General features: G+C 63.5%; 102 protein-coding genes, 1 tRNA gene and 2 pseudogenes (2 of these 105 running past the window's edge). 66 read left to right on the top strand and 39 right to left on the bottom strand.

The window, feature by feature from the left end:
• Positions 1–548 carry the 5' portion of an NADPH-dependent FMN reductase gene (locus EJ075_RS09380; RefSeq protein ID WP_126104152.1) on the bottom strand. Its footprint begins 49 nt before the window's first position, so only the first 548 of its 597 coding nucleotides appear in the window; the start codon lies at positions 546–548; its stop codon lies off the left edge, out of view.
• Between the two features lie 224 nt (positions 549–772).
• Here EJ075_RS09380 and EJ075_RS09375 point away from each other — a divergent pair, with 224 nt between their 5' ends.
• Positions 773–1,585: a sulfite exporter TauE/SafE family protein gene (locus tag EJ075_RS09375; protein ID WP_095484657.1), complete on the top strand. Its 813-nt coding sequence runs from the start codon at positions 773–775 to the stop codon at positions 1,583–1,585.
• Positions 1,586–1,641: 56 nt separating this feature from the next.
• On the opposite strand, the gene pmtA is transcribed toward EJ075_RS09375, so the two are convergent.
• The 3 genes from pmtA to dnaK all read right to left on the bottom strand — a co-directional run bounded on the left by pmtA (position 1,642) and on the right by dnaK (position 5,647).
• Positions 1,642–2,247, bottom strand: coding sequence for a phospholipid N-methyltransferase PmtA (gene pmtA, locus EJ075_RS09370; protein WP_126104151.1), 606 nt, complete (start codon positions 2,245–2,247; stop codon positions 1,642–1,644).
• A 142-nt stretch (positions 2,248–2,389) separates the two neighbouring features.
• Complete coding sequence (gene dnaJ, locus EJ075_RS09365; RefSeq protein WP_095484655.1) at positions 2,390–3,520, bottom strand: molecular chaperone DnaJ; 1,131 nt, start codon at positions 3,518–3,520, stop codon at positions 2,390–2,392.
• Between the two features lie 210 nt (positions 3,521–3,730).
• Positions 3,731–5,647 (bottom strand): molecular chaperone DnaK, encoded by a 1,917-nt coding sequence (gene dnaK / locus EJ075_RS09360; protein WP_126104150.1) that lies wholly within the window; start codon positions 5,645–5,647, stop codon positions 3,731–3,733.
• A 316-nt stretch (positions 5,648–5,963) separates the two neighbouring features.
• Between dnaK and EJ075_RS09355 the strand changes: the two genes are divergently transcribed.
• The 5 genes from EJ075_RS09355 (at position 5,964) to EJ075_RS09335 (ending at position 15,782) form a co-directional block, all read left to right on the top strand.
• The gene (locus tag EJ075_RS09355) at positions 5,964–8,201 is read left to right on the top strand and encodes a hypothetical protein (protein ID WP_164547068.1); all 2,238 of its coding nucleotides are present in this window, start codon (positions 5,964–5,966) and stop codon (positions 8,199–8,201) included.
• A 10-nt stretch (positions 8,202–8,211) separates the two neighbouring features.
• The gene (locus tag EJ075_RS09350; RefSeq protein WP_126104148.1) at positions 8,212–11,898 is read left to right on the top strand and encodes a DUF11 domain-containing protein; all 3,687 of its coding nucleotides are present in this window, start codon (positions 8,212–8,214) and stop codon (positions 11,896–11,898) included.
• A 167-nt stretch (positions 11,899–12,065) separates the two neighbouring features.
• Positions 12,066–12,743 carry a ribulose-phosphate 3-epimerase gene (rpe, locus tag EJ075_RS09345; protein WP_126104147.1) on the top strand — a complete coding sequence of 226 codons (678 nt, stop codon included), beginning with the start codon at positions 12,066–12,068 and terminating at the stop codon, positions 12,741–12,743.
• A 142-nt stretch (positions 12,744–12,885) separates the two neighbouring features.
• Positions 12,886–14,259 carry a malonyl-CoA decarboxylase gene (locus EJ075_RS09340; RefSeq protein WP_126104146.1) on the top strand — a complete coding sequence of 458 codons (1,374 nt, stop codon included), beginning with the start codon at positions 12,886–12,888 and terminating at the stop codon, positions 14,257–14,259.
• Positions 14,256–15,782, top strand: coding sequence for a malonyl-CoA synthase (locus EJ075_RS09335; RefSeq protein ID WP_126104145.1), 1,527 nt, complete (start codon positions 14,256–14,258; stop codon positions 15,780–15,782). The genes EJ075_RS09340 and EJ075_RS09335 overlap by 4 nt, the downstream gene beginning before the upstream one ends.
• Before the next feature lie 16 nt (positions 15,783–15,798).
• Here EJ075_RS09335 and nagA read toward each other — a convergent pair whose 3' ends face one another.
• The 4 genes from nagA to EJ075_RS09315 are packed head-to-tail and all read right to left on the bottom strand — an operon-like array spanning position 15,799 to position 19,650.
• Positions 15,799–16,968, bottom strand: a complete 1,170-nt coding sequence (gene nagA, locus EJ075_RS09330; RefSeq protein ID WP_126104144.1) for an N-acetylglucosamine-6-phosphate deacetylase — start codon at positions 16,966–16,968, stop codon at positions 15,799–15,801.
• Positions 16,965–17,996, bottom strand: a complete 1,032-nt coding sequence (locus EJ075_RS09325; protein ID WP_126104143.1) for an SIS domain-containing protein — start codon at positions 17,994–17,996, stop codon at positions 16,965–16,967. Before EJ075_RS09325 ends, nagA begins: the two co-directional genes overlap by 4 nt.
• On the bottom strand, positions 17,993–18,775 hold the full coding sequence (locus tag EJ075_RS09320) for a GntR family transcriptional regulator (protein WP_126104142.1): 783 nt from the start codon (positions 18,773–18,775) through the stop codon (positions 17,993–17,995). The genes EJ075_RS09325 and EJ075_RS09320 overlap by 4 nt, the downstream gene beginning before the upstream one ends.
• A complete protein-coding gene (locus EJ075_RS09315) occupies positions 18,772–19,650 on the bottom strand; it encodes an N-acetylglucosamine kinase (protein WP_126104141.1) in 879 nt (292 codons plus the stop codon). The genes EJ075_RS09320 and EJ075_RS09315 overlap by 4 nt, the downstream gene beginning before the upstream one ends.
• A gap of 200 nt (positions 19,651–19,850) precedes the next feature.
• Here EJ075_RS09315 and EJ075_RS09310 point away from each other — a divergent pair, with 200 nt between their 5' ends.
• The 6 genes from EJ075_RS09310 (at position 19,851) to EJ075_RS09275 (ending at position 26,561) form a co-directional block, all read left to right on the top strand.
• Positions 19,851–20,807, top strand: a complete 957-nt coding sequence (locus EJ075_RS09310; protein WP_126104140.1) for an N-acetylmuramic acid 6-phosphate etherase — start codon at positions 19,851–19,853, stop codon at positions 20,805–20,807.
• A gap of 2 nt (positions 20,808–20,809) precedes the next feature.
• On the top strand, positions 20,810–22,069 hold the full coding sequence (locus tag EJ075_RS09305) for an ABC transporter substrate-binding protein (RefSeq protein WP_095484644.1): 1,260 nt from the start codon (positions 20,810–20,812) through the stop codon (positions 22,067–22,069).
• Between the two features lie 237 nt (positions 22,070–22,306).
• Positions 22,307–23,230 (top strand): sugar ABC transporter permease, encoded by a 924-nt coding sequence (locus EJ075_RS09300; protein WP_126104139.1) that lies wholly within the window; start codon positions 22,307–22,309, stop codon positions 23,228–23,230.
• Between the two features lie 208 nt (positions 23,231–23,438).
• A complete protein-coding gene (locus EJ075_RS09290) occupies positions 23,439–24,278 on the top strand; it encodes a carbohydrate ABC transporter permease (protein ID WP_126104138.1) in 840 nt (279 codons plus the stop codon).
• Positions 24,275–25,336: a Gfo/Idh/MocA family oxidoreductase gene (locus EJ075_RS09285; RefSeq protein WP_126104137.1), complete on the top strand. Its 1,062-nt coding sequence runs from the start codon at positions 24,275–24,277 to the stop codon at positions 25,334–25,336. Before EJ075_RS09290 ends, EJ075_RS09285 begins: the two co-directional genes overlap by 4 nt.
• 226 nt (positions 25,337–25,562) lie before the next feature.
• Positions 25,563–26,561 (top strand): ABC transporter ATP-binding protein, encoded by a 999-nt coding sequence (locus EJ075_RS09275; protein ID WP_095484638.1) that lies wholly within the window; start codon positions 25,563–25,565, stop codon positions 26,559–26,561.
• Positions 26,562–26,726: 165 nt separating this feature from the next.
• Here the strand turns inward: EJ075_RS09275 and EJ075_RS09270 are convergent, their stop codons facing one another.
• The 5 genes from EJ075_RS09270 to EJ075_RS09250 form a co-directional block, all read right to left on the bottom strand.
• On the bottom strand, positions 26,727–27,572 hold the full coding sequence (locus EJ075_RS09270; protein WP_095484637.1) for a fumarylacetoacetate hydrolase family protein: 846 nt from the start codon (positions 27,570–27,572) through the stop codon (positions 26,727–26,729).
• A gap of 166 nt (positions 27,573–27,738) precedes the next feature.
• Entirely contained in the window at positions 27,739–28,470 is a 732-nt protein-coding gene (locus EJ075_RS09265; protein WP_126104136.1) for an SDR family oxidoreductase, read from the bottom strand.
• Between the two features lie 180 nt (positions 28,471–28,650).
• Entirely contained in the window at positions 28,651–31,023 is a 2,373-nt protein-coding gene (locus EJ075_RS09260; RefSeq protein ID WP_126104135.1) for an aldehyde dehydrogenase family protein, read from the bottom strand.
• Between the two features lie 14 nt (positions 31,024–31,037).
• Positions 31,038–32,087 carry a deoxyribose-phosphate aldolase gene (gene deoC, locus EJ075_RS09255; RefSeq protein WP_095484634.1) on the bottom strand — a complete coding sequence of 350 codons (1,050 nt, stop codon included), beginning with the start codon at positions 32,085–32,087 and terminating at the stop codon, positions 31,038–31,040.
• Between the two features lie 161 nt (positions 32,088–32,248).
• Entirely contained in the window at positions 32,249–33,076 is an 828-nt protein-coding gene (locus EJ075_RS09250; protein WP_126104134.1) for a ferredoxin--NADP reductase, read from the bottom strand.
• A gap of 232 nt (positions 33,077–33,308) precedes the next feature.
• Between EJ075_RS09250 and EJ075_RS09245 the strand changes: the two genes are divergently transcribed.
• The 4 genes from EJ075_RS09245 to EJ075_RS09225 all read left to right on the top strand — a co-directional run bounded on the left by EJ075_RS09245 (position 33,309) and on the right by EJ075_RS09225 (position 39,495).
• Positions 33,309–35,393 carry a hydantoinase/oxoprolinase family protein gene (locus EJ075_RS09245; protein WP_126104133.1) on the top strand — a complete coding sequence of 695 codons (2,085 nt, stop codon included), beginning with the start codon at positions 33,309–33,311 and terminating at the stop codon, positions 35,391–35,393.
• 1 nt (position 35,394) lies between these two features.
• Positions 35,395–37,140 (top strand): hydantoinase B/oxoprolinase family protein, encoded by a 1,746-nt coding sequence (locus tag EJ075_RS09240; protein ID WP_126104132.1) that lies wholly within the window; start codon positions 35,395–35,397, stop codon positions 37,138–37,140.
• 124 nt (positions 37,141–37,264) lie between these two features.
• A complete protein-coding gene (locus EJ075_RS09235) occupies positions 37,265–38,041 on the top strand; it encodes an ABC transporter substrate-binding protein (protein ID WP_126104131.1) in 777 nt (258 codons plus the stop codon).
• A gap of 338 nt (positions 38,042–38,379) precedes the next feature.
• On the top strand, positions 38,380–39,495 hold the full coding sequence (locus tag EJ075_RS09225; RefSeq protein WP_126104130.1) for an aminomethyltransferase family protein: 1,116 nt from the start codon (positions 38,380–38,382) through the stop codon (positions 39,493–39,495).
• Between the two features lie 2 nt (positions 39,496–39,497).
• Here EJ075_RS09225 and EJ075_RS09220 read toward each other — a convergent pair whose 3' ends face one another.
• The 4 genes from EJ075_RS09220 to EJ075_RS09205 form a co-directional block, all read right to left on the bottom strand.
• A complete protein-coding gene (locus EJ075_RS09220; RefSeq protein ID WP_126104129.1) occupies positions 39,498–40,154 on the bottom strand; it encodes a methionine ABC transporter permease in 657 nt (218 codons plus the stop codon).
• Positions 40,135–41,223, bottom strand: a complete 1,089-nt coding sequence (locus EJ075_RS09215; RefSeq protein ID WP_126104128.1) for a methionine ABC transporter ATP-binding protein — start codon at positions 41,221–41,223, stop codon at positions 40,135–40,137. The genes EJ075_RS09220 and EJ075_RS09215 overlap by 20 nt, the downstream gene beginning before the upstream one ends.
• 100 nt (positions 41,224–41,323) lie before the next feature.
• On the bottom strand, positions 41,324–42,178 hold the full coding sequence (locus EJ075_RS09210; RefSeq protein ID WP_126104127.1) for a MetQ/NlpA family lipoprotein: 855 nt from the start codon (positions 42,176–42,178) through the stop codon (positions 41,324–41,326).
• Between the two features lie 265 nt (positions 42,179–42,443).
• Positions 42,444–42,926 (bottom strand): isoprenylcysteine carboxylmethyltransferase family protein, encoded by a 483-nt coding sequence (locus tag EJ075_RS09205; protein ID WP_164547067.1) that lies wholly within the window; start codon positions 42,924–42,926, stop codon positions 42,444–42,446.
• Between the two features lie 130 nt (positions 42,927–43,056).
• Here EJ075_RS09205 and EJ075_RS09200 point away from each other — a divergent pair, with 130 nt between their 5' ends.
• Complete coding sequence (locus tag EJ075_RS09200) at positions 43,057–43,560, top strand: MarR family transcriptional regulator (protein WP_126104125.1); 504 nt, start codon at positions 43,057–43,059, stop codon at positions 43,558–43,560.
• Between the two features lie 200 nt (positions 43,561–43,760).
• Positions 43,761–44,060, top strand: a complete 300-nt coding sequence (locus EJ075_RS09195; RefSeq protein ID WP_126104124.1) for a hypothetical protein — start codon at positions 43,761–43,763, stop codon at positions 44,058–44,060.
• A gap of 78 nt (positions 44,061–44,138) precedes the next feature.
• Here EJ075_RS09195 and EJ075_RS09190 read toward each other — a convergent pair whose 3' ends face one another.
• Positions 44,139–44,372 carry a hypothetical protein gene (locus EJ075_RS09190; RefSeq protein WP_126104123.1) on the bottom strand — a complete coding sequence of 78 codons (234 nt, stop codon included), beginning with the start codon at positions 44,370–44,372 and terminating at the stop codon, positions 44,139–44,141.
• Between the two features lie 196 nt (positions 44,373–44,568).
• Positions 44,569–44,645, bottom strand: a tRNA-Arg gene (locus EJ075_RS09185).
• A gap of 229 nt (positions 44,646–44,874) precedes the next feature.
• Here EJ075_RS09185 and EJ075_RS09180 point away from each other — a divergent pair.
• From EJ075_RS09180 to EJ075_RS09155, 6 genes are read left to right on the top strand one after another with little or no spacing between them, the layout of a single operon-like run.
• Positions 44,875–45,603 (top strand): hypothetical protein, encoded by a 729-nt coding sequence (locus tag EJ075_RS09180; RefSeq protein WP_126104122.1) that lies wholly within the window; start codon positions 44,875–44,877, stop codon positions 45,601–45,603.
• A 29-nt stretch (positions 45,604–45,632) separates the two neighbouring features.
• Positions 45,633–47,207, top strand: a complete 1,575-nt coding sequence (locus EJ075_RS09175; RefSeq protein WP_126104121.1) for a class I SAM-dependent DNA methyltransferase — start codon at positions 45,633–45,635, stop codon at positions 47,205–47,207.
• Positions 47,204–48,376, top strand: coding sequence for a restriction endonuclease subunit S (locus EJ075_RS09170; protein ID WP_126104120.1), 1,173 nt, complete (start codon positions 47,204–47,206; stop codon positions 48,374–48,376). Before EJ075_RS09175 ends, EJ075_RS09170 begins: the two co-directional genes overlap by 4 nt.
• Before the next feature lie 2 nt (positions 48,377–48,378).
• Positions 48,379–49,212, top strand: a complete 834-nt coding sequence (locus EJ075_RS09165) for a DUF3883 domain-containing protein (RefSeq protein ID WP_126104119.1) — start codon at positions 48,379–48,381, stop codon at positions 49,210–49,212.
• A gap of 15 nt (positions 49,213–49,227) precedes the next feature.
• Positions 49,228–49,761: a hypothetical protein gene (locus EJ075_RS09160; protein ID WP_126104118.1), complete on the top strand. Its 534-nt coding sequence runs from the start codon at positions 49,228–49,230 to the stop codon at positions 49,759–49,761.
• A complete protein-coding gene (locus EJ075_RS09155) occupies positions 49,761–53,186 on the top strand; it encodes a DEAD/DEAH box helicase family protein (RefSeq protein WP_126104117.1) in 3,426 nt (1,141 codons plus the stop codon). The genes EJ075_RS09160 and EJ075_RS09155 overlap by 1 nt, the downstream gene beginning before the upstream one ends.
• 150 nt (positions 53,187–53,336) lie before the next feature.
• On the opposite strand, the gene EJ075_RS09150 is transcribed toward EJ075_RS09155, so the two are convergent.
• Entirely contained in the window at positions 53,337–54,221 is an 885-nt protein-coding gene (locus EJ075_RS09150) for a D-alanyl-D-alanine carboxypeptidase family protein (RefSeq protein ID WP_126104116.1), read from the bottom strand.
• 235 nt (positions 54,222–54,456) lie between these two features.
• Here EJ075_RS09150 and EJ075_RS09145 point away from each other — a divergent pair, with 235 nt between their 5' ends.
• The 3 genes from EJ075_RS09145 (at position 54,457) to EJ075_RS09135 (ending at position 58,262) form a co-directional block, all read left to right on the top strand.
• Positions 54,457–56,286 (top strand): methyl-accepting chemotaxis protein, encoded by a 1,830-nt coding sequence (locus EJ075_RS09145; RefSeq protein ID WP_126104115.1) that lies wholly within the window; start codon positions 54,457–54,459, stop codon positions 56,284–56,286.
• A 112-nt stretch (positions 56,287–56,398) separates the two neighbouring features.
• On the top strand, positions 56,399–57,508 hold the full coding sequence (locus tag EJ075_RS09140; RefSeq protein WP_126104114.1) for a hypothetical protein: 1,110 nt from the start codon (positions 56,399–56,401) through the stop codon (positions 57,506–57,508).
• Between the two features lie 133 nt (positions 57,509–57,641).
• A complete protein-coding gene (locus EJ075_RS09135) occupies positions 57,642–58,262 on the top strand; it encodes a nucleoside triphosphate hydrolase (RefSeq protein ID WP_126104113.1) in 621 nt (206 codons plus the stop codon).
• A gap of 46 nt (positions 58,263–58,308) precedes the next feature.
• Here the strand turns inward: EJ075_RS09135 and EJ075_RS33085 are convergent, their stop codons facing one another.
• The 4 genes from EJ075_RS33085 to EJ075_RS09115 all read right to left on the bottom strand — a co-directional run bounded on the left by EJ075_RS33085 (position 58,309) and on the right by EJ075_RS09115 (position 61,073).
• Positions 58,309–58,617, bottom strand: coding sequence for a hypothetical protein (locus tag EJ075_RS33085; protein WP_164547066.1), 309 nt, complete (start codon positions 58,615–58,617; stop codon positions 58,309–58,311).
• Positions 58,618–58,760: 143 nt separating this feature from the next.
• Complete coding sequence (locus EJ075_RS09125; protein WP_126104111.1) at positions 58,761–59,465, bottom strand: glutathione S-transferase N-terminal domain-containing protein; 705 nt, start codon at positions 59,463–59,465, stop codon at positions 58,761–58,763.
• 140 nt (positions 59,466–59,605) lie between these two features.
• Positions 59,606–60,814 carry a beta-ketoacyl-[acyl-carrier-protein] synthase family protein gene (locus EJ075_RS09120; RefSeq protein WP_126104110.1) on the bottom strand — a complete coding sequence of 403 codons (1,209 nt, stop codon included), beginning with the start codon at positions 60,812–60,814 and terminating at the stop codon, positions 59,606–59,608.
• 4 nt (positions 60,815–60,818) lie between these two features.
• Positions 60,819–61,073, bottom strand: coding sequence for an acyl carrier protein (locus EJ075_RS09115; RefSeq protein WP_126104109.1), 255 nt, complete (start codon positions 61,071–61,073; stop codon positions 60,819–60,821).
• A gap of 203 nt (positions 61,074–61,276) precedes the next feature.
• Here EJ075_RS09115 and EJ075_RS09110 point away from each other — a divergent pair, with 203 nt between their 5' ends.
• Genes EJ075_RS09110 through EJ075_RS09090 form a run of 5 tightly spaced genes read left to right on the top strand, consistent with a single transcriptional unit; the run spans position 61,277 to position 63,686 of the window.
• Positions 61,277–62,119, top strand: coding sequence for an urease accessory protein UreD (locus tag EJ075_RS09110; protein WP_164547270.1), 843 nt, complete (start codon positions 61,277–61,279; stop codon positions 62,117–62,119).
• Positions 62,120–62,162: 43 nt separating this feature from the next.
• The gene (locus tag EJ075_RS09105; protein ID WP_095484607.1) at positions 62,163–62,465 is read left to right on the top strand and encodes an urease subunit gamma; all 303 of its coding nucleotides are present in this window, start codon (positions 62,163–62,165) and stop codon (positions 62,463–62,465) included.
• Positions 62,466–62,489: 24 nt separating this feature from the next.
• A complete protein-coding gene (locus EJ075_RS09100) occupies positions 62,490–62,747 on the top strand; it encodes a DUF1272 domain-containing protein (protein WP_126104108.1) in 258 nt (85 codons plus the stop codon).
• A gap of 31 nt (positions 62,748–62,778) precedes the next feature.
• Positions 62,779–63,372, top strand: coding sequence for a HupE/UreJ family protein (locus tag EJ075_RS09095; RefSeq protein WP_126104107.1), 594 nt, complete (start codon positions 62,779–62,781; stop codon positions 63,370–63,372).
• 8 nt (positions 63,373–63,380) lie between these two features.
• Entirely contained in the window at positions 63,381–63,686 is a 306-nt protein-coding gene (locus EJ075_RS09090) for an urease subunit beta (protein ID WP_077374464.1), read from the top strand.
• Positions 63,687–63,712: 26 nt separating this feature from the next.
• On the opposite strand, the gene EJ075_RS09085 is transcribed toward EJ075_RS09090, so the two are convergent.
• Together EJ075_RS09085 and EJ075_RS09080 are read right to left on the bottom strand one after the other, a co-directional pair.
• Positions 63,713–64,207, bottom strand: coding sequence for a hypothetical protein (locus tag EJ075_RS09085; RefSeq protein WP_126104106.1), 495 nt, complete (start codon positions 64,205–64,207; stop codon positions 63,713–63,715).
• Positions 64,208–64,333: 126 nt separating this feature from the next.
• On the bottom strand, positions 64,334–64,717 hold the full coding sequence (locus EJ075_RS09080; RefSeq protein ID WP_095484604.1) for a hypothetical protein: 384 nt from the start codon (positions 64,715–64,717) through the stop codon (positions 64,334–64,336).
• A gap of 178 nt (positions 64,718–64,895) precedes the next feature.
• On the opposite strand from EJ075_RS09080, the gene ureC reads away from it, so the two are divergent.
• From ureC to EJ075_RS09040, 8 genes are all read left to right on the top strand, one after another.
• Complete coding sequence (gene ureC / locus EJ075_RS09075) at positions 64,896–66,608, top strand: urease subunit alpha (protein ID WP_126104105.1); 1,713 nt, start codon at positions 64,896–64,898, stop codon at positions 66,606–66,608.
• A 197-nt stretch (positions 66,609–66,805) separates the two neighbouring features.
• On the top strand, positions 66,806–67,294 hold the full coding sequence (locus tag EJ075_RS09070) for a DUF29 domain-containing protein (RefSeq protein ID WP_095484602.1): 489 nt from the start codon (positions 66,806–66,808) through the stop codon (positions 67,292–67,294).
• Positions 67,295–67,352: 58 nt separating this feature from the next.
• Positions 67,353–67,946, top strand: coding sequence for a hypothetical protein (locus EJ075_RS09065; protein ID WP_095484601.1), 594 nt, complete (start codon positions 67,353–67,355; stop codon positions 67,944–67,946).
• Between the two features lie 156 nt (positions 67,947–68,102).
• Positions 68,103–68,672 carry an urease accessory protein UreE gene (locus EJ075_RS09060; RefSeq protein ID WP_126107288.1) on the top strand — a complete coding sequence of 190 codons (570 nt, stop codon included), beginning with the start codon at positions 68,103–68,105 and terminating at the stop codon, positions 68,670–68,672.
• Positions 68,665–69,336, top strand: a complete 672-nt coding sequence (locus tag EJ075_RS09055; RefSeq protein WP_126104104.1) for an urease accessory protein UreF — start codon at positions 68,665–68,667, stop codon at positions 69,334–69,336. The genes EJ075_RS09060 and EJ075_RS09055 overlap by 8 nt, the downstream gene beginning before the upstream one ends.
• Complete coding sequence (locus EJ075_RS09050) at positions 69,333–69,773, top strand: DUF3995 domain-containing protein (protein ID WP_126104103.1); 441 nt, start codon at positions 69,333–69,335, stop codon at positions 69,771–69,773. Before EJ075_RS09055 ends, EJ075_RS09050 begins: the two co-directional genes overlap by 4 nt.
• Positions 69,770–70,411, top strand: coding sequence for an urease accessory protein UreG (gene ureG / locus EJ075_RS09045; protein WP_126104102.1), 642 nt, complete (start codon positions 69,770–69,772; stop codon positions 70,409–70,411). Before EJ075_RS09050 ends, ureG begins: the two co-directional genes overlap by 4 nt.
• Before the next feature lie 85 nt (positions 70,412–70,496).
• The gene (locus EJ075_RS09040; protein WP_126104101.1) at positions 70,497–71,264 is read left to right on the top strand and encodes a class II aldolase and adducin N-terminal domain-containing protein; all 768 of its coding nucleotides are present in this window, start codon (positions 70,497–70,499) and stop codon (positions 71,262–71,264) included.
• A gap of 3 nt (positions 71,265–71,267) precedes the next feature.
• Here EJ075_RS09040 and EJ075_RS09035 read toward each other — a convergent pair whose 3' ends face one another.
• Positions 71,268–71,900, bottom strand: a complete 633-nt coding sequence (locus EJ075_RS09035) for an HAD family phosphatase (protein WP_126104100.1) — start codon at positions 71,898–71,900, stop codon at positions 71,268–71,270.
• A gap of 245 nt (positions 71,901–72,145) precedes the next feature.
• On the opposite strand from EJ075_RS09035, the gene EJ075_RS09030 reads away from it, so the two are divergent.
• The gene (locus EJ075_RS09030) at positions 72,146–73,105 is read left to right on the top strand and encodes a sugar-binding transcriptional regulator (RefSeq protein WP_095484595.1); all 960 of its coding nucleotides are present in this window, start codon (positions 72,146–72,148) and stop codon (positions 73,103–73,105) included.
• Positions 73,106–73,126: 21 nt separating this feature from the next.
• Here the strand turns inward: EJ075_RS09030 and EJ075_RS09025 are convergent, their stop codons facing one another.
• Positions 73,127–73,312, bottom strand: a complete 186-nt coding sequence (locus EJ075_RS09025; protein ID WP_095484594.1) for a hypothetical protein — start codon at positions 73,310–73,312, stop codon at positions 73,127–73,129.
• A 110-nt stretch (positions 73,313–73,422) separates the two neighbouring features.
• On the opposite strand from EJ075_RS09025, the gene gcvA (EJ075_RS09020) reads away from it, so the two are divergent.
• The 9 genes from gcvA (EJ075_RS09020) (at position 73,423) to EJ075_RS08980 (ending at position 83,543) form a co-directional block, all read left to right on the top strand.
• Entirely contained in the window at positions 73,423–74,331 is a 909-nt protein-coding gene (gene gcvA, locus EJ075_RS09020) for a transcriptional regulator GcvA (protein ID WP_126104099.1), read from the top strand.
• A gap of 189 nt (positions 74,332–74,520) precedes the next feature.
• Complete coding sequence (locus tag EJ075_RS09015; RefSeq protein WP_095484592.1) at positions 74,521–75,831, top strand: sugar ABC transporter substrate-binding protein; 1,311 nt, start codon at positions 74,521–74,523, stop codon at positions 75,829–75,831.
• A 123-nt stretch (positions 75,832–75,954) separates the two neighbouring features.
• The gene (locus EJ075_RS09010; RefSeq protein ID WP_126104098.1) at positions 75,955–76,827 is read left to right on the top strand and encodes a sugar ABC transporter permease; all 873 of its coding nucleotides are present in this window, start codon (positions 75,955–75,957) and stop codon (positions 76,825–76,827) included.
• A gap of 209 nt (positions 76,828–77,036) precedes the next feature.
• A complete protein-coding gene (locus EJ075_RS09005) occupies positions 77,037–77,861 on the top strand; it encodes a carbohydrate ABC transporter permease (protein WP_095484590.1) in 825 nt (274 codons plus the stop codon).
• 51 nt (positions 77,862–77,912) lie between these two features.
• A complete protein-coding gene (locus tag EJ075_RS09000) occupies positions 77,913–78,917 on the top strand; it encodes an ABC transporter ATP-binding protein (RefSeq protein WP_126104097.1) in 1,005 nt (334 codons plus the stop codon).
• A complete protein-coding gene (locus EJ075_RS08995; RefSeq protein WP_126104096.1) occupies positions 78,914–79,684 on the top strand; it encodes an L-iditol 2-dehydrogenase in 771 nt (256 codons plus the stop codon). The genes EJ075_RS09000 and EJ075_RS08995 overlap by 4 nt, the downstream gene beginning before the upstream one ends.
• A 73-nt stretch (positions 79,685–79,757) precedes the next feature.
• Complete coding sequence (locus tag EJ075_RS08990) at positions 79,758–81,236, top strand: mannitol dehydrogenase family protein (RefSeq protein ID WP_126104095.1); 1,479 nt, start codon at positions 79,758–79,760, stop codon at positions 81,234–81,236.
• 40 nt (positions 81,237–81,276) lie between these two features.
• Entirely contained in the window at positions 81,277–81,960 is a 684-nt protein-coding gene (locus EJ075_RS08985) for an HAD family hydrolase (RefSeq protein WP_126104094.1), read from the top strand.
• Positions 81,957–83,543 carry an FGGY-family carbohydrate kinase gene (locus tag EJ075_RS08980; protein WP_126104093.1) on the top strand — a complete coding sequence of 529 codons (1,587 nt, stop codon included), beginning with the start codon at positions 81,957–81,959 and terminating at the stop codon, positions 83,541–83,543. Before EJ075_RS08985 ends, EJ075_RS08980 begins: the two co-directional genes overlap by 4 nt.
• A gap of 20 nt (positions 83,544–83,563) precedes the next feature.
• Here the strand turns inward: EJ075_RS08980 and EJ075_RS08975 are convergent, their stop codons facing one another.
• Positions 83,564–84,142, bottom strand: a complete 579-nt coding sequence (locus tag EJ075_RS08975) for a histidine phosphatase family protein (protein ID WP_126107287.1) — start codon at positions 84,140–84,142, stop codon at positions 83,564–83,566.
• Between the two features lie 289 nt (positions 84,143–84,431).
• Here EJ075_RS08975 and EJ075_RS08970 point away from each other — a divergent pair.
• Positions 84,432–85,836 (top strand): annotated as a pseudogene (locus tag EJ075_RS08970) (MATE family efflux transporter).
• A 40-nt stretch (positions 85,837–85,876) separates the two neighbouring features.
• Here the strand turns inward: EJ075_RS08970 and EJ075_RS08965 are convergent.
• From EJ075_RS08965 to speB, 5 genes are all read right to left on the bottom strand, one after another.
• Entirely contained in the window at positions 85,877–86,242 is a 366-nt protein-coding gene (locus tag EJ075_RS08965) for a hypothetical protein (RefSeq protein WP_126104092.1), read from the bottom strand.
• A 127-nt stretch (positions 86,243–86,369) separates the two neighbouring features.
• Positions 86,370–87,017, bottom strand: coding sequence for an amino acid ABC transporter permease (locus EJ075_RS08960; protein ID WP_126104091.1), 648 nt, complete (start codon positions 87,015–87,017; stop codon positions 86,370–86,372).
• Positions 87,014–87,682, bottom strand: a complete 669-nt coding sequence (locus EJ075_RS08955; protein ID WP_126104090.1) for an amino acid ABC transporter permease — start codon at positions 87,680–87,682, stop codon at positions 87,014–87,016. The genes EJ075_RS08960 and EJ075_RS08955 overlap by 4 nt, the downstream gene beginning before the upstream one ends.
• Positions 87,683–87,688: 6 nt before the next feature.
• Positions 87,689–88,492: a transporter substrate-binding domain-containing protein gene (locus tag EJ075_RS08950; RefSeq protein WP_126104089.1), complete on the bottom strand. Its 804-nt coding sequence runs from the start codon at positions 88,490–88,492 to the stop codon at positions 87,689–87,691.
• Between the two features lie 87 nt (positions 88,493–88,579).
• Entirely contained in the window at positions 88,580–89,641 is a 1,062-nt protein-coding gene (speB, locus tag EJ075_RS08945; RefSeq protein WP_126104088.1) for an agmatinase, read from the bottom strand.
• 235 nt (positions 89,642–89,876) lie between these two features.
• Here speB and gcvA (EJ075_RS08940) point away from each other — a divergent pair, with 235 nt between their 5' ends.
• From gcvA (EJ075_RS08940) to EJ075_RS08895, 8 genes are all read left to right on the top strand, one after another.
• Entirely contained in the window at positions 89,877–90,851 is a 975-nt protein-coding gene (gene gcvA / locus EJ075_RS08940) for a transcriptional regulator GcvA (protein WP_126104087.1), read from the top strand.
• Positions 90,852–90,987: 136 nt separating this feature from the next.
• Entirely contained in the window at positions 90,988–92,292 is a 1,305-nt protein-coding gene (gene pncB, locus EJ075_RS08935) for a nicotinate phosphoribosyltransferase (protein ID WP_126104086.1), read from the top strand.
• Positions 92,293–92,529: 237 nt separating this feature from the next.
• Entirely contained in the window at positions 92,530–93,927 is a 1,398-nt protein-coding gene (locus tag EJ075_RS08925; protein WP_245458129.1) for a hypothetical protein, read from the top strand.
• A 168-nt stretch (positions 93,928–94,095) separates the two neighbouring features.
• Complete coding sequence (locus EJ075_RS08920) at positions 94,096–95,400, top strand: ABC transporter substrate-binding protein (protein WP_126104084.1); 1,305 nt, start codon at positions 94,096–94,098, stop codon at positions 95,398–95,400.
• 221 nt (positions 95,401–95,621) lie between these two features.
• Entirely contained in the window at positions 95,622–96,503 is an 882-nt protein-coding gene (locus EJ075_RS08910) for a branched-chain amino acid ABC transporter permease (protein ID WP_126104083.1), read from the top strand.
• Positions 96,500–97,462 carry a branched-chain amino acid ABC transporter permease gene (locus tag EJ075_RS08905; protein WP_126104082.1) on the top strand — a complete coding sequence of 321 codons (963 nt, stop codon included), beginning with the start codon at positions 96,500–96,502 and terminating at the stop codon, positions 97,460–97,462. The genes EJ075_RS08910 and EJ075_RS08905 overlap by 4 nt, the downstream gene beginning before the upstream one ends.
• A complete protein-coding gene (locus EJ075_RS08900) occupies positions 97,459–98,184 on the top strand; it encodes an ABC transporter ATP-binding protein (RefSeq protein ID WP_126104081.1) in 726 nt (241 codons plus the stop codon). Before EJ075_RS08905 ends, EJ075_RS08900 begins: the two co-directional genes overlap by 4 nt.
• The gene (locus EJ075_RS08895) at positions 98,181–98,900 is read left to right on the top strand and encodes an ABC transporter ATP-binding protein (protein WP_126104080.1); all 720 of its coding nucleotides are present in this window, start codon (positions 98,181–98,183) and stop codon (positions 98,898–98,900) included. Before EJ075_RS08900 ends, EJ075_RS08895 begins: the two co-directional genes overlap by 4 nt.
• On the opposite strand, the gene EJ075_RS08890 is transcribed toward EJ075_RS08895, so the two are convergent.
• Positions 98,901–100,331, bottom strand: a complete 1,431-nt coding sequence (locus tag EJ075_RS08890; protein WP_126104079.1) for a sodium:proton antiporter — start codon at positions 100,329–100,331, stop codon at positions 98,901–98,903. It abuts the gene before it with no gap.
• A 35-nt stretch (positions 100,332–100,366) separates the two neighbouring features.
• The gene (gene pncA, locus EJ075_RS08885; protein WP_126104078.1) at positions 100,367–100,966 is read right to left on the bottom strand and encodes a bifunctional nicotinamidase/pyrazinamidase; all 600 of its coding nucleotides are present in this window, start codon (positions 100,964–100,966) and stop codon (positions 100,367–100,369) included.
• Between the two features lie 303 nt (positions 100,967–101,269).
• On the opposite strand from pncA, the gene EJ075_RS08880 reads away from it, so the two are divergent.
• The 6 genes from EJ075_RS08880 to EJ075_RS08855 are packed head-to-tail and all read left to right on the top strand — an operon-like array spanning position 101,270 to position 108,559.
• Positions 101,270–102,133, top strand: a complete 864-nt coding sequence (locus tag EJ075_RS08880; protein ID WP_126104077.1) for a xanthine dehydrogenase family protein subunit M — start codon at positions 101,270–101,272, stop codon at positions 102,131–102,133.
• Positions 102,130–105,105, top strand: a complete 2,976-nt coding sequence (locus EJ075_RS08875; protein ID WP_126104076.1) for a molybdopterin-dependent oxidoreductase — start codon at positions 102,130–102,132, stop codon at positions 105,103–105,105. Before EJ075_RS08880 ends, EJ075_RS08875 begins: the two co-directional genes overlap by 4 nt.
• The gene (locus EJ075_RS08870; protein ID WP_126104075.1) at positions 105,102–106,643 is read left to right on the top strand and encodes a 6-hydroxynicotinate reductase; all 1,542 of its coding nucleotides are present in this window, start codon (positions 105,102–105,104) and stop codon (positions 106,641–106,643) included. Before EJ075_RS08875 ends, EJ075_RS08870 begins: the two co-directional genes overlap by 4 nt.
• A complete protein-coding gene (locus EJ075_RS08865; protein WP_126104074.1) occupies positions 106,643–107,524 on the top strand; it encodes a UPF0280 family protein in 882 nt (293 codons plus the stop codon). Before EJ075_RS08870 ends, EJ075_RS08865 begins: the two co-directional genes overlap by 1 nt.
• The gene (locus EJ075_RS08860) at positions 107,517–108,101 is read left to right on the top strand and encodes an amino acid synthesis family protein (RefSeq protein WP_126104073.1); all 585 of its coding nucleotides are present in this window, start codon (positions 107,517–107,519) and stop codon (positions 108,099–108,101) included. Before EJ075_RS08865 ends, EJ075_RS08860 begins: the two co-directional genes overlap by 8 nt.
• Positions 108,098–108,559 carry a MarR family transcriptional regulator gene (locus EJ075_RS08855; protein WP_126107286.1) on the top strand — a complete coding sequence of 154 codons (462 nt, stop codon included), beginning with the start codon at positions 108,098–108,100 and terminating at the stop codon, positions 108,557–108,559. Before EJ075_RS08860 ends, EJ075_RS08855 begins: the two co-directional genes overlap by 4 nt.
• Before the next feature lie 74 nt (positions 108,560–108,633).
• On the opposite strand, the gene EJ075_RS08850 is transcribed toward EJ075_RS08855, so the two are convergent.
• From EJ075_RS08850 to EJ075_RS33490, 3 genes and pseudogenes are all read right to left on the bottom strand, one after another.
• Entirely contained in the window at positions 108,634–109,602 is a 969-nt protein-coding gene (locus tag EJ075_RS08850) for a substrate-binding domain-containing protein (protein ID WP_126104072.1), read from the bottom strand.
• On the bottom strand, positions 109,599–110,915 hold the full coding sequence (locus EJ075_RS08845; protein WP_126104071.1) for an ABC transporter permease: 1,317 nt from the start codon (positions 110,913–110,915) through the stop codon (positions 109,599–109,601). Before EJ075_RS08845 ends, EJ075_RS08850 begins: the two co-directional genes overlap by 4 nt.
• Positions 110,912–112,469, bottom strand: a pseudogene (locus EJ075_RS33490) (sugar ABC transporter ATP-binding protein). Before EJ075_RS33490 ends, EJ075_RS08845 begins: the two are co-directional and overlap by 4 nt.
• Before the next feature lie 217 nt (positions 112,470–112,686).
• Between EJ075_RS33490 and EJ075_RS08835 the strand changes: the two are divergent.
• Positions 112,687–113,348: the 5' portion of a LacI family DNA-binding transcriptional regulator gene (locus EJ075_RS08835; protein ID WP_126104070.1), read on the top strand. The gene runs 370 nt beyond the window's last position; 662 of the gene's 1,032 nt are visible here — the first part of the coding sequence; its start codon is at positions 112,687–112,689; its stop codon lies beyond the right edge, outside the window.

Below are 113,348 nucleotides of genomic sequence, written 5' to 3'. Positions count from 1 at the left end.
CGGCATAGGTGCTCCATCGATCTGTGCAGTCTCTCGTCCCTGAAATTTCCGTCGTCGTCGAAGGCGTTGCCGCCCTCCGGCACGGAACACTCCGGCGTCACCACCTCCATCTGGCAGCGCACCAGCACGGCGCGCAGATGGTTGATGCAGCGTACCCCGGCGAAGTGTCCTTTGGAAGACGAACAAAGGCCGGCGGGCTTGCCGGTGAACGACCTGAACGACCGCCCGCCATCCGTGCGCACCCGGCTCACCCAGTCGATAGTGTTCTTGAGCAGCGGCGGGATGGAGCCGTTATATTCGGGCGTCGCGATCAGCAGCCCGTCATGGGCAGCAATCTGCCTGGCAAGCTTGAAGACGTTTTCTGGAACGCCTTTCTCCTTTTCCAGATCCTCGTCGAGGATCGGCAGCGGATAGTCGGCAAGCGAGATCCGGGTCACCTCGGCGCCCTGCATGGCGAGTTCCTTCTGCGCCACGTCGGCGGTCCTGCCGCTGTAGGCGCCAGCGCGAATCGAGCCAGCGAAGACGAGAATTTTCGGGATCACTGCCATTGGCCACCTTTGTTCCCGGACAGGTACAGCCAAGGATCGCTCAGATCAACGCATCGGCCCAAAAATCGAAATCGATTCCGGAAAGCACGATGCTTGGGGACGCACGTCGCTCAAGGGATCAAACCTCGCTCACTCTGAGCGACCGAGTTCGACGCGGAGCGGACGCTTAATGACGGGCCAAGGATCGCCTGTTCCAGGCGTCGTTTCCGTGTAGATATAGCGCTATGACTCAAGGATTGACCTCGACAAATCCTCCGCAAAAACTTCCGCTTGCATTCGGCGGTGGCGCAATCATTGGCGCTCTCGGCGGCCTGATCGGCCTCGGCGGTGCTGAATTTCGTTTGCCGCTGCTGATCGGGGTCTTCCGCTTCACCGCGCTGGAAGCCGTCATCCTCAACAAGGCCATGAGCTTGGTGGTCGTCGCCACGGCGCTACCCTTTCGCATGGGCACGGTGCCTTTTGGCCAGATTGCGGCGCATTGGCCGATCATCGTGAATTTGCTTGCCGGAAGCCTTCTCGGCGCATGGTTCGGAGCGGGATGGGCAACGCGCCTGAAATCGGAAACACTCTACAGGGTGATCGCAGCGCTGCTCATCGTCATCGCGGCTGTGCTTGTGTTCGGACATGATGCCAGTGTGGGGCGAGCACTGTTGACGGGTACGGCCCAAATGGCGGTGGGTGCTGTCGCAGGGTTCGCAATAGGCGTCGTCGCGTCGTTTCTCGGCGTTGCCGGCGGCGAGCTCCTGATACCCACGCTGGTTCTGCTCTTCGGTGCGGACATCAAGCTTGCTGGAAGCCTGTCGCTCGCCGTGAGCCTTCCGACGGTGCTGGTCGGCTTCTCACGCTACAGCCGCGATCAGAGCTTCGCCACCATCGGACGAAATCGGTCGCTCTTGCTTGTAATGGCAGCTGGATCAATCATGGGGACCTTGATCGGCGGTTTTCTGCTCGGCATCGTTCCTAGCGCCCTGCTATTGCCAGCGCTAGCCGCGATCCTCGTAATCTCCGCGTGGAAAGTCTGGCACCAGGCGAGGTAGAGATGTCCGCTTCCACCCATTTTAGGCCATTTGCGGCGGCTGGCTAAGTTTCGACCCTAGTGTGCCGCGCGCCGGTAGATCCACAGCTGCGTTGGCGGGATGTTGCGGATGACGAAATGGAAATGCTCAACCGTGTAGTCGCCGCGGCCAGGCGGGATCGGCGACATTGGGCCGTAGGTCAGCTGCACGATCGGACGGCCTGTCGGGATGCGGTCGAGAAGGCTTTCGACATAGGCGATGCGCTGGGCGACCGGGAAATTGAGCAGTGGGACGCCGGAGACGACCGAATCGAAGGTCAGGCTGCTCTTGTCGCCAAGCGTCGCATCGAGATTGAAGGCGTCGCCCTCGATAACGTTGACGCCGGGATAGAGCCGGCGCAGATGGCGCACGAAATCGGGGGAATATTCGACCGCATAGAGATTTTCAGGCTTTACGCCCTGGGCGAGGATGGCTCTGGTGATGACGCCGGTGCCGGGTCCGACTTCGAGCACCGGCAGGCCCGACTTCGGGTTGACGACGGATGCCATCTTGCGGGCCGTGATGGAACTGGTCGGCACGATCGAACCGACTGCCTTCGGCTTGTCGATCCAGCCCTTGAAGAACTTCAGCTCGTCGTCGAACTTTTCCGCCAGCGCTTTTCGCAGTCCGGGACCATGTGCCATGCAAGTTCTCCTGAACGCTCCCCCGAGAGGCTACTTAGCAGCTACGGGGTTCTAGGCAAGGCGGATGCCGGTATAAGATGTTGATGACGCTAGGGAAGCTTCGCCTTAATTGCACTCTACACCCGATTGACGAGAATAGGCATCAGCGCTCGCTGAAGGTTTCGAAAAAGTCCTTCATGCGGGCAAAAAAGCCGCTCGACTGGGGCGAATTGTCCTTCGAGGAAAGCTGCTCGAATTCCTCCAGCAACTCGCGCTGGCGGCGGGAAAGGTTCTGCGGCGTCTCGACCGCGGTCTGAATATAGAGATCGCCGACATTGTGTTGGCGTAGCACCGGCATGCCCTTGCCCTTGAGGCGGAACTGACGGCCGTTCTGGGTGCCTTCCGGCACCTTCACTTTCGTCTGGGTGCCGTCCAGCGTCGCCACCTCGAAGGAGCCGCCAAGGGCGGCCGTCGTCATCGAGATCGGCACCTTGCAATAGAGATCGGCGCCGTCGCGCTGGAAGAATTCATGCGGCTTGACCGCAAGGAAAATGTAGAGATCGCCCGACGGGCCGCCGCGCAGGCCGGCCTCGCCCTCATTGGCAAGGCGGATGCGGGTGCCGTCCTCGATGCCGGCCGGGATGTTGACCGACAGCGACCGCTCCTCGGTGACGCGACCCTGACCAGCACATTTCGGGCACGGCTCCTTGATGGTCTGGCCTCGCCCCTGGCATTGCGGGCAGGTGCGCTCGATCGAGAAGAAGCCTTGCGTGGCGCGCACCTTGCCGTGGCCATTGCACATCGAGCAGGTGACGGGCTGGGTGCCGGGCTTGGCGCCGGTGCCGGAGCATTCCGTGCAGGAGATCGACGCTGGCACGTGAATCTGCGCTGTCTTGCCGGCGAATGCCTCCTCCAGCGTGATTTCCATATTGTAGCGCAGGTCGGCGCCGCGCTCGCGGCCGCCTGAGGAGCGGCGCTGGCGCCCGCCCATCATGTCGCCGAAAATATCCTCGAAGATGTCGGCGAAGCCGCCGGCGCCGAAGCCTTGCGCGCCGCCATTCATGCCGCCCTGCTCGAAGGCGGCGTGGCCGAAGCGGTCGTAGGCCGCGCGCTTCTGCGGGTCCTTCAGCGTCTCGTAGGCCTCGTTGATTTCCTTGAACTTGTGCTCGCAGGAATGGTCGCCGGGATTGCGATCGGGATGGAACTGCATGGCGAGCTTGCGGAAAGCGCTCTTGAGCTCCTTCTCGTCTGCCCCCTTTTGCACGCCCAGCGTTTCGTAGAAATCAGCTTTCATCTTTTCCTGCAGTCCGGATATTCAACGTCTTGAAGCCTTGTTGCGTCGTTTGCCGGCACGCTGTTCCGATTTAGGTGCGATGGGGCCGGGATGCCAGTGTCGACGCGGGCTTGCCCGCATTTTTTCGATCAAGCCCGTATTTTTTCGACCAGAGTTGCAAAAAAGCCCGGCTTTGCGCCGGGCTTTCCGCTTTATCTGCCGTCAGGCGGCTCAGGCCGACTTCTTCTTGTCGTCGTCCTCGTCGATTTCCTCGAAATCGGCATCGACCACGTCGCTGTCCTTGGCGGCATCCGCCTTGGCGTCGGCCTCCGCGGCTTCCTTCTGCGAAGCCTCGTACATGGCTTGGCCGAGCTTCATCGAGGTTTCGGCGAGTGCCTGGGTCTTGGCTTCGATCTCGGCCGCGTCGTCGCCTTCGGCGGCGGTCTTCAGCGCTGCGATCGCATCGGCGATCGCCGTGCGGTCGGCCTCGGAAACCTTCTCGCCATATTCCTTCAGCGACTTCTCCGAGGAATGCACCAGCGCCTCGGCCTGGTTGCGGGCCTCAACCAGCGCGCGCCGCTTCTTGTCGGCCTCGGCATTGGCTTCGGCGTCCTTCACCATCTTCTCGATGTCGGCGTCCGAAAGGCCGCCAGATGCCTGGATGCGGATCTGGTGCTCTTTGCCGGTGCCCTTGTCCTTGGCCGAGACGTTGACGATGCCGTTGGCATCGATGTCGAAAGTGACCTCGATCTGCGGCACGCCACGCGGCGCCGGCGGAATGCCGACCAGGTCGAACTGGCCGAGCGCCTTGTTGTCGGCGGCCATTTCACGCTCGCCCTGGAAGACGCGGATGGTCACGGCCGACTGTGAATCCTCGGCCGTCGAGAACACCTGGCTCTTCTTGGTCGGGATCGTCGTGTTGCGCTCGATCAGCCGTGTGAACACGCCACCCAGCGTCTCAATGCCGAGCGACAGCGGCGTCACGTCGAGCAGCAGCACGTCCTTGACGTCGCCCTGCAGCACGCCGGCCTGGATAGCGGCGCCCAATGCGACGACCTCATCCGGATTGACGCCCTTGTGCGGCTCCTTGCCGAAGAACTGCTTCACGATCTCCTGGATCTTGGGCATGCGGGTCATGCCGCCAACCAGGACGACCTCGTCGATTTCGCCAGCTTTCAGGCTGGCATCCTTCAGCGCTGCCTTGCAGGGCTCGATCGTGCGCTGGACGAGATCCTCGACCAAGCTCTCGAACTTCGCTCGCGTCAGCTTCAGCGTCAGGTGCTTGGGGCCGCTGGCATCGGCGGTGATAAAGGGCAGGTTGATCTCGGTCTGCGTGGTGGACGACAGCTCGATCTTGGCCTTTTCGGCCGCTTCCTTGAGGCGCTGAAGGGCGAGCTTGTCGTTGCGCAGGTCGATGCCCTGCTCCTTCTTGAACTCGGCCGCCAGATATTCGACCAGACGCATGTCGAAATCTTCGCCGCCAAGGAAGGTGTCGCCATTGGTCGACTTCACCTCGAAGACGCCGTCGCCGATTTCGAGCACGGAAATGTCGAACGTGCCGCCGCCAAGGTCATAGACGGCAATGGTCTTGCCTTCCTTCTTGTCGAGGCCGTAGGCAAGTGCGGCCGCGGTCGGCTCGTTGATGATGCGCAGCACTTCAAGGCCGGCGATCTTGCCGGCATCCTTGGTGGCCTGGCGCTGGGCGTCGTTGAAATAGGCCGGAACGGTGATGACCGCCTTCTCGACCTTCTCGCCGAGATAGGCTTCCGCCGTTTCCTTCATCTTCTGCAGGATCATTGCCGAGATCTGGCTGGGCGACTGCTTCTTGCCGCCGGCCTCGACCCAGGCATCGCCATTGTCGCCCTTGACGATCTTATAGGGGACAAGCTTCTTGTCTTTGTCCGTCACCGGATCGTCATAGCGGCGGCCGATCAGGCGTTTGACCGCGAAGATGGTGTTTTCAGGATTGGTGACCGCCTGGCGCTTGGCCGGTTGGCCGACGAGGCGCTCGCCATCGCTGTTGATGGCGACGATGGAAGGGGTCGTGCGCGCGCCTTCCGCATTCTCGATGACCTTCGACTCCTTGCCATCCATGATGGCGATGCAGGAGTTGGTGGTCCCCAGATCGATACCGATTACTTTTGCCATTTTTCTAGTCTCTCCGCTAAGCAGGCTCTCAGGACCCGTACAGGCGTTCCGACGAAAGCCCCTGTTCACAAGAAATTCCGCTTCGGCAACCGGCATTCCGGCGTCGAACGGCTTGGCGCGTATATAAGAACAGGCTGCGCGGCGCGCAAGCATTCTGCGCAAGGCCGCCCAACATCCTTTGCTCGGGCCGAGCCGGGTGTTCTCCGGCCATGGCACGGTGAGCCCAGGCCGTCCAGCGCTTCCCATGAACCTTTCCGCGTCTGTTCGCGACTGACACCTAGGTGCTGCATGGTGCGGCCCCGGAAAGGAAAGTGCCATGACTGGAAATCCAAAGGCTCCGCGGTCTCCGGGAACTCAGCGCGACCACCGCTTTCGGGATGGGGGCGATCCGCTGGGCTTTCCGCTGATTCCGTTGACCCTGCGTAAGAGCCGGCGTATCGTGACTGCGAGGAAAGCAGACAATTCGATCAGGGAAAAACGTGCCGGAACGTCGCGCCTTGCCCTGATTTGCGCGGCAAGACCGGATGTTTCTCCCGCCCGCGGGGGGAATTCCATGTCTTGCGACCACGGCGCGTTCGTGCGCTCTCGTGCTGGCCGTTTGCGCCGTGCGATCCAAGCAACCAGTGGATTCCCGGCAACCAGTAGATTCCTGGCGTTGGCGCTCGCCACCGCCGTCTGGCTTGGCGGTGCCGCCCAGGCGCAGGAAACGCAGATCATCTATCCGGGCTCGATGGCGGTGACAGGGTTTTCCGGCACCGTCATTCCCAATTTCGAAGAGGGGCCCAATTTCGAAGCAGGCTTGCCGCCCGGCGTCGATCCCGTCGACGAAACCTTCATCGACACGACGCGCGCAACCTTGCGCGTTTTCGACGTTTCACGGCTGGGCGGGCCGGCCTCCGGCCAGCCCGTCTTCACGCCGCCGCCCTTCGAAGTGACAGCCGAGCAGATCGGCCAGGTGTTCGGCATCACCTATGACGACGGCGTCCGCGACGGTGTTCCATCAGGCATTCCGAACCTCTATGCCGGCGCCAGCTCGCTGCACGGCATCCGCATCGTCACATCAGACGAAGATGCGGACGGGCGCCCTGAGCGGCAGCGTCGCGGTGCTGCCGGCGCCATCTTTATGGACGGCCAGTTCGGCACCGAGAACGGCGGCGGACCGGGCACGATCTGGAAGATCGACGGCATCACCGGCCAGGTGAGCAAATTTGCCGACATCGACACCAACAGCGGTCCCGGCGTTGGCGACATCACCTTCGACAATATCCACCGCCAGATCTTCGCCAGTGACCTCGACACCGGTCTCATACACCGTGTCGACGCCAACGGCATGTCGGTCGACACGTTCGACCACGGCGTTGCCGGGCGCCCGGCGCACGGGCTGGCCCCGCTTGCCGACGATGGCTCGGTCATGGACATCGAGGACGCTGCCTTCGACAGCGAAGACCCCGACAGCTGGGGTTATACGCAGGACGAGCGCCGCGTCTGGTCCGTCGCCTATCATGGCGGCCGGCTCTATTATTCGGTCGGTGAAAAGGCCGAGATCTGGTCGGTGGGCGTTGCCCGCGACGGCAGTTTTGCCGGTGACACGCGCTGGGAACTGACGGTCAAGGCCGACAAGGACCAAGCCGTAACCGACATCGCTTTCGACATCAGCGGCTTCATGTACCTGGCCCAGCGCGGCCCGATAGAAAACCGCTACGACTACAGCCAGTTCGCCGATTCCGGCAAGGGCGAGGTCATCCGCTACTGGCGCGATAACCCGGACGATCCGGCGACGGAATCAGTCTGGGTGGAAATGCCGCAGGAATATGCGGTCGGTTTCCCGGAGGACAACCGGCAGTCGGCCGGCGGCCTCGACCTGCAATATGGCTACGACTCCGACGGCAATCTCGATGCCGGCGTCTGCACCGAGACGCTGGTCAAGACCGGCGACAAATTACGCGACAATCCCGCACTTGCCGAACAGCTTGCCGGCGGCGGGCCGCTCGCCGTGCACGGCGTGCAGATCACGCCGACAGCACTGGTCAAGCCGGCCAACGTGCCGCCCTTCGGCTCGTGGTTCGTCGACTTCGACGGCTATTTCGAAGACCCCGAGGTTGAAGGCCATGTCGGCGATGTCGAGGTCTGGCACCCCTGCGAGGGCCGTGCCGGCTATTACGAGCAGGTACCGGGCGGCGGTTACCTGCCACCTTTCTATCCGCCCGACTTCCCGCCCCCCGGCGGCGTGCCTCCTTGCCTCGATGTCGAGGATGTCAGGTATTTCTGCACGCCCTCCGGCCTCGAGGCCGAACTCTATCTCCGTGACCATGCCGGCTTTGGCGGCGATTCGATCAAGGCTCTGTCCAGGACATCAGGCGTCGGGGTGACCTCACCCCTCTCGCATGCTCCCGGCGCGCCCTACACGATAGGTATCACCGGCCATTATCCTGGCGACACGGTCGATGTCGGGCTCTGCTTCTACAAGCAGTTCGATCGCGACAAGGGCGGCTATTTCCCTTGCTGCAAGATGACGGTGCCGCTCAGAACCCCAGCCGTCAGCTGCGAACGTTGAGGAGGGGAAGATGAGCATTTCAGCACTTTCCCCACTCGCGACGACCATGAAACCGCTGTCACTCGCCAGGCGCGGCGCGCGCTGGCTGATGGCGGCCGGTATCGCGGTCGCCATGCTGAGCCCGGTGCAAGGCTTCGCGGAAGATCTTGTTCCGGTCCAGACCAGCCAGGCCGACATCGACAAGCCTGCCGATTCCGGTCCGCTCGAAACCGCCAGTCCGGATTTCGGGCTCGACCTCGATGAGCCGCGCATCGTCAATCCGCGGCCCGGCCGGGTCGTGCCTTTCTTCACCAAGAAAGGCAGGCAACGAGGCTGCGACTATGTCGTATATTCCCTGAGCTTCGGCCTGCGCGGCAACCCGCAAGCCTTTGCCAGCCCAGGTCTCGCGACCGCGCTGGAAAAGGCCAGGATCGACTTCAAGGACCAGCTTCCGCATGGCCTGCGGATCGTCGGCGTGCATCTGTCCGGCGACGGCACGGATGCGTCCGGCGGACCGCTGCCCGGAGCCTCGATCAGCACGTCGGCAAATCCCAACGACACGGCTGATGTTTCCGACTTCCGGATATCCGCCGCCGATCTCGACGGCGTCGGCGCTCCAAACGAACGCGTCATCACCTTCCAGATCACCGCCAAGATCGACCATGCGGCGTTTGCCTCGCCGGCGATCGTCGACAATCAGGGCATGATCAAGATAACCGTCGGGCCCGGCACCGGGACCATCATCCCGTCGCAAGACCCAGGCAAGCCGGACGACGGCAACATCCTTACCGGCGAAAAGACCTCGATCAAGATCGACCTGACCAAATGCAACCCGCCGCCTCCACCTCCCGGCAAGGAATGCTTCAAGGTGGAGCGCGGCACGCTCGATTGCGTGCCCGGCGGCGGCGCCTTCATCTACCATATGCCGGTCGGCCCCGAGATGGGCGGCAAGTGGGTGCAGCTCTCGACGACGACACCCGGCATCACCATCATCCCCGACACGCAATTGGTGCCGGCGGGCGGCGGTGTGCTCAACTGGAAGATCGTCGGTGCGTCACCCGGAGACGTCATCCACCTCGTCGTCACCGGCATCGAAACCTATGCCGGCCCGGAGGAGGGCTGGGGCTTGTGCTGCACGCAGACGATCGAAATTGTCATTCCGCGTGACCAGAGGTGTCCGCCCAAGGACAGGGAACCGGATCTGAAAGTCGAAAAACGCGCCAACGTTCCGCGTTGCACGATGGGCGGCGGCTGCGACTTCACCATCAAGGTCACCAATGTCGGCGACGGGCCGTATCACGGCAAGATCGTTCTCGACGACGTGACCTTGCCGGCCGGCTCCACCCTCGATTCAGGACCGAATGCGCCCTGGGTCTGTGCGCCGGCGGCCACCCCGATGACGTGCACCCATCCGGTGACCACGCTCAACCCGGGTGCCTCTGTCGACCTCAAGCTCGGCTTCAAGCCGGCCGCAGGCTGGCAAGGTCGGAGCTTGCGCAACTGCGCCGCCTATAATTATGGCACCAGCGGCAAGCCGCTGTTCGGCAGCCAGCAAAACGACCGCGGCTGCGCCTCGATCCCGATCTGCCGGCGTGGCGACCGTGACCGCGACTGCCGGCCGCCGGTGGAAAAGAAGGTCGATCTGATCCTGAAGAAGCGTGCGCGCACCCCGGTCTGCACGGCCGATGGTGTCTGCACCTTCGTGATCGACATCATCAACAACGGCAGCGTCCCCTATGACGGGCCGCTGACGGTCACGGACACCTATCCGGGCGGCGCGCCGGTATCCTCGACCTTCGGCCCGACTCCGCCCTGGACATGCGGGCCGAACGGCCCCGGCCAGTTCCGTTGCGACAATGCCGGCATCGTGCTCTCGCCGGGCGCCTCGACGCCGATCTTCGTCGAAGCGGTGATGCCGGCCGGCTACCGGCCGGACACCGTCGAGAACTGCGCCGAAGTGAAGGCCATCCCCGGTGAGAACGACCTCACCAACAACAGGGCCTGCGCCAAGCAACGCATCCGCGATGGCGGCAAGCCGGCCATGCGCATCACCAAGGTGTGCGGCGGAGCGCTGGCCGGTGCTGCGGCCGTCACCTGCCGCATCACCGTCATCAGCACCGGCACCACGGCCCCCACCGGTCCGGTGCGGGTCAACGATGCCGCCACGCTGGTGGCCGGCGGCGCGCCCATCCAGATCCAGACCGTCATCCCTGATGGCGCGGAATGGGCGTGCGGACCGGTTCCGGCCAATACGCTGTCGTGCCAGATTCCTGGCGCCGTGATGACGCCTGGAACCAGCCGCCACTTCGACGTGACGGTTGCCGCCAATGGCGTGTTCGAGAACTGCGCGCGCGGCTCTTACGGCCCAGCGCCCGGAGACGACATCGTCTATCCGATCGGCAGGGCCTGCGCCAAGGGTGGCGGCCCTGCCACCATCCGGGTCGAGAAGACCGGCGATGCCGAGTGCCGGGTCGGCCAGCCCTGCTCGTTCGAGATCACCATCACGAATGATGGGGAAAGCACCTTCTCCGGTCCGGTTCGCATCGGGGATGCGATCGGCGTTGAAGGCCTCGGCCGGCTGGAAGGCGTTGCGATCACCTCGATCGACCCGCCCTTCGGCTGCGCGCCGGAGCCAGCGACCTTGCCTGCGTCCTGCATCGCCGACCTGACGCTCGGCGCCGGGGAAAGCCACGTTCACCAAGTGACCGTGATCATTCCCGACGACGGCCGCCTGGCCAATCTGCAGGGCACCGTCAGCGGCCAGAACTGCGTCGGCGTGCTGTCCCCCGACACGCCGGTGCGAGGCGCGGGCGACGTGCTCTCCCGCGACCCGACCAACGTGCAGGGCGATCGCGGCAAGGCCTATGCCTGCCATCCCTTCACCATCAAGCGTGAGGTGCAGAAGAAGTGCTCGGCAGGCCTCGTCATGAACGACGCCGGCCGGTGTGTCTGCCCGGAAGGCACCACTTTCCGTAACGGCCAGTGCTCGTCCGGTGGCGGCACGGTCATCATACCGAAGCCGAAGGACCCGCAGCGCTGCGTGCTGCTCAAGGGCCAGATCCGGACCTCCGACGGGCGTTGTATTTGCCCGCGCGGAACCGAGCTGGAGAACCGCAGGTGCGTGTCGACCGACGAGCCGCCGGCACGCCTGTGCAAGCTGCTGCCTGGCCAGATCCGTACCCAGGACGGCGATTGCATCTGCCCGAGAGGGACGGAGCTAAGGGGCGACGCCTGCCGGCCGATCCGGAAAAAGCCGCCGGTAGTGGAACAATGCAAGCTGCTGCCCGGTCAGATCCGCACCAAGACCGGCGACTGCGTCTGCCCGAGACGGACGGAACTGAAGGGCAGAGCCTGCGTGCCGATCGTCAAAAAGCCGACGGTGGAACAGTGCACCATCCGCGGCCAGGTCCACAACAAACGCGGCGCCTGTGTCTGCCCGCGCGGGACCGAGGTGATCAGAGGCGCATGCCGCCGGCCGCAGGTGGAGTGTGCGCCCGGCTCACGGCTGATCGAAGGCCAGTGCCAGCCGATCATCAAGCGGCGCTGCCCGGTCGGGACAACCGGACAGTATCCGGACTGCACCCCGATCCGCAGAAGGCCGGGCTTGGAGATCAATCCGAACCTCTTGAACCCGAACATCCTGCAGCAGTTTGTGCCGAGGCAAAAACAACGGATTCCCCGGCAGCAGGATCCCGCGCGCAACAGCATTTTGAACTAACCATTCGCACCCACCAAAACCCCGCCGGTGCAATCCGGCGGGGTCTTGGCGCCGACATCTGAAGCCATCGCGCCAAGGACAAACCGGCTTCCCCTTTTCCGGATCATGGTCTAGCAGTCGATCCAGACGATGCGCCCGCAACCACGGGCGCCTGGAAAGGCCGGATCATGAGCAAAAAAACCCTGATCGCGCCATCTGTGCTGGCGTCGGATTTTTCGAAGCTCGGCGACGAGGTCGAGGCGGTGGCGGCTGCCGGCGCCGACTGGATCCATCTCGACGTCATGGACGGGCATTTCGTGCCCAACATCACCTTCGGTCCGCCGGTGATCAAGGCGATCCGCAACCGCACCAAGGCCTTCTTCGACTGCCATCTGATGATCGCGCCCGCCGATCCCTATCTGGAAGCCTTCGCCGAAGCCGGCTGCGACGGCATGACGGTGCACGCCGAGGCTGGGCCGCATCTCGACCGTTCGCTGCAGACGATCAGGAATCTCGGCAAGAAGGCGGGCGTGTCGCTCAATCCGGCGACACCGGAATCGGCTATCGAATATGTGCTCGACCGGCTCGATCTGATCCTGATCATGACCGTCAATCCGGGTTTTGGCGGCCAGGCTTTCATTCCGGCGATTGTCGAGAAGGTGAAGCGGGTGAAGGCGCTGATCGGCAACCGGCCGGTCCGGATTGAGATCGACGGCGGTATCTCGCCCGAAACCGCCCCTTTGGTCACCGCCGCCGGCGCCAGCGTGCTGGTCGCCGGTGCGGCGATCTTCAAGGGCGGCAGCGTCGAAGCCTATCGGGCGAACATCGAGGCGATCCGGACAGCGGCCGACCGGGCGGCCGGCTAACGCTGATGCTGACGGCGCCACGTGCCGTCTCTCCAGCCGGTCCGACGCCGGTGCGCTTGTGCTCATCACATGCGGTCCCATATTCTCTGTCTCATCCTTATGCCCGGACCCTCCCGCAGGCGCCTCTTCGACGGTTGGATCGATGAACCGCAGCCCTTTCTTTGCTGATCTGCTGAACACCATCGCCGACCGCGGCCGGATAATGCTGAACCTCGTTCGCGGTGACGAGCCGGTCTCGGCCGACAGCCTGGCGCGTCTGTGCACGCGTCTTCTTTCCAGCCAGGGTGAGGCATCGGGCGTCGCCTATGCCCGCGAAATCCTCGATCGCTGGCGCACCCTTGATGCTGACGGCCGGCTGGCCTTCCTGCATGTGCTGCGCGATCGGTTCGGCACCGATCATGTCAGGCTTGCCGCTGCCGTGGATGCCTATCGCGACGCGCCCGACGATCGCTCGGCACTTGCCCTGCACGACGCCGCCGAGCCGGCCAGGCAGGAGCTTCTGCGCCGCCTGAACCTGGCGCCCGGCGGCATCGAGACGCTGGTGCGCATGCGCGAGGATCTGCTTGCCCGGTTGACCACGTCGCCCGATCTCGCCATCGTCGATGCCGACTTCACGCACCTCTTGTCGTCATGGTTCAACCGCGGCTTCCTGGTGCTGCGGCGGATCGACTGGTCGACGCCGGCCAACATCCTGGAAAAAATCATCCGCTACGAGGCGGTGCACGCCATCCACACCTGGGACGATCTGCGCCGCCGGATCGAGCCCGCCGACCGGCTCTGCTATGCGTTCTTCCATCCGCAGCTTGGCGACGAGCCGCTGATCTTCGTCGAGGTCGCGCTGACCCGGGCGATGCCGACGACGATCGCCGAGCTGCTTGCCGATGAGCGGCCGCTGGTGCAACCACGGCAGGCCACGACGGCGGTATTCTATTCCATCTCCAACTGCCAGGAGGGCTTGCGCGGCATCTCCTTCGGCAATTTTTTGATCAAGCAGGTAGTCGAGGATCTGCGCCGCGACCTTCCCGGCCTGACCGATTTCGTCACGCTGTCCCCGGTGCCGGGCTTTGCCCGTTGGCTAGCCGAGCAGACCGGTCCCTCCGCCACTGAGGCGCTGGACCTCGTCGCCGACGAAGGCTGGCATGCGGACGCTGCCGCGCGCGACCGCGTGGGCCAGGTCCTGCTTCCTCTCGCGGCACAGTATTTCCTCGAAGCCCGCACCGCTTCCGGCAAGGTGATCGACTCGGTCGCCCGGTTCCATCTCGGCAATGGCGCGCGGCTGGAGCGCATCGACCTTTTCGGCGACCTGTCGCCCCGAGCCTTGCGTCAGGCGCATGGGCTGATGGTCAATTATCGCTACAAGCTCGACGACATCGAGAAGAACCACGAGCTGTTCGCCGCCAGGAACGATGTGGCGGCCGCACCCGCCGTGCGCCGCCTGCTGCCGAAACCAGCGAGGCCGGCCGCGCCGCGGCTTCCGGCGCAACCTCAGGGGAATGAGGACAAGAGGGACATATGAGCAACCATTTGTTCAACGCTTTCCGCGCCCGCATGCCGACGCCCGAGCGTCTGTTGATGGAGACGGATGACGGGCGCTCGATCACCTATGGCGACATGCTGGCGCGATCCGCGCAACTGGCCCACGCGCTGCTGCAACTGGGCGTCCAAGCTGGCGACCGCGTCGCCGTCCAGGTCGAGAAGAGCCCGCAGGCAGTCCTGCTCTATCTCGCCTGCCTGCGCGCCGGTGCGGTCTTCCTGCCGCTCAACACCGCTTACACGCTGACCGAGCTCGACTACTTCTTCGGCGATGCCGAGCCGCGGCTGGTCGTCTGCGATCCGGCACGGGCAGCCGATATCGGGGCCTTGGCGGAGACATCGGGCGCTATCACAGTCACGCTCGGCGGCAATGGCGAAGGGTCGTTGATGGATCAGGCCTCGCGGCAGTCTTCGGATTTCCACGATGTGGTGCGCGGGCCGGACGATCTTGCGGCGATTCTCTACACCTCGGGAACCACCGGCCGCTCGAAAGGCGCCATGCTCAGCCATGAGAACCTCGCCTCGAATGCGCGCGTGCTGGTCGACCACTGGCGCTTCACTGCCGCAGACATTTTGATCCACGCGCTGCCGATCTTCCACACGCATGGCCTCTTCGTCGCCACCAACGTCGTCCTGATGGCCGGCGCCTCGATGCTGTTCGAAACCAAATTCGACCCGGCCCGCATCGTCTCGTTGCTGCCGCGCGCCACCGCGCTGATGGGCGTGCCGACCTTCTATGTGCGCCTGCTGCAGCAGGACGGCTTGAACCGCCAAGCGGCCAAAAACATCCGCCTGTTCGTTTCCGGCTCGGCGCCGCTGCTGGCCGAGACGCACAAGGCCTGGCGCGAGCGCACCGGCCACGCGATCCTCGAGCGCTACGGCATGACCGAGACCAACATGAACACGTCGAACCCCTATGATGGCGAGCGGCGTGCCGGCACGGTCGGCTTCCCCTTGCCCGGCGTGGCACTGCGCATCGCGGACCCCGACGGTGGCGCCACGCTTGCCCAAGGCGAGGTCGGCATGATCGAGGTGAAAGGCCCCAATGTCTTCGGCGGTTATTGGCGCATGCCGGAAAAGACCAAGGCGGAATTCCGTGACGACGGTTTCTTCATCACCGGCGATCTCGGCCTGATCGATGCCGACGGCTATGTCCACATCGTCGGGCGCGGCAAGGATCTGATCATTTCCGGCGGCTATAACATCTATCCGAAGGAGGTCGAGAGCGAGATCGACGCGCTGCCCGGCGTCAGTGAAAGCGCCGTGGTCGGCGTTGCTCATCCGGATTTCGGCGAGGGCGTCACGGCGATCGTGGTGCGGACGCCGGCCTCGACCATCACCCCCGCCGAGATCGTTGGTGCCATCGCCGGAAGGCTGGCGAAATACAAGCACCCGAAGCGGGTGATCTTCGTCGACGAGCTGCCGCGCAACACAATGGGCAAGGTGCAGAAGAACCTGCTGCGCGAAACCTACAAGGACCTCTACGCGCCGGCCAAAGCCGGCTGAAACAAGAGGTTTGCGTTCAATTGATGCCTGCTCCGAAAACCTTGTCGCCTTCTATCCAGACGCCCTTGACGTCCAATTCGTCCGACAGCGAAACAATATCGGCGGCGGTGCCGTTGGCGAAGCGCCCAAGCCGATGCGCCTGGCCGATCGCTTGTGCCGGATAGAGCGAAGCCATGCGCAGCGCCTCCGACAGGTCCAGTCCGACGACGTGGTGAACGAAGCGCACGGCGGCGATCATGTCGAGATCGGCGCCTGCCAACGTCCCGTCGGCAAGCGTCAGCCGGCCGTCCTTGCGGTAGATGGTGCGGCCGTTCAGCGTGAACGAGGTCATGTCGGTGCCGATCGTCGCCATGGCGTCGGTGACCAGAAAAATTTTTGCCGGCCCCTGCTTGGCGCGCAAGGCAATCGCCATGGTGGCGGGATCGACGTGGATGCCGTCGGCGATGATGCCGGCAAACAATGTGCCGGTATCGATGGCGGCACCCGCCAGCCCCGGCTCGCGATTGCCGATCTGGCTCATAGCGTTGAACAGATGGGTGACCACCGTTGCGCCGGCATCGGCGAACCCGCGCGCCTTGGCATAGCCGGTATCGGAATGGCCGAGGCTGACGACGATGCCGGCCTCAACGAGCGCCGAAATGCGCGCGGGGTCGACGGATTCAGGCGCGATCGTTGTCAGCAGCACCGGCAGAGTTTTTCGCGTTGCTATCAGCATCGCCTGGTCGACGTCGGTCATCGGCCGGATCAATGCCGGATCATGCGCGCCCTTGCGGGCGACCGATAGATGCGGGCCTTCGAGATGCAGGCCCAAAAAACCCGGCACCTTCTGTTGCGCGGCCAGCGCTCCGGCGGCAACCGCCGCTGCGGTGATTTCAGGCGTGTCGGTGATCAGCGTCGGCAGCAGTGCCGTCGTGCCGAACGGCGCGTGCGCCCGGCAGATGGTCTCGATCGAGGCGACATCGGGATGATCGTTGAGCATGACGCCGCGGCCGCCATTGACCTGCAGGTCGACGAAGCCCGGCGCAAGCATGCCGCCGTCGGTTTCGACACGCTCGACACCGGACGGAATGGCGCCTGCCGGAACGATGGCCTCGACAAGGCCGTCACGCACGACAAGGGCGGCGTTGTCATGCCAGTCCTCACCGTCGAATATGCGGGCGCCAGTCAGGGCAAAACGGTCGCTCATATGGTTTCCGTCACCTTGCGAAGATTGGGCGGCGTGTCCGGATCGAGGCCGCGATGGCGAGCAAAGGCCTCGACGAAGCCATAGAAGGACACGATCAGCGCCAGCGGGTCGGTCAGCGGATGGCCGGTGGCGACATGCGGCAGGTGCTGAGCGCTTTTCGCCTTGTCCGAGGTCACGAAAACGGCCGCGCCTTTGGCCGCCAGGCTGTCGGCAGCCTCGGCCACCGACGGCTCGGAAGCATCGCGGGCGGCGAGCGCCAGCACCGGGAAGTCGGGCCCGACCAGCGCCAGCGGGCCATGCATCACTTCGGCAGCACTATAGGCCTCGGCATGCATGGCGCAGGTTTCCTTGAACTTCAGCGCCGCCTCATTGGCGATCGCCGCGGACGGACCGCGACCGAGGATGAACAGCGATTTCGGCGTCTCCAAGGCACCGGCCAGCGCCATCCAGTCACAGGCGATCGCCTTGCGGAAATGCTCCGGCAGGCGGGCAAGTGCTGCCAGAAGCTTGTCGTCGCCGGTGCTGTGCGCCATCAAGGCGAGGCCGGCGACGGCGGAATTGACGAAGGTCTTGGTCGCCGCGACGCTGCGCTCCGGCCCGGCCAGTATGTCGATCGCGTAGTCGCAGGCGCGCGCCAGCGGCGAATCGGCGGTGTTGGTGATGGCGACGGTCAGCGAACCACCCGCCCTCGCGGCTTGCGCCATGGCGACGATGTCCGGGCTCTTGCCCGATTGCGAGATCGCCAGGCAAGCCGAGCCGCCGAGCTTGAGCTTGGCGCCATAGATCGAGGCGATCGAAGGACCGACCGAAGCGACCGCGAGGCCGGCGGTCAGCTCCACGGCATATTTCATGAAGGTGGCGGCATGGTCGGAGGAGCCGCGCGCCACGGTGACGATAAAATGCGGGTCGCGCTCGCGAATGCCGCGCCCGGCCTCGGTCAGCACGGCTGCCGAACCATCGAGCAGGCGCGCGGTCGCCTCCGGGATCTCCTCGATCTCGCGCCGCATATGAGTTTTGGTCGCGCTCATGGCCGGCCCTCTTCGCCCGGCCCGCTCAGCCGGAGCTCGGCGACGAAATCATAGGCGTCGCCCCTGTAGATGGAGCGGGTGAATTCGATCACCTTGCCGCTCGCCAGATAGGAAATACGCTCGATGTGCAGCCCGGCAATCCCGGGCGGCACTTCGAGCAGGCGCGCGTCACTGTCGCCGAGATTGGCGGCCGAAATGCGCTGCACCGCCCGCACCGGCCGGAGGCCGGTCGTTTCCAGCGCAGCATAGAGCGAGGACCCTATTCCTGCCGGGTCGGGCAGCACCCTGGCCGACAGTGCCGCGCGCTCGATCGCCAGCGGCGTGTCGTTGGCGATGCGCAGGCGCGCCACGCGGGCCACCAGCTCGTTCGACGACAGGCCGAGCACCATCATCTCGTCCGGCGAGGGCGCATAAAGGCCGCGGTCGAGCCAGGCCGAACGGACAGCCATGCCGCGCCGCGCCATGTCTTCGGTGAAGGATGTGAGCCGCGACAGCGACTGCTCGACGCGCTCCATGCGCGGCGCGACGAAAGTGCCGGAGCCATGGCGCTGGACGAGGATGCCGCCCTTGACCAGATCCTGCACCGCCTTGCGCACGGTGACGCGCGAAATGTCGGCCTTGGTGGCGATGTCGCGCTCGGAAGGCAGCGCGTCGCCCGGCCCGATCAGGCCGCGATTGACAGCGTCCTCGATGCTCTTCCTGAGCTGCAGATAGAGCGGCGCGCCGCTTTGCGAGGATTGCTTCAGCGTGGCGAAAATCTGGTCGGCGGCCTCGCTCATCGTGCTGCCTCCGCTTTGGCGAAGACACGGACCGCCATCTGCACCGCGCCGCCCAGCGCATCGTCGAGCGGCGGCTTCAGCAGCGCCCGGTAGCGCGACGACAGGCGCGGCGCGTAAAACGGCGCCAGCCCGCCGAGCAGGCACAGCGGATCGTCGCCGCCGAGATCGAGGACGCCAAGTGCTGCCTCGACATCGGCGACCGCCTTGTCCAGGATCCAGTTGGCGACGGCGTCGCCTTTTTCGGCATGGTCGAAGACCTTGGGCGCGAAGCCGCCGAAATCGCCGGGCTTGGCATTGGTGGTGAACTCGACCAAATCCTCGGGATTGTCACGGAAGATGGCGAGCATGGCCTGCGTCAGCGGCGACGCTTCGCGGATGCCGTCATAGGCGAGCAGCGTCTGTTCGAGCAGGTCGCGGCCGATGCGGGCGCCGCTGCCCTGGTCGCCGACCTGGAAACCCCAGCCGCCAATGGCGCGCGATTTGCCTTGTCTGCGCGCCATATAGGCGGTGCCGGTGCCGAGGATGGCCATGGCGCCGTCGCCGGAGCCGACCGCGCCTTCGAGCGCAATCTCGGCATCGGTCTCGACACGGCTTTGGCTGAACGGCAGGATGGCTTCGAGCTGCTGCCTGTAGGTGCCAACATTGGCGCCGGCGAGGCCTAGGATGGCCGGGGTCTGCGGGATCAGTTCGGGGTCTTGTCCGGCGTCGACAAAGGCCTGCCTCGCCGCCTCGACGATGTTGGTCCTGGCGCCGGTGAGATCGGTGCGGATGTTGGCGGCGCCGCTCTTGGCGCGGCCGACGACGGTGCCGTCCGCTGTCGCAAGGGCCGCCCTGCAGCTGGTGCCGCCGCCATCGATGCCAAGCACGAAATTCACGCGATTTCTCCTCCGGGCGGATAATACCAATAAAGTACCAATAGCCAAGGATTAATTTCCGTTTCAAAAAGATTAAGCGGTATTTTATTGAAAAATCAACACATTTTGCCTGTAGGCCGCTTTGGCTGCAACGATTCCGTTAATGCGTGTGGACAAGTGGTATTTTTTTGGTATTGTTTTCTGGATTGGAGGGAAAGCGGATGGCAGAAACGCGCACCGAAGCGCTTCACCAGAATGCCGAAGGGCTGGATATCCAGGCTCCGGACGCCATCCTTTCCTCTTTGGCCAATGCGCAGATCGAGGCCGCCAAGGCGGTGCGCGGCGCCATCCCCGCCATCGCCGATGCAGCCGAGATCATCGCCGCCCGGCTGAAGAGCGGCGGCAAGCTCGCCTATGCGGCGGCCGGCAGCTCGGGACTGATGGCGCTGGCCGATGCGCTGGAACTGCCGGGCACCTTCGGCATTCAGCGCGACCGCATCGCCATACTGATCGCCGGCGGCGACGATGCCTTCAAGACACTGGCCGGCGGGCCGGAAGACGATATCGACGAAGCCTCTGCCGCGGTTGCCAATGCCGGCATCGGCGAAGGCGACTGCCTGATTGCGGTCTCGGCCAGCGGCTCGACACCCTATGCCGTCAGGGCGATCGAGGACGCCAGGCGCCGGGGCGCGGCGACCATCGCCATCGCCAACAACAAGGATGCGCCGCTGCTTCGGCTGGCCGACATCGCCATCCTGCTCGAAACGCCGCCTGAGCTGATCGCCGGCTCGACGCGCATGGGCGCCGGCACTGCCCAGAAGATCGCGCTCAACATGCTTTCGACGCTGACCGCCATCCATCTTGGCCATGTGCATGACGGCTACATGGTCAACCTCATGGCCGACAACATCAAGCTGCGCGACCGCGCCGCACGCATCGTCGCCGCCATCAGCGGGCGCGACAAGGACGATGCGGCGCGCCTGCTCGAGAAGAGCGGCGGCGGCGTCAAGACCGCCATTCTGCTCGCCGCCGGCGTCGCCAGCGCCGCTGCGGCGCAGAAGATACTGGAAGGGACCGGCCAGAAGCTGCGCCCGGCCCTTTCCGTGATTGAGGGGAGCATGGGGCAAAAAGCCTCTGTTCTCAAAACCGAACCTGAAAAAGGTCAACAGGGAGACTGAGCATGACAACGAAACTACTGACGGCACTTCTTCTCGGCACCAGCATTCTCGGCTCAGCCGGAATGGCCTATGCCCAAGACGTAACGCTCAACATCGAAAGCTGGCGTGGCGACGACCTTGCCATCTGGAAGGACAAGCTGATCCCGGCTTTCGAGGCCAAGAACCCGGGCATCAAGGTGGTGTTCGCGCCGTCGGCACCGACCGAATATGACGCAGCACTCGGCGCCAAGCTCGCCGCCGGCTCGGCGGGCGACCTGATCACCTGCCGCCCGTTCGACAAGTCGCTGGAGCTGTTCAAGAAGGGCAACCTCGCCGACATCTCGACACTGCCCGGCATGGAGAATTTCTCCGACGTCGCCAAGGCCGCATGGCAGACCGACGACGGCAAGGCGAGCTTCTGTGTGCCGATGGCTTCCGTCATCCACGGCTTCATCTACAACAAGGACGCCTTCGACAAGCTCGGCATCAAGGTGCCGACGACGAACGAGGAGTTCTACGCCGCGCTCGACAAGATCAAAGCCGACGGCACCTACATCCCGATGGCGATGGGTACCAAGGACCTTTGGGAAGCCGCGACCATGGGCTACCAGAACATCGGCCCGAACTACTGGAAGGGCGAGGAAGGCCGCGCTGCCCTGATCAAGGGCGAGCAGAAGCTGACCGACAAGGACTGGGTGGCGCCATATGAAGAGCTGGCCAAGTGGAAGCCCTATCTCGGCGACGGCTTCGAGGCACAGACCTATCCGGACAGCCAGAACCTGTTCACGCTCGGCCGCGCCGCCATCTACCCGGCCGGCTCGTGGGAAATCGGCCTGTTCAACACGCAGGCGCAGTTCAAGATGGGCGCATTCCCGCCGCCGGTGCAGAAGGCCGGCGACACCTGCTACATCTCCGACCACACCGACATCGGCATGGGCCTCAATGCGGCGTCGAAGAATGCTGATGCGGCCAAGACCTTCCTGACCTGGGTGGCCTCGCCTGATTTCGCCACCATCTACGCCAACGCGCTGCCGGGCTTCTTCAGCCTGAACAACACGCCGGTGAAGATGGAAGACCCGCTGGCCCAGGAATTCGTCTCCTGGCGCGACAAGTGCAAATCGACGATCCGCTCGACCTATCAGATCCTGTCGCGCGGTACGCCGAACCTTGAGAACGAGACGTGGGTTGAATCGGCCAACGTCATCAACGGCACCGTCACGCCGGAAGCTGCCGCCAAGAAGCTGCAGGACGGCCTCGACAGCTGGTACAAGGCTGGCAAGTAAGAGCGAGCGCTATCTCCCCCCTCAGGGGGGGAGATGTCGCCGAAGGCGACAGAGGGGGTCGGTAAAGGCAGGCCGCGGCTTCATCGTTGCCGGAAGGCACGGTTGAGACCACGATGGCGCACTGCCTTGGCCGACCCCACCCGCCTCGCTTTGCGAGGCACCCTCCCCTCGAGGGGGAGGGAGGCGCCGCGCCTTTTTGCGGCAATTGCAAGAACCTGATCGGCGGGGACCGAACGCATGGCCGCAGCACCGAAACGACCGTTCCGCTGGCATATCGTCGTCTTCCTGGCGCCGGCGGTGCTGGTCTATACGGCGATCATGATCCTGCCGCTGGCCGGCACGCTGCAGCTCTCGCTGTTTCGCAACATCGAGCAGGCCCAGGTCTTCGTCGGGTTCGAAAATTTCCGCAGGCTGTTCGGCGATCCCAACTGGTCGGTCAATTTCTGGAACGCCCTGCGCAACAACGTCTGGTTCTTCATCATCCACATGGTCGTGCAGAACCCGATCGGCGTCCTGCTGGCCGCACTGCTGTCCAGCCCGAGGCTTAGGTTCTCCGCCTTCTACCGCACGGCGATCTTCGTGCCGACGATCCTGTCCTTCGTCATCGTCGGCTTCGCTTGGAAGCTGATCCTGTCGCCGCTGTGGGGCGTGGCGCCTAACCTGATGGATATTGTCGGCCTCAAAAGCCTGTTCACGCCGTGGCTCGGCAAGGAGCAATATGCGCTGACCACGCTCAGCCTGATCTCGGTGTGGCAGTTCGTCGGCATCCCGATGATGCTGATCTATGCGGCACTGCTGTCCATCCCCGACGAGGTGATCGAAGCGGCCGAATGCGACGGCATATCAGGCATGTCGCAATTCTGGAAGATCAAGCTGCCGCTGATCCTGCCGTCGATCGGTATCATCTCGATTCTCACCTTCGTCGGCAATTTCAACGCCTTCGACCTGATCTATACCGCGCAAGGCGCGCTGGCCGGGCCGAATTATTCGACCGATATCCTCGGCACCTTCCTCTATCGCGCCTTCTTCGGTTTCCAGTTGCAGGTCGGCGATCCCAACATGGGCGCGGCGATCGCCACGATGATGTTCCTGATCATCCTTGGCGGCGTCTGCGTCTATCTCTTCCTCGTCCAGACGCGCCTGCGTCGGTATCAGTTTTAGGGGGCGAGATGTTGAGCTTGAGCACCCCCCTCTGGCCTGCCGGCCATCTCCCCCTCAAGGGGGGAGATTGGACTGCCGCAGTGCTTTCGCCACTTTTCAACGTTGCAAGAGAAGCCGCCAGGCTGGAGCTGCCAATCTCCCCCCTTGAGGGGGAGATGTCCGGCAGGACAGAGGGGGGTGCCTTGGCACAAAATCGGGAGACTCTGGGATGAGCACGGCAACCCATTCCCTGCCCCGCACCATCGGCGCCCATGCGGTGCTGTTGACCTACACGGTGATTGCCCTGTTTCCGGTAATCATCGTCATCGTGAATTCGTTTAAATCCCGCGCGGCGATCTTCGGCGCGCCGCTGGCGCCGCCGACGCCAAAGACCTTCGACCTGATCGGCTACACCACGGTGATCGGCCAAGGCGATTTCATTCACTATTTCCAGAACAGCCTTGTCGTCACCGTCGCCTCGCTGTTCTTCGTGCTGTTGTTCGGCGCCATGGCCGCCTTCGCGCTGTCGGAATACCGCTTCCGCGGCAACACGATGATGGGGCTTTATCTCGCGCTCGGCATCATGATCCCGATCCGTCTCGGCACCGTCGCCATCCTGCAATTGATGGTGGCGAGCGGGCTGGTCAATACGCTGACGGCGCTGATCCTGGTCTACACCGCACAAGGCCTGCCACTGGCGGTGTTCATCCTGTCGGAGTTCATGAAACAGGTGTCCGACGATTTGAAGAATGCCGGCCGCATCGATGGCCTGTCCGAATACACGATCTTCTTCCGGCTGGTGCTGCCGCTGGTACGGCCATCGATGGCAACCGTCGCCGTCTTCACCATGATCCCGATCTGGAACGATCTGTGGTTCCCGCTGATCCTGGCGCCGTCGGAGGAGACCAAGACGGTGACGCTCGGCGCCCAGCTGTTCCTCGGCCAGTTCGTCACCAACTGGAACGCCATCCTGGCAGCGCTGTCGCTGGCGATCATGCCGGTGCTGATCCTCTATGTCATCTTCTCGCGGCAACTGATCCGCGGCATCACCTCGGGAGCGGTCAAGTGAATTCGGAAAAACCTCTTCGCGTCGTCGTTGCCGGCCTCGGCAATATGGGCCGCAGCCATGCGCTGGCCTATCACGCCAATCCGGGGTTCCAGATCGCGGCGCTGGTCAACCGTTCGGACGTGCCGCTGCCGGCCGTGCTTTCCGGCTATGATATCAGGCGCTCCTTCGACGAGGCGCTGCGCGACGAAAAACCTGATGTCGCCTGCATAGCCACCTATTCCGACAGCCACGCCGACTATGCGGTGAAGGCGTTCGAGGCAGGCTGCGATGTCTTCGTCGAAAAGCCGCTGGCGACGACGGTGGCGGACGCCAAACGCGTCGTCGCCGCGGCCAAGGCCAACGGCAAGAAACTGGTGATCGGCTACATCCTGCGGCATCATCCGTCCTGGATCAGGCTGATCGCCGAGGCGCGCAAGCTCGGCGGCCCTTACGTGTTCCGCATGAATCTCAACCAGCAATCCTCCGGCCATAGCTGGGAGACACACAAGCAATTGATGCAGACGACGTCGCCGATCGTCGATTGCGGCGTGCACTATCTCGACGTGATGCTGCAGATCACCGACGCCAGGCCGGTCGAGGTGCGCGGCATGGGGCTGAGGCTGAGCGAGGAGATCGCGCCCACGATGTACAATTACGGTCATTTGCAAGTGCTGTTCGACGACGGCTCGGTCGGCTGGTACGAGGCCGGCTGGGGGCCGATGATCTCGGAGACGGCCTTCTTCGTGAAGGACGTGATCTCGCCCAAGGGCTGCGTGTCGATCGTCATGAAGGAGGGTGTCAGATCCGACGACATCGACACCCACACCAAGACATCGACCATCCGCCTGCACAGTGCCGCGACCGGGGCGGACGGCAAGTTCGCCAAGCCGGATGAGATGCTGTCGATGGAGGGTGAGCCCGGCCATCAGGATCTCTGCGATCTCGAACAGGCCTTTCTGCTGAAGGCGATCCGCGAGGATCTCGATCTGACCCGCCACATGGACGACGCGGTGAAGTCGCTCGCCGTCTGCCTTGCCGCCGACGAGAGCGTTCGCAGCGGGAAGGCGGTGCAATTGTGACAGGAGAATTATCGTCCGGAGTTGCGCTCTACGGCGCCCCCCTCTGGCCTGCCGGCCATCTCCCCCTCAAGGGGGGAGATTTGCCGTCACGTTTTCTTTCGCCAATCACCAACATCGAGAAGAGTGCGGCGGCGTCAAAGCTGCCAATCTCCCCCCTTGAGGGGGAGATGGCCGGCAGGCCAGAGGGGGGTGCTTCTGCGCCCACATTCCAATCCGGAGGAACGCCGTGGGCTCGCTGAACATCGAGAATGTGAAAAAGGCCTTTGGGCCGGTCGAGGTGCTGAAGGGCATCAACCTTGAAGTGACCGATGGCGAGTTCGTCGTCTTCGTCGGCCCCTCCGGCTGCGGAAAGTCGACGCTGCTCAGGGTCATCGCCGGACTGGAGGATTCGACCTCGGGGCGTGTGGTGATCGACGGAGCGGACGTCTCCGCAACCCCGCCGGCCAAACGCGGCATCGCCATGGTGTTCCAGACCTACGCGCTCTACCCGCATCTGACGGTGAAGAACAATATGGGCCTCGGCCTCAAGCAGGCGGGCACGCCGGCGGCCGAGATCGACCGCCGCATCGGCATTGCCTCCTCTATGCTGTCGCTGGAACCCTATCTCGCAAGGCGCCCGGCCGAGCTTTCCGGCGGCCAGCGTCAGCGCGTCGCCATCGGCCGCGCCGTGGTGCGCGAGCCCAAGCTTTTTCTATTCGACGAGCCGCTGTCGAACCTCGATGCGGCACTGCGCGTCAACACCAGGCTGGAGATCGCGCAACTGCATCGCCGGCTGAAGGCAACGATGATCTATGTCACCCACGACCAGGTCGAGGCGATGACGCTGGCTGACAAGATCGTCGTGCTCAACGCGGGGAAAATCGAGCAGATCGGCGGACCGATGGAGCTCTACAATTCGCCGGCAAATGAATTCGTCGCCGGCTTCATCGGCTCACCGAAGATGAATTTCGTCGACGGCGCCAGGCTTGGCGAGACGGCCAAGACCATCGGCGTCCGTCCCGAGCACTTGACCGTCGATGCGAAATCCGGCGCCTGGAAAGGCACGGTCGTCCATGCCGAGCATCTCGGCGCCGACACCAACCTCTATCTCGACTGCGAGAAGGCCGGCCTGATCACCGTGCGCATCTTCGGCGTCTACAATGCCGAGCCTGGTGCCACGCTTTATGCGACGCCGGATCCGGCGAAGACCTATCGGTTCGGGGCCGATGGCAAGGTGCTGAAGTAGCGCCTCTTCCTTCTCCCCCTGTGGGAGAAGGTGGCCGAGCGAAGCTCGGTCGGATGAGGGGTGCTGGACGGAATGAGGCGTTGGAGTTTCTTCCAGCACCCCTCATCCGTCTCGGCGCTGCGCGCCGATCCACCTTCTCCCACAAGGGGAGAAGGCAGAGCGCCGCTACAAATCCGCCTTGAACGTCTGCTTCTGGATGCCCAGCCCTTCGATGCCGAGCTCGACGACGTCGCCGGCCTTCAGGAACACCGGCGGCTTCATGCCGAGGCCGACGCCGGGAGGCGTGCCGGTGGAGATGATGTCGCCCGGATGCAGCGACATGAACTGGCTGAGGTAGGAAACCAGGTAGGCGACGCCATAGACCATGGTCTTGGTCGAGCCGTTCTGCATCGTCTTGCCATTGACCTTCAGCCACATCGGGATGTTCTGCGGGTCCTTAACCTCGTCCTTGGTCACCAGCCACGGGCCGATCGGCCCGAAGGTGTCGCAGCTCTTGCCCTTGGTCCACTGGCCCTGACGCTCGGCCTGGAAGGCGCGTTCGGAAACGTCGTGCGCGACGCAATAGCCGGCGACATAATCCAGCGCCTCGGCCTCGGTGACATATTTCGCGGTTTTGCCGATGACCACGCCAAGCTCGACTTCCCAGTCGGTCTTGACCGAGCCGCGCGGGATCAGCACGTCGTCATCAGGCCCGACGATGGCCGAGCTCGCCTTCATGAAGATGATCGGCTCCGGCGGCACGGTGGCGCCGGTCTCGGCGGCGTGGTCGGAATAGTTGAGGCCGATGCAGATGAATTTGCCGGTGCCGGCGACGCAGGCGCCGATGCGCGGCTTGCCGGAAACCGCCGGCAGCGATTTTGGATCGAGCTTCGACAATGCCTCGAGGGATGCCGGGTCGAGCGCCTTGCCGGCAATGTCGGTGACATGGGCGGAGAGGTCACGGATCGTCCCATCCGCATCGAGCAGGCCGGGGCGTTCGCTCCCCGCCTCGCCATAGCGCAGCAGTTTCATAGAATTTTTCTCCCAGTTGAGACCAGAGGCCGTTTGCAAACTCGCTCCGCTGCGGCGAATGGCGTGGTCTTCGAGAACCGGAGCGGAGCGTACTTAAAGCACGTGAGCACCGGAAGCGCAGAAAACCGCGCTAGGCGCCCGGCGGAGTAGAGTTTCTAATGGCCTCTTAAATCGACCAGCCACCGTCGATATTATAAGCCTGTCCCGACGTATAGGTGGCACCGGCCAGATAGACGGCGAGATCGGCGATTTCCTCGGGTGTGCCCAAGCGGCCCATCGGCTGGCGGGCGATGAAGGCGGCGCGGGCGGCCTCGTAGTCGCCCTGCGCATGCATGCGATCCTGCAGCGACGGGCTTTCGACCGTGCCCGGGCAGATGGCATTGCAGCGTATGCCCTTGCCGACATAATCGGCGGCGACCGATTTGGTCAGGCCGATGACGGCCGCCTTGGTCAGCCCATAGACGAAGCGGTTTGGCACGCCCTTGGTCGAGCTGGCCAGCGACGCCATGTTGATGATCGAGCCATCGCCGCGCTCCAGCATGCCGGGCAGCACGGCGCGGATGGTGCGGATCATCGAGCGGACATTGAGATCATAGGCGAAGTCGAGATCGGCATCCTTCATCTCGAGGATCGAGCCCGAATGAACGAAGCCGGCGCAGTTGAATAGCACATCGACGGCGCCGATCTCGGCAAAGGCCGAGGTCACTGCCTCGTCGTTCAGCACATCGAGCTTGCGGGTCTTGATCCCGGGCGTCCTGCCGAGTTCGGCGAGCATCACCTCGTTGATGTCGGTGGCATGGACGACGGCGCCTGCCTTGGCGAAAGCCAGCGCGCTCGCCCGGCCGATGCCCTGTGCCGCCGCCGTGACGACAACGATCTTGCCTGCCAGATCCGCCATGCTTTTCTCCTCTGTGGCCGCCCGGTTTTACCGGCACGCGGCCAAGGCGCAATGTGCCAGATAGGCACTATCATGCCGCCTGTATCGCTGTTCGCCTAAATGTTTTTTCTCGGTAAAGAACATCATTTCTGCCGTCAAGCCCGAACGCTTCTCGCCCGCCGCCGCGCGCAAGGCGACCGCTCAGTCGCCGTAGGGCACCCAGACGTTCTTGACCTCGACGGCACGCCGCAGGAAGGCGTCGCCGGCGGCCTCGCTCGATGCCCAGTCGAGGCTGCGGCCGTTACCGGTCCAGACGCGCTTGAGATTGCCGACAGAGTCGGCTTCGGCCTTGGCGCAGGTCTCGGCATCGGCGAACACCCAGAGCCCGTCGACATCGTCGTGCTTGGCCAGCACGCCGGCGAGTTCGGCGGTGCGGCCGGTGACGATGTTGATGGCGCCGGCCGGGATGTCGGAATATTCGATGACTTGATAAAGATCCGTGGCAAGCAGCGGATATCGTTCCGAAGGCACCGCGACCACGGTGTTGCCCAGGGCGAGCGCCGGCGCCACCAGTGCGATCAGGCCGAGCAGGGGCGCATTGTCGGACGCCACGATGCCGACGACGCCGACCGGCTCGTGCAGTGCCAATGTGACGGCGCGGGCCGGCGGCTGGTGGACGCGGCCTTCGAACTTGTCGGCCAGGCCGGCATAGAGGAACAGCCGCTCGATCGACAACTCGACCTCTTCGCGCGCGGCCTTGGCGGTGGCGCCGACGAGCTGAGTGAGGCGCGCCGCAAACTCGTCGGCACGGCCGGACAGGTTCTCGGCCAGATAGTAGAGCACTTGGGCACGGTTGTAGGCGGTCGCCTCCGGCCAGGCCTTGCAAGCGCGGGCAGCGGAGACGGCGTCGCGGATATCCTTGCGGCTGCCGAGACCAACCTCACCGGCAAGCTTGCCCTTGGCGGTAGCCACCGCAATCGAATAATTGCCGTCCGGCCGGACCTGCTTACCGCCGATGAACAGTTTTGCCGTGCGATCGATGGCGTCGCTTTCGGCCTGCTCGACAGGCTGGGCGGAAGCCGTTGCCGGCTTGATGACGGGGCCGAGCGGCAGCTTTGCCGAGAGATATTCGAACATGCCCTCGCGCCCGCCTTCGCGGCCAAAACCGCTCTCGCGGTAGCCGCCGAAGCCGCAGGCGGCGTCGAACATGTTGGTGCCGTTGACCCAGACGACGCCGGCCTTCAATTGCGGCGCGACGTGCAGTGCGAGGTTGACGTTCTCGCTCCACACCGAGGCGGCCAGCCCGTAGCGCGTGTTGTTGGCGAGCTCGACCGCTTCCTCGGTGTTGCGGAAGGTCATGGTGGCGAGCACCGGGCCGAATACCTCCTCCTGTGCCAGGATGTTAGCCGGCGAAACGCCCGTCGCTAGCGTCGGCAAATGGTAATAGCCGGAGGACGGCAGCGCCACGTCCGGCTGCCAGCAGACAGCGCCCTGCTTGGCGCCTTCGGCAACCAGTCCCTTGACGCGATCGAGCTGGGTCAGGTCGACCAGCGGGCCGATATCGGTGTTCTTGTCGAGCGGGCTGCCGACGCGCAACCGGCTCATCCGCGTCTTGACCTTGGCGATGAAGGCGTCGGCGATGCCTTCCTGCACCAGCAGGCGCGAGCCGGCACAGCAGACCTGGCCCTGGTTGAACCAGATGCCGTCGACCAGTCCCTCGACGGCGCTGTCGAGATCGGCGTCCTCGAAGACGACGAAGGCCGACTTGCCGCCAAGTTCCAGCGACAATTTCTTGCCGGAGCCTGCGGTGGCTTTGCGGATGATCTTGCCGACCTCGGACGAACCGGTGAAGGCGATCTTCTGGACGCCGGGATGATTGACGATTGCTGCGCCCGCCTCCGGTCCGCCCTGGACGATGTTGACGACCCCCTTCGGCACGCCGGATCGTTCGCAGATCTCGGCAAACAGGATGGCGGTGAGCGGCGTGAACTCGGCCGGCTTCAGCACGATGGTGCAGCCCGCGGCGAGCGCCGGCGCGATCTTCCAGGCCAGCATCAAAAGCGGGAAGTTCCACGGGATGATCTGGCCGACGACGCCGACGCCCTTATGGCCGGGAAAATCCCTGTCCAACGCCTGCGCCCAGCCGGCATGGTGGATGAAATGGCGGATGGCCAGTGGCACGTCGATGTCGCGGCTTTCGCGGATCGGCTTGCCATTGTCGATCGATTCCAACACCGCGAACAGACGCTGGTGGCGCTGCATGGAGCGGCCGATGGCATAGAGCACTTTTGCTCGGCTGTAGCCTGAGGATGCGCTCCACTTCGGCAGCGCTTTTGCCGCGGCCGAAACCGCGGCATCGATGTCGGCGGCACCGGCATCCGATACCTTGGCCAACAATTTGCCCGAGGCAGGATCGCTGGTCTCGAAGGTCTTGCCGCCTGTGGCTGCTTTCCAGTCGCCGCCGATGAACAGTGCTTTGGAAAAATCGCGCGCGGCAAGCCAGGCATCAGCCTCGTTGCGGGCTTCCGGCGCCGGACCGTATTCCATGGCATGATAGCGTTCGAGAATGTTCATCAGGGGCTCCGAAATCACGCCATCGCGTGGCGATGATTGGCCGAGTAGTGGCCCGTGAGATGGTGCTCGAGCTGGCGCTCTATGTCGGTCAACAGGCTCGACGCGCCGAAGCGGAACAGGTCTGGCTCCAGCCATCGCCGGCCGAGTTCTTCCTTCATCAGCACCAGCCAGTCGAGCGAAGCCTTTGCCGTGGAAATGCCGCCGGCCGGCTTGAAGCCGATGAGGTAGCCGGTTTCCTCGAAATAGGCGCGGATGGCGCGCACCATGGCAAGGCCGACCGGCAGCGTCGCGTTGACGCTTTCCTTGCCGGTCGAGGTCTTGATGAAATCGGCGCCCGCCATCATCGCCACCATCGACGCCAGCATGACGTTGCGCAGTGTGGCGAGGTCGCCGGTGCCGAGAATGACCTTCAGATGCGCCTCGCCGCAGGCGGCGCGCATCGAGACGATCTCGTTATAGAGCTCCTGCCATTTCGCCCCGAATACCAGGCCGCGCGGGATGACGACGTCGATCTCGTTGGCGCCGTCGCTGACCGAGGCTTCGATCTCCTGCAGGCGCGTCGAAAGTGGGGTGAGGCCATGCGGGAAAGCGGTGGATACGGCGGCGACATGGATGCCGCTGCCGCGCAGCGCCTCGACGGCGGTGGCGACAAAGGGATGATAGACGCAGACCGCCGCCGGGCGGATCTTTTCACCAGTAATGCCGAGGCCTTCGACGATGTCGCGGCGGAACGGATTGACCGCCTTGGCGCAGAGCCGGCGCACGCGCTCTTCGGTGTCGTTCGAGTTCAGCGTGGTCAGGTCCATGCAGGCGACGGCGCGCAGCAGCCAGGCGGCCTGGTTGTCGGCCTTGATCGACCGCCGCTTGGTCAGGCTGGCGACACGCCGCTCCAGCGCCGAGCGGTTGACGCTGCGCATCGATTCCATGAAGCCGAGATCGAGCTTCATGCCGGGATTGCGGGCAATACCGTGCGCTTGCGGCGCCGGCGCATTGGCGGCGGTGCGCGCTGGCAGCGGCGTGATCTTGGACGCACCGAGATCGGCTTCGCGGATTGTGCTGCTCATCTCCTGCCCCTTTGTTCAGCGACGTCCACCGAGGATAGCCCGTGAAGCAGCGCTTCACGAGTCCTTCAAGCGGTCATAGTTGAAAAAGGCCACGAAAGCAGCAGATTTTTGACCGTACGGTCAAAACTTGCATGAGGCGGACGCCACAGCGTCCCGACGCCTCAGCCGACGAAGGCGCGCTCGACGACGAAGCTCGCCGGATGATGCAGCGAACCTTCCTGGAAGCCGAGGCTTTCGGCCAATTCCTTGACGTCCTTGAGCATATGCATCGAGCCGCAGATCATGATGCGGTCGGTCTCCGGATCAAGCTTGTCGATGCCGAGGTCGGTATAGAATTTGCCCGAGCCGATCAGCGCGGTGATGCGGCCCATGCGCTCGGAAGTTTCGCGCGTCGTCGAATTGTAGAGCGTGACGCGGCCGCCCGTCAGATCGCCGATCAGCGGATCGTTCTCCAGCGCCGCGACCAGCTCCTGGCCGTAGGTGAGCTCGGCGATGTCGCGACAGGTGTGAGTCAGGACGACTTGCTCGAACTTCTCATAGGTATCGGGGTCGCGCAGCAGGCTGGCGAAAGGCGCGATGCCGGTGCCGGTCGAGATCATGAACAGGCGCTTGGCCGGGGTCAGCGCGTCGACCACCAGCGTGCCGGTCGACTTCTGCCGCATGATGACGGTGTCGCCGATCTCAATCTTCTGCAACTCCGAGGTCAGCGGGCCATCCGGCACCTTGATCGAGAAGAATTCCAGCTCGTCGTCCCAAGCAGGGCTGGCGATCGAATAGGCGCGGTACACCGGCTTCTCGGCGTTGGGCAGGCCGATCATGACGAACTCGCCGGAACGGAAGCGCAGCGACTGCGGCCGGGTGATGCGGAACGAGAACAGCCGGTCGGTATAGTGCTTCACCGAGACGACGGTCTCGGCATAGACATTGGCCGGTATAGGGAACTGCAACGGCCGGGCGTCGGCGGTGTTGAGCGCGGATGTGGTGTTCATCAAACCTAACCTTCTGGCCCGGGCTCAAGACCCAATCTTCAGATGGGCGCCAAACCTTCTCCTGCGCGCCCGAACCGATCAGGTTCCGGCGTGCCGTTTGCACACTGCGAAGCGGTAAGCTCTTGTGTCCGGAATTTATTAGTATACAAATGATATTTGCGTCAAGACGCCAGCGTGAAACACCTTTCCAAACTGAGACATATCAGTAGTCCGGGCATTTCGGGTTTCGACAATGAAAGAGAATTTTTCGGCGCAGACGCTGGATTCCCTGGGCAGTGTCGTCGCCGGCATCGACGTCGGCGGAACTTTTACCGACCTGCTTCTGATCGACGGCCGTGGCGGCGGCCGGGTGCATATCGCCAAGACCCCGACCACTATCGACAACCAGGCCTTCGGCGTCGTCTCGGCGCTCGGCGCCACCGGCTTCCCGGTCGACGGCATCGACCTCATCGTGCACGGCACGACGACCACCACCAACGCAGTTCTGGAACGCCGGCTGGCTAAGACCGGCATGATCACCACGCGCGGCTTTCGCGACGTCATCGAGCTTGGCCGGCGGACACGGCCGCAGGCCTATGGCATGACAGGGACCTTCGTCCCGATCATTCCGCGCAATCTGCGGCTTGAAGTGTCGGAGCGCGTCGAAGCCTCGGGCGCGGTGCGCATTCCGCTCGACGAAGCCGAGATGCGCGACGCGGTGAAAAGCCTGATCGAGGCCGGCTGCGAATCCCTCGTCATCCATTTCCTGCATTCCTATGCCAATCCGGCGCATGAGCGGCGGGCGGCCGAGATCGCCGCCGAGCTTTGGCCAAACGGCTACATCACGTCAGGCCACGCATTGCTGTCGGAAGCGCGCGAATTCGAGCGCGGCGTGACCGCCTCGGTCAACGCTTCGGTGCAGCCGATTCTCGAACGCTATGTCGAGCGGCTGCGCAAGGAATTGGGATCGCAAGGCTATGCCCGCGACTTCCTGATTATGAACGGCAATGGCGGCATGATCTCGGCCCGCTTTGTCACACGTGAGTCGGCCAAGACCGTCATGTCCGGCCCGGCCTCCGGTGTTATCGCCGCCGCTTATACGGGGAAACGCGCCGGCTTCGAAAACCTGGTCACCTACGACATGGGCGGCACCTCGACCGACGTGGCACTGATCCGCAATGCCGAGCCGGCGGTGTCGAACGAGATCGAGATCGAATATGCGATGCCGATCCATGTGCCGATGGTGGCGGTGCATACCGTCGGTGCCGGCGGCGGCTCGATCGCCCGCGTCGATGCGGCAGGCCTGATCCAGATCGGCCCTGAAAGTGCCGGCGCCAATCCCGGCCCGATCTGCTACGGGCGCGGCGGCAACGAGCCGACCATCACCGATGCCAATCTGGTGCTCGGCCGGCTGGCGCCGAAGAAGCTGCTTGCGGTCGAGAATCCGGTCACCGTCGAGCATGTTACCGGTATATTCGAGGACCGGATCGGCCGTGCCACCGGCCTGTCGGGTGTCGAGGCGGCGGGTGCCGTGCTACGGCTGGGCAACATGAAGATGGCCGGCGCTATCCGCATGGTTTCGGTATCACGCGGCCACGACCCGCGTGATTTCGCGCTGTTCGCCTTCGGCGGCGCTGGGCCGCTGCATGCGACGGCACTGGCGCGCGAGCTCGGCCTGCCCAAAGTGCTGGTGCCGGCACGGCCGGGAATCACCAATGCGCTCGGCTGCGTCGTCGCCGATCTCAGGCACGACTTCGTCAACACGATCAACCAACCGGTTGCGAGCCTCGACGAGATCCATCTCCATGCTATATTGGAACGGCACCGAAACGAAGGCGAGGAGCTGATCGGCAAGGAAGCGGTGAAGCCGGAGACGATCCGGGTCACGCATTCCGCCGACATGCAGTTCGTCGGCCAGACCCACATCATCAACGTGCCGCTGCCGTCGTCCGCGGTGACGCGCGCGGTACTGCAGCAACTGTTCGAAAAGGCCTATTTCGCCCGCTTCAAGGTCGAGCTGCCGGAGATCCGCGCCAATCTGGTCAACCTCAACACTTCGGTGACCGGCGTGCGGCCGGCGATCGATCTGTCCCGGCTGATCGACCCGGCTGGCCGCGCCAGAACGCTCGACGAGGCGCGCCGCGAAATCCGGCCGGTCTGGTATGGCGGGCGCTGGCACGACACGCCGGTCTATAGCAGGGAGAAGCTGCCGCTCGACGCGGTTATCGAAGGCCCGGCGATCCTCGAACAGATGGACGCCACCACCGTGCTCGAGCCCGGCGACCGGGCGCGATCGGACGCCGACGGCAACATCATCATCGACATCGGTGAGGCCTGAGATGGAAAAGCTCGACGCTATCACGCTCTCGGTCATCCAGGCGGCGCTGCAGCAGGTCTGCGACGAGATGGACCTGACGTTTTCGCGCGCCGCCTTTTCGCCTGTTATCGCCGAGGCCAACGATCGCTCTGACGGCATCTATTCGGCTGTCGACGGTTCGCTGATCGCACAAGGCAGCCAGGGCCTGCCGGTGTTCGTCGGCGTGATGCAGTATTCGACCAAAACGGTGATCGAGATGATCGCCGACGGAAGCTGCCTGCCGCCGGAGCCCGGCGACATCTACATCGTCAACGACCCCTATCTCGGCGGCACCCATCTGATGGATGTGCGCTTCGCCATGCCGGTCTACCGGGACGGCAGGATTTTCTGCTGGCTGTCGAACACCGGCCACTGGCCTGACATCGGCGGTTCGGTGCCGGGCGGCTTTTCGGCCTCAGCAACGGCGGTCGAGCAGGAGGGCCTGCGGCTGCCACCGGTGAAACTGTTCAAGAAGGGCGTGCTCGACCCTGAGATCTACGCCATCATCTGCTCGAACATCCGGGTTGCCGACCAGCGCATCGGCGACATCCGCGCGCAGGCGGCAGCACTGCTGATCGGTCAGGACCGGCTGAACGGAATCCTAGGTCGTTACGGCGACGAAACGGTTGTCGAGGCGATCGCCGAATTGCGCCGCCGCGCCACCGAGCAGATGCGCGCCAACATCTCAGCCATTCCCGACGGCATCTATCGCTCGCAGGCCTTCGTCGATTCCGACGGGGTGGTGAACGAGCCGCTGACAATCGCGCTTGCTGTGGAGAAACAGGGCGACACGCTCAGCTTCGACTTCTCAGGCTCGTCGAAGCCTTGTGCCGGGCCGATGAACAGCGTGCTGGCGACGACCTTGTCGTCGGTCTATCTCGCCATGCGCCACATTTTCCCGGATGTGCCGATCAGCGCCGGCGCCTTCGAGCCGCTGATCGTCAAGCGGCCGGAAGGCACGTTCCTCGATGCCAAATATCCGCGACCGGTGTCCGGCTGCGCGGCCGAGGTTTCGCAACGCATCGCCGAGGCGGTGTTCGCGGCCATGGTGCAGGCGCTGCCGGACAAGGTGACGGCGGCGCCGGCGGGCTCCAGCGGCAATTTCGCGCTCGGCGGCAACGATCCGGCCCGCGGCCGCGATTACGTCATGTACCAGATTTCCGGCGGCGGTTATGGCGGCAATGCGGGTCATGACGGCCTCACCAATGGCTGCTCGACCATCGGCATTTCCAAGTCGCCGCCGGTCGAGATCATGGAGCAGGCGTTTCCGGTGCTCTATCGCCACTATGCCTTGCGCGAAGGCTCGGGCGGCGCTGGCAAGCATCGCGGTGGTTTTGGACTCGCCTATGAGGTCGAGATCCTGCGTGGCGACGCCCGGGCCTCCTTCGTCATGGACCACGGCCGCTTCGGCCCGCAGGGCGCGCTCGGCGGCAAGGACGGCGCGGTCAACACGGTGACTGTGTTCCGCGACGGCAAGGAACATGTGCCGCCGCACCTTTCCAAAGAGCAGGACATCGCGCTGAAGGCAGGCGACCGCGTGCGCGTCGGCACGCCGGGCGGTGGCGGCTATGGCGATCCCTTGCAGCGCGATCCGGAACTGGTGCTGAGGGATGTGGCCTTGGGATACTATACGCCCGAGGAAGCCGATGGAAAATTCGGTGTCGCTCTGTCGGCGGACAGGCTGGCGATCAATCGGGTTGCGACGGACAAGAAGCGCGCCGCCAGCTAGTGTCGCTGGTCCGCGCAAACGCCGATCTCCCTGTGCGCCGTGATCGCCGCAGGGCATGTCGTTTCCGTCTCCGCCGGAGGCACAAAACCCCGTAGACTTGCCCCTATCAACGGAGATCTGGATCATGCGCCTTTTCGGTCGTTTCGTGCTTGCTGCGTCCGTCGCCCTGGCTGTCGCTACCGGCGCCGCCTCTGCCCAGGACAAGAAACTCAGGCTCGGCACCGAGGGCGCCTATCCGCCTTTCAACTATGCCAATGCCGACGGCACGCTGGGTGGGTTCGACATCGATCTCGGCAAGGCGCTGTGTGCTGAGATGAAGACCGAATGCGAATTCATCGTGCAGGATTTCGACGGCTCGATCCCGGCACTGCAGGCCGGTAAGTTCGATGCCATCATCAACATCACCATCACGCCGGAACGGGCCGAGAAGGTCGACTTCACCCACAAATACTACCAGACGCCGCCGGCTATCGCGGTGCCGAAGGATTCGACTGTCACGGGCACCTCGCCCGAGGATCTGAAAGGCAAGGCGCTGGGCGTGCAGAGCGCGACGATCCATCAGAATTTCGCCGAGCAGAAATACAGCGGTTCCACCATCAAGCCCTATCCGACCGGCGACGACGCCCGCACAGACATGGTCAATGGCCGTCTCGACGCGGTGATGGACGGCTCTATCCTGCTGACCGAGTGGCTGAAGAAGCCTGAAGGCGCCTGCTGCAAATTGCTCGGCACCTTGGCCCCCGACCCGGCTATCCATGGCCCAGGCGTCGGCATCGCCCTGCAGAAGGGCAACAAGGATCTGGCCGAAAAGCTCGATGCGGCGATCGACGCGCTGCGCGCCAACGGCAAATACAAGGAAATCAACGACAAGTATTTTGCTTTCGACGTCTACGGCGAGTAGGCGGGGGCGTAGCGAGGCGCTCCGAGCGGAGTACCTTGGCCTTATTCAAACGTCAGGGCAATCGCTTCAGGCTTGTGCTGCCCCTCATCGCCCTGCCGGGCACTTCTCCCCGTGTAGTGACGGGGAGAAGGACGCCGTCACCGAGGATTTCGCCAATCAGCAACGGTGCAGGAATGGTGCCAAGGTTGCGGTCAGCCCCTTCTCCCCGTCACTATACGGGGAGAAGGTGCCGGCAGGCGGATGAGGGGCGGTGCCGACATCGGCAATTGGTCGCCTCCACACGAGGCCATTAACCTGAAGCGCGACGCCACACCTCCTTCGTCAATGAAAGAAATATCATGCCCGAACGGCGATCCCCTTTCTACAACAGCATCGTCGGGCTCGGCGCGACGATGGGCCGGGTCGGCGGCGATTTCATTTCGGCCAAATACTATTCCGGCATTGCCGACGAGCATCTGAACACCCGCAAGAATGTCGGTGTCCAGGACCTCAGCACCATGGGCAAGATGGACATCAAGGGTCCGGATGCCGAGGCCCTGGTCAACCATGTCATCGTCAACGACGCCGCAGCCATGCGGCCGGGCCAGGTGCGTTATTCGACCGTCTGCCGCGAGGATGGCGGCATCATGGATGACCTCACCGTGTTCAGGCTCGGGCCCGAGCATTTCATGCTGGTGACCGGATCGGTCAATCGACAGAAAATGCTGCCCTGGCTGCTGCATCACGCCGAGGGCCGAAAAGCCTATGTGACCGACATCACGGCGGCCATCGCCTTCCCGACGATCCAGGGGCCGCGCTCGCGCGAGCTCTTGAAGGTGCTGGTGCAGGACGCCGATCTTGACGGCCTGAAACGCTGGTCGTTTACGTCAGGTCGCATCGGCGAGACGAAGCTGCTGATCTCGCGCACCGGCGTGACCGGCGAGCTCGGTTTCGAGCTGTTCGTGCTGGCCGACGAGACCACTGCCGTCTGGGATGCACTGATGCGGGCCGGCCGCGATTTCGGCCTGAAACCCTATGGCGTGCTGGCGATGTTCACGCTTGGGCTGGAGAAGGCCTATCCGGCGCATGGCATCGACATGGACGAGACCCGCACGCCGTTCCATGTCGGCCTTAACAGCTGGATCAAGTTCGACAAGGGCGATTTCGTTGGCCGCGAGGCCTTGCTCAAAGTTCGCGACACAGGCGTCGACGAGCGCTGGACCGGGCTGACCGTCGAAGGCGGCACGCCGGCCACGGCGAATGCGCTGGTTCTGGCCGATGGCGAGGATGCCGGCGTCGTCACCTACAGCGACCACGGCTATTCCCTGGGCACGGTGCTGGCGACCGCGCATCTTCGGCTGCCATTCACACAGATCGGAACGGAACTCAGCATCGACATCGATGGCACGCCGACACGCGCGGTGGTGTCGCCGATGCCGTTCTTCGATCCGGAAGGGATCAGGCTGAGGGCCTGATCCTACCCCCTCCGATCCAGCCTTGCGACCAGCCGGTCACCGGCCCACTGGATGCCACAGACCAGGATGATCAGCACGATGACCACGGCGACCATGACTGACGTCTCGAAGCGCTGGTAGCCGTAGCGGATGGCGAGGTCGCCAAGCCCGCCGGCACCGATGGCGCCGGCCATTGCCGAGGCGCCGATCAGCGTCACCAGCGTGACCGTGAAGCCTGCGACGATGCCGGGCAGGGCTTCCGGCACCAGCACCTCGCGGATGATCGTCCAGCGGTTGCCGCCCATGGCGCGCGCCGCCTCGATCAGGCCGTGGTCGACCTCGCGCAGCGACACTTCGGCGATGCGGGCGTAGTAGGGCGTGGCCGCGATCGACAGCGGCACGATGGCAGCCCAGGTGCCGATCGAGGTGCCGACGATCAGCCGCGTCACCGGGATCAGCGCGACGAGCAGGATGATGAACGGCACCGAGCGGAAGCCGTTGATGACGGCGCCGAGGACGCGATTCACCCACAGGCTTTCGGCGATGCCGCCACGGTCGGTGGCGACCAGCGCCAGGCCGAGCGGCAGTCCGAAGAGGAGCGAAATGAATCCGGACGCGGCCGTCATCAGGATCGTCTCCCAGATCGAGCGCAGCAGGAGCTCAAACAGAATTGGAGACATGGCCAAGCACCTCCACCCGCGCCTCGCGGGCTTTCAGGAACGCGATCACCCGCGTCAGATGGTTTGCGTCGTTGCCCGGCACGGCCAGAAACAGCGTGCCGACAGGCTGCCGCTGGACATGGTCGATGCCGCCATGCACGAGGCGGAACGAGCCGGGAACCGCCGCAGCGAGGTCGGACAGCAGCGGGCCGCGCGCCGCCTCACCCGCCACGTCGATTTTCAGGATCGCCTCCGTGCCGGCGCCCTGCGTTAGCCGGCTTGCGATCTCCGCCGGCAATTGCGGCCGGATGCCGCTAAGCAGGCTCTGGGTGATCGCCGACTTTGGATCGGCAAAGACCGACCACACCGGCCCTTCCTCGACGATGCGGCCGGCGTCGATCACCGCGACGCGGTCGGCGATCGAGCGGATCACCTCCATTTCGTGGGTGATCAGCAGAATGGTCAGGCCGAGCTGCCGGTTGATGTCTTTCAGAAGCGCTAGGATGGAGCGGGTCGTCTCCGGGTCCAGCGCCGAGGTGGCTTCGTCAGAGAGCAGCAGCGCGGGACGGGCGGCAAGCGCCCTGGCAATGCCGACGCGCTGCTTCTGGCCGCCCGACAGCGATGCCGGATAGGCTTTCGCCTTCTCCGACAGGCCGACGAGCTCGAGCAGCTCGGCCGCGCGCGCCAGGCGTTCGGCCCTGGGGCGGCCTTCGATCTTGAGCGGCAGCGCGACATTGTCTTCGACGGTCTTGGCCGAAAGCAGGTTGAAGTGCTGGAAGATCATGCCGATGCGCCGCCTGAGCGGCTGCAATTCGCGCTCGCCGAGCCGGCTGATTTCGCGGCCTTCGATGAAGACCTGGCCGGAATCCGGCCGCTCCAGACCGTTGAGGCAGCGGATCAGCGTCGACTTGCCGGCGCCGCTGCGGCCGATGATGCCGAGGATCTCGCCCTTCTGCACAGCGAGCGACACGCCGTCGAGCGCCGGCGTCGCGCCGAAGCGGCGCTTCAGCGCGGTAAGCCGCACGACCTCCTCCGGCCGCCCCGGGGTGCCGACCGGTATCTTGGCAGTTGCGGGGAAATGCTGGTTCATGGCCGTTCCTGTTTCGGCGGTCCGTAGAATAGGATTGCGGCCCGCGCGCTGTGCGCGGACCGCTTTCTTCATATCCGGGACGCCCCGGACCCATGTCTCATCAATAGGCGCTGAGGCCAGTGCCCTTGTAGACCTTGTCGAACTCGGCCTTCACCGCCTCGTTCTGATAGGAAGCCACCAGCGTCTTTACCCAGGGCTCGTTCTCATTGCCGGCCTTCACCGCGATGAAGTTGCGGTACGGATTGTCGGCGATCGGCTCCTGGGCGATGCGGTTTTCGGGGGTCAGGCCGCTTTTCAGCGCCCAATCCGTGTTGACCACCGCCGCGTCGAGGTCTTCCACCGAACGCCCGACGATGCCGGCGTCGAGCTCCTTGATGACCAGTTTCTTCGGGTTGTCGGCGATGTCGGCCGTCGTCGCCAGGATACCGGTGCCGTCCTTCAGCTTGATCAGGCCCTCATTCTGCAGGACGCGCAGCGCCCGGCCCTCATTGGACGGATCGTTCGGCACGCCGATGACGGCGCCCTCCGGCAGCTCGGCAACCTTCGCGTATTTCTTGGAATAGAGGCCGATCGGCCAGACGCCGGTATAGCCGACGGGGACGATGTGATAGCCTTGCGTCTTGATCTGATTGTCGAGATAGGGCTTGTGCTGGAAAGCGTTGGCGTCGATTTCGCCGCGCTCCAGCGCCTCGTTCGGCTGAGTGTAGTCGTTGAACACCACGGTCTCGATCGTCAGCCCTTTCTCGGCCGCCTGCGCGGTGACGACGCGCCATACGTCTTCGTCCTCGCCGCTGATGATGCCGACCTTGATCGCCTTCTTGTCCTCGGCAAAGGCCGAACTGGGCGCAGCCAAGCCGGCAATTGCGACGGCCGAAGCGAAAAGTAATGCAAGACCTGTGCGGCGATTTATAGTTGCCGAGGAGGACGACAGCAAAGTGTTGGTATTCCCGATCATGATGAATCCCGTCCGTTGTTAGATCGTGGTGGCCAAGCAAAGCGCGAAGCCTTGTGCACAGCATCGGGGATGCTGGACGCCGGATCAAAGAACCGCGTTTCTCGCCAAATGCGAAGCCGGGAATATTCTCTCAAAGATTATGCGATTGCGAGCACAGGTGCGCTTACCGCGTGCATCGTGTAGGCGGGGCACGCCATTTTTCGGCGAGATCCCTTCGCGCAACCAGACGCAACGCGGTCGCTTTCCCCGTCCGCGCTTTTCCCGCTCAGAGCCACCGCCGCACGCGCTGCTTGTAGTCGCGATACGCATCGCCGAAGCGCCGCTCGAGATAGGCCTCCTCGCGGGCGACGACGCCGTAGCGGATCAGGATGGCAAGCGGCAGCGTGAGGACAAGGATCCAAATATTCTGCGCGGCCACGCCGATGCCGGTGTAGACGAGGAACATGCCGAGGTAGATCGGATTGCGCGTCCATCCGTGGATGCCGGTCGTCACCAGCACGCGCGTCGGCTCATTCGTCGGCACCGGCGTCGCAGCTAGAGAGAAGTTGCGAATGCCCGCGGCGAAAAGCGCAAAACCGATCAGGATCAGCGAGCCGCCGATGATCCAGGTGACCAGGTCATTTTCCGGAACAGGGAACGGCAAGCGCAGCAGGCGATCCAGGACGAAGCCAATCAGAAGAGCAGCGAGAAAGAGCAGGGGTGGTCTCGCGATGACGCCTGCGGTTTCGGTGTCGGTTGGCCCAGCCATTGCCATGTCTGCTCCCGCAGATGCTTGAGGCGCTACGAAGCCCATAGCCACCTAGAAACGACAACTAAGGTGTCATTCTAGAAGTTGACAACAGCGGTGTCAATCGCGGAAATCAGCACGGACAAAGGGAATGGAAGCGATGGCGGCACGACACGGGACTGACCGAGGGACAGGGGCCATCGTTGACGGCAAGGCCGAGGCGATCGCCGAGCTGATGCTCGAAGTGGCCCAGTGCTTCTTCAGAATACGGGCTCTCGGCCAGAAGACAGGGCTCATCACCAGTTGGGGCGGCGGTGCATTCGGCTTCATGCGAAGCCTCGCGCTGCTTGGTCCGCTCACCGTGCCGCAGATCGCCCAGATGCGGCCCACCAGCCGTCAGCGCATGCAGCGGCTGGCGGATGAGCTTGCAGCCGAGGGGCACGTCGAATTCATCGACAATCCGAAGCACCGGCGCTCGAAGCTTGTGCAGCTGACGCGCAAAGGCGCCGCGCGCTACGGCGAGCTGAACGCCCAGCTGATGGCGATCGCCGCGACCATGGGCGCCGCTCTCGACGAAGCGGATATCCGCAAGACGGCCGGGATCGTGCGGCAGCTGAGCGACGATGTGAAAGTGCGCACGGAGCGGCTGGGCTGACGCAAAGGCTGCAGCGGCGCCATTGAAGGGAATCCTGCTTGCGCGCCTCCCGATCTCCCGCCGTTTCAGCCTGGATGCGCTTGGCTGTTGCCACGTCCGTCCGGGCCCGCCGGCGAACGATTGCCAACCGGAACCTCTGCGGAGCTGAGGCGTTCGAACCGCAGGAGCTGAGAGCTGCGCCTCCGCGAAAGAGTACTGCAATGGCTCGGAAACTAGAGATAACGACAGGCCAGAACGACCGGCCGCGCAACGAAACCATAGGCCAATCCGGCGAAGGCCTGCCGGGCAGCACGCCGCTTGAAGTCGACGAGATCGCCGCCCGGTTGCGAGGCAAGCTACAAGGCAAACCCGAGCAATTTGCGGAAGCCAATGCCGACGCGGCAGGCATTGCTGGCGTCGGCGAGAAAATTTGTCACCGCTGCGCCGGGACAGGCATGATCGACGGCCGCACCTGCCCCGAATGCGGCGGAACCGGAAAGGTGACGACGCCGATAGGCTGAGGCGGTCAGGAGAGCGATCTCGCGGCAGCCTCGATCACTGAAGCGCCAAGGAGTCTGGGCCGGTGGAAATTGTACGGATCAGATCGCCGGCACCCACTTCCAGAACACGCCCTCCATCCGTTCGGGGTAGTGCTTGAACTCGCATTCGAAGCGCCATCCGTAAGTCTTGGCGGCCGCCAGCGCTGCCGGGCTGACCGGGTTCATGCCCGTTCCCGGCGCGAACCAGTCCTCCAGCAAGTCGTCGGGTACGTAGGCGCCGATCCTCAAGGGCAGCTTTTCGAGGACGACGTCCATTTCGTCAGGTGCGGGCAATGGTTTCTCTCCTTCAGGTCTAACCACGAACAAGTCGTTTGAGGCGGATTGGGTTCCAGACCCATGGCCGAGATCGATGGGGGCAGGATTGGATTCGACGTCCGGCTTTACGAGATAGGCCGAAGTAGGAGGATCGGCAGATCGTGCCCGTCCCGAGTGATGGGTGACCAGGTGTCCAGAATGGACCGTGCAAGTTTGGCGCACCCGACAGGATTCGAACCTGTGACCTCTGCCTTCGGAGGGCAGCGCTCTATCCAGCTGAGCTACGGGTGCCTTCAGGATCGAAATCCGGAAAACGAACCAGCCGGTAAACCGGCCGGCCACGGCTTCTTAGCGGAAGCAGGGGCGGGCTTCAACGGGCAATTGGAATTGCGCTTGCCTCCTCAGGCAGAGGTCACAAGTTCGACTCCGGTCGGGTGCGCCGGTTATGTGCCGAATGAGAGCTAGATCGAACGGGCAAACAGCCTTAGTGATCCGACGGCACGTTTAGGAGGATTGAGCCGTGGGCATTCCGCAGCACTACAGCCACATGTTGCCGGTGCGCTGTAGCGAATTGGTCAAAACTCTTTACCCGGTAGTAAAGGCGGATCAGCGAAAAGCTGATAGGCATGGCGGTCCTTTGGGCACGACATTGTTATTGGCTTTGGCGACACCGATGATCGTTTTACCAGCTGAACGTATACTGCAGGCCTTGGACGGCAATCCGGGTTACTCCGACGAGACGCGCACAGATCCTGTCCTGACCAAAGCGGTTCGCAGCGAATGTGACAAACGGCTAAAGGAAACTTCATTTTTTGAGGGTCTTGGCTGGGCCTCCGCTAGCGGCTGGGCAATGTTTGACCTCGCTAAGCGACTTCCACCTGATTTAGCCGAAGAGTTGCGTGGTGCCGCTGCCCAAAATGCGGCTGGGAACCTAGAGGTGCGCGCATTCTTCAGTCGTCTTCGGAATGGACTTTCCCACGGTGGGATCATGTATCTGGACAGCAAAGGCGAATCTTCCGAGGCCGAAGCGGAAATGCTTGCATTTGTCAGCGGCAAACGCGGCACGAAACAACCCCTTTGCCGAGACGGAACTTCGAAATGCGCCCACGCGGGGCCGCCAATCGAAAGTCTCAACATTCTGCGAATTTCGGAGGGCGGGTTTCGCGAGTTCCTTATGAGATGGGCAACCTGGCTTGAGAAATCGGGCGCTGCTAGAGGCCTAAGTGAAACAGTTATAGCCGCAGAGTGAGCGGCTGAAAGCAATCGAGAATTAGAATAATGATCACAGGTCAACTACGCTCGAAAATCGATGCTGTCTGGAACGCCTTCTGGGCGGGCGGCATCGCCAATCCGCTCGAGGTGATTGAGCAGATCACCTATCTCTTGTTTATGCGAGGCCTGGATGAGTCGCAGCAGCTTGCTGAGAACAAGGCCAATCGGACCGGAAAGCCGATCGAGCGCCGCATTTTTCCGGAAGGCAAGGACGGTATAGGCAAGGATGGCGGCGTCGCCTACGAGCAGATGCGCTGGTCACGGCTGAAAAACAGCGATGCCGCCACGATGTTCAAGATCGTCGCGGAGCACGTCTTCCCGTTCCTCCGCACCATGGCCGAGGATGGCACCGCACACACCACCCACATGAAGGGCGCGCGCTTCACCATTCCTTCACCGGCACTGCTGGTGAAGGTGGTCGACCTCATCGACAAGCTGCCGATGCAGGACCGCGATACCAAGGGCGATCTCTACGAATACATGCTGTCGAAGATCGCCAGCGCCGGCCAGAACGGCCAGTTCCGCACGCCGCGCCACATTATCGCTCTGATGGTGGAGATGACGGCGCCGACGCCGAAGGACATCGTCTGCGACCCGGCATGCGGCACCTGCGGCTTCCTGGTCGCAGCGGGTGAATACCTGCGCGACAACCACCCGAAGATGTTCCACGACCAGGGGAGCCGTGACCATTTCAACGAGGAAATGTTCCACGGCTTCGACTTCGACAACACCATGCTGCGCATCGGTTCGATGAACATGACGCTGCATGGCGTCGAGGATCCCGACATCCGCTACAAGGATTCGCTCAGCCAGGAGCATGCCGGCGACGAAGACCGTTATTCGCTGGTGCTCGCCAATCCGCCCTTCGCCGGCTCGCTCGACTACGAGACCACCGCCAAGGATCTGCTGTCGATCGTCAAGACGAAGAAGACCGAGCTTCTGTTCATGGCGCTGTTCCTGAAGCTACTAAAGCCCGGCGGGCGCGCGGCGGTGATCGTGCCAGACGGCGTGCTGTTCGGTTCCTCTACCGCGCACAAGGCAATCCGCAAGATGCTGGTCGACGATCATCGGTTGGATGGCATCGTCAAGCTGCCGTCAGGCGTTTTCCGGCCTTACGCCGGCGTATCGACCGCCATCATGCTGTTCACCAAGACCAATTCCGGTGGCACTGACCATGTCTGGTTCTACGACTGCCAGGCCGACGGGTTTTCGCTGGACGACAAGCGTAGCGCCCTGCTGCCGAGCGAAAAGATCGGGCCGACGCCGGGCCACTACGAAGCCGGCCATTTCGTCAATCTACCGCTCACCGACGAGGAACTGGCGAAGAACAACCTACCAGACATCGCTGCGCGCTGGGCCGAGCGCAATGGCACCGAGCGCGAGCGTCCGCGCACTGCACAGAGCTTTTGCGTCCCCAAGGTGGACATCGCGGCGACCGGTTACGACTTGTCCATCAACCGCTACAAGGAAGTGGTGCACCAGGCGCAGGAACACCGTCCGCCGAAGGAGATCATCGCGGAGTTGAAGTCGCTAGAGAAGGAGATTGCGGAAGGGCTAGAAGAACTGGGGGCGATGCTATGACAATGCATGTTGCTCGCCTCGACGATGTCTGTGAAATCAATCCCCGCATGCCGAAGTCGATCTCCGACGACGATATCGCCGCTTTCCTTCCCATGGCGGCAGTCTCCGAAGATGGACTGATCGACTTTGAGGAGAAGCGGCCCGTTCGGGAAGTCAAGAGAGGCTACACCTACTTCGAGCGCGGCGATGTCTTGGTGGCCAAGATCACACCGTGCTTCGAGAACGGCAAGGCGGCGCGGACGAGTGAGCTAACGAGGCCCTTTGGATTCGGCTCGACCGAGTTTCATGTCTTGCGCGCTGGTAAGGAAGTCGACCCCTCGTATCTTTTCCACCTAATTTGGAACTCGAAGTTCCGCGAAGTCGGCGCCAACAATATGACGGGCAGCGCCGGCCAGAAACGTGTCCCGACTGACTTCCTAAAGCGCCTCGAAATCCCCCTTCCGCCGCTCCCAGAGCAGCGGCGGATCGCGGCGATCCTGGACAAGGCGGACGCGCTACGCCGCAAGCGCAAGCGCGCTATTGAACTGCTCGACAGCCTCACGCAATCGATCTTTAAAGAGATGTTTGGAGGCCAATCACGGCAGATCTATGCACCGATAACGGAATTGGCAGACCTTCAGGTAGGCTTTGCGTTCAAGAGCTCTGAATACACTGACGCAAGCGATGGGGTTAAGCTGTGCCGTGGCACCAATGTGCTGCCGGGCGAGATCGATTGGTCGGATTTAGCGAAGTGGCCCAAGACGCGCGCTGGCGAATTCTCTTCCTTTGAACTTCGGGTTGGCGATGTGGTAGTCGCGATGGACCGTCCCTGGATCTCATCGGGATTTAAGGTGGCGCAACTAACCGAATCAGATGTGCCGTCCCTGCTGGTTCAACGTGTGGCAAGACTTCGCGCAAGGCAGAAAACTGATCGAGCGTATTTGCTGGCCATCGTAACCAGCACAGAATTTTCGCAGCATTTGAAGCCTACTGAAACGACCGTGCCGCACATATCTCCGATTGAGATTCGACAATATGCTGCTCCGATCCCGTCTGATCGGGAGCGAGCAAGCTTTTCTGCGGCGATTTCGAAAGTGGACGGAATGCGTCTCCGAACTCGAAATGCGATTGAGGAAGCTGTTTCCCTCTTCTCCTCCCTCCAATCCCGAGCTTTCTCAGGTCGGCTCTGACCATGCCGGAAGCGCCCGCCGGCAGTGATTGGACCAACCGGCAAATCGAGCTGATCGTTGCGGACTATTTCGATATGTTGTCGCAGGAACTGGCGGGCCGTCCGTTCGTGAAGGCGCAACGCAACGCACAACTTCAGGAGTTGACTGGCCGCAGCCGTGGCTCGATCGAATTCAAGCACCAGAATATCAGCGCGGTGCTCTATCGGCTCGGCATGCCGTGGATCGCCGGATATAAGCCGATGGCTAACTTTCAGCACGCACTGGTCGATGGCGTCGAGCGCCATATCGCTCGTAATCCGGCGCTCTTCGAGAGCCCGATCTCGGCCCTGTCTGCACCCGGTTTGCACGAGCCCCAACCACTTTTCTTCGAGGCACCGCCCGTCGCGGCGTTCGGGACTGTGCCGCCAGCGCTGGAGCGGATCGTGCGGAAATTCGATCCGGCGCTGCGGGACGCCCGCAACAGACTATTGGGCAAGAGCGGCGAGGAACGCGTTTTCTTTGCCGAGCAGTCTGGCTTGCGTACGGCCGGGCGCGACGATCTTGCCCGGAAGGTGCGCTGGGTATCAGTGGAGGATGGCGATGGCGCCGGCTATGACATCCGCTCGTTCGATCCAGCCGGCCGCGAGCGGCTGATCGAAGTGAAGACCACCACCGGCCACAAGCGGACTCCGTTCCTGCTTTCGGAGAACGAACGGGCCTTCTCGGAGGAGCGGCCGGATGCCTTCCGGCTGGTCCGGCTGTTCGACTTCGTGCGCCAACCGCGCGCCTTCGAACTTACGCCACCGCTGGACAGATCCGTGCTGCTGAAGGCCGCGACCTGGCGGGCAGAGTTCTGAGGAGACAAGCAGCTGATGACCGACATCGGCACTTTCCGTCTTACGCTACCGGGCCAGATGCTCCGGCGCGGTTTCTGGCTTTATGTTTGGAAAGTCGCAACCGCCGATAATCGCGAACTTCTCTATGTCGGGCGGACTGGAGACAACTCCAGTCCTAACGCATCGCCGCCTTACATCCGAATGGGACAGCATCTTGGTTCAATGAAAAACCAGAACGCGCTACGTCGCAATCTCGTCAGCCGAGGCATCGAACCGGAGACATGTCGTTACTTCGAGCTCGTCGCCCATGGACCCATCCACCCTGAGGTTGTGAAACCGGAAGACTTCGATCATGCTGACAAGATTACTCGCAAGTCTCTCATGGAGTTGCACACTCCGTTTCGGAATATTGTGGGCGCAATGGAAAAGCAGCTTGAGCGCGATCTTCGTGTTGCCGGCTACGTGGTCATGAATACCGTGAAATGGAAGCATGACGTTGATAGCGCTGAGTGGCTACCGATCCGACTGGCGTTCGCGGCAGATTTCCCCGGGCTCAAGGAATTGACTTGATGTCCAACTTCACCTTTCTCGCCGCCGAGTTTCCGACTGTTCACGAGGCGGCGGTGGAGGCCGAGCGGCAGGCGGCGGTCTCTCCCACGGCAGCTGCGTTCTTTGCCGGCAAGACGGTCGAGCTTGCGGTGAAATGGGCGTTTCGGAGCGACCCCGGCTTGAGGCTTCCTTATCAGGATAACATCGCGGCCCTCCTGCACGAGCCAAGCTTTCGCCGCGTAGCGGGCGAAGCCGTTTTCGCCAAGGCGAAGTTCATCAACACGCTGCGCAACCGTGCCGTGCACGAGGAGAAGACGATCCGCCCGGGCGATGCCGCCGGCGCGGTAAAGGAGCTTTTCCATGTCTGCTTCTGGCTGGCGCGCACCTATGCGCGCAAGACAAAGCCGGCGGATGGGTTAGCCTTTGACGCATCTCAGCTCACGCGTCGCGACGAGACACTGAAGAAGGCATTCGCGCACCTGAAGGCGCAGCAGGAGGAACTCGACGCCAAGAACGGCGAACTGGCAAAACTTCTTTCCGACAACAGCAATCTCGATGACGAATTGAAGCGACTGCGCGCCGAGGTTGCGGCGGCGCGGCAGGCCAGCGAGGCAACGCGCGATCACCACGATTATAACGAGGCCGAGACTCGCGACCGCTACATCGACCTCTTGTTGCGCGAGGCCGGTTGGGCTCTGGACAGGCCGGAAGATCTTGAATTCCGCGTCGAGGGAATGCCGAACAATGAAGGCGTCGGCTTCATCGACTACGTGCTGTGGGGCGCCGACGGCAAGCCGCTTGGCCTAGTCGAGGCCAAGCGCACGCGCAAGGATGCCAGGCAGGGCCAACAGCAAGCGAAGCTTTACGCCGACCGCCTGGAGGCGCGCTATGGTCAGCGGCCAGTCATCTTCTATTCGAACGGTTACGAGCACTGGATCTGGGACGATCAGAACTATCCGCCGCGCCAGGTCGGCGCGTTCTACAAGCGCGACGAGCTGGAACTGCTGATCCAGCGCCGCACCAGCCGGAAGAAGCTCAGCGAGACCCGCATCGATACCAAGATCGCCGGCCACAAAAGGCCCTATCAGCAGCGCGCCATCCGCGCCATCGCCAAGAGCTTCGAGCACGACGGCGAGCGCAAGGCGCTGCTGGTCATGGCGACCGGCTCAGGCAAAACGCGCACAGTCATCGCGCTGGTCGACCTGCTGATGCGCGCCGGCTGGGTGAAGCGCGTGCTGTTCCTTGCCGATCGCGTCGCGCTGGTCAATCAGGCGGCCGGCGCCTTCAAGGCGCATCTGCCGGACTCGGCCCCTGTCAATCTCGTCACGGAACGGACCAGCGAAGGCCGCGTCTTCTTGTCCACCTATCCGACGATGATGAATCTGATCGATGGCAGGGCCGATGAGAAGCGCAAGTTCGGTCCGGGTCATTTTGATCTGATCGTCATCGACGAGGCGCATCGCTCGGTCTACCAGCGCTACCGAGCGATCTTCGAATATTTCGACTCTTTCCTCGTCGGGCTGACGGCGACGCCCAAGGACGAGATCGACCACAACACCTATTCGCTGTTCGACCTTGAGGATGGCCTGCCGACCGATGCCTACTCGCTCGACGAAGCGGTGGCCGATGGCCATCTGGTGCCGCCCAAGGCGATTTCAGTGCCGCTGAAAATCGTGCGCTCGGGCCTGCGGTACGACGATCTCAGTGATGAGGAGAAAGACCGCTGGGACATGCTGGAATGGGGCGAGGAGGAGATCCCCGACAGCGTCGATGCCGCCGAGGTCAACAAGCGGCTCTTCAACATTGACACCGTCGATCTCGTCATCGCGCACCTGATGACCAACGGCCTCAAGGTCGAAGGCGGCGACCGCCTCGGCAAGACGATCATCTTCGCCAAGAACCAGGCGCATGCGTTGTTCATCGAGGCGCGATTCAACGCGGCCTATCCGAACCTCGCCGGCCACTTTGCCCGCGTCATCACTTATGAGAGCGGCGCCTACGCGCAAACGCTGATCGATGATTTTTCGAAGAGGACAAAGGCGCCTCACATCGCCATCTCGGTCGACATGCTCGACACCGGTATCGACGTGCCGGAGGTGGTGAACCTCGTGTTCTTCAAGCAGGTGCGCTCGAAAACGAAATTCTGGCAGATGATGGGTCGTGGCACGCGGCTCTGCCCAGACCTGTTCGGACCAGGCCAGGACAAGGAGTTCTTCCGCGTCTTCGACTATTGTCAGAATCTGGAATTCTTCGGCGCCAATCCGGAACTGAAGGAAGCAAGTACTGCGAGATCGCTCTCGGAAAGGCTGTTCGCGGCCCGGCTCGATCTGGTGCGCGCTCTTGACGAAAAGCAGCGAAAGTCCGATGGCCTGGCCGAGGATGCGACACCGTTCAAAGTCTCGGGGGACGTCGCCTTGCCACCGACCGAGAACGACATCCGGGCTGACGCGGTGAGCGTTTTACGCGACACCGTGGCAGGGCTGAACCTCGACAACTTCATTGTGCGCCAGCGTCGACGCGCAGTGGAGAAATATCAAAAGCCGGAAGCCTGGATTGCGATCGACGACGAGAAGCGCAAGGAGCTCGTTGACGAGGTTGCGCCGTTGCCATCGGCGAAGCAGTTCGGAACCGAGGAAGCGAAGCGGTTCGACTTGTTGATGTTCTCGCTGCAGCTCGCGCTGCTGAAGGGCTCCAAGCGATTCGATACGCTGAAGAAACAGCTGCTAGAAATCGCGTCGGCGCTGGAGGACCAGACCGGCATTCCAGCTATCGCCCACCATGCGGCTCTGATCGAGGAGATTCAGACAGACATCTGGTGGGAAGGCGTCAACGTTCCTTTGCTCGAACTGGTTCGGCTACGGCTGCGTGATCTCGTCCAGCATATCGAGAAGGGCCGGAAAGCGGTCGTCTATTCCGATTTCGCCGACGAGATCGGCGAGGGCGTTGAAATCGATCTGCCGCAAGTTGGTGAGGCTGACTTCGCCCGTTTCAAGCAGAAGGCACGTCACTTTCTCAGGAAGCATGAGGATCACATCGTCCTGCACAAGCTGCGGCAAGGCAAGCCACTCACGACCAGTGACCTGGCCGAGCTGGAGAAGATGCTGCTGGACGCGGGCATTGGCGATGCCGGCAACATCGAGCGTGCCCGCGAGACGAGCCGTGGCTTCGGTCGTTTCGTGCGGTCGCTAGTCGGGCTCGACCGTGCGGCCGTTTCGGAGGCCTTTGGCGAGTTCCTGTCTGCGGGAACAGCATCCGCTGCGCAGATCGAGTTCGTTAAGATGATCATCGAACATCTGATCGACCAGGGCACGATGGACCCGAGGCTGCTCTACGAGCCGCCCTTCACCGACCTTGCGCCTACCGGACCGGAACAGGTTTTTGACGAGGACCGTGTGACTAGGCTCGTCAGCCGCATCCGCGAAATCAGCGACAGCGCAGTCGCCTAAAACGAAAAACCCGCCTCGGTGGACGGGTCGTTGGCGCAAATCAGCACCATGAATAAATTCCTAGCATAACTGCCGTCACCTGTCAAGTTGAAACTGACTCGGATCGCTGACACCGATCAAAAGCTCGCCCCCGCCGAACGTCACCCCTCCCTACTCCTGCGCATACAGCAGCCGTGTCGTCGTATTCGATGCCGTCGACAGGCTGCGCTGGATCAGCGCCTCGACGTGGTCGTTGCGCTGGCGCGCGCTGTCGGCGCCCATCACCACGAGGATGAGCCGGCGGCCGTCGGCATCGTAGGAGGTGACGATGTTGAAGCCTGAGGCTCTGATATAGCCTGTCTTGATGCCGTTGACGCCGCGTACGCGGCCGAGCATGTCGTTGTGGCCGCGCACCAGCCTGCCCCGGAACATGAAGTCGTTTTCGGAGAAATAGTGGAAATGCTGCGGGAAGCGGGCGCGCAGCGCCATGCCGAGCACCGCCATGTCGCGCGCCGTCGTCTGCTGGACGCCGTCCGGCAGGCCCGAAGCGTTGCGGAAGATGGTGCTGCGCATGCCGATCTGGCGCGCTTTGGCCGTCATCATTGCGGCAAACGCGTCTTCGCTGCCGCCGAGATATTCGGCGACGGCGACCGCCACGTCATTGGCCGATTTGACGACGATCGCCCGGATCGCCGTTTCGACGTCGATCGCCTCGCCGCGCCTGAAGCGCAGCTTGGTCGGCGGCTGCCTGGCGGCGTTGTCCGAGACCGGGATCAGCGTCGTCTTGGCTAGGCGGCCCTGATCCAGCGCCTCGAACAGAAGGTAGAGCGTCATCATTTTGGTCAGCGACGCCGGATAGCGCGGCGCCGTCGAATTCACCTCGAACAGCGTCTTGCCGGTGCTGCCGTCGATGACGATAGCCGCATATTTCTGCGGCGCCGCCGGCACCGCCAGCATGGTCTCCGGCGGTGTCGTCGTGCAGCCGGCGACGAGCACCAGCAGCGCAAACGCCGCGACAAATCTTTGGATGAGCGGAAAGAGGCGCGGTTTGGACAAGATGGGTCTGTTCTGAAGGTAGACTGTTGCTGAAACGACGGGAAACTAGCCTAACCGAAAAGCGCCGTCCATTTGGTTAACACTGGCCTTGCCCAGGGTTATCCCCGGATAAACGCATTTCCGCGCCTGCGCCGTCGATCACCTGCCGCCGAAATCGCCTGTTTCCTGCCCTGATCTTCCCACGGGGTCGCGCTCCGGCTAGAAGGTACGCGGCATTGGGTATTGGGGGGATTGCATGGCGGGCGGTATCGGCATGGGCGGCGCTGCGCCGTCGCTTATCAGGGCATCTCTTGGCCGCACCGGCAGATGGGCCACCGGCGTCGCCTTTGTCGGCGGCTTCATTTCCGACATCCTCACGCCGCTGGCGCCGTTCGCCGCCTATATCGCGCTGGTCGCCGCGATCGCCGCGGTGATCATCGCCATTGCCATTGTGCTGCGGCTGGTGCTGGCGGCCAAGGCGCTGCCGGCGCTGGTCTTCGCCAGCACCGCTGCGGCGGTCGCCGGTGGCGTCTTTGCCGTTCAAAAGCAAACAAATTCCCAGAACGGGCTGGTCGCCGGCCTGGTGCCGGCCGTGGCCGAGCTGCAGCGCTCGATGGGCATCGTCTCGGCCAAGGTGGCGAAGATCGAGCAGACCGTCACCGAAACGCAAAAAACGGTCGAGACGGTCAAGCAATCGACCGACAAGGTTTTGCAAAAGACCGACGAGATCGCCTCGACCCAGCAACAGCAGACCGAGCAGGGGGCTCAGACGCAAAAGACCGTCGAAGCGGTCAAGCAGACGACCGATACGCTGGCCGACACCGTGGCTGCCGGCCAACAACAGCAGCAGGCCCAGGCGCAAAAGCTGCAGGCGACGACCGAGCAGATCGCCGTCTCGATCGACACCATCGCCAAGGGCTTTGCCGCACTTGCCGCACAGGGCGGGGTGATCGCCGAGCCCAAGCGGCCGGACGAGTTTTATCACAATGCCCGCGTCTACGAATTGTCGGGCGACATGCTCAACGCCCGGCGCTCCTACCTCGCCTTCGCCGGCTTCGATGTCGACGCCATCGACCCCTACACGCGCTTCGCCACTCTGCTCCGGGTGCAGGATGGCAAGGCCGGTGCCCGCGAGGTGTTCGGCGCACTGGCCGACAAGGGCAAGGCGCTGTCGATCAAGCTTGTCCATGCCTTGCAGTTCGATGATGCGCAGCGCCTCGAAAAGCTCAACGCCTTCGTCGCCGCCAATGCCGATTTCGCGCCGGCCTATTTCCTGCTGTCGCAGGAGTTTTCGGAAGATCGCCTCGGCTTCCAGGCGCTGTCCGACAAGCGCAGCGAGGCGACGGCGCTGACCAAATTCCTGTCCTATGAGAAGGATGGCGGGCTGCTCAAATATTTCGTCGACCAGACCCAGCTTGCCGATTGGCTGGACCGCAGCCGCAGCCGGCTGGCAGCGCTTGGCGACGTGCTCGATGCCAAGCGCTTTGCCCCGACGCTGACGCCGATGCGCTCGAACCAGGGCTGGTCGATGACCATCTCCATTCCCGAACCGGCGACCGGCATTTCATGGCGCCTGGGCGACAGCGGCCCGTTCACCGAGACCGGCTTCCTGGCGCTCAACGACCAGACCACCGGCAGGCCGATGCCCAATCCGAGCTTCGAATTGCCCGACAGCACCGCGGCCGGCAGTATCGCGATCAAATATCTCGATGTCAGCGGCCGCGAGACCGGCCCGTTCGACGTCCGCTTCGATCCCGAGGCGGCACTTCAGCAAGGCAACAAGCAGATCCTCGACCAGTTCTGGACGTCGTGGATCGCCTTCGACGCCAGCGGCAACCGTGGCCTGGTCTATTTCAGCCAGATGCTGTCGTACCGTTGCGCCATCAAGGCGGTGCACTACGGCCTGAACGGCGCGGCGCTCGACAAAGAGATCAAGATGCCGGCCTGCGACCCCAAGGACCCCTACGCCATCCCCTACGACTACCAGCCCTATTTCAAGGTCGCCGACGACGTGAGGTCGATGTCGGTCCAGGTCACCTACACCGACGGCACCCAGTCACCGGTGCGGGAATACAAGCGGCAGTAAGCCTGGCTGCTGCGCCGACGCCAGTGCTGCCTGACGTGAAATGCCGGCCACGCGGCTTGCGCAACCGGCATCGAGCGGGTTTGCTGGCGCAGGCAGAATCAGCAGGTGCGCCATGGATACGCTCACGATCAAGGCAAAGGGCATTTCGGTAACGGTCGATCTCACTGTCGGCCATCTCGCCGAGATAGCGGTCGATATCGACGGGCGCCGGCTAAAACCGCTGCATCGCGCGCCCTGGATCGACGAGCCGCGCGAGACGCTGCCGCAAGACCTGCCCGCCGGCACCGTTCGCCTGTCCGGCGATTTTCTCTGCGCGCCGTTTTCGCGCAGCGATCTCGAGGAAGCGCCGCTGCATGGCTGGCCGGCCAACAGCCCCTGGGATGTCGTCGAAAGCAAGGCGACTGCCGATGGCTGGCGCGCGGTCTTCAGGTTGCAGCACAAGGTCATGGGCGCGACGGTCGACAAGATCCTCACCTTGCGCGACGACCACCCGTTTCTCTATCAGGAACATGTCTTTTCCGGCGGTTCCGGCGCGATTTCCGTCGCCCATCATCCGATGACGGTGATGAAGGACGGCGGCAAGCTGGCTTTCTCGCCAAAGCGGTTTGCGGCAACGCCTGACGACCCGCTCGAGCCCGATCCGGCCCGCGGCCGTTTTCTCTTCGCCTATCCGGCCCGCTCAGCAGACCTGACGCATTTTCCCGCCGCCGATGGCGGCACGCTCGACCTGACCGACTATCGCATGGACCAGAGCCGAGAGGATTTCGTCACGCTGGTCGAGGCCGACCATGGCGGGCCGGGCTGGACCGCGCTGGCGCGAAAGGCGGAAGCCGATCTCGTTCTGGTGCTGAAGAACCCGGCCGAGCTGCCGGTCACCATGCTGTGGATCAGCAATGGCGGGCGCGACTACGCGCCGTGGAGCGGCCGTCATCGCGGCGTGCTCGGCATCGAGGATGGCCGCACAGCGCTCGGCCATGCCGCCTCGCTGGGCGAAAACTGGCTGAAGCGGGAAGGGGTGGCGACCGCCTTTGCTCTGGCTGAAGGCCGCAACGTCTCGTTCCGCCACGTCATCGGCGCCTTGCCACAAGAAGCCGGCGGCGAGCCGCCGCGCGACATCGCCACCGCACAGGGGCACGTGCGCCTCACGGCTGCCGACGGTTCGACGCGGGACGTCGCTTTCGACGGCGATTTCCTGAGGATCGGGCAATCTGTGCCTGCCTGATTGGGCTGTGCCCTGCGGCAATCGCTTTAGCGCCAACCTCGACAACTTGGTCGCCTTTAACACCAGTGCAGATTTGAAATTCCGGCAAACTATCGCCAAGATGCGATCGAAAACACCAGCCGGAAAGGCTCCGATGTCCGAGATCGCTCATCTCGCCGCCACCATCTTCAAGCGCGCCGGCAAGGCGCAGCGTTTTGTCGTCGCCATCGCCGGTCCTCCGGGCGCCGGCAAGTCGACGCTGTCGACCCGCCTGCATGAGCTGCTGCCGGAAGGCACGGCCGAAATCGTGCCCATGGACGGCTTCCATTACGACGATGTCGTGCTTGAGCGGCGCGGCCTGCGCGCGCGAAAGGGCGCTCCGGAAACCTTTGACTTTGCCGGCTTCGAAACCTTGCTGAAGCGCATCCGCGCGGGCGAGCCCGACATCGCCATTCCGGTGTTCGACCGCAGCATGGAATTGTCGCGCGCCGCCGCCTCGATCATCGCTGCCGACACCAAGTTCATCCTGGTCGAAGGCAATTATCTCTTGCTTGACGAAGAACCCTGGTCGCGACTGGCCCCGCTGTTCGATTTCTCTATTTTCGTCGATGTGCCGCGTGCCGAGCTCGAGCGCCGTCTGCTTGAGCGATGGCACGAGCATGGCCGCTCCGACGAGGATGCCCGCGCCTGGATCGCCTCCAACGACATGCCCAACATCGACCGCGTGCTTGCCCGCCGCCGCCCTGCCGATCTGGTGATTGGCGATCACGCTTGATGCGCAGCACGGCCCGCCGGAACCTTAGGACTTTCCGACCGTTATGTCAGATACGGCAATGATGCTGACATAAGGGAAACTGTCCGATGGCAACCAAGGCAAGAAAGCCTGCGCCCGGCAAGGGCAGGGCGACTCGATCAAAGGCAACTGAATCAAAGACAGGCGCCGGCCCGGCGGTCGCCGCCCGCTCCAAGGATGCAAAGCCTACTTTCGGCAAGGCGGCGCCGAGGAAAGTGATGCCGGGCGCTGCCAAGGCCACGGCAAAACACGCCAAGCCCAGGAAATCGGAGCCCAGGAAATCGGCAAATGGCGGCTTGGCAGACAGCGCAATGCGCACCGTGAAGGCGACGGCCAATGTTGCGGCCGGTGCGGTTGTCGCCGCGGCCCGGGGCGCTGCGTCCCTTGCCGCTTCCGTCATGGGCAAAGGCAGCCATGGGCAAGGGCGGCGCTAAAACCAAATAGGCCGAGCCGTCCTTTCTGCGCTACCGGCCGGTTCGGTCAGCCCCGAGCGGGGATGTTGAGGCCCTTTTGCACGGCCGGTCGCGCAAGGCCGCGTTCCAGCCATGCCGCAACAGTGGGAAAGTCGTCGAAGCCGACAAGTTCCCGCGCTTCATAGAAGCCGATCAAATTGCGCACCCAGCCCAGCATAGAGATATCGGCGATTGTGTAATCGTCGTCCATGATCCAACTGCGGTCCTTCAGCCTCGTCTCGAGCACGCCGATCAGCCGCCGCGACTCGTCGCGATAGCGCTCCAGCGGGCGCTTATCGGCGATCTCGCGTCCGGCGAATTTGTGGAAGAAGCCGACTTGGCCGAACATCGGCCCGATCGAGGCCATTTGGAAGAACACCCACTGGATCGTTTCGTAACGCCGCACCGGGTCGGCCGGGATCAGCTGGCCGGTCTTGTCGGTGAGATAGAGCAGGATGGCGCCGGATTCGAAAAGCCCGATCGGCTTGCCGCCCGGGCCGTTCGGATCGATCATCGCCGGTATCTTGCCGTTGGGGTTCAGCGACAGGAATTCCGGCGTCCAGCTTTCGTCCTTGCCGATGTTCACCGCATGCGCCTCGTATGGCAGGCCGAGTTCCTCCAGCGCGATCGACACCTTCACCCCGTTCGGCGTCGGGAACGAATAGAGCTGGATGCGTTCGGGATGTTTGGCCGGCCAGCGCGTGGCGATCGGAAAGGCGGACAGGTCGGTCATCGAAAACTCCTGGGCGGGGATTTTTGCGCGCACGCGGGAGGGGCGGGTCGCAGAGAAATAAGCGTGACGGGCGGCCCGAATCAATATGACGGGTGAAAAGTTTCGCCGTGCCCGGACAACCAGCCGTGAACCGCCTGCGGTCAGACCGCTTTGACCGCCAGCACCGCATTGGTGCCGCCGAAGGCGAAGCTGTTGCTCATCGCAACGCGCACCTTGCGCTCGCGCGCCACATTCGGCGTGATGTCGAGATCGCAATCGGCGTCGGTCTCGCGAAAATTGGCCGTCGGCGGCACGACGCCGTCCCGGATCGCCATGATGCAAGCGATCAGCTCCAGGGCGCCCGACGCGCCGAGACAATGGGCATGCATCGATTTGGTCGACGAGATGGAAAGCCTGTGGGCATGGTCGCCGAAGACGCGCTTGATCGCCGCCGTCTCGATCTGGTCGTTGGCCTTGGTGCCGGTGCCATGCGCATTGAGATAGTCGATGTCTTCCGGATTGAGCTCCGCGTCGACGAGGCAGAAGCGCATCGCCGCTTCCGGCCCTTCGATGGTCGGCGCAACGATGTCGGAGGCATCGCCGGAAAGGCCGACCCCGGCAATTTCGGCGAGAATTGTGGCGCCGCGCGCCACCGCATGCTCATAGGTTTCCAGAACCGCCATGCCGGCGCCTTCGCCGAGCACCAGGCCCTGGCGATCGGCCGAAAATGGCCGGCACGTGTCGGGCGCCAGCACCCGCAGCGCCTCCCAGCCTTTCAGGATGCCCCAGACCAGCGGCGCATCGGTGCCGCCCGCGACCATGATATCGGCGCGGCCGAGCCTGATCTGGTCGACCGCCGAGGCAATGGCGTGGTTGGACGAGGAGCAGGCCGAGGTGATGCCGAAGACCGGTCCACGCAGGCCGAGATCCATGCTGACATGGCCGGCCGCAGCGCCCGGCATCACTTTCGGCACGGTGAAGATCCCGGTGCGATTCTTGCCTTCGAGCAGGATGGCGCGATAGCTCTCTTCGATCGCCTCCCAGCCGCAGACGCCGACGCCGACGATGGCGCCCATCCTGTAGGTGTTGGCTGCGTGCGAGGTCAGCCCGGCTTGTTGCGCGGCCTCCCGCGCGGCGATCGTCGCCAAAAGGCTGAAGCGGTCCATCGACACGACCTGCTTGCGGTCGATACCGTGATCGGGAAGCGTCTTGATTTCGCAGCCGACCCTGACTTTCAGGTCATGCAGCTCCGAATTGACGATTGGACCGATGGCCGAACGGCCTGCGCGCATCTCGCCCCAGATCGCGGGTGCATTGGTGCCGAGCCCGCATAGGCCGCCGATGCCGGTAATGACGACGCGCTTGTGCATTCAGTCAGGCTTTTTTCGCGATCAGCGCGCGAACCGCCTCGACCATGTCGCCGACGTTCTTCAGGTTGCTCCAGGCATCGACCGTGTTCATCTCGATCTCGATGCCATACTGTTCCTCGAGGTCGAAGATGATCTCCGTCAGTTCCAGCGAATGGATGCCAAGTGAGGTCAGTTCGGTAGTGGTGGTGATTTCTTCGCCACCGGGCTCGGCATGAGCCTTGATCTTCGCGATGATGTCCGTTGCCAGCTGGTCAGCCATTCGGTTCCTTCCCCAACCTTGTCGTTTCTCGACGCCAACGGATCAGCGCCCCTTTTTTCCGGATTCAAAATCGTCATCGTCGCCTTTTACCCCGTCAGGCGCTGCATGACAGTACCAAGGTGGCTCCCTCTATAGAAACCGAAACGTTGTCAAGCAACAAGCTATATATCGACAAAGGCGCCGCTGTGCTTAACGTTGGCGCCGTGGATACGATCGAACATGGCCTGACCTCGGTGCTGCCGGCCCAGCGCGTCGCCGGAATGGCGCAGCTTGGCTGCGACAGGAATGGCGACCGCACGCGTCTTCGGCGCCTCTATCAGGATGGGTCCGCCAAGATCCGCATGCCGGCCGTCTCGGCCGATCCGCTCGAGGCCGTCTTGATCAACACCGCCGGCGGGTTGACCGGCGGCGACCGCCTTGGCTGGGAGGTCGATGTCGGCGCCGGCGCCTCCACCACCATAACGACCCAGGCCTGCGAGAAGATCTACCGTGCCGCATCCGATCGCGCCGAGGTGCGGGTGAAGCTGACGGTCGGCGCTGGCGGTCGCATCGCCTGGCTGCCGCAGGAAACCATCGTCTTCGATCGATCGGCCTTTGCCCGCAGGCTCGACCTGGAGCTTGCCGCCGGTGCCGAGGCGCTGGTGCTCGAGGCGACCGTCTTCGGCCGCCTCGCCATGGGCGAACGCGCGGCGCACGGCAGTTTCCACGACCGCTGGCGCGTCAGTCAGGACGGAGCGCTTGTTCATGCCGAGGATTTCCGCATCGGGCCCGGCATTGCGGCCATTCTGGGCCGTTCCGCGGTGGCCGGCGGCGCCATAGCAATGGCGACGGTGCTGATGATCTCGCCGCGGGTGGAGGCTTTGCTCGATCCGGCCCGGCACATTATCGGCGGCCAGGGCGACGCCAGTGTCTGGAGCGTGAAGAAATCTGGCAAGCTTCTTGCGAGGCTGTTTGCCGAGGACGGCTACCAGCTCCGCAAGCGGCTGGTTCCGCTCGTCGAATTGCTCAACGGGCGGGCGGGTCTGCCCAAATTATGGTCACTCTGATTCCGATTACGCCACTCCTGATTAAGCCATCCTAGGGAAACGCATGAACCTGACGCCAAGGGAAAAGGACAAGCTGCTCATCGCCATGGCGGCGATCGTGGCGCGCAAGCGGCTCGAACGCGGCGTCAAGCTCAATCACCCGGAGGCGATCGCGCTGATCACCGACTTCGTCGTCGAGGGCGCCCGCGACGGCCGCCAGGTCGCCGAGCTGATGGAGGCCGGCGCCCATGTCGTCAGCCGCGCGCAGGTTATGGAGGGCATCGCCGAGATGATCCACGACGTCCAGGTCGAGGCGACGTTTCCCGACGGCACCAAGCTGGTCACCGTGCACGAGCCGATAAGGTGAGGCCGATAAGGTGAGGAGAGGAAAATGCTTGAGCTACGACCCAACTGTGAATGCTGCGACAAGGACCTGCCGCCTGAGGCAATGGACGCGCTGATCTGCACCTTCGAATGCACCTTCTGCGCCGATTGCGTGGCAAATGTGCTGGCCGGCGCCTGCCCGAATTGCGGCGGCAATTTCTCCATGCGCCCGATTCGGCCGGCGGCGATGCTGGTGAAATATCCCGCTTCGACAAAGCGCGTCTTCAAGGCCGAGGGCTGCGGTCCGGCCCGCAATGCCGCGTGACGGCACGATCCTGACAACGGAAGGCATATCGATGGTTCCCGCAACGATCAAACGCACGTCCCTCTCGGCGGTCCTGCTTCTCGCCGCTGCAATGCCCGCTTATGCCCATGTCGGCATCGGCACGACCTCGTCCTGGTCAGCCGGCTTCATGCATCCGCTCTCCGGCCTCGACCACCTGACGGCGATGATCGCGGTCGGGCTGTGGGCGGCCCTCAAGGGCGGCAAGGCGGTTGTCGCATGGCCGCTCGCATTCGTCGGCGTCATGCTGGCGGGCGGCGCGCTCGGCATGCTGCAGGTGCCGTTGCCGTTCATCGAACCGGGCATACTGGCGTCGGTCGTGGCGCTGGGACTGCTGGTCGCGCTTGCGGTCGATCTTCCCGTCTCGACCGGCGTCGCCATCATCGGCCTGTTTGCGCTGTTCCACGGTCACGCCCATGGCACCGAAGTGCCTGAAAACGCCAGCGGGCTCGGTTATATGGCCGGCTTTGCCGTCGCCACTGCGCTGCTCCATGCCACCGGCCTCATTGCCGGTCTTGGCCTCGGCATCAGGTTCCCAGGCCTTGCGCGCGCCGCCGGCGGCGCCTGTGCGGCCGTCGGTGCCGGCCTCGCCTTCGGCGTCTTGTGAGGCTGGCGATGATCCCGGGCGAAATCATCACGGCAGGCGGCGAGATCGAACTGAACAAGGGCCAGCCGACCATCACGATGAAAGTGGCCAACAGCGGCGACCGGCCGATCCAGGTCGGCAGCCACTATCACTTCTTCGAGACCAATGAGGGGTTGAAATTCGATCGCGACAAGGCGCGAGGCATGCGCCTCGACATCGCAGCCGGCACGGCCATGCGATTCGAGCCCGGTCAGGAGCGCGACGTCACGCTAGTGCCGCTCGGCGGCAAGCGCGAGGTCTACGGGTTTCAGCAGAAGATCATGGGCGCGCTGTGATATCCAAGGCGTCGAGCAGTTCCGGCTCAGCTGGGTGGCTTGGCCGCCGCGTAGATGACGACCTTTCCGGGATCGTCGAATTCCACGGCGAGAACGTCTTCGGTCAGCACGCGTCGCGAGTCGATGGCGTTGAACAGCAATGCGTTCGCCTCGATCTCCTTGCGCAGTTCCGCAATGTCTTCCTGATGTTCCTTAACCTTGGTCTCGATCTCCGGCGGCGGACCGCCTTCCGTGCGCGCGGCATCGGTGAGGAACACGATATCGACCTTGTCGAGCTTGGATGTCTTGCGCACCGCGCCGATGTTTTCACGCGTCCGGTCGATCGCCGTGGCGACTTTGCCGGCCTCCACAGCCGTGTTGGTCTCTTCCTGGCCGACCTCCGAGCCGATGATCCTGTTGACGGTGTCCGGGCCTTCAAGACCCTGCGCATTCAGCGCGGCCTGGGGGACGGTCGCCGCGAGAAACGCAGTTGCGGCAATCATATGCAGCCATCTTGTGTCGGGGAAGGTGGTGATCGCCATCGCTCGCTCTCAGAGCCTCTTTCGAGGCTCGTTTCTACGCCAAAAAATCGAAACGTGTTCTGCCCTGCGAAGGTTCCCTCCCCGATGCGGCGGGCCGACCTTGCGCCGGCCCGCCATAGCGCATCGTCAGCTCGCTTTCTTGGTGATCAAGGTCAGCGCGCCATTGGTGTCCATGCTGGCGGCGATCACTTGCGCCGAGGTGAGTCCTTTGGCTTCGAGCGCGGACTTGACCTGGGGCGTCGCGTCGATCGAGCTGCGCAATTTCTGCAGGCCATCCTCGCCGCGCTTGGCGATCACTTCATTGACCTTCGTCTTCGTTTCCTCGGGCAGTTCTTCGATGTCGACGACGTTGACGGTCTGAATCGCCGGCACTTCCGGCTGAGCGCCGGGCGCCGCGGGAGCGGGCGAAGCCGGCGGCTCACCGGGTTGCGGCGCAGGCTGTTGCTGGGCGCTGGCAGCGGTCGCGAGCAGGAGGGTGGCGGCGGCTGCGAGACGTATCGTTTTGCGCATGGATCTTCCTTTCCATCGATTGGCAAACGGTCGTTTTGGGGTGGCCCAGCCACCTCAAACGTTAAATGGGATCGGAAAGTGTCGCCCAGCGGGTCATTACGTGACCATAGGATGGCGACAATGTGGGGCCGGGCTTCGACCGGCTGTACTTTGGGCCGCATTTCAGGAGCAATTGCCGATGGCTAGAATCACCCGCGCCGCCTATGCCCAGATGTACGGCCCGACCGTCGGCGACAAGGTGCGGCTTGCCGATACCGAGCTGTTCATCGAGGTCGAGAAGGATTTCACCCTTCATGGCGAAGAGGTGAAATTCGGCGGCGGCAAAGTCATCCGCGACGGTATGGGCCAGAGCCAGGTTTCCCGCGCCCAAGGCGCGGTCGATACCGTCATCACCAATGCGCTGGTCGTCGATGCGTCAGGCGGCATCTTCAAGGCCGATATCGGCATGAAGGACGGCCGCATCGCCGCAATCGGCAAGGCCGGCAATCCGGATATGCAAGACGGCGTCACCATCATCATCGGCCCCGGCACCGAGATCATCGCCGGCGAGGGCAAGATCCTCACCGCTGGCGGCTTCGACGCGCATATCCACTTCATCTGCCCGCAGCAGATCGAGGAAGCGCTGATGTCAGGCATCACCACCATGCTCGGCGGCGGCACCGGCCCGGCGCATGGCACGCTGGCGACGACCTGCACGCCTGGGCCGTGGCATATGGCGCGTATGATCCAGTCCTTCGACGCCTTCCCGATGAACATCGGCCTGTCGGGCAAGGGCAACGCGTCCTTGCCGGCGGCGCTTGAAGAAATGGTGCTCGGCGGTGCCTGCTCGCTGAAGCTGCACGAGGATTGGGGCACGACGCCCGCGGCAATCGACTGCTGCCTGTCGGTCGCCGACGATTACGACGTGCAGGTGATGATCCACACCGACACGCTGAACGAGTCCGGCTTTGTCGAGAACACGGTGGCAGCCATCAAGGGCCGCACCATCCACGCCTTCCACACCGAAGGCGCCGGCGGCGGCCATGCGCCAGACATCATCAAGGTTTGCGGCCTGCCCAACGTCATCCCGTCCTCGACCAATCCGACCCGCCCCTACACCGTCAACACGCTGGCAGAGCACCTCGACATGCTGATGGTCTGCCATCATCTGTCGCCGTCGATCCCCGAAGACATCGCCTTTGCCGAAAGCCGCATCCGCAAGGAGACCATCGCCGCCGAAGACATTTTGCACGACATCGGCGCCTTCTCGATCATTTCGTCCGATAGTCAGGCGATGGGCCGCGTCGGCGAAGTGGCGATCCGCACTTGGCAGACCGCCGACAAGATGAAGCGTCAGCGCGGTTCGCTGCCGCAGGAAACCGGCGACAACGATAATTTCCGCGTCCGCCGCTACATCGCCAAATACACGATCAACCCGGCCATCGCGCATGGCCTATCCAAAGAGATCGGCTCGGTGACGGTCGGCAAGCGCGCCGATCTGGTCCTGTGGAACCCGGCCTTCTTCGGCGTCAAGCCTGACATGGTGCTGATCGGCGGCATGATCGCCGCCGCCCCGATGGGCGATCCCAACGCCTCGATCCCGACGCCGCAGCCGATGCACTACCGGCCGATGTTCGGCGCCTATGGCAAGGCGATGACCAATTCGTCGGTGACCTTCGTTTCCAAGGCCGCGCTCGACGCTGGCCTGCGCGGCAGGCTCGGCGTCGACAAACAGATGGTCGCCGTCGAGAACACCCGCGGCGGCATCGGCAAGCACTCGATGGTGCTCAACGACGCCACCCCGCATGTCGAGGTCGACCCTGAAACCTATGAGGTCCGCGCCGACGGTGAATTGCTCACCTGCGAGCCGGCCACGGTGCTGCCGATGGCACAAAGGTACTTTTTGTTCTAACCAATCAACTTCACCAAAGTTCATGAATTGGTGAAATGTCTCTGACGGCTAAGTGCGCGCGTTCTGTCAGCTGCTCGCCCAAAACTGTGCACGGATTGTCAACCGCCGCGCTGAAAACGCTTCGGAGAAGCGCCTGATCGGCTCCATCTTTTGCTTCCAACTTGGAAATCTGGACCCTTTGGAGCAATATACGCTGGATGAACAAGATTTTTCGAAAACAGCAATTGACGCCCTACGAGGCCGACTATGCTCAGTGGTGCGCCGAACAAGGCGCGCTGCTGCGCGAAGGTCGTCTGTCCGACCTCGATCGAGAAAATCTGGCGGAGGAGATCGAGAGTTTGGGGCGTAGCGACAAAAGAGAGATCAGAAGCAGGCTGGGCAACTTGCTACTGCACCTCCTCAAATGGCAATTTCAACCCGAGAAGCGTAAAGCAGGATGGTTGATGACAATCCGCGAGCAGCGATATCAGATCGAAAACCTGCTCGACGAAAGCCCAAGCCTGAAAGCTTATCCTGGGCAACAGCTCGGACGGGAATTCAGGATGGCGAGGCTAAAGACGGCCGACGAGACGGGTCTGAACGAGCGGGATTTTCCTGTCGACTGCCCGTATTCGATCAGAGACATACTCCACCACGATTTTTTTCCGGGTGCTCCCTGGTCGTCGGATCAACTTATCCGCGATTAAGCCTTTAGACCGCGACGCTTTAAACAGCCCCATTGCACCGAATCCTCCTTGGGCGTTTATGAACCAGCAACTCCCTTACGCCCACGACATATTCCCCCACATCCGCATCATCTTGGGCATGGTGATCGGGCTTGGCGTCACGCGGCTGCTGTCCGGGGTGGCCCGCATTGTCCAGCATCCCGGACAGTACCGGCTCTATTCGGTGCATCTGGCCTGGGTTGTGTCGGTGCTCTTGATGCTGGTGCATTTCTGGTGGTGGGAGTTCGGCCTGTTTCAGATCGAGACCTGGACCTTCGGCAAGTACCTGTTCATCATCTTCTACGCAGTCACGCTGTTCCTGCTCTGCGCGCTGCTGTTTCCGGACTCGATGCTGGACTACACCAGCTACGAGGATTTTTTCTACTCGCGCCGTGCCTGGTTCTTCGGCCTGCTGGCGGCGACTTACTTGCTCGATGTGATCGACACGCTTCTGAAAGGGCCCGAGCATTTTGCCCGCTTCGGCGTTGAATATTTGTTCCGCACGCCGGTGTTCGTCGCGCTTTGCATCATCGCGATGCTTGTCCGCGATCGCCGCTTCCACATCGCCTTTGTCGCCGCCGCCCTCGTCTACCAGATATCGTTTATCCTGCGGCTCTTCGACACGATCGTTTGACTACAGCGCCGCGCGTCCTTTCGGACGCGCAAAGGACGCTGTAGAAACTTGACTTGGCGCATGATCCTTCCCGAAATCGAATTCGATTTCGGGGTCATGCGCTGGCATTGGGTCGATGCCTGGAACGGACTAAGCTTTTTGCAAGGCAGGTGTTACATGAAGCTCGATATCCGCACCGACTTCACTAAATTCCCGCGTGCCGTCTCCGTGCTTGCCGCCGGCGAAGCGGGAGCGGTCACGCCCTATGATCGGGCCGTGCTTGCCCATGACGAGCGGCACCTGCGTCGCCGCGCCATCGAGACTTCAGGCGGCGACAAGATACTGGTCGACCTGCCCGAGCCGGTTGCTTTGGGCGATCGCGACCGGCTGGTGCTTGAGGATGGCCGCCATGTCGAGATCATCGCCGCGGAGGAGCCGCTCTACGACATCCGCGCCTTGAGCCCTGTTCATCTGACCGAGCTCGCCTGGCATATCGGCAACCGCCATCTGGCGGCCGCCATCGAGGCGGAACGCATACTCATCCTGCGCGATCATGTCATCAAGGCGATGCTGGAAGGGCTGGGCGCGACCGTGCGCGACGTCTCCGAACCGTTCGTGCCGGTGCGTGGTGCCTATTCCGGCCATGGCCACGGCCATGCCGAGGCGCATGCACACAGCCACGCTGAGGCGCATTCCCATGCCCATAGCGAATCGCACTCCCACAGCCATTCGCACGACCATGACTGACCAGCCTTCCAACGTTGCCTTGTTGCGGCTGATGGCGTGGCTGTCGCCTTCCTTTCCGGTCGGCGGCTTTTCCTACAGCCATGGCCTCGAACGCGCCGTGCACGACGGACTGGTTGCCGACAGCAAGGACCTCGCCGCATGGCTGGAGACGCTGGTCGAGATGGGCTCGGGCTGGAACGATGCCGTGCTGTTCGCCGAAAGCTGGCGGCGCGCGCGGCAAGCCGGTGATCTCGACGAGATCGCCGCACTCGCCGAGGCATTGGCCGGCTCGCGCGAGCGTCACACCGAAACCATGCTGCAGGGCGCGGCCTTCCTGAAGGCGGCATCTGCCTGGCCGTGTCAGGCGCTGGCCCGTCTGCCGGCCGAATGCGCCTATTGCGTCGCCGTCGGCGCGGTGGCCGGTGGCAACGGCATCGCGCTGCAGGACGCGCTCTCCGCCTTCTTGCAGACCTTCTTTTCCAATCTCGTGCAAGCCGCGATCAGGCTCGGCGTCGTCGGCCAGACCGGTGCCACCGCGCTGCTCGCCGGCTTCGAGCCGCTGGCGCTGGAAACTGCCGCTCGCGCTTCCCGCTCGACGCTTGACGATCTCGGCGGCTGCGCCTTCGTCTCCGACATCATGGCGATGAAGCACGAAACCCAGTATTCCCGGCTGTTCCGCTCATGATCGTGCTTGCCTTCATTCTCTCAATCGTCCTGCTGCTGATCACCACGCTGCATGTCTATTGGGGTATTGGCGGGATCTGGCCGGGCAGGGACGCTGCCTCCTGCGCCCGCGCGGTGGTCGGCTTTCGCGGCGTCGACGAGATGCCGGCGCCCTTCGCTTCTTTTGCCGTTGCTGCCTGCCTCGGCCTGGCGACGCTGTGGCCGATGGCGCTTGAAGGCGTGTTTGCCACGCCCTTTCCCAACGCCGGGCTTGCCGCCACGGCGCTGCTCATCGCGCTGGTCTTCCTCGGGCGCGGCATTGCCGGTTTCACGCCCTGGTGGCGCCGGCTGACGCCGGAACAGCCTTTCGCGCGGCTCGATGTCAGTTACTATTCGCCGCTGTGCCTGTTGATCGGGCTCGGCTTCGCAGTGCTCGCCCTCACGGAGTTCCCTAGATGACCCAAGCCAACGGTCCTCTTCGCATCGGCATCGGCGGCCCCGTCGGCTCCGGCAAGACGACGCTCACCGAAAAGCTCTGCAAGGCACTGCGCGACGAGTTTTCCATCGCCGTCGTCACCAACGATATCTACACCAAGGAAGACGCCATGATGCTGGCCCGGCTTCAGGCACTGCCCGAGGATCGCATCATGGGTGTCGAGACCGGCGGTTGCCCGCACACCGCCATCCGTGAGGACGCCTCGATCAATCTGCAGGCGATCGCCGAGATGAACAGGAAATTCCCGGATCTCGACATCGTCTTCATCGAATCGGGCGGCGACAACCTTGCCGCCACGTTTTCCCCCGACCTCGCTGATCTGACGCTCTATGTCATCTCGGTCTGCCAGGGCGAGGAGATCCCGCGCAAGGGCGGCCCGGCGATCACCCGGTCCGACTTCCTGGTCATCAACAAGAGCGATCTCGCCCCCTATGTGAACGTCAATCTCGATGTCATGGAGGCAGATGCTGCCCGCATGCGCGGCAAACGGCCGTTCGGCTTCACCGATCTGTCACGCGGCAAGGGCCTGCAGGAGGTGATCGATTTCATCGTCGAGCATGGCGGGCTGCGGGTCGACGCGGCCAGAAGCACAGCGGCGTAAGGCAACGCGCTCGCTTGCACCAAACGAAACCGGTTGCGCGTCCCGCCGGCGCGCGGCATCCTTGCTTCTTTCACGGAGGTTTTCGATGAGCATCGCCCGCCTGCAGAAGGAAATGCTGACCAACCTGCCTTTCTACGAGGAGCGCGTCGATCTGGCTTGCGCCTTCCGCTGGACGGCGCGGCTCAACATGCACGAGGCGGTGGCCAATCATTTCTCGCTGGCCGTCAACGATGGCGGCTCGCAATTCCTGATGAATCCCAACCAGGTGCATTTCTCGCGCATCAAGGCGAGCGACCTGCTGCTGATCGACGCCAACGACCCCGACACCCTCTCCGGCCCGAATGCGCCCGACCCGACGGCATGGTGCCTGCACGGCGCCATCCATCGCAATGTGCGTCATGCGCGTTGTGTCATGCATGTGCACTCGATCCACGCCACCGTGCTCGCCTCGCTCGCCGACTCGACGCTGCCGCCGATCGACCAGAACTCGGCGATCTTCTTCAACCGCCACGTCGTCGACGGCCACTATGGCGGGCTCGCCTTCGAGGAGGAGGGCGAACGCTGCTCGCAGCTGCTTACCGATCCGAAGGTCAAGGTGATGGTCATGGGCAACCATGGCGTGCTGGTCATCGGCGATACCGTTGCCGACACCTTCAACCGCATGTTCTATTTCGAGCGCGCCGCCGAGACCTATATCAAGGCGCTGTGGACCGGCCGTCCGCTGCGGGTCCTGCCGGATGAAATCGCGGAAAAAGCAGCGCTGGAGCAAGAGGACTATCCCGGCCAGGCCGAACGGCACCTGTCTGAATTGAAGGCGATCCTCGACGAGCAGGAGCCTGTTTACCGGAACTGATACTTAAAGCCCCAGCTCCGCCCGCAATTCGTCGGCGCTGTTGATGACGATCGCGCCGGGCGGCCCGTCCATAGGCGCCTCCGGCCAGAAGATCGTCCTCATCCCCGCCGCCAGCCCCGCCGTGGCGCCGGTCACGCTGTCGTCGACGGCCACGGCATCGGCCGGATCGACACCGGCCAGCCAAGCGGCGCGCAGGAAGGGTTCGGCGTGCGGCTTGCCCTCGTGCACGTCATTGCGGCTGATTGTCTTCATGCCGGGATAGAAGAGGCCAACCGCGCGCAGATTGGCATCGACGATCAGCCGGTCGGAATTGGACACCACCGCCTGCGCCACGCCAAGCGCGCGCAGCTCGTTAAAAATCTCAATCGCGCCGATGCGCGGCTTCAGCGTCTCGGCCATCGGCAGATAGTGATCGTATTTGCGCACGATCCAGTCGTCGAAGGGCAGGTCGAGGCCGAACTCGTCGCGCAGCATCTCGTAGACCGGCCATGCCGCAATGCCCAGCACCCGCTCATGCAGGTTGGCCGGCGCCGCAATGCCGACGCTGTGCAGCGCCGCAATCAGCGCCGCCTCGTGCAACGGCTCGCTATCGACCAGCGTGCCGTCCATGTCCCAGAAAACCGCTTTCGGCGTCATGCGAGGCTCCTTTGTCTGAATCCCTTAAAGGGTTTGCGTCGGGAGATAAACCGCCGCGCCTGACTGCACGGACATTGCGGGACTTCAAAAATTGCTTGGCTACGATCATCCATTCTAAACACCACAGGCGCCTCGGGCAGTTCACCTAAGCAATTGCTCTGGTGATAGGCAATTGCGCACAAGTGCATTCCCCCTTAAAAGTAAAGCGCCCCGGCCTTGATGCTCGGGGGCAGGGAGGCAGCAAGTTGAATTCCCGGCAGGACAGCGGCAGCAACAGGCTGGACGACGCGGCACGCGCCGGCTGGCTCTACTACGTCGCCGGCAACACGCAGGACCAGATCGCCTCGACGCTCGGCATCTCACGGCAGACGGCGCAGCGGCTTGTGTCGCTGGCGGTGTCGGAAGGGCTGATCAAGGTGCGCGTCGACCACCCGATCGCCAATTGCCTCGATCTCGCGGCGCGACTGAAATCGCGCTTCGCGCTCGATCTGGTCGAGGTGGTGCCGAGCGATCCTGCTTCCTCCTCGACCATCATCGGCGTCGCCGAGGCGGCGGCGGCCGAGATTGAACGGCGGCTGCGGTCGCCGACGCCGATCGTCATGGCGATCGGCACCGGCCGCACGCTGAAGGCGGCAATCGAGCAGCTGCCGCCGATGGAATGCCCTCAGCACAAGGTCGTGTCGCTGACCGGCAACATCTCGCCCGACGGCTCGGCCGCCTTCTACAACGTCATCTTCACCATGGCCGACAGGGTCAAGGCGCGCTCCTTCCCGATGCCGTTGCCGGTCATCGCCTCCTCGCCGGAGGAGCGCGAGATGCTGCTCAGCCAACCGATGATTCAACCGACGCTGGCGCTTGCAGCGGAAGCCGACGTCACGTTCATCGGCATCGGCGATCTCGGCCCGAAGGCGCCGCTCTATGAAGACGGCTTCATTTCGGAAAGTGAATTGAAGGCGCTGCAGAAAGCCGGCGGCGTCGCCGAGATCGTCGGCTGGGTCTTCGATCGCGAAGGCCGGATGATCGAGGGCATCACCAATGACAGGGTGTCTTCGGCGTCGCTGCCGTCGCGCGAAAAGTCTCTGGTGATCGCGCTCGCCATGGGCGAGCGGAAGCTGCCCGGCATCCTTGCGGCTGTAAACCGGCGGCTGGTCAACGGCCTCATCACCGACGAGCGGACCGCCGCCGCTTTGCTGGCGGCCAGTTGATTAGGGATAAGTCCAGCAAGGCTATTTGTGCCGACCGTAAGGATCGTTGCCATCGAGAAAACCCATGTCGCGCTGCAGATGCGACGGCAATTCCCTTATGTCGAGATAGGCCCGTTTTCTCGCCGCGTGCCGTGCAAGCCCGCGCGCCAGCCGCGAAAACCAGCTTTGGCCTGGCGTTAGAAACAGCTTTTCCTGGATCGTGGTCATGATCGTCAGCCTTCGCTATGCTTGAACTGATTGATGCGTCGACCACAAATATCGGCTTGACGGCGCCTTGCTGCCAATCAAACGTCGATCACGGCCCATAAGGAGGGCTTATGCCTGAACTCAAGTCACGGCAGGTCTCCCAACTCCCTCCGCTTCAGGCGATCCGCGTGTTCGAGGCGGTGGCGCGGCATCTTTCCTTCACCAAGGCCGCCGGCGAGCTTGGCATGACGCAGGCGGCGGCGAGCTATCAGATCAAGCTTCTGGAGGAGCGCGTCGGCGCGCCTCTGTTCTTGCGCCGGCCAAGGCAGATCGTGCTGACCGAGGCGGGGCAACGCATGGCGCCTGCGGTCAGCGAGGCGTTCGCCCTGTTGGGTGGAGCCTATGCCGCCGCGCGCAGCGGCGCCGATGGGGTGCTCTGTGTCTCGACGCTGCTGACCTTTGCCTCGAATTGGCTGGCGCGGCATCTCGGCTCGTTTCAGGTCGCGCACCCGTCGCTGGCGGTTCGCCTCGACACATCGAACCGCGTGGTCGACTTCACCCGCGAGGATATCGACATCGCCATCCGTTCAGGCAGGGGAAACTGGCCGGGCGTGGAAGTGCACAAACTTTTCAATGCGGATTTCACGCCGATGCTGAGCCCGAAACTCGCGGCGTCCATTGGCGGGGTGAAGGAGCCTGCCGATCTGTTGCGCCTGCCGATCCTCGACCCAGGCGACATCTGGTGGCGGGACTGGTTTATCGCCGCCGGCCTGCCGGTCGAGGAATTGGCCAAGCGCCCCGGCTCCAGCATGGGTGCGCAGGCCTACGAGGCCAACGCCGCGATCGCCGGGCAGGGCGTGGCGATCGTGACGGCCGCGCTTTTCAAGGCCGAGCTTGCCGATGGCCGCCTGATCCAGCCGTTCGATCTGGTCGGCGACGACGGCCATGCCTATTGGCTGGTCTATCCCCAGGCGCGGCGCAACGTGCCGAAGATCCGCGCTTTTCGCGAATGGATCCTGGCTGAGATCGCCGGCCAATAGGTCGATACGCCGCGCCGAAAACCCGAGGTCTGGGGCGCCGGCAAGCTTATTCAAACCGTCCGGAACCGAATCCCGCACGAGGCTGCGTGCTGCGCTGCAGCAACGAATCCGGCTTGACATAATTCATGGAGAGTGAGTAATTGCCCATAGCCAAGGCAAATGCTCAGCTTGGTCTATGGGAGGAATTTGATGAAACTTCGCACGCTCACCCTGGGTCTGTTGTCGGCCAGCGCTTTTGCGTTCGCCGCGCATGCCGAATCCATCACCATCGCCACTGTCAACAATGGCGATATGGTCCGCATGCAGAAGCTGACCGACGACTTCACCGCCAAGAACCCCGACATCCAGCTCCAGTGGGTCACGCTCGAGGAGAACGTGCTGCGCGAGCGCGTCACCACCGACATCGCCACCAAGGGTGGCCAGTACGACGTGATGACCATCGGCACCTACGAGGTTCCGATCTGGGCCAAGCAGAGCTGGCTGCTGCCGCTCGACAAGCTCGGCGACGACTATGACGTCAAGGACATCATCCCGGCGATCGCCGGCGGCCTGTCGGTCGACGGCACCCTTTACGCAGCGCCGTTTTACGGCGAAAGCTCCTTCGTCATGTACCGCAAGGACCTGATGGAGAAGGCCGGGCTGACCATGCCCGACGCGCCGACCTGGGACTTCATCAAGCAAGCCGCCGACAAGATGACGGATCGCGCTAGCGGCGTGAACGGTGTCTGCCTGCGCGGCAAGGCCGGCTGGGGCGAGAACATGGCCTTCCTGACCGCCATGTCGAACTCCTTCGGCGCACGCTGGTTCGATGAGAACTGGAAGCCGCAGTTCGACCAGCCCGAGTGGAAGAACACGCTGCAGTTCTATGTCGACCTGATGAAGGCCAATGGCCCCGAGGGCGCGTCTTCGAACGGCTTCAACGAAAACCTGGCGCTGTTCCAGCAGGGCAAGTGCGGCATGTGGATCGACGCCACCGTCGCCGCGTCCTTCGTCTCCGACCCGAAGAACTCAACAGTCGCAGACAAGGTCGGTTACGCGCTTGCTCCCGACAACGGGCTTGGCAAGCGCGGCAACTGGCTGTGGGCCTGGTCGCTGGCCATTCCAGCCGGCACGCAGAAGGCTGACGCCGCTCAGAAATTCGTCTCCTGGGCAACCAGCAAAGCCTATGCCGAGCTCGTCGCATCGAAGGAAGGCTGGGCCAATGTTCCGCCCGGAACGCGCACTTCACTCTACAACAACCCCGAATACCAGAAGGCGGCGCCCTTCGCCAAGATGACGCTGGACTCGATCAACGCCGCCGATCCGACGCATCCGACCGTCAAGCCGGTGCCCTATGTCGGCGTCCAGTTCGTCGCCATCCCCGAGTTCCAGGGCCTTGGCACGACTGTCGGCCAGCTGTTCTCGGCGGCACTCGCCGGCCAGACGAGCGTCGACGACGCCTTGAAGCAGGCGCAGGACGCTGCCACCGCGACGATGACCGAGGGCGGTTATATCCAGTAAGGCTCCTCCCGGTGCCGAACGCCGGTTGCCTATCATGGCCGGCAAAGGGGCCGCCCGAATCCCAGTTCGGGCGGCCACCTTCACACTTTCGAAAATTTGGCTGACCTTTGAAGGGTGACCGTCATGGCTACTCAGCAGACCCGTTCGCTTGCCCGCTTCATGATGGCGCCATCCGTGGTGCTGCTGTTCGTCTGGATGATCGTGCCGCTGGCGTTCACCCTGTGGTTCTCCTTCCAGCAGTACAACCCGCTCAACCCGATCCGCGACGGGTTCGTCGGCTTCTCGAACTACGCGCTTTTCTATTCAAACCCGGCATTCCTGCAGTCGATCCTCAACACGCTCGTCCTCGTGGTCAGCGTGCTTTTGATCACGGTGATCGGCGGCATCCTGCTGGCCCTCCTGCTCGATCAGCCGATATGGGGACAGGGCATCGTCCGCATCCTCGTCATCTCGCCGTTCTTCGTCATGCCGCCGGTGGCAGCGCTGGTCTGGAAGAACATGATCATGCATCCGCAATACGGCGTCTTTGCCGATATTGCGCGCTTCTTCGGCGGGCAGCCGATCGACTGGTTCGGGCAATATCCCATGCTGGCGATCATCATCATCGTCGCCTGGCAGTGGCTGCCATTTGCGACATTGATTCTTTTGACCTCGCTGCAGTCGTTAGACGGCGAGCAGAAAGAGGCCGCCGAGATGGACGGGGCCGGCTTCATCAGCCGCTTCATCTATCTGACGCTGCCGCACATGTCGCGCGCCATCACCGTCGTCATCCTGATCCAGACGATCTTCCTGCTGTCGGTCTATGCCGAGATCCTCGTCACCACCAATGGCGGCCCCGGTTACGCCTCCACCAACCTGCCCTTCCTCGTCTACCAGAAGGCGCTGCTGGAGTTCAAAATCGGCCAAGCATCCGCCGGCGGTATCCTCGCCGTCATTCTCGCCAACATCGTCGCCTTCTTCGCCATGCGCGCGGTCGGCAAGAACCTGGACAAATAAGGGAGGGAATCGATGCTACGTGCGCTGAACCACCCCCACTCCGTCCCGCTGCGCGGGACACCTCTCCCCCTGCCCGGGGGAGAGGAAACGCCTGCATCGAAGCCGCGCCCTTCCTCTACCCCGTCGATCGGGGGAGAGGTGGTTTGCGCAGCAAACCAGAGTGGGGGTCGACCCTGCCGCCAACATCGCCGATACGGGAGGACCTGATCATGGCACGTGCAGTCAGCACCCAGCACAAGACGATTGCGACCGCGGCCGCCTGGATCGTCGCCCTGCTGGTCTTCTTCCCGATCCTCTATACGATCATCACCTCGTTCAAGTCGGAGCAGGAGGCCATCCAGGGCTTCAACCTGTTTCCGTCGGGAACCACGGAGAGCTATACCGCGGTCGAGGCGCAGAGCGGCTACTTCAAGTTCTTCCTCAACTCGGTGTTCCTGTCGGTCGGCTCGACCATTCTGGCCTTGCTTGTCGCCATACCGGCGGCATGGTCGATGGCGTTCTCGCCGGGCAAGTGGACCAAGGACATCCTGATGTGGATGCTTTCCACCAAGATGATGCCGGCGGTTGCCGTGCTGTTCCCGATCTACCTGATCTTCCGCGATACCGGATTGCTCGACAGCCGCATCGGCCTGATGATCATGCTGATGCTGATCAACCTGCCGATCGTGGTGTGGATGCTCTACACCTATTTCCGCGAAATCCCCGGCGAGATATTGGAAGCGGCGCGCATGGACGGCGCCTCGCTCTGGAACGAGATCGTCTATGTGCTGACGCCGATGGCGGTGCCGGGCATCGCCTCGACGATGCTGCTCAACATCATCCTGGCGTGGAACGAGGCGTTCTGGACGATCCGGCTGACCACCACCGAGGCAGCACCCCTCACCGCGTTCATCAGCTCCTTCTCAAGCCCGCAAGGGTTGTTCTGGGCCAAACTGTCGGCGGCCTCGACGCTGGCGATCGCGCCGATCCTGATCATGGGCTGGTTCAGCCAGAAGCAGCTGGTGCGCGGCCTGACCTTTGGCGCCGTGAAGTGACGGACGTTGCCTGAAGCATCAGACGAAAAATAACCCCTCGGGGAGGAAACCATGGGAAACATCACGCTCAAGAACGTCTCCAAGTCCTTCGGGTCGACGATCATCATTCCGGGTATCGATCTGGTCATCGAGAACGGCGAGTTCGTCGTCTTCGTCGGCCCGTCGGGCTGCGGCAAGTCCACGCTGCTGCGGCTGATCGCCGGGCTGGAGGACACCACCGCCGGCACCATCAACATCGACGGCCGCGACGTGACCGGCGAGGCGCCGGCCAAGCGCAAGCTGGCCATGGTGTTCCAGTCCTATGCGCTCTACCCGCATATGACGGTGGCCAAGAACATCGCCTTTCCGCTGAAGATGGCGGGAGAGGACCAGGCGACCATCGACAAGAAGGTGAAGGACGCGGCGCGCATCTTGAATCTCACCAACTATCTCGAACGCCGCCCCGGCCAGCTCTCCGGCGGTCAGCGCCAGCGCGTCGCCATTGGTCGCGCCATCGTGCGCCAGCCTTCGGCCTTCCTGTTCGACGAACCTTTGTCCAACCTCGACGCGGCCTTGCGCGGCACCATGCGGCTGGAAATCAGTGAGTTGCACCATCAGCTCAAGACGACGATGGTCTACGTCACCCACGACCAGGTCGAGGCGATGACCATGGCCGACAAGATCGTCGTGCTCAATGCCGGCAATGTCGAGCAGGTCGGCTCGCCGATGGAACTCTACAAGACGCCGAAGAACCTGTTCGTCGCCGGCTTCATCGGCTCGCCAAAGATGAACCTGATCGAAGGCGCGCCGGCGGCCAAGTACGGCGCCAGGACGGTCGGTATCCGTCCGGAGCATATGAACATTTCAACGACAACAGGCGACTGGAAGGCCACGGTCGGTGTCGCCGAGCATCTTGGCTCCGATACATTTTTGCACGTGCAAGCGGACGGCGTCGGTCCGCTGACTGTGCGCGCCGACGGCGAACTGTCCGTCGATCACGGCGACACGATCTATCTGACTCCGGACAAGGCCAAGCTGCACCGCTTCGGCGCCGACGGAAAGGCCATGATGCAATGAGGCTCGAGGGTAAATCGGCGCTGATCACCGGTTCGGCGCGCGGCATCGGCAGGGCGTTCGCCGAAGCCTATGCGCGCGAGGGCGCCACGGTTGCGATCGGCGACATCAATCTCGAAGCTGCGGAAAAGACGGCTTCCGAGATCGGTGCGAAAGCCTATGCGGTCAAGCTCGACGTCACCGACCTCGCTTCGGTCGAGGCGGCGGTGAAAGCGGTCGAGACAAGGACCGGCGGGTTGGACATCCTGATCAACAACGCCGCTTTGTTCGACCTGGCGCCGATCGTCGAGATCACCAAAGCGAGCTACGACCGTCTGTTTTCCGTCAATGTCGCCGGCACGCTGTTCATGCTGCAGGCAGCCGCCCGCTCGATGATCGCCCGGGGCAAGGGCGGCAAGATCATCAACATGGCGAGCCAGGCCGGGCGCCGCGGCGAGGCGCTGGTTGGCGTCTATTGCGCCACCAAGGCCGCCGTCATCTCGCTCACCCAGTCGGCTGGGCTCGATCTGATCAAGCACCGCATCAACGTCAATGCCATCGCGCCGGGCGTCGTCGACGGCGAGCACTGGGATCATGTCGATTCCCTGTTCGCCAAGTACGAGAACCGGCCGAAAGGCGAGAAGAAGCGGTTGGTCGGCGAGGCGGTGCCTTATGGCCGCATGGGCACGGCGCAAGACCTCACCGGCATGGCGGTGTTCCTGGCCAGCGAGGACGCCGAGTACATCGTCGCCCAGACCTACAATGTCGACGGTGGCCAGTGGATGAGTTGAGGGGGGCGAAGGCGCTCTTCTCCCCGTTTCCTCCACGGGGAGAAGAGCCGTCCCGCCCAAGGATAAAAAGCAAATGGCCGTGAAACTCTCGTCTTCCATCCTCGCCAAGCTTCCGCCCAAGGTTGCCGGCCCGAAATATGATCGCGCTGCGCTCAAAGCCGGCATCGTGCATTTCGGCGTCGGCAATTTCCACCGCTCGCACCAGGCCGTCTATCTCGACGATCTGTTCAATTCGGGCGTTGGCCACGACTGGGCACTGGTCGGCGCCGGCGTCTTCGAGGGCGAGAAGGTCGGCCGCGGCAAGCTGCAGGAACAGGACTTGCTGACCACCGTGGTCGAGCAGGACAGTGGTCATATGAGCGCCCGCGTCACCGGCGTCATGGTCGATTTCCTGATGCCGGGCGACGCGGCCGCGATCATCGAACGGCTCGCCGATCCGGCGATAAGGATCGTTTCTCTGACCATCACCGAAGGCGGCTACTTCATCGATCCGGCGTCCGGCGTGTTCAATCCAACCCATCCCGACATTGTCGCCGATGCCGAGCCGGGCGCTACGCCGAAGACCGTCTTCGGCATCATTCTTGCCGGGTTGATCCGCCGCCGCGACAGCGGCATCGTGCCCTTCACGGTCATGTCTTGCGACAACATTCCCCACAACGGCCATGTCACGTATGACGGCGTCGTTGGTCTCGCGCGGCTGATCGACGAGGATCTGGCAAACTGGGTGAGCGAGAAAGTCGCCTTTCCCAATGGCATGGTCGACCGCATCACGCCGGCCACCACCGACCGCGAGCGCGGCATTCTGTCGAGCGAGTTCGGCCTTGAAGACAACTGGCCGGTGTTCTGCGAGCCGTTCAAGCAATGGGTGCTGGAGGACCATTTCACCGACGGCCGCCCGCCGTTGGAAAAGGTCGGCGTGCAGTTCGTCAGCGATGTCGCGCCCTACGAGCTGATGAAGATCCGTATCCTCAATGGCGGCCATGCGACCATCGCCTATCCGGCCGGGCTGATGGACATCCATTTCGTCCACGAGGCGATGCAGGAGCCGCTGGTGCGCGGCTTTCTCGACAGACTGGAGCACGACGAGATCATCCCGACCGTGCCGCCGGTGCCGGACACCGTGCTGGAGGACTATTATCAACTCATCGAGCACCGCTTCTCCAATCCGAAGATCGGCGACACGATCCGCAGGCTTTGTCTCGATGGCTCCAACCGGCAGCCGAAATTTATCATCCCGACCATCGCCGACCGGCTGAAAGCCGGCAAGGGCGTCGCCGGCCTGGCGCTGGAATCGGCGCTCTGGTGCCGTTACTGCTTCGGCACGACGGATAGCGGCGCCGTCATCGAACCCAACGATCCGAGCTGGGACCGGCTGCAGACGACCGCCAGGGCGGCAAAGGATGCGCCTGCCGTCTGGCTTGCCATGGAAGACATCTATGGCGATGTCGGCCGCGCGGCGCCGTTTGTCGAAGCCTTTGTCAATGCGCTCAAGGCGCTCTGGGCCGACGGTGCGCGCGCGACACTGACGCGCTACCTCGCCGGCAATCTCTAAAATCGGCTGCCCATGAAGTCTCGCCCATGAAGGCCCTGCAATGACGCCTGATCTGGTCATCTTCGACTGCGACGGCGTGCTGGTCGACAGCGAGACGCTGTCCGTCGCGGCGCTGCTTGGCATGATCACGCTCGCAGGCGGTGATGTCAGCGAGGAGATCGCCTATGAGCATTTTCTCGGCAAGAGCATGAAAAGCGTTCGCGAAATTCTTCTTAGCGACTTCGGGATTGATATCACCGACCAGCATCTGACCGGGATGCGTGTCGAGCTGATGCGCAAGTTTCGCGAGGAGCTGAAACCGATCCCCGGCATCGGGCAGGTTCTGGCGCGGCTCGGGCTGCCATGCTGCGTCGCCTCCTCCGGCACGCTGGACCGCATCCGTTATGCGCTCGACGTCACCGGGCTGCTCGAGCTCTTGGAGCCGCATCTGTTCAGCGCCGCCATGGTCGCGCGGGGCAAGCCGGCGCCGGACCTTTTTCTCCACGCAGCCGCCAAAATGGGAGCAATCCCGCAAAATTGTCTGGTCATCGAGGACAGCCCCGCCGGCATCGAAGCGGCGCGGGCGGCAGGCATGCGCGTCCTTGCCTTCACCGGCGGCTCCCATACCGGCAACCCGGCACTGAAAGCGCGGCTTGCGTCGAGTGAGCCGGACTTTATATTCGCTGACATGCTGCAATTGCCCGATCTGATTGCAGGCCTGGGAGCGAGAGCAGGAACACCTTGACGAAAAGTTTCGTTTGCGCGGTCGATGTCGGCACCGGGAGCGCCCGCGCGGGCATTCTCGACACCGGAGGCACCTTGCTCGGTCGCGCCGAGCACCCGATCGTCATGAACCGGCCGAAGGCCGATCACGCCGAACATGATTCGCGGGATATCTGGTCGGCGGTCTGCGTTGCGGTGCGCGCCGCCCGCGAAAAGGCCGGCGTGGCAGCGGAGAATATCGTCGGCATCTCCTTCGATGCCACCTGCTCGCTCGTGGTGCGGGGCAGGGATGGTGGCCAGCTCAGCGTGTCGGTGTCGGGCGAAAGGCGCTGGGACACCGTCGTCTGGCTCGATCACCGCGCCATTGCCGAGGCGGATGAATGCACCGAAAGCGGCCATGCCGTGCTCGACTATATCGGCGGCGTCATGTCGCCGGAAATGGCAACGCCGAAGCTGATGTGGCTGAAGCGCAACCTGCCCGGAACATGGAATGAAGCCGGCTATTTATTCGACCTCACCGACTTTCTCACCTGGAAGGCGACCGGCTCGCTCGCCCGTTCGCAGTGCACGCTGACCGCCAAGTGGACCTATCTGGCGCATGAGGAAACCGGCTGGCGGCGCAGCTTCTTCGAAGCCGTCGGCCTTGGCGACCTTTTCGAGCATGGCAATCTGCCTGACAAGGCCAGCCCGGTCGGCACCGATATCGGCCGGCTGAGCGCGGAAGCTGCAGCTGAGCTTGGCCTGACCGAAAAATGCCGGGTCGGCGCCGGCGTCATTGATGCCTATGCCGGCGCTCTCGGGGTCCTCGGTGGCTTTGCCGGCGATGAAACCAACATCGGCCGCCATCTGGCGCTGATCGCCGGCACGTCGAGCTGCGTCATGGCGATGTCACCCGATCCGCAACCCTTTGCCGGAGTCTGGGGCCCTTACTATGGGGCGGGCCTTCCCAAGCTTTGGCTGTCGGAAGGCGGTCAATCGGCGACCGGCGCGCTGCTCGACCACATCATCCGCTGGCATGGCGCCGGCGGTGAGCCGGACGCCGCCATGCACGCCAGGATCGCCCGGCGTGTCGCCGAACTGCGTGCCATAGAGGGCGAGAATCTTGCCGGAAGGCTGCATGTGCTGCCGGATTTCCACGGCAACCGCTCGCCGCTCGCCGATCCGCATGCGGTCGGCGTCATCAGCGGACTGACGCTGGATTCCTCCTTCGACAGCCTGTGCAAGCTCTATTGGCGCACCGCCGTCGGCATCGCGCTCGGCGTGCGCCATGTGCTGGAGGCACTGAACGAGAACGGCTATCTGATCGACACGCTGCATGTCACCGGCGGGCACACCAAGAACCCGCTGCTGATGGAGCTTTACGCCGACGCCACCGGCTGCACGGTGGTCGAGCCGCTCGCCGACGAGGCGGTGCTGCTCGGCACCGGCATGGTCGCGGCCACCGCCGCCGGGCTTTTCCCCGATCTGAACGCCGCTTGCGTCGCCATGCAGCAGGGCGGCAGGAAGCGGGCGTCGAATCCAGCCGCCGCCGGCCGATTCGATCGCGACTACCGGGTGTTTTTGGAGATGCATCAGCAGAGGCAGGCGCTGGACGCGATCAGATAGAACAGCGTGCAATGCGCCCGCTATCCCTGGTTCCAGCGCCGGACAATCGGTTCGCCGAGGTCGTGCTCGTAGCCGAGCACGCTTATGCTGGCGGTATCCAGGACGAAGAGGGCGCCATCTTGCGGCGGCAGGCCGAGCCAGCGCGCGGCCAGCAACCGCAGGAAATGAGCGCTTGAGAAAACCAGGACATTGCCGCCGACCTCGCGCAACTGGTTGACGATCCGATCCGCCCTCGCGCCGACATCCTGCGCCGCTTCGCCGCTTGGGCAGCCGTCGCGAAAGAGACGCCAGCCTGGACGCTCGATGAGGATCTGCTTGGTGGTCAGGCCCTCGTAAGCGCCGTAATCCCATTCCGCCAGATCGGCCAGCTTCACGCAGGCCGAGCCGAAGCCGGCCAGCGTGCAAGTCTTGAAGGCGCGCTGGGACGGGCTCGACCAGACAGCCTGGAACGAAAGGCCCTGCAACCGCTCAGCGATCCGCCCGGCCGCCTCCTCGCCGGCAGGCGTCAACGGTATGTCGGTCAGGCCGGTGTGCTTTCCGGAGGCGCTCCATTCCGTCTCGCCATGCCGAACCAGGTAAATTTCGGGAAACGCGCTCATCCGCATGCCTTTCGATGAAATCTGTACGCCGCCTGCCGGTGTCGGATTGGCCACAACGCAAACTATAGTGGCTTCCATGCTTTCTCCAATAGGCGCGCCAATAGGCATGATTGAGACCTCTGCGACTTTGCTGGCTTAACCCTTCCCCGCGTCAGCCTCTTGCCATAGCTGCCCATTTCGTAGACAAGCCGTGCGGTTAATGCGGAATCCGGGCCGATCACGGCCATTTTCCGCGCTGAGACGTGGCTTCCGGCTTTAGCCGACGCGCCGCAATCGGATAGGCGAAAAAATGTCTGCGATCGAAGCCGGCGCTCGCGCGCCGGAAAATCTTTGGCGTCAGGAAATCAGGGCGACGCTGGCGCTCGCCTGGCCGATGGTGCTCACCAATCTCGGCCAGACCGCGATGACTGCCACCGACGTCATGATGATGGGACGGCTGGGTCCGGACACGCTGGCCAGCGGCGCCCTCGGCGCCAACCTCTATTTCATGCCGCTGATCTTCGGGCTCGGCCTGATGCTGGCGACCTCGCCAATGATCGCCACCGAGCTCGGCCGCCGTCGTCATTCGGTGCGCGACCTACGCCGCACCGTGCGCCAGGGCCTGTGGCTGGCGATCCTCATTTGCATTCCGATCTGGATCTTTCTCTGGCACGGCGAGGCCGTGTTGCTGGCCATGGGCCAGGAGCCGGCGCTCGCGCATCAGGCCGGCATCTACCTGCGCTGGCTCGAATGGGCGGTGCTGCCCTTCTACGGGTACATCGTCCTGCGCTCGTTCATCTCGGCGCTGGAGCGGCCGGGCTGGGCGCTGGTCATCGTCTTCGTTGCCGTCGCCTGCAACGCCCTCTTCAACTGGGTGTTCATGTTCGGCAATCTCGGCATTCCTTCGATGGGTATTGCCGGCTCCGGCCTCGCCACCACGCTGTCGAGCATGCTGATGTTCGTCGGCATGGCGGCGGTGGTGATGCTTGAGCCGAAGTTTCGCCGCTACCGTCTGTTCGGGCGCTTCTGGCGGGCCGACTGGCCGCGCTTCAAGGGCCTGCTGCGGCTCGGTCTGCCGATCGCCGGCCTCCTGGCATTCGAGGTGACGATCTTCAACGCGGCGGCGCTTCTCATGGGTCTGATCGATGCGGACTCGCTCGCGGCGCATGCCATTGCCATCCAGATCGCCTCGATCTCCTTCATGGTGCCGCTCGGGCCTCAATCAGGCGGCGACGGTGCGTGTCGGTCTGGCCCATGGCGCCAGCGATGCGGAAGGTGTCTCCCGCGCCGGCTGGACCGCCTTTGTCATCGGCGTCTCCTTCATGGCGCTGATGGGATTGGCGATGATCCTGTGGCCGCAACTGCTGATCAGCGCTTTCATCGACCTCGCTAACCCGGCCAATGCCAGGGTGATCGGGCTTGCCGTGTCGTTCCTGGCGTTTGCCGCGCTGTTTCAGATTTTCGACGGCGCGCAGGCCGTCGCCGCCGGCATGCTACGCGGCCTGCACGACACCACGGTGCCGATGATCTATGCCGCGATCGGCTATTGGGGCATCGGCCTGCCGCTCGGCGTGCTGCTGGCTTTCCATTCCGGGCTCAACGGCGTCGGCATCTGGATCGGCCTGTCGTTGGGACTGGCGGTGGTGGCGGCGCTGCTTCTGGCGCGCTGGCTGCGGCGAGACAGGATCGCGCCGCCGATCTCCTTTGGGCATTGATGAAAGCGGCACCGTCACGAAGGAGCGCGGGTCGTGACGTCTATGGGTATTTCGTCTGATTTGCACTCGCGGCCTGGGGGCTTAAATCGCGTTGCAACTCCGTTGGCAGTGGAAGACTTGAGCACCGCAGGTGCACCTCGCGGGCGAACAATTTTCGTTGCTTCTGCTGGTGCTCCTTGATGGCTGCTGCGAGCCCTAATCCGTACGGGCCAAGAAAGACGCCGGTCCCCCAACCCGGCTGCTTTTTTTCGCGAGCGTCGTAGTCCGAGGCCTCCATGCGGGCTTGCTGGCATCCCGGCGACGCCCATTTCTGGTCTTGCTTCGAAAGCGACGCTCCATAGTCGACCGGAGAGATCGCGCATCCGGCCACCGTCGCTGCCAACGCGACGAATATTGCAATTCTCATCCCCAAGCCCTTCCTAAAGTATGTGGAGAGTACACAGAACTCTTCTTCCAACAAGGAGATAGCTCCGAAGAGGTGACCGGAAACACGGTTAAGGAGGCATCCGAGCGCTAGTCGCAGAACCGGCGTCCTAGTTTTTAGTTGCCCGTCGTTCAAGCGAACGTGCGTATTGCGTCAGCGGGAAGCACATGATGAAGAAGATCAAAGCGACCAGCCCATACACGGTGAACGGCTCGAAGGTCGCATTGTTGATGGCGTTGGATGTCCTGACCAGTTCCTCGAAACCGATGATTGAGGTCAGCGCGGTCGACTTGATCAACTGCACCAGGAAACCGACGGTCGGCGCGCGGGTGATAGAAAACGCCTGCGGCAGGATGATCAGCCTGAGTTCCTGCAGATAATGAAGGCCGAGGCTGGCGCCCGCATCCCACTGGCCGCGCGGCAGCGCATCGACGCCGCCGCGCCAGATTTCGGCGAGATAGGCGCTGGCGAAGAAGGTGAGACCAAATGCGGCGGCGGTCCACGGTTCGATACGCAAGCCCAGCATCGGCAGGCCAAAGAACATCAGGAAGAGCTGCATGAGCAGCGGCGTTCCCTGGAAAAGCGCGATGTAGCCCGAAGCAATTCGCCGGCTCCACTTGTTCTTGGCGATGCGGAAGAACAGCACGACCATGCCGACCACGCCGCCGCCGACGAAGGCCGCCAATGACAGAAGCACCGTCCAGCGGGCGGCGAGCAGAAGGTTGCGGACGATATCCCAGAAGGTGAATTCGATCATGACACGCCGGCTCCCAGAGCGCGGCGGCCGCCGCTGACCAGCAGCCGGCGCAGCCCCATCGACAGGACGAGATAGACCATTGTCACCACGAAATAGGTCTCGAAAGCGCGGAAGGTGCGCGCCTGCAGCATGTCGGCCTCGTAGGTCAGCTCACGCACCGCGATCTGCGACACGACGGCGGACTCCAGCATCATGATGACGATCTGGCTGGTCAACGCCGGAAAGATCACCTTGAGCGCCTGCGGCAGCACGATCTTGACGAAGACCTGGCGCGGCCGGAGGCCAAGCGCCAGGGCCGCTTCCGTCTGCCCACGCGGCACGGCGTCGAGCCCGGCGCCGACGACCTCGATCGTGTAGGCCGCCATATTAAGCGTCATCGCCAGCATGGCGGCCAGCACCGGATCGAGCCTTATGCCGATGCTGGGCAGCCCAAAGAAGATGAAGAACAGCTGCACCAGGAACGGCGTGTTCCTGATAATTTCGACATAGACGCCGATCGCCCGCTTGAGCAGCAGGGGGCCGTTTCGCCGCCCCGCCGCGCCGAGGATGCTGAGGAACGTTCCCGCGAGCGTGGTCACGGCGATCAAGAGGATCGTCGTGGCCGCCCCTCGCGCGATCGCGCCTGTCGCATCGGCAAGCCAGCCGAAGTCGAGGCTATAGCCCACCCGATGTCAATCCTTGAGGTTGTCGGGATTGAGCGGCGTCTTGAGCCAGGCCTTCGAGCTTTCGTCCAGCTTGCCGTCGGCCAGCATCTTGGCGATCGCGTCGTTGACGGCCTGCTTCAGGCGGTCCTCGTTCTTGTTGAGGCCGATATGCGAGGGTGAGGTGAGGAGCTGGAACTTCTGCTCCGGCTTCAGCGCCTCTTGGCGGGCGAGCACCTGAGCGCCGACGTCGTTGCCGACGACCATCAGCTGGGTCTGGCCCGAGATGAAGGCCTGGATGACGGAATTATAGTTGTCGAAACGGCGGATATCGGCCGAGGCGGGTGCTGCCTCGGTAAGCGACGTATCTTCCAGCGTGCCGCGGTTGACGGCGATCGACTTGTCGGCGAGGTCGTCCTTGCCTTCGACCTTGAGCGCGGCCGGGCCAATCACGGCGATATAATAGGGTGCATAGGCGGCGGCGAAATCGATCACCTGCTCACGCTCCTTGGAGTAGCCGACGCTCATCAGGATATCGACGCGCTTGTCGGTAAGATACGGGATGCGGTTCTGGCCGGTCACGCTGACCAAATTGAGCTTGACCTTGAGCTGGTCGGCGATGAACTGCGCCACGTCGATGTCATAGCCTTTGATGCTCATATCGGCACTGGCCGAGGAGAAGGGCGGAAAGTCGGAGAAAATGCCGACATTGATGGCGCCGGCCTTGGTGATGTCGTCGACCGCGTCGGCATTGGCGGCCTGGGTGGCGAGACCAAAACCGGCGAGCATCAGCGCGGCAGCTATGGATGATTTGAGCTTCATGTGAAATGTCATTGTCGTTCCCCTGCTGGAAGCTTGTTTTGTTGAATGCGGCCGCCGGCTCCAGCGCGGCGGTCGCCTTGGATTTGCTGTCGGGCTCCCTCAGGCTCCCTTGCCTGTTATCGCCGGGCTGAACACCATCAGGCTGAGGATCTCGAACAGCACCTGCGCGCCGGCATGGGCGGTGTTGGTGGTTGCGTCATATTGCGGCGCCACCTCGACGACGTCGCCGCCGACGATGTTGAGGCCCTTCAGGCCGCGCAGAAGTTCAAGCACTTCCCGCGTCGTCAGCCCGCCGACTTCCGGCGTGCCGGTGCCCGGCGCGAAGGCCGGATCGACGCTGTCGATGTCGAAGGACACATAGGTCGGCCCGTCGCCGACGATCTTTCGCGCCTTCTCGATGATGGCGGGGACGCCGAGGCCGGTCACCTCTTCGGCATGCACGACGGTCATGCCGGATTCGTAGGTGAACTCCCATAGATATTCGGCCGAGCCGCGGATGCCAATCTGGATAGTGCGGGTCGGGTCGAGCACGCCGTCCAGCACCGCGTTGCGGAACGGCCCGCCATGATGGAACTTGGTCATGTCGAACAGGCCGCTGGTGTCGCAATGGGCGTCGATGTGGATCATGCCGACCGGCGCCTTTTTGCCGACGGCCTTCAGGATCGGATGGCTGATCGAATGATCGCCGCCCACCGAAAGCGGAATGACGCCGGCGTCGACGATCTGGTTGGCGCGGCGCTCGATGTCGTCATGGCTGGTTTCCAGCCGGTAGCGGCTCTGGAACGGCACATCGCCGATGTCGGCCACCTTCAGCTCATGCGTCGGGGCGCATTCCAGCACATGATTATAGGGCCCGATGCGCTCGATGGCGCGCAGCGCCCTTGGCCCGAAGCGGGCCCCGGGCCGGTTGGTGACGCCGAGATCCATCGGCACGCCGATCATCGCCACCTGCAAATCGCCGAAGTCCGGATTGTCGGCGGCAATTTGCCGGTAGGGCGCGGCGAGGAAGGTCGGGATGCCGGAATAGGGCGCCAGCCGCGTGCCGCTCTTGGAAAAGATCTTGTCGGCGACCTTCCGGAATTTCGGGTCGAACATCTCGCCGCCATGGCTTTCGCCATATTTGCGGCGCAACGCTTCGAGCTTGCCGCTGTTATAACCCATGTCGGTCCTCCATGGCTGGCGCAGTGCGGCCATCAATGACGGTCGCCATCCCGCCGGCTGCCTGCGCATTTCAGGTCTTGATACTGTTCCCGGGCAAAGTGTCTTGTAGCCGCATTGAAAAATCAATTGATATTGTTAGGGTCTTCGCTGTGAGGAAATCTCACATCAATGTTGAGCACGACCTTGTCCGAAAACCGGGTCCCACTTCTCGGGATCGTGCTCCAGCGGGAATCTGATGGCCAAGCGTCTGCCACCTTTGAATCCACTGCGGGCCTTCGAGGCGACGGCGCGTCACGCCTCGCTGACCAAGGCGGCAGCTGAGTTGAACGTCACCCATGGCGCCATCAGCCATCAGATCAAGGCGCTCGAACAGTCGCTTGGCGTCAAGCTGTTCGAGCGCGCCGGTCAGCGGGTGAAGCTGACGCCGCACGGCGCCGAATTGCTGCCGGCAGTGTCAACCGCCTTCGACGGCATCGCTGCCGCCACGCAGCGCATGACCAGACCGGCCAGCACCGGCGCCTTGTCGGTGTCCTGCGTGCCGGCGCTGCTGTTGCTGTGGATGATCCCGCGGCTCGGCAGCTTCACCTCGCAATATCCTGATATCAGGCTGACGCTGATCCCATCCAATGACGCCAAGGACATCCGCGCGCCGCATATCGACATCTGCGTGCACTATGGCGACGGCAGCTGGACCGATTGCTGGATGCGCAAATGGTCGGGCCTCGAGCTGTTCCCGGTGGTCAGTCCGACGCTGATCAACAACCGTCCGATCCGCACCGTGCGCGATCTCGCCGATCATGTCTTCCTGCATGGCGACGACGGCCGTGAATGGCACACCTGGCTGGCCGCCGCCGACGCGCTGGACCTGGAGCGCGGCCGCCGCCATCATCTCGGCGACGCCCGCATGGCGAGCGAGGCTGCGGTTCATGGTCATGGCGTGGCGCTTGGCGATACGGTGACGGCAAGCGGGCTGCTCGCCAGGGGGCTGCTTGTCGCGCCGTTCAGCCTGTCGGTGCCGGCGGTCGACGATTTCTACGTCGTCTGCCGCAACGAGATGAGGTCGGCGCCGATCGTGCAGCTGTTCATCGACTGGCTGTTTGCCGAAAAGGAGCAGGCTGACGGCCGTGCCGATGCGCCGGTGGCGGGCCGCATCGGCATCCGCAGGAAGCGCCCGGCGCTGCGAGTGGTCGGCGCCAAGACCGCGTCCTGAGGCTGCAATTGCCGAAGCCGCATACATGCCGCAGGCTCTCTTTTTGTCGGGCCAGCCCGCAAAGCGGGAAGCGCATTCAAAAATTCAATGCTAAGAGGCTTCCGCAGGAAGCGAGCAGTGAAGGCGGCATCGAGACATGACTAAGACCGATATAGCGCGGCGCGTCTACAACCACACCTGGAAGCTCGACCCGATCGTCCGCAGCCTGCTCGACACCGATTTCTACAAGCTGCTGATGCTGCAGATGATCTGGGGCATGTATCCCAAGGTCGATGCCACCTTCTCACTGATCAACCGCACCACCTCGGTCCGCCTTGCCGACGAGATCGACGAGGCGGAACTGCGTGATCAGCTCGACCATGCCCGCACCTTGCGCTTCTCCAAGAAGGAGATGATCTGGCTCGGCGGCAACACCTTCTATGGCCGCAAGCAGATCTTCGAGCCGGAATTCCTCGCCTGGCTCGAAGATTTCCAGCTGCCGGAATACGAGCTTTTCAAGCGCGATGGTCAGTACGAATTGAGCTTCAGCGGTCCGTGGATGTACACGACGCTGTGGGAGATCCCGGCGCTCGCCATCATCAACGAATTGCGGTCGCGCGCCGCCATGCGGGCGTTCGGCCCCTTCGCGCTCGACGTGCTCTATGCCCGCGCCAAGGCCAAGATGTGGGCCAAGACCGAGCGGCTGAAAGCGCTGCCCGATATCCGCATTTCGGATTTCGGCACACGCCGCCGCCATTCCTTCCTGTGGCAGCGCTGGTGCGTCGAAGCGCTCAAGGAAGGCATCGGCGAGGCTTTCACCGGCACCTCCAACGTGCTGCTCGCCATGGACAACGACCTCGAAGCGCTCGGCACCAACGCGCATGAGCTGCCGATGGTGTTCGCCGCGCTCGCCAATTCGGAAAAGGAATTGAAACAGTCGCCCTACAAGGTGCTGCAGGACTGGCAGCGCTATTATGGCGGCAATTTGCTGATCGTGCTGCCGGACACCTTCGGCACCGCGGCGTTCCTGCGTGATGCGCCGGAGTGGATCGCCGACTGGACCGGTTTTCGCCCCGACAGCGCGCCGCCGATCGAAGGCGGCGAAAAAATCCTTTCCTGGTGGCGCGAAAAGGGCAAGGACCCCAGGCAGAAGCTGCTGATCTTCTCCGACGGGCTCGAGGTCGAGACCATCGAGGAAACCTACCGCCATTTCCACGGCAAGGTGCGCATGTCGTTCGGCTGGGGCACCAACCTGACCAATGACTTCGAGGGCTGCGCGCCGACCGAGACCAACCGGCTCGACGCCATCTCGCTGGTCTGCAAGGTCACCGAGGCCAATGGCCGCCCGGCGGTCAAGCTCTCCGACAACCCGGCCAAGGCGACCGGCGACGAGAAGGAGATCGAGCGTTACATCAGGATCTTTGGCGAGAAAGACCGCGTGGAGCAGCTGGTCAAGGTGTGAGAGGGTGATGCCGGCAAGAAGGAATTCTTGGATAACATGAGTTCCTTCGCGCCCCCCTCTGTCCTGCCGGACATCTCCCCCTCAAGGGGGGAGATTGGCAGCTCGCTCGCTCAGCGCTTTTCTTGCCGGGCCGAAAGCTGGCGAAGGCAGAGATTACAGCCAATCTCCCCCCTTGAGGGGGAGATGTCCGGCAGGACAGAGGGGGGCGCCGTAGAGCGCTGCCGCTTGGCAACAGCAATGCTCTTTGCGGCTTCGTCAATCCTCCTGTCACCCACCCCCGCCTTCGCCCATGCCTCCGACCGCGGCCACGTCCTGCTCCTCCCCACCGGCTACTACGTCGTCGGCGGGGCGCTCGCTGTCGCCGCCAGCTTCCTCGTTCTGGCGCTGCTGCCGCCGGACTCCATCAACCGCCTCTGGCGGCGGCGCCTGCCGCTTTTCGCATTCGGCGACGGCGCACGGACTATCGTCAGTCTGATATCCTTTGCCGGCTTTGCAATTCTTGTCGCGGCCGGCCTGTTCGGCAGCCGCGATCCGCTCTCCAACCCGTTGCCCCTCACCATCTGGACGCTGCTCTGGGTTGGGCTGGCCTCGCTGCAGGGCCTGTTCGGCAATCTCTGGTCCTGGCTGAACCCCTGGTACGGGCCTTGGCGTGTCATCTCACACCTGTTCGGCAAGCGGCGGACATGGCGCCCGCCCCCTTGGCTCGGCTGCTGGCCGGCCGTCGCGCTGTTCTTCGCCTTCGCCTGGTTCGAGCTGATCGACCCGGCGCCCGACGATCCGGCACGGTTGGCCTGGGCCGCCGGCTTCTATTGGCTGCTGAGCTTTGCCGCCATGCTGGTGTTCGGCTACCGCGACTGGAGCCGGCGAGGCGAGTTCCTGACCGTCTTCTTCGCCATGATTGCGCGCTTCGCCGTCGTCGAGCGCAATGAAGTCGAGCGCAATGAAGACGGCCGGCTCAGTCTGTGCTGGCCGGGCGCCAAGCTCAGCAATGCCGCGCCGCTGTCGCCCAGTGGCCTCGCTTTCCTGTTGCTGGCGCTGTCGTCGGTCTCCTTCGACGGCCTGTCGAAAACCTTCTTCTGGCTCGGCCTGTTCGGCATCAATCCGCTGGAGTTTCCCGGCCGCACGGCGGTGATCGGCATCGGCACCTTCGGTCTCGTGCTGACGTTCGTCTTGCTTGCAGCCGCATTCATTCTTGCAATTGTCCTCGGCCAGCGCCTGGCCGGAAGCGAGCATTCCCTCAGTCAGGCCGCCGGGCTGCTGGTCTGGTCGATCGTGCCGATCGCGCTTGCCTATCATGTCGCGCATTATCTGACAGCGCTGCTGGTCGATGGCCAATACGCCATCGCCGCCCTTTCCGACCCCTTCGCGCTGGGCTGGAACCTGTTCGGCACCGCCGATATGCAGATCGAAGCCGGCGTGGTCGCCGGCGCCGGCTCGGCGTGGTGGCTGTGGAATCTCCAGGCCGGCGTCATCATCGCCGGTCACATGCTCGCCGTGCTCGTCGCCCATGGCCTAGCCTGGCGACTGCACCCGGTTCCCGCCCGCGCCACGCTCAGCCAGTTTCCGCTCACCGTGCTGATGATCGCCTATACGGTCTTCGGCCTGTGGTTGCTTGCCACGCCGGCGGCCGGATGAGACAAAAGCCCGGCTCGATGGCGTCGATTAATCCCCATGGAAAGCCCGCTTGCCACATCAGGGCTTTGGTGATTTAGTTTGTACACATGCAATTTCGGCCCTCTTATTAAGAGTGGTCCACCTCGCTACAGCCATTGGTCAAAACTCAAAAAAACAAGGGGAACTGCCGTGACTGACAAGAATGGGTTTTTCGATCTCTCCAAAACCGGTCTCACCCGGCGCACCGCGCTGAAAGGGTTGGCCGCGGGCGCCGGCCTCGCCGTCGCGCCTGGGTTCGTGCGTTACAGCCAGGCGCAGAGCTCGGCGCCGATAAAGATCGGCTTCCAGTCCCACCGCACCGGCATTGGCGCCGCCTATGGCCGCTGGTATGAAAAGACCACCGCCGCTGCGGTCAAGGCGATCAACGAAGCCGGCGGCATCAACGGCCGGCCGGTCGAGGTGATCATCGAGGATGACGGCACCGATCCCGGCCGTGGCGCCGAGGTGGTTGGCAAGTTCGCCACCCAGCACAAGACCGACATCGTCTACGGCACGCTGTTTTCGCATGTCGTCATCGGCTCGGCGCCGGCCGCCGGCGAGGCCAAGATGCCCTATTTTGTCGTCAGCGAAGGCCACCATGTGGCCTCGACCAAGCTCAACCGCTACGTCTTCCAGCCCGGCATCACCGACGTGAAGAGCCAGATCCAGTCGATGGCGCCATGGATCGCGGCGAACGCCGGCAAGAAAGTGACGCAGATTTTTCCCGATTTCGCCTTTGGCTATGACCATCGCGACTACCTGCCGCCGGCGCTGAAGGCGCAAGGCGCCGAGGTCATCGCCCAGATCGCCATCCCGCCGACGGAATCGTCCTTCACCAAATATTTTCCGCAGATCCCGGCCGAGACCGAGGTGATCTACCACGTCATGGTCGGCCCGGCGGTGCTCACCTTCGTCAAGGAACTCGGCGAATTCTACGGCTCCAACCGGCCGCAGCTGTTCGGCTTCATCGATTCGCTCGAGGCCACCGACATCAACAGCCCCGGCCTGGAATTCCTCGACGGCAGCCATTTCTGGGAAGGCTCGCCGCGCTACGCGCAGCCTGACGACTCCGCCGCGCAGAAGGCCTATCGCGCCGCCGTCGGCATCGACGACAATGGCGCTGCCGTCGGTGATCCCAAGGACGTGTCCACCGCCGCGCACATGTTCGGCTGCTGGGAAACGCTCTATGTCGTCAAGAAGGCCATGGAGGATGCCGGCTACAAGGGTCCGGAAGACCGCGCCAAGCTGGTCGAGGCGACCGAGGCCTTGACCGAGTTCGCCGAAGGCCCCGAGCATCCGCAAGGACCGAAGACCTTCAACGGCAAGATCCATCAGTGCTTTGGCATCCAGAACATTTCGAAGGTCGAAGGCGGCCGGCTGAATGTCGTCCACAAGACCAAGATCGAGGACGGCCTCTACGAGCCGGAAGGGGATTACACGACCCAGCCGCTCTAGGCACGGCTTTGTCTGTGAGCGTGGGAGCCAAGTCACCCCCCTCTGTCCTGCCGGACATCTCCCCCTCAAGGGGGGAGATTGGCAGTTCGTACGAAGGCGGCTGCCTACCGACTTTGGCGATTGGCGAAACCGATGATGCCAGCCGATCTCCCCCCTTGAGGGGGAGATGGCCGGCAGGCCAGAGGGGGGTGCGCCTCGCACCCGCCATGGGCATATAACCGATGCACTTCGGACCCCACCTCCTCCTCGCCGCCCTTGAAGGCCTCGTCACCTCCGCCGTGCTGGCGCTGACGGCGCTTGGCCTGTCGCTGGTGTTCGGCGTCATGCGCGTCGTCAATGTCGCTCATGGCGAGTTCTTCATGCTGGGCGCGGTGCTTGCCTGGGCGATCTCCACGGCGATATCAGGCCATCCGGCGCTCGGCTTCGTGGCCGCCCTGGTGCTGGCACCGCTGATCGTTGGCTTGATCGCTTTGGTCGCCGAACGGCTGGTGCTGCGCCGGCTGAATTACAATCCGGAAGCCACCATCGTCGCCACCATCGGCATGCTCTACATCATCCAGCAACTGGCGCTGACCTTCTATGGTCCGGAGGCACGGCCGGTGGAGCCGCCCTTCAGCTACCGCATCCTTCTGCCGTGGTTCGGCTACTCCGGCTACAAGCTGTCGATCATCGCCGCGTCCGCGCTTCTGCTTGTCGCAACGTGGTTCGTGCTGACGCGCACGAAAATCGGCCTCGTCATGCGCGCCACGCAATATGACAGCGAGACCGCGCAGGCCTTCGGCATCCCGGTCGACCGCGTCTATGCCGGCGTCTTCGCGCTCGGCGCCATGCTGGCGGCGGTGGCCGCCGTGCTGATCGTGCCGATCAGCCAGGCGCATTATCTGATGGGGCAGGATCCGCTGCTGCTGTCCTTCATCGTCGTCATCATCGGCGGGCTGGGCTCGCTGCGCGGCACCGTCGTCGCCGCCGTGCTCATCGGCCTGTCGGACGGCATCATCTCGGTGTTCTTCTCGCCGACGCTGGCCAAGATCATCGCCACGCTGCTGGTTGCCATGGTGCTGGTGTTCCGGCCGCAAGGTCTGTTCGGGACGGCATCGCGATGAAGGAGGCTTCATCGGCAAAAGCCTATGCGTTGCATCTGGGCGTCATCGCCCTGCTTTTTGTCCTAAGCTTCGTCCTGCCGGAATATCACCACGGGCTGCTCGCCCGCATCATGGTGCTGGCGGTCTTCGCCATGGGCTACAACATGCTGTTCGGCTATGTCGGGCTGCTCAGCCTCGGCCACGCCATGTTCTTTTCGGCCGGGCTCTATGGCGCAGGCCTTGCCGTCATCCATCTCGGCTGGAGCGTGCCGGCCGCCTTCGCCGCCGGCCTTGCCTGCGGGGCGCTTCTCGCGCTGGTGATCGGGGTGCTTGCACTGCGCACTTCTGGCGTCGCCTTCATGATCGTCACCATGATGTTCGCGCAGGTGTTCTACCTCATAATCCTCTATTTCGCGTCTTGGACCGGCGGTGATCAGGGCCTGGTGGTGCCGCAGTCGGCGCGTGTGCTTGTCTTGGGCAGCACGTCGCTCGGCCTCACCAATCCGACCGTGCGCTACATGAGCGCGCTCGCCCTGTTCTCGATCGTGCTGCTGGCGACGCTCGCCGTCGTCCGCTCCAGGTATGGCCGTGTGCTGGTCGCTATCCGCGAGAACGAGGAGCGGACCAAAATGCTCGGCTACGACACGTTTTCCAACAAGCTCGCCGCGGTCGTCGTCTCCGGCACCATCTGTGCGGCCTCGGGCGCCGCCTACGCGCTGCTGTTCGGTTATGTCGGCTCGACGTTCGCCTCGGTGCAATACTCCATCCTGCCGCTGCTCTGGGTGCTGCTCGGCGGTGCTGCCACCACGCTCGGTCCGCTGATCGGCACGCTGTTCATGTACTATGTCGTCGACATCACCAGCGGCTACACCTCGGCCTACCTGCTGATCGTCGGCATCGCCCTCATCCTGCTGGTGTTGTTCTTCCCCAAGGGCATCCTCGGCACCATCCGCCAGCGTTGGCTAGGATGGCTGCCATGATGCCGCTGCTGACGACCAAAGGCCTGTCCCGCAATTTCGGCGGCCTGCGTGCCGTCGATGGCGTCGACTTCGCCCTCATGCCGGGCGAGATCCGCGCCGTCATCGGCCCCAATGGCGCCGGCAAGACCACCTTCGTCAGCCTGGTCAGCGGCCGCATCCAGCCGTCGTCGGGCATGATCGTCTTCGATGGCGCCGACATCACCAACCTGCCGGCCTACGCCAGGGTCCGCCTTGGCATCGCCTACACCTTCCAGATCACCAGCGTCTTTGCCAATCTCTCCGCCTATGACAACGTCGCGCTGCCAGTGCAGCGCACGCTGACCGATGGCCGCTCGAAAGGCGCCGTGCATGCCGGCGCCATGGCGGCGCTGGAGCGCACCGGCCTTGCCGGCCGCGCCCACATGCCGGCCGGGCAATTGTCCTATGGCCATCAGCGCCTGCTCGAAGTGGCAATGGGGCTGGCGCTGAAGCCGCGCCTGCTGATCCTCGACGAGCCGACGCAGGGGCTGGCCGACAGCGAGATCGACAATTTCATCGGGCTGGTGCGCGAGATCGCCAAAAGCGCCACCGTGCTTCTGATCGAGCACAACATGCCGGTGGTCATGCAGCTTGCCGACCGCATCACCGTCTTCAACGCCGGCAAGATCCTGGCCGAAGGCACGCCCGAGCAGGTCCGCGCCAACGCCGAGGTGCAGGACGCCTATTTGGGGACGACCCCATGACCGAAACACGGTCTGAAGCACTGACCATCTCCGGGCTCGACTGCTTCTACGGCGAGGTCCAGGTGCTCTACGGCCTCGACCTCGTGCTCAACAAGGGCGAGGTGCTTTGCCTGTTCGGCCGCAACGGCGCCGGCAAGACGACGACGCTGAAGGCGATCATGGGCCTCGTTCCCTCACGCGCCGGCTCGATCAGACTCGAAGGCAAGGAATTGACCGGCCTGCCGGCGCACGACGTGCCGAAGGCCGGCGTCGCCTATGTGCCGCAGGGCCGGCGGCTATTCGCCGAGATGACGGTGGCTGAAAATATCGAGATCGGCCTGATGGCGCGCGGCAAGGGCAAGACGACGCGCGAAAACGTGCTCGAGCTCTTCCCACTGCTGCGCCAGCGGCTGAGACAACGCTCCGGCACACTGTCCGGCGGCGAGCAGCAGATGTTGGCCATGGCGCGGGCACTGTGTCTCGAACCGCAGGTGCTTCTGCTCGACGAGCCGACCGAAGGGTTGATGCCGTCGATGATCGCAAAAATCCGTGAGACGGTGTCGAAGCTGCGCGACCTTGGCGTCTCGACGATCCTGGTCGAGCAGCGGGTCGATGCGGTGCTGTCCGTCGCCGACCGGGTCTCGTTCATCGAGAACGGCCGCAACCGCGAGACCGTCGATGTCGAGGAACTCCGCGCCGATCCGTCGGCGGTCCGCCGCTATGTCGGAGTAGGGTAGTCACCCGAAGAACATAAAGCCGGCAAGCAGAAATATCGGGATCAGCACGGCGCCCGACCATGCCATGTAGCCGAAGAAGCCCGGCATCTTCACGCCGCGATGCCTGGCAATTGCGTAGACCATGAAGTTCGGTGCATTGCCGATATAGGTGTTGGCGCCCATGAACACTGCGCCGGCCGAGATCGCCGCCAGCGTCGAGGCGAACGTGGTCATCAGATGCTGCGGATCGCCGCCGGCGAGCTCGAAGAACACCAGATAGGTCGGCGCATTGTCGAGGAAGGATGACAGCGCTCCGGTCATCCAGAAATACGCAAGGTCGTTGGGCTCGCCCGCGGGCGAGCTGACAAGCGAGACCAGCGGCGCCAGCGCGCCGTCGGGGCCGGCCCTGAGAATGGCGATGACCGGCACGATGCAAATGAAGATGCCGGCAAACAGTTTCGCCACTTCGGCGATCGGCTCCCAGTGGAAGTTGTTCGCCTGCCTGTGGCTCTTGTGCGAGGCCGCTAGCGAAAGGAAAGCAAGCGCCAGGATGATGGCGTCGCGCACGAGGTTCTGCAGTTCAAGGCTCACGCCCTGGACGGAGAAAGCCAGGCCTGGCTTCCAGGTCGCGGAAAGCAGGATCGCGCCGATCACCCCGGCCAGCAGCGGGATGTTGGCCAGGCCTCGGATGTGCACCTTCGCATCCGGTGTCGGATCCTTGATCTTCGGCGCGCCGGCCTCGCGGCGGTGCAGGACCATGTCCATGGCCAGGAAGACGGCCAGCACCAGGCCGCCGACGAACAGTGTCTCCTGATAGAGATTGGTGGTGGTCCAGAAGAAATCGACGCCGCGCAGGAAGCCGACGAACAGCGGCGGGTCGCCGAGCGGCGTCAGCGAGCCGCCGATGTTGGACACCAGGAAAATGAAGAAGATGACGACATGGGCGTTGAACGGCCGATTGTCGTTGGCGCGCAGGATCGGCCGGATCAGGATCATCGAGGCGCCGGTCGTCCCGATGACCGAGGCGAGCATCGCCCCGATCAGCAGCAGTCCGGCATTCACCAGCGGCGTGCCATGGATGTTGCCGGCGACGAGGATGCCGCCCGAAATGGTGAACAGCGCAAACAGAAGAATGATGAACGACATATATTCGGTGAGCAGCGCATGCAGTACCGCTTCCGTGGCCGAAGGCATGCCGAACGCAACCGCCAGCGGCACGACCACAAGCGCCGCCCAGAAGAGGGTGATCTTGCCGTAGTGGTGCTCCCAGACATGGTGGAAGAGCAATGGCCCGGTGGCGATCGACAGAAGCAGGCCGGCAAAGGGAAGCGCCCACCACAGCGACATTGTTTCGCCTGGCAACTCGTGGGCCTCGGCTGCGAGCGCTATGTCCGGAAGCAGGGTTGCGACTGCCACCACAGCGCCCGCCGTCAAAGCCGCCGCAAACCGCATAAGGCCCCCTCTGGAATTGTGTCGGATGCGATTGTTCAAGCCAGCGTCACGCCGGCATCGCGCATCCGGTTCAGCATCGTCTCGACGGACCCGTTGAGATTGATGCCGCGGCAGGCGTCGAGCCGCACTGTTGTGTGGAAGCCCTGCTTGACCGCATCGAGCGCCGAAAAGGCGACGCAGAAATCGGTCGCAAGACCAACCAGGGTCAGCGTGTCGATGCCGCGCTCCCTGAGATGGCCGGCAAGGCCGGTCGGCGTCGTATGGTCGTTCTCGAAGAAAGCCGAATAGCTGTCGATCGCCGGCCGGAAGCCCTTGCGGATGACCAGTTCGGCCTTGGTCCAGGCGAGGCCGGAGTGAAAGTCCGAGCCTAGGCTGCCCTGGATGCAATGGTCCGGCCACAGCGTCTGCTGGCCGTAAGGCATCTCGATGGTCTCGAACGGCTGCTTGCCGGGATGACTGGAGGCAAAGCTCGAATGGCCGGCGGGATGCCAGTCCTGCGTCAGCACGACATGTTCGGTCCGCCGGATCAGGTCGTTGACCAGTGGCACGATCTCGTCGCCGCCGGCCACCGCCAGCGCGCCGCCCGGGCAGAAATCGTTCTGCAGGTCGATGATGACAAGCGCTTCGTCGGCCATGGGCCTCCCTCTTGTTTGTCCGGAGGCATGACCCGAACCGGAAGTCTGCCGAAACGTGGAATCCGGTGTTCGAAGCCAGGTTCCACCGAAAAATGCCGCTGACGCGACCGGATGCAGAAACTCGACCAGATGGCCGGCTGCGTCAACCTCCAACGGCATAACAAATGCGTGCCGCCGCGCCGATGCGGAGAGCGGCCCCAAACTCTGGCTTTGACAATTCCTGCCGGCTTGATATCATTTGCATACGAATGAATTTGACCGGCCCGAATGCCGGAAGGATCCCTATTTCTGGGAAGGCAAAGCGTGATCCGTTACGCGAAACCCACCACCGTCGACGAGGCGCTCGCTTTGCTTGGCGAGGCTTCGTGGCGCATCCTTGCCGGCGGCACCGATTTCTACCCGGCACAAGGGGCCAAGCCTTTCCGCGAGAATGTCCTCGATATCAACGCTCTCGCAACGCTGCGCGGTATCGCCGAAACCGAGGACCATTGGGTCATCGGCGCGCGCACGACCTGGACCGATCTTGTCCGTCATCCGCTGCCGGCGGCGTTCGATGCGCTGAAGCAGGCGGCGCGGGAAGTCGGCTCCGTGCAGATCCAGAACGTCGCCTCCATCGCCGGCAATCTCTGCAATGCCTCTCCGGCCGCCGACGGCGTGCCGGCGTTGCTCATTCTCGACGCCGAGGTCGAGCTGCGCTCGGCAGCGATGGCCCGCCATCTGCCGCTGGAAAAATTCATCCTGGGAAACCGCCGCACGGAACTGCAGCCGGGCGAAATGGTCACCGCCATCCGCGTGCCGAAAAACGCGGCCACCGGCACGTCGGCTTTCGTGAAACTCGGCGCGCGTCGCTATCTCGTCATTTCCATAGCCATGGCGGCCGCCCGTCTGACCGTTGAGGACGGCATCGTCGGCAACGCTGCCGTCGCCGTCGGCTCCTGTTCAGCGGTCGCCAAACGTCTTGCAAGTGTCGAAGCAGCCTTGCGCGGCCTCCCGGTTGACCACGCCCTCGTCACTGCGATCCAGTCCGCGCCGATGGACGAGCTGTCGCCGATCGGCGACGTCCGCGGTAGCGCCGAATACCGGCTGGACGCCGCGCGCGAGATCGTCGCCCGCGCCGTGCTTGATGCCGCGGGTCACGCATCGAATGACAAGGCGGTGGCGGCATGAGCAAAGCTCAGCCTGGCATGAGCATGGAACGCGCCGACATCGCCTTCGTGGTCAACGGAGCCGCCGTTTCTGTCTGCGTGCCGCCGGTTCGTCGTCTCTCTTCGGTGCTGCGCGACGAATTGCGCCTGACCGGCACCAAGATCGGCTGCGACGCCGGCGACTGCGGCGCCTGCACGGTGCTTGTCGACGGCGAACCTGTCTGCGCCTGCCTCATGTCAGCGGCGTCTGCCGCTGGCACCGTGGTGACCACGGTCGAAGGGCTCGCCAATGGCAGATTGTCGGCGCTGCAAGCTTCGTTCCTCGACCATGGCGCCGCGCAGTGCGGCATCTGCACGCCCGGTCTGCTAGTCGCGGCAACCGCGCTGCTGAACAGGGAGCCGAACCCGAGCGAAACCGAAGTCCAGGATGCGCTGGGCGGCGTCCTGTGCCGCTGCACCGGGTACCGGAAGATCGTTGCGGCGGTGATGGATGCTGGACGGTTCGCGAGCGAACTATCGATGGACGGCACTGCCCCTCATCCGCCTGCCGGCACCTTCTCCCCGTACAGTGACGGGGAGAAGGACGAAGCTCCAGCGCTGGCGTCCCCCTCTCCCCGTCGTTCACGGGGGTCCGAAGGACGGGCGAGACCCGTGGCTCGCCCCGGAATGGGTAAGGGTGAGGGGCAGCACCAACTTCAGCGGCTCGATCTCGACCTTGACCGCAGAATGCCAATCTCAGGCCATGCTGTAGGCTCCTCTCCGATCAGGCTCGACGGCCTGCCGAAAGTCACCGGCGGCGAAAAATTCGGCGGTGATTCCTTCCCGGCCGATGCGCTGGCGGTGCTGGTGGTGCGCTCGCCGCATCATCACGCCCGCTTCGCCTTCGGCGATCTCGACGCCTGGGTGAAAACCCGTCCCGGCATCGTCGGCGTCTTCACCGCTGCCGACATTCCGGGAAAGAACAGCTTCGGCGTCATTGCGCCTTTTGCCGACCAGCCGGCGCTGGCCGAAGGCTTTTCGCGCTTTCGCGGCGAGGCAGTGGCGCTGGTTGCCGGCGAGCGCGAGGCCATCCTCGATCTCGATCTTTCGGATTTTCCTGTTCGTTGGACCGAGTTGCCATACCTTCTGCAGCCTTGCGAGGCGCAAGCCGGCGGCGCGCAACTGATCCACGAGAACCGGCCGGCAAACCTGCTCACCACTGGCTTCGTCGAGCGCGGTGACCCGGAGGCCGCTCTTGCCGGCGCGGCCTTCACCGCTTCCGGCGCCATCGATACCTCCTATGTCGAGCACGCCTATATCGAGCCTGAAGCCGGCCATGCCTATATGGATGGCGGCACGCTCGTCGTCGTCGCCTGCACGCAGGCGCCCTACATGGATCGCGACGACGTGGCAAAAGTGCTTGGCCTTGCCGTTGACAAGGTGCGTATCGTGCCGACAGCCACCGGCGGCGGCTTCGGTTCCAAGCTCGACGTCTCGTTACAGCCGCTGATCGGCTTGGTCGCGATGAAGACCGGGCGGCCGGCTGCACTCGCCTATACCCGCAACGAATCGATGATCTCGACCACCAAGCGTCATCCCGCCGAGATGAAGGCAACGATCGGCGCCGATGCCGATGGCCGCGTCACCGGCATGGTCTTCGCAGGCGATTTCAACACCGGCGCCTATGCGAGTTGGGGCCCGACCGTCGCCAACCGCGTGCCGGTGCACGCCTCCGGTCCCTATGCGACGCCGAATTACCGTGCCGAAGGCCGCGCCATCCACACAAATGGCCCGATCTCCGGCGCCTTCCGCGGTTTCGGCGTGCCGCAGGCGACGATCATGCAGGAAACACTCTATGACGAGCTGTCCGAAAAGCTTGGGCTGGACCGGCTCGATTTTCGCCTGAAAAACTGTCTTCGTAACGGCTCCGAAACGGTTACCGGACAGAGGCTGGAAGCAGGCGTTGGCATTGCCGAGTGCCTCGAAGCGTTGCGGCCGCATTGGACGCGCGCGCTTGCCGATGCCGAAAAATTCAACAGTGCCAATGACAGCAGGAAACGTGGCGTCGGCGTCGCCTCCTGCTGGTATGGCTGTGGCAACACCTCGCTGCCAAATCCATCGACCATCAGAGTCGGCATCTCCGCCACCGGCGACGTCGTCCTGCATCAGGGTGCCGTCGATATCGGGCAAGGCTCGAACACGGTCATTGCCCAGATCTGCGCCGACGCGCTTGGCTTGCCGCTCGAAAAATTCCGGCTGAAAAGCGCCGACACGGCGATCACGCCTGATGCCGGCAAGACGTCTGCTTCGCGCCAGACCTTCGTCACTGGCAAGGCCGCCGAAAAGGCCGGCGGCGCCTTGCGCGAGATCATGCTGCGCTTCGCCAATGTGTCGGAGAAGGCAGCGATCGCTCTGGATGGTACAAGCCTGGTCATCCGCGAGGGCGAAGCGACGCGGCATATCGATCTGTCCACGCTGAAGGCCGATGCTGACGGCTTCGTCTTCCGTGCCGAGGAAAGCTACGACCCGCCGACGCTGCCGCTCGACGCCAAGGGCCAAGGCAAGCCCTATGCCGTCTACGGCTATGGCGCACAGATCGCCGAACTCGAGGTCGACCTCAAGCTCGGCACGGTGAAGCTGATCAAGATCACCGCCGCGCATGATGTCGGCAAGGCGATCAATCCGCTGCTCGCCGAAGGCCAGATCGAGGGCGGCATCGCGCAAGGCATCGGCATGGCGCTGATGGAGGAGTACATTCCCGGTCGCACCGAAAACCTGCACGACTATCTCATCCCGACCATCGGCGACGTGCCGCCGATCGAGACCATCCTGATCGAAGTTCCGGATCCGGAAGGACCCTTTGGCGCCAAGGGCTTGGGCGAGCATGTGCTGATCCCGACGGCGCCCGCGATCCTCAATGCGATCCGTCATGCCACCGGCGTCCTGGTCACCAAAATTCCGGCGACGCCGAGCCGCATCCGCGCTGCGATCCGCGATAAGGAGGCACGCCGATGAGCGAGCTTGCCGAACGCTTCGAGACCCACGATCCCGGCGAGAAGCAGGTGGCGGAAAAGATCCGCTGCGACGCCTGCCCGGTCATGTGCTACATATCAGACGGCCGCACCGGCGCCTGTGATCGCTACGGCAATGTCGGCGGCAGGATCGTCCGCATGGATCCGCTGACCATCCTCGACCATGCAGCCGAGACCGGCGCTGCGGTTGTGCCTTTTGTCGCCGAGGGCGAAGAATGGGACGGCGAACTGGTCAACACCGGTCGCCGTTTCGTCACCGCGATCGGCGCCGGCACCACCTATCCCGACTACAAGCCTGCGCCTTTCATTGTCAGCCAGGAGGTCGAAGGCGTCGATCTCGTCACCGTCGTCACCGAGGGCATCTTCTCCTACTGCGGCGTCAAGGTGAAGATCGATACCGACCGCCACCTTGGTCCCGAGACTGCCACGGTCCGCGCGGCGGGTGAGGCAATCGGCCATGTCACGACAGGCGAATATGGCTCGCAGATGCTGTCGCTGGGCGGCGTGCATCATCTGACCGGCGGCTCCAAGGCCGAAGGTCGCGCCACCTGCGATGCGCTGCTTAATCTATGCAACCGCAAGCCGGTCGAGCTCACCATCGACGGCGGTGCCACGGTCATCATCGAAGCCGGCAAGCCACCGGTCATCGACGGCAAGGTCGAACATCGCATGCGCGTCGGCTGCGGCTCGGCCACCATCGGCATGTTCGCCACCCAGTGGCGCGGCCTGGTCGACGAGGTGGTGGTGGTCGACGACCACATCACCGGCGTCGTGTCCGAGCATCAGGCAGGCAAGGTGCTCGGCTGGCAGGATACCGGGATCAAGATCATCGGCCGCCGTTCGACGCCGGGCCGCTATTTCAAGGTGTCCGAGCCCGGCCTCGGCTGGGGCGGCACCAGCATTTCCGACCCGCTGTCGATCCTCGGCGAATGGAACGCCAAGAAGGGCGCCCGCCCCGGCCTGTCGCTGCTGATGGTCTCGACCACCGGCGAGCAGTTCGCCTATTACGAGCTCGATGATGAATTGAAGCCGGTGCAAAAGCGCTTCCCGGAGCGGCTGCAGAAATCCGTCGGCCTGATCGAGGACAATTGCGAGCCGGCGCTGTGCACCGTGCTGTTCGTCGGCGGTGCCGGCGGCTCGCTGCGCGCCGGTGTCACCGAGAACCCGGTCAATCTGACCCGCTCGGTGCAGGGCCTGACGACTTATGTCACCGTTGGCGGCGCGCCGGTCTATGTTTGGCCGGGCGGCGGCATCACGCTGATGGTCGATGTCACCCGGGTGCCGGAAGGTGCCTTCGGCTATGTGCCGACGCCGGCGCTGGTGGCGCCGATCGAGTTCACCCTGCGCCGCGACGACTATGTCAGGCTCGGTGGCTACGAAGCTGAGATCCGCAGCGTCGAGGATATTCTTGCCAAGGGCGGTGAGTACCTCAATCCGCGCCGCGGCACGGGCGCGCCGGCCAGCAATCCGTGGCCGCCGCTGGCGCAGTTGCGGCGTGCCGCGAGCAACGGGTCCGGGTGATGAACGGCCCGCAGGCACATTGGCTTGAGGACGGCAGGCGGCTGCATCTCAATCATGGCCCGATCGACCTGATCATCGAGGCTTTTGGCGATGCGGACGAATGCCGCGCCGCCTACAGCCAGGCGGTGGCGCGGTTCCAGACAATCCTGCAGGAGATCGTCGACGACCTCCCAGAACTGCGCCGCCCGGCCTCCTCGCGGCAACGTGCTTTCGCCGGTCTGACGGCACGACGCATGGAAGCGGCAGTTGTTCCGTTGGCGAGACAATTCATCACGCCCATGGCTGCGGTCGCCGGTTCGGTGGCCGACGAAATGCTTGACGCGCTGCTGGCCGGGCGCCGGCTCGATCGCGCCTATGTCAACAATGGCGGCGACAGCGCCATCCATCTCGGCAGCGGCCGGTCCATAACCGTCGCCATTGCCGGGACGGGTCATGGACTGGCAGACCGTATCACCATCCGCGCCGAAGACGGGATCCGCGGCGTCGCGACCAGCGGCTGGCGCGGCCGTTCCTTTTCGCTGGGTATTGCCGACGCAGTCACGGTGCTGGCGCGGACAAGCGCTGAAGCCGATGCCGCCGCGACCCTGATCGCCAACGCCGTCGATCTGCCCGGTCATCCCACCATCGAGCGCGTTCGGGCCCGCGATCTGGCGCCCGACAGCGACCTTGGCGATCGCCTGGTCACCCAAGCCGTCGGCGTGCTTTCTACTAGCGAAATAGCCACCGCGCTCGACAGCGGGCTCGCCGTCGCCGAAGATTTTCGACGACAGGGCCTGATTGACGCTTCAGCGCTTTTCCTTGCCGGTCAGGCACGGATCGCCGGTTCCATGGCGCTTGCTGCGCCCAACGAGAAGTCAAGGAAGGAAATTGCCCATGCCTGAGTTTGCGATCCGCAAAATTGCGGTGCTGACCGAAGAGATCTTTCACGAGGGCGGGCCGGTGGCGAAGGTGCCGCGCCGCCGCGCCGCTGCGATGGCTGTGGTGAAGAACCCGTTCGCGGGCCGCTACGTGGAAGACCTGCAGAGCGCGATGGACGATCTGAAGCCGCTCGGCCTGCTGCTCGCCGACAAGCTCATCGCCGCATTGGGCGGCGACGTAAAGCAGATCGACGGCTATGGGAAAGGCGCCATCGTCGGTATCGCCGGCGAGCTCGAGCATGGCGCGCTGTGGCATGTGCCGGGTGGCTACGCCATGCGCGAGCGGCTCGGCGACGCCAAGGCGATCGTGCCATCGGCAAAGAAGGTCGGCGCCTTCGGTTCAAAGCTCGACGTGCCGCTCGGCCATATCAACGCCGCCTATGTGCGCAGCCATTTCGATGCCATGGAGGTCGGCATCAGCGACGGGCCTCGTCCCGACGAGATCCTGTTCTGCCTCGCCATGACCTGCGGCCCGCGCGTGCATGATCGCATGGGCGGCCTCGCGGCCAAGGACATCAAGGCATGGGACGGACTGCGGTGAGCGCCGAAGACATCAAGCTCAAGCTGGTCGAGGCGGAGGAGCCTGACGAAAACGATTACCGCCTGCAGGAGCAGGTTGGCTTCATCCTGCGCAAGGCGCACCAGCGCCATGTCTCGATCTTCGCGGCACATATCGCCGACCTGACACCGCCGCAATTTGCCGCCCTGGCCAAATTGCACGACGTCGGCGAGACCTCTCAGAACCAGCTTGGCAGCCTGATCGCCATGGATGCGGCGACGGTGAAAGGTGTCATCGACCGGCTCAAGGCGCGCGGCCTGGTCGAGCTTTCCAAGCATGAGGTCGACAAAAGGCGCCTGCTGGTCAATCTGACCGCTGAGGGCCGGGATGCCATCGAGCGGCTGATCCCGATCGCCCGCGATATCACGCAGGAAACGCTGGCGCCGCTTTCCGCCAAGGAGGCCGCCACCTTCATGAGGCTTTTGGCCAAGCTGGCCTGAGCAGCGGCGCTTGCCTGTCGAAGTCTGAATTCTCTCCCTGCCGGGCGATGTCCGCCCGGCAGGGAAGTCTCAACTCAGAGCCCGTTGTCCTTCAGGATCTGGGCGGCATTTTCCTTGGTGATCTTCTCCGTCGGTAAGGTGATGGTCTTTTCGACCTTCTCGCCGTTCAGGAACTTGATCGCCTGCCGCAGTCCCTCGGCGCCGGGCGTCACATAGGTGAAGGTCGCCGTCAGCTCGCCATTGTTGACCAGCGTCACGCCTTCATTGGGCAGGCCATCGATGCCGATGAACTTGATGTCCTTCTCGCGTCCGGCATCCTTGGCGGCAAGATAGGCGCCGTACGCCATCGGGTCGTTGTGACCATAGACGAGGTCGATCTTCTCGTTGTTGCGCAGTGCCGTGGCCATGATGTTGTAGGCCTGGTCCTGTTTCCAGTCGCCCGACTGCTGGTCGAGCAGGTATTTGATGCCCGGCTCCTTGTCGGTGAATTCATGGAAGCCGTCATGGCGGTCATGTGCTGGCTGGGTGCCCATGCCGCCCCAGATCTCGACGACATTGCCCGCGGCCTTGCCCTTGCCGCCGAGCAGCTCGACGGCGTATTCACCGGCAGCCCGGCCGATCAGCTTGTTGTCGCCGCCGACGAACTGCGTGTAGTCCTTGGTTTCGACATTGCGGTCGAGCACGAAGACCGGGATCTTGGCATCGATCGCCTGCTGCACGACGCCGGTCAAGCCGGCGGATTCCTTCGGTGACACCAGCAGCGCGTCGACTTCCTGACGGATCAGGTTCTCGACATCGGCGACCTGCTTTTCGGTCTTGTCCTCGCCGTCGGTGACGATCAGCTCGACTTCCGGATGCTTGGCGGCCTCAGCCAAAATGTCCTTGTTGAATTGGGCGCGCCACGGCTCGATGGTCGTCACCTGCGAGAAGCCGATCTTCCACTTCTTGTCCTGAGCGTAGGCGTTGCCGCTGGTCAAAAGCGCGGTCGTGGTCAGCAGCGCCGCGGTGACAGCGGCAAGCTTCAACATGTCACGTCGTTTCATTTCTTGTTTCCTCCAAGATTTAGAGACGGGGTCTCTTTTGACGGCCGCTTTGCCGCGGTCGTTTCTTTGTGCGCCGCTTTTCCACCAGGCAGGCGCAGATAGAAGAGAAGATCAAAGGCATTGCGCTCCTGCACGAGCACGGTGCCGATGATGATCATCCCCTTCAGCACGAGCTGAAGGTTCGAATTGATGTTGTGCAATTGCAGGATGTTCGAGAGCAGTCCGAAGATCAGCACGCCGCAGAATGTGCCGATGAGGCTGCCGCGTCCGCCCATCAGGCTGGTGCCGCCGATGACCACGGCGGCGATCGCATCGAGCTCCAGCCCGGCGCCGGCATCCGGCTTGCCTTGCCTGTACTGTGCGACATAAAGCACTGCCGCAACGCCGGCCAGCAATCCGGATACGGCGTAGGTCGCGATCTTGACGCGGCCGGCGGCGATGCCGGACAGCCGCGCCGCCTCTTCATTGCCGCCGATGGCGTAGACATAGCGGCCGAACGGCGTGAAGCGCAGCACGGCGCCGTAGATCAGGATCGCTCCGAGGAAGAACAGGCCAGGCATCGGGATCACGCCGAAGACCAGCGAGCGCAGGATCTCGAAATCCGCGGTGGCGTTCGACCCGGTGTAGACCGGCAGCACCGCATTGTTCTGGCCGGCAGTCAGCCGGGCGATGCCGAGCGCCGTCACCATCATCGCCAGCGTGACGATGAAGGGCTGCAGCCGCCCGGCAACGATGATGAAGCCGTTGAGCGCGCCGAACAGCAGCCCGACGCAAGGCGCCACCAGCAACACGCCGAGCACGCCGAATTTTGAGCCTACCTGCGGCAGCAGGAACCACAGCACGAGACTGCAGAGGACCACCCCGACAATGCCGGGCGTGACCAACCCACGAACGCTATCCAGCCTGATGTCGTGCGTGGCTTGCGAGCCGGCGCGGGACTTTTCGATGTTCAGGAAGATGAAACGGGTGACCAGGATGCCGAGGCAAAGGGCGACCACGGCAACTGTCGGCACCCCCAGCACCACCGCCGGCGTGACACCCGGGACCGTCAGCAGCATGGCGCAGACCACGGTGCAGATCGCCATCAGTGAGCCGACGGAAAGATCGATGCCGCCGGTGATGATCACCGCCGTCATGCCGGTGGCGATCAGGCCGGTGGTCGACACCTGGCGCAGCACATCGAGCAGATTGCCGTAGGACAGGAAGATGTTGTTGCCCTTGGAGCTGATCGGCGAGCCCAGCACGCCGATCAGGAAGATGGCGATCAGGCCCCAATAGAGCTTCGTCCGGGACAGGATGTTCAAGATGCTCATGCGGCAGGCCTCGTCATGGTCCGGCGCGGCGCCGCAAGCCGCATGATGGCCTCCTCGCTGGCTTGCGCGCGCGAGAGGATTCCCGTCTGGCGACCATCGGCCATGACCAGGATGCGGTCGGAAAGATGCAGCAGCTCCGGCAATTCCGAGCTGATGACGGCGATGGCGAGCCCGTCTCGCGCCAGCTTGAAGATGAGATCGTAGATCTCGCGCTTGGCGCCGACATCGATGCCGCGTGTCGGCTCGTCCAGCAACAGCACCCGCGGCCGCGTCGCCAGCCATTTGCCGATGACGACCTTCTGCTGGTTGCCGCCGGACAGCGTGCCGGCCGGCTGCTCTATGGTCCCGCAGCGAATGCCGAGCGCCTTCACCGCGTGCCGCGCCAGGTCTTGCTCGCCGGCCAGCGAGCGAAGGCCGAACCGCGCCAGCGCGCCGACCAGCGGCAGCGCGACATTGTCGGTGATCGACGCCTGAAGATGCAGGCCTTGCGTCTTGCGGTCCTCTGTCACCAGGGCGATGCCGAGCCGGCGAGCGTCGCGCGGCGAACGGATTTCCACCGGCATGCCGTCGAGCCGGATTTCGCCGCCGGCGCGTCCGCCGCTGGAACCGAAGATGGTCTCCAGGATTTCGGTGCGTCCCGAGCCCAGCAGCCCGCCTATCCCCAGAATTTCGCCTTCGGCAAGATCGAAGCCGACGCCGTCAAGCGCGGTGCGCCAACCGTGGCGGTCGGGTTTCGACAGTGACAAGCCGCTTACGGAGAGGACGACCTTGCCGCTGGGGCCACGCTCTTCCTGGGAAGAGGCAAGCAGGTTCCGCCCGACCATCGCCGAAATGATGGTGTTTTCGTCGAGCTTTGCCATCGCCTCGGTCAGCACGTGGCGTCCATCGCGAAACACGGTGACCCGACTGGCCAGATGCATGACCTCGTCGATGCGGTGCGAGATGTAGACAATCGCCACGCCGCTGTCGGCGAGCTGGCGGATGATCCGGAACAGTCTTTGGCATTCGGCCGGCGAAAGCGCTGATGTCGGCTCGTCCATGATCAGGATGCGCGCCGACATCGACAGCGCCTTGGCGATTTCGACCAGCTGCTGCTCGCCGACGCGCAAGCTGCCGACCCGCGCCTCCGGGTTGAGCTCGATGCCGAGCCTCTGCAGCAGCGCACCGGCGGCCTGGCTGCTTGCCTTGCGGTCGACGATAAGCCCGGCGATCAGCTTTTCACGCCCGAGGAAGATGTTATCGGCAAGCTAAGCCGGGACCTGGGATCGATCCGGCGTCGCGGACACCGGCGAAACGGACCGGATTGGCATCGACATTCACCGTTCCATCGTAATCCGTGTAGACGCCGGAAAGAATTTTCATCAGCGTCGATTTGCCGGCGCCGTTTTCCCCCATCAGTGCATGGACCTCGCCGCGCCGCAGATCGAAGCCGACATCGACAAGGGCGGCGATGCCACCAAACGTCTTGGAGATGTGCTCGGCGCTCAGAACCACAGCCGGGCGGCCGGCCGCAGCCGCATCATCTCCGGAAGTGATGGAATTGCCATGCTCCATGACAGATCGGCCTCCCTTCCGCCGTCGTCGAACGTCTCAAACGCTAATCTAAACGTTTCGATCGTGTCAAGCTGATATCTGGTGAGGCCGGTGAACGAATTTCAATTCTTGCGCGGAACCGCAAGATTCCGTAGATATTGCAGCCAGAAGGCGGTGAAACGTTTCGAAAATGATGGCGTCAGGGCGTAAAAAGCAGCGGAAGTCCACGGCCCCGACCATGCTGCACGTGGCTCAAGTGGCGCGTGTTTCGGTCGCCACCGTCTCAGCGCTGATCAATGGCACCGCGACTGTCAGTCCCGAACTCAGCCAGCGCATCGAACAGGCGATCCGCGACATCGGCTATAAGCGCAACGCGATCGCCCGCAGCCTGAAAATGGGGACGACCCGCACCATCGGGCTTACCGTTCCCCATATTACCAATCCGTTCTTCACCGATGTCGTGTCGGTCATCCAGCAGGCATTCGATCGCGCCGGCTACGCGGTCATGCTGTGCTGCACGGACGAGGACCTGAACACGCAGGACGACCAGATCAGGCTGCTGCTCGACCGGATGGTCGACGGGCTGATCGTCGCGCGCGTCGGCGACGGCGCGATCCTCAAGGGAATTGTCGATGACGCCAACGTGCCGGTGGTGCTGCTCGACCGGGTCTGCGAAGGCGTCGACACCGATACTGTCGTCCTCGACAACCAGCGCGCGGTGTTCGACGCCATCACCTATCTGATCGATCTCGGCCACCGACGGATCGGCTACATCTCCGGATCGTTCGACATCTCGCCGATGCATGACCGCATGGAAGGGTATCGCGAGGCGCTCAAGGCCGCCGGCCTGCCGGTCGAGAACGAGCTCGTTCGCTACGGCAACTTTCACGAAGTCGACGG

The sequence above is a fragment of the Mesorhizobium sp. M6A.T.Cr.TU.016.01.1.1 genome, from assembly GCF_003952585.1.
GTDB lineage: Bacteria > Pseudomonadota > Alphaproteobacteria > Rhizobiales > Rhizobiaceae > Mesorhizobium > Mesorhizobium mediterraneum.
Note: the sequence above shows the minus strand (reverse complement) of the source record. Positions and strands in the feature narration are given on the sequence as shown.

What these genes read in the sequence shown, in the direction of transcription:
- EJ075_RS09270 (WP_095484637.1), bottom strand. Translation starts at nt 27,572, where the DNA reads ATGAAACTGCTGCGCTATGGCGAGGCGGGGAGCGAACGCCCCGGCCTG.
- pmtA (WP_126104151.1), bottom strand. Translation starts at nt 2,247, where the DNA reads ATGGCACATGGTCCCGGACTGCGAAAAGCGCTGGCGGAAAAGTTCGAC.
- EJ075_RS08950 (WP_126104089.1), bottom strand. Translation starts at nt 88,492, where the DNA reads ATGACATTTCACATGAAGCTCAAATCATCCATAGCTGCCGCGCTGATG.
- EJ075_RS09250 (WP_126104134.1), bottom strand. Translation starts at nt 33,076, where the DNA reads ATGAACACCACATCCGCGCTCAACACCGCCGACGCCCGGCCGTTGCAG.
- EJ075_RS09205 (WP_164547067.1), bottom strand. Translation starts at nt 42,926, where the DNA reads ATGGCTGGGCCAACCGACACCGAAACCGCAGGCGTCATCGCGAGACCA.
- EJ075_RS08845 (WP_126104071.1), bottom strand. Translation starts at nt 110,915, where the DNA reads ATGAGCATCTTGAACATCCTGTCCCGGACGAAGCTCTATTGGGGCCTG.
- EJ075_RS09290 (WP_126104138.1), top strand. Translation starts at nt 23,439, where the DNA reads ATGAGCACGGCAACCCATTCCCTGCCCCGCACCATCGGCGCCCATGCG.
- EJ075_RS08860 (WP_126104073.1), top strand. Translation starts at nt 107,517, where the DNA reads ATGCCTGAGTTTGCGATCCGCAAAATTGCGGTGCTGACCGAAGAGATC.
- dnaJ (WP_095484655.1), bottom strand. Translation starts at nt 3,520, where the DNA reads ATGAAAGCTGATTTCTACGAAACGCTGGGCGTGCAAAAGGGGGCAGAC.
- EJ075_RS09055 (WP_126104104.1), top strand. Translation starts at nt 68,665, where the DNA reads ATGACTGACCAGCCTTCCAACGTTGCCTTGTTGCGGCTGATGGCGTGG.
- gcvA (WP_126104099.1), top strand. Translation starts at nt 73,423, where the DNA reads ATGCCTGAACTCAAGTCACGGCAGGTCTCCCAACTCCCTCCGCTTCAG.
- EJ075_RS08985 (WP_126104094.1), top strand. Translation starts at nt 81,277, where the DNA reads ATGACGCCTGATCTGGTCATCTTCGACTGCGACGGCGTGCTGGTCGAC.
- deoC (WP_095484634.1), bottom strand. Translation starts at nt 32,087, where the DNA reads ATGAGCAGCACAATCCGCGAAGCCGATCTCGGTGCGTCCAAGATCACG.
- nagA (WP_126104144.1), bottom strand. Translation starts at nt 16,968, where the DNA reads ATGAGCGACCGTTTTGCCCTGACTGGCGCCCGCATATTCGACGGTGAG.
- EJ075_RS08960 (WP_126104091.1), bottom strand. Translation starts at nt 87,017, where the DNA reads ATGATCGAATTCACCTTCTGGGATATCGTCCGCAACCTTCTGCTCGCC.
- EJ075_RS09085 (WP_126104106.1), bottom strand. Translation starts at nt 64,207, where the DNA reads ATGGCGATCACCACCTTCCCCGACACAAGATGGCTGCATATGATTGCC.
- EJ075_RS09010 (WP_126104098.1), top strand. Translation starts at nt 75,955, where the DNA reads ATGGCTACTCAGCAGACCCGTTCGCTTGCCCGCTTCATGATGGCGCCA.
- EJ075_RS09125 (WP_126104111.1), bottom strand. Translation starts at nt 59,465, where the DNA reads ATGACCGACCTGTCCGCCTTTCCGATCGCCACGCGCTGGCCGGCCAAA.
- EJ075_RS09155 (WP_126104117.1), top strand. Translation starts at nt 49,761, where the DNA reads ATGTCCAACTTCACCTTTCTCGCCGCCGAGTTTCCGACTGTTCACGAG.
- EJ075_RS09305 (WP_095484644.1), top strand. Translation starts at nt 20,810, where the DNA reads ATGACAACGAAACTACTGACGGCACTTCTTCTCGGCACCAGCATTCTC.
- EJ075_RS09095 (WP_126104107.1), top strand. Translation starts at nt 62,779, where the DNA reads ATGGTTCCCGCAACGATCAAACGCACGTCCCTCTCGGCGGTCCTGCTT.
- EJ075_RS08890 (WP_126104079.1), bottom strand. Translation starts at nt 100,331, where the DNA reads ATGCGGTTTGCGGCGGCTTTGACGGCGGGCGCTGTGGTGGCAGTCGCA.
- EJ075_RS09215 (WP_126104128.1), bottom strand. Translation starts at nt 41,223, where the DNA reads ATGAACCAGCATTTCCCCGCAACTGCCAAGATACCGGTCGGCACCCCG.
- ureG (WP_126104102.1), top strand. Translation starts at nt 69,770, where the DNA reads ATGACCCAAGCCAACGGTCCTCTTCGCATCGGCATCGGCGGCCCCGTC.
- EJ075_RS09325 (WP_126104143.1), bottom strand. Translation starts at nt 17,996, where the DNA reads ATGAGCGCGACCAAAACTCATATGCGGCGCGAGATCGAGGAGATCCCG.
- EJ075_RS09040 (WP_126104101.1), top strand. Translation starts at nt 70,497, where the DNA reads ATGAGCATCGCCCGCCTGCAGAAGGAAATGCTGACCAACCTGCCTTTC.
- EJ075_RS09120 (WP_126104110.1), bottom strand. Translation starts at nt 60,814, where the DNA reads ATGCACAAGCGCGTCGTCATTACCGGCATCGGCGGCCTATGCGGGCTC.
- EJ075_RS09145 (WP_126104115.1), top strand. Translation starts at nt 54,457, where the DNA reads ATGGCGGGCGGTATCGGCATGGGCGGCGCTGCGCCGTCGCTTATCAGG.
- EJ075_RS09175 (WP_126104121.1), top strand. Translation starts at nt 45,633, where the DNA reads ATGATCACAGGTCAACTACGCTCGAAAATCGATGCTGTCTGGAACGCC.
- EJ075_RS09240 (WP_126104132.1), top strand. Translation starts at nt 35,395, where the DNA reads ATGGAAAAGCTCGACGCTATCACGCTCTCGGTCATCCAGGCGGCGCTG.
- EJ075_RS09170 (WP_126104120.1), top strand. Translation starts at nt 47,204, where the DNA reads ATGACAATGCATGTTGCTCGCCTCGACGATGTCTGTGAAATCAATCCC.
- EJ075_RS09210 (WP_126104127.1), bottom strand. Translation starts at nt 42,178, where the DNA reads ATGATCGGGAATACCAACACTTTGCTGTCGTCCTCCTCGGCAACTATA.
- EJ075_RS08910 (WP_126104083.1), top strand. Translation starts at nt 95,622, where the DNA reads ATGCACTTCGGACCCCACCTCCTCCTCGCCGCCCTTGAAGGCCTCGTC.
- EJ075_RS09015 (WP_095484592.1), top strand. Translation starts at nt 74,521, where the DNA reads ATGAAACTTCGCACGCTCACCCTGGGTCTGTTGTCGGCCAGCGCTTTT.
- EJ075_RS09070 (WP_095484602.1), top strand. Translation starts at nt 66,806, where the DNA reads ATGAACAAGATTTTTCGAAAACAGCAATTGACGCCCTACGAGGCCGAC.
- pncA (WP_126104078.1), bottom strand. Translation starts at nt 100,966, where the DNA reads ATGGCCGACGAAGCGCTTGTCATCATCGACCTGCAGAACGATTTCTGC.
- EJ075_RS09350 (WP_126104148.1), top strand. Translation starts at nt 8,212, where the DNA reads ATGAGCATTTCAGCACTTTCCCCACTCGCGACGACCATGAAACCGCTG.
- pncB (WP_126104086.1), top strand. Translation starts at nt 90,988, where the DNA reads ATGACTAAGACCGATATAGCGCGGCGCGTCTACAACCACACCTGGAAG.
- EJ075_RS09220 (WP_126104129.1), bottom strand. Translation starts at nt 40,154, where the DNA reads ATGTCTCCAATTCTGTTTGAGCTCCTGCTGCGCTCGATCTGGGAGACG.
- EJ075_RS08905 (WP_126104082.1), top strand. Translation starts at nt 96,500, where the DNA reads ATGAAGGAGGCTTCATCGGCAAAAGCCTATGCGTTGCATCTGGGCGTC.
- EJ075_RS09000 (WP_126104097.1), top strand. Translation starts at nt 77,913, where the DNA reads ATGGGAAACATCACGCTCAAGAACGTCTCCAAGTCCTTCGGGTCGACG.
- EJ075_RS09140 (WP_126104114.1), top strand. Translation starts at nt 56,399, where the DNA reads ATGGATACGCTCACGATCAAGGCAAAGGGCATTTCGGTAACGGTCGAT.
- EJ075_RS09080 (WP_095484604.1), bottom strand. Translation starts at nt 64,717, where the DNA reads ATGCGCAAAACGATACGTCTCGCAGCCGCCGCCACCCTCCTGCTCGCG.
- EJ075_RS09060 (WP_126107288.1), top strand. Translation starts at nt 68,103, where the DNA reads ATGAAGCTCGATATCCGCACCGACTTCACTAAATTCCCGCGTGCCGTC.
- EJ075_RS08870 (WP_126104075.1), top strand. Translation starts at nt 105,102, where the DNA reads ATGAGCGAGCTTGCCGAACGCTTCGAGACCCACGATCCCGGCGAGAAG.
- EJ075_RS09340 (WP_126104146.1), top strand. Translation starts at nt 12,886, where the DNA reads ATGAACCGCAGCCCTTTCTTTGCTGATCTGCTGAACACCATCGCCGAC.
- EJ075_RS09050 (WP_126104103.1), top strand. Translation starts at nt 69,333, where the DNA reads ATGATCGTGCTTGCCTTCATTCTCTCAATCGTCCTGCTGCTGATCACC.
- ureC (WP_126104105.1), top strand. Translation starts at nt 64,896, where the DNA reads ATGGCTAGAATCACCCGCGCCGCCTATGCCCAGATGTACGGCCCGACC.
- EJ075_RS09165 (WP_126104119.1), top strand. Translation starts at nt 48,379, where the DNA reads ATGCCGGAAGCGCCCGCCGGCAGTGATTGGACCAACCGGCAAATCGAG.
- EJ075_RS08975 (WP_126107287.1), bottom strand. Translation starts at nt 84,142, where the DNA reads ATGAGCGCGTTTCCCGAAATTTACCTGGTTCGGCATGGCGAGACGGAA.
- EJ075_RS09260 (WP_126104135.1), bottom strand. Translation starts at nt 31,023, where the DNA reads ATGAACATTCTCGAACGCTATCATGCCATGGAATACGGTCCGGCGCCG.
- EJ075_RS08850 (WP_126104072.1), bottom strand. Translation starts at nt 109,602, where the DNA reads ATGAAACGACGTGACATGTTGAAGCTTGCCGCTGTCACCGCGGCGCTG.
- EJ075_RS09115 (WP_126104109.1), bottom strand. Translation starts at nt 61,073, where the DNA reads ATGGCTGACCAGCTGGCAACGGACATCATCGCGAAGATCAAGGCTCAT.
- EJ075_RS08990 (WP_126104095.1), top strand. Translation starts at nt 79,758, where the DNA reads ATGGCCGTGAAACTCTCGTCTTCCATCCTCGCCAAGCTTCCGCCCAAG.
- EJ075_RS09355 (WP_164547068.1), top strand. Translation starts at nt 5,964, where the DNA reads ATGACTGGAAATCCAAAGGCTCCGCGGTCTCCGGGAACTCAGCGCGAC.
- EJ075_RS09160 (WP_126104118.1), top strand. Translation starts at nt 49,228, where the DNA reads ATGACCGACATCGGCACTTTCCGTCTTACGCTACCGGGCCAGATGCTC.
- speB (WP_126104088.1), bottom strand. Translation starts at nt 89,641, where the DNA reads ATGGGTTATAACAGCGGCAAGCTCGAAGCGTTGCGCCGCAAATATGGC.
- EJ075_RS09090 (WP_077374464.1), top strand. Translation starts at nt 63,381, where the DNA reads ATGATCCCGGGCGAAATCATCACGGCAGGCGGCGAGATCGAACTGAAC.
- EJ075_RS09025 (WP_095484594.1), bottom strand. Translation starts at nt 73,312, where the DNA reads ATGACCACGATCCAGGAAAAGCTGTTTCTAACGCCAGGCCAAAGCTGG.
- EJ075_RS09265 (WP_126104136.1), bottom strand. Translation starts at nt 28,470, where the DNA reads ATGGCGGATCTGGCAGGCAAGATCGTTGTCGTCACGGCGGCGGCACAG.
- EJ075_RS09320 (WP_126104142.1), bottom strand. Translation starts at nt 18,775, where the DNA reads ATGAGCGAGGCCGCCGACCAGATTTTCGCCACGCTGAAGCAATCCTCG.
- EJ075_RS09135 (WP_126104113.1), top strand. Translation starts at nt 57,642, where the DNA reads ATGTCCGAGATCGCTCATCTCGCCGCCACCATCTTCAAGCGCGCCGGC.
- EJ075_RS09375 (WP_095484657.1), top strand. Translation starts at nt 773, where the DNA reads ATGACTCAAGGATTGACCTCGACAAATCCTCCGCAAAAACTTCCGCTT.
- EJ075_RS08875 (WP_126104076.1), top strand. Translation starts at nt 102,130, where the DNA reads ATGAGCAAAGCTCAGCCTGGCATGAGCATGGAACGCGCCGACATCGCC.
- EJ075_RS09105 (WP_095484607.1), top strand. Translation starts at nt 62,163, where the DNA reads ATGAACCTGACGCCAAGGGAAAAGGACAAGCTGCTCATCGCCATGGCG.
- EJ075_RS09245 (WP_126104133.1), top strand. Translation starts at nt 33,309, where the DNA reads ATGAAAGAGAATTTTTCGGCGCAGACGCTGGATTCCCTGGGCAGTGTC.
- EJ075_RS09310 (WP_126104140.1), top strand. Translation starts at nt 19,851, where the DNA reads ATGGCAGAAACGCGCACCGAAGCGCTTCACCAGAATGCCGAAGGGCTG.
- EJ075_RS09225 (WP_126104130.1), top strand. Translation starts at nt 38,380, where the DNA reads ATGCCCGAACGGCGATCCCCTTTCTACAACAGCATCGTCGGGCTCGGC.
- EJ075_RS09235 (WP_126104131.1), top strand. Translation starts at nt 37,265, where the DNA reads ATGCGCCTTTTCGGTCGTTTCGTGCTTGCTGCGTCCGTCGCCCTGGCT.
- EJ075_RS08865 (WP_126104074.1), top strand. Translation starts at nt 106,643, where the DNA reads ATGAACGGCCCGCAGGCACATTGGCTTGAGGACGGCAGGCGGCTGCAT.
- EJ075_RS09195 (WP_126104124.1), top strand. Translation starts at nt 43,761, where the DNA reads ATGGCTCGGAAACTAGAGATAACGACAGGCCAGAACGACCGGCCGCGC.
- EJ075_RS09065 (WP_095484601.1), top strand. Translation starts at nt 67,353, where the DNA reads ATGAACCAGCAACTCCCTTACGCCCACGACATATTCCCCCACATCCGC.
- EJ075_RS08900 (WP_126104081.1), top strand. Translation starts at nt 97,459, where the DNA reads ATGATGCCGCTGCTGACGACCAAAGGCCTGTCCCGCAATTTCGGCGGC.
- EJ075_RS09035 (WP_126104100.1), bottom strand. Translation starts at nt 71,900, where the DNA reads ATGACGCCGAAAGCGGTTTTCTGGGACATGGACGGCACGCTGGTCGAT.
- EJ075_RS08965 (WP_126104092.1), bottom strand. Translation starts at nt 86,242, where the DNA reads ATGAGAATTGCAATATTCGTCGCGTTGGCAGCGACGGTGGCCGGATGC.
- EJ075_RS09300 (WP_126104139.1), top strand. Translation starts at nt 22,307, where the DNA reads ATGGCCGCAGCACCGAAACGACCGTTCCGCTGGCATATCGTCGTCTTC.
- EJ075_RS09005 (WP_095484590.1), top strand. Translation starts at nt 77,037, where the DNA reads ATGGCACGTGCAGTCAGCACCCAGCACAAGACGATTGCGACCGCGGCC.
- EJ075_RS08925 (WP_245458129.1), top strand. Translation starts at nt 92,530, where the DNA reads ATGCTCTTTGCGGCTTCGTCAATCCTCCTGTCACCCACCCCCGCCTTC.
- gcvA (WP_126104087.1), top strand. Translation starts at nt 89,877, where the DNA reads ATGGCCAAGCGTCTGCCACCTTTGAATCCACTGCGGGCCTTCGAGGCG.
- EJ075_RS08995 (WP_126104096.1), top strand. Translation starts at nt 78,914, where the DNA reads ATGAGGCTCGAGGGTAAATCGGCGCTGATCACCGGTTCGGCGCGCGGC.
- EJ075_RS08895 (WP_126104080.1), top strand. Translation starts at nt 98,181, where the DNA reads ATGACCGAAACACGGTCTGAAGCACTGACCATCTCCGGGCTCGACTGC.
- rpe (WP_126104147.1), top strand. Translation starts at nt 12,066, where the DNA reads ATGAGCAAAAAAACCCTGATCGCGCCATCTGTGCTGGCGTCGGATTTT.
- EJ075_RS09200 (WP_126104125.1), top strand. Translation starts at nt 43,057, where the DNA reads ATGGAAGCGATGGCGGCACGACACGGGACTGACCGAGGGACAGGGGCC.
- EJ075_RS09335 (WP_126104145.1), top strand. Translation starts at nt 14,256, where the DNA reads ATGAGCAACCATTTGTTCAACGCTTTCCGCGCCCGCATGCCGACGCCC.
- EJ075_RS09100 (WP_126104108.1), top strand. Translation starts at nt 62,490, where the DNA reads ATGCTTGAGCTACGACCCAACTGTGAATGCTGCGACAAGGACCTGCCG.
- dnaK (WP_126104150.1), bottom strand. Translation starts at nt 5,647, where the DNA reads ATGGCAAAAGTAATCGGTATCGATCTGGGGACCACCAACTCCTGCATC.